We start from the raw sequence: 115,343 nt of genomic DNA, 5'->3' as shown, positions 1-115,343 counted from the left end.
CTGCAGGATGTCGCCGATTTTGTGATTAACCCTGTGTTGCCCGCTATGTTGCCCGCTATGTTGCCCGCTATGCAGCAAGACACGCAGCAATACACGCAGCAATACACGCAACAAAATATGCGTCAAGATCTGCATCAAGATACGCTTGAAACCCTGATCGCTAACAACCTGAATGCCTACCCAACGCCAGTACTTACGTGTTTGCTGGGGAGTTTAGAGTCTGTTGAAGCAGGCCCCACACTAACGCAAGCTTTGATACGCTTGCATAGCGCAAGCACTGATGCAAATTTAGCGGCCCTGTGCTTAAGAGCGATGAGCGTAAAACCACAGCCTGAGTGTTTAAGGTATGTAGAACAGCTTATTGGTTTACACAACAGCGCCAGTGACGCTATAAGCACTACTCAAAGTAACAGCTCGCCAAGTCTCGAAACCTGCGTTGTTATTGCCGGTAGATACTGGCAGATGCTTAATAACGAAAATACCTTAGGGCATTTCATGCACAAGCTTGCGCTTATCGATGACAGCCACCAGCTTTTCAAAGGTTTGTATGCAGACCTTGTAAAAATACCCGAAACACGAAACAGCATGCTGCGCTTCATGCGCCAGCCGCAGCGTACAAAAGAAGTTTCATTGGCCATAAGTGCGCTGTTTGCGCCCTAAATAAACAAGCGCTATAAAAGGATACACAGTGGATTTAGCTAATATAATAATACTATTAGTATTAGTGGTGGTAGTGGTACAGTTTTGGCGCTTGCGCTCAATTGCCGAATTTATGGTGCAATATTCAAATCAATATTGTAACAAGCATAGGCTTCAGTACATTAGCCTAGCGCGCACCAACACCAGCTTCAGGTTTTATAAAGGGCGATTAGACTGGCAGCTAAGCTATCAACTGGAGTTTAGCAGCGACGGTCAGCTAGAGTATGCGGGCACCATTGTAAGTCATGGCAAGCATGTTATTAGCGTTGAATTGCCGCCTTATAGAATTGTGTCAGACGAGGCGGGTTATTAGGGCTGAATTGCACATATAACGAAGGAAGGCAGACGCGAGCGCCTGCCTTAAAAATTTTGAGCATCCCTCTCAGCTATCCATTGCTTAAATTTCATCCCGAAAAAACCGTTACACCCCTTTCCATTTTTATCCCGCTAATCCTAAGCAGGCAACACGCCATGTGCAGATCCCTTGTTCCCTTGTTCCATTGTCCTTTTGCATTTTACTGCCTGAGCTTGTCCGTATTCACTCAGATTCACACTTAATGTGTTGTCCATTACCATCCGCTGGCTGTCTGTTCCATCAACTTAACGTCCTGTCTTGGTCTTTACCTTTTTTTATGAAGTATCCCCAGGACGTACTCAGAATACCTTTTGGCCAATATTAATGGTTAACTTTTTTTAATCTACGCGTGTAAATAAATCAGCAGTTTATGGTTTAGCTGTTGATAAGTGCATGTTTATTATTGATTTTACTTATATTAGTGAACCTAGGCAGGGGCATAATAGTCAAATTGCCCACACTTACGTAAGAGATGACTTACAAACGTGTAGGCAAATATTGAAATGCCACTATGGCTTGCGGGGCCTAAACATCACCTTGCCTTTAATGTCTCCTGCAGTAATATCTTCAACAAGTTTGAATCCGCCTGCTTCAAAAAACGAAAGACACTTAGGCAAAGTGACTAGCACCCCAATGCCTTGTGACGTTTCATCATCAATCAGCAAGCCTAAAATGGCACTCATAAGCGCATGACCTAAACCCATATCTTGATAGTCAGGGTGCACGCCTATAAGCGAGAGCATGTGATAGTTTTGTGCGGGTATTTTTTCGCGCACTGTTTCTTCTTTAGCGATCATTTGCTTAGTGCCAAAATACCCAGCAGTAAGCAGCATTTTTAAACGCCAGTGCCAAAACTTACCGGCACCAAAAGTGGTGTCGGGCAGTGTTAAGCAACTTACCGCCAGTAAGCGATCGTCTTCATATATCCCAATAAGCGACTGTGAAGCATCCCAATAGGTATTAATCTCTTCTTTTATAGCGCTGCGTAAACGTGCTTCATAACCCTCTTTGTTGATCTGAAAAATTTCCATAAACAAAGGATCATCTAAATACGCCTTGTATAATAAAGAGGCTGCCACTTTAAGATCGTCAGCGCCTAAATACGCCGCTTTAATTTTCTCTAAATTGGGCATTACGTTAGCGGTTTTCATTTACCTAACCTTTTGAACAATATGAGTAGTAACTTAAGTGTAAACGATATACTGGCGCACTAACAATTGATTTACATCAAGCTTGTGAAGATAAGCTTAAATAGCATCTAAAGCCGTGCTGCCAAAACCTATCAGTTCGCCGTTAGCAAATAACACAGGCGTGCATTCATCTTTGCTAGTGATACCGTCTGCGTCGATGCGCTGAGTTCGATAAAACAGCACTCTATACTCTTTAGAGTCTTTGACAATAAGCTCATCAAAAGCAGGCACGCCCATGCTCAGTCTTACCATTGAGATAGCTGAACCGGGGCTAAGCTCGCTAATTTTTTGGCGATTTTCTTTTTCAATTTTGCTCCACGATGAATGGCTGTCGCTATCGTCTTCATAATCGTCGCCAATTTTAATGACGCAGCCCGACAGTAGTAAGCCCGTTAGTGCGATTGCAATTATAGTCTTTTTCATAATACGCCTCTTTTTTTTACTTGATATTGTGTTGTGTGAAATTGATGATATGCACACGTAAATACATGTGCTTCAAGCTTGCTGTTAACAACAATTAGACCACAATTAAAAACCCGTTTACTTTCATAGATTTAGCGATTTTAGAGCGAAATTGTGAAAATATACTTATGTAAAGTAGACTATTTAATTAACAATATGACTAATTATTCGTTTAAAAGTAACAATGACTATTAGTATGCATAACCAAGATGTAATTAAGGCCTGCGCTGAGTTAGTTAAGGCGGGCAAAAAACCGACGGTAGGACTTGTGCGGGCAACGCTGTTAAATAAGGTACCCCTAGCAGCGGTTGTAAAAGGCATTCAACAGTATCAGGTGAATCGAAAATTAGGCATAGTGATGCGTGATGACACTTCAAATGAGAACAGCAAAAAGAGTAAAGACACGCCTGCTGCACAAGCCACTCAGCACTTAAGCACCTGTGCGTGTGAAAGCAGAGTTGCGCTGCTTGAACAGCAGCTTGAAAAACTAACTCAGCAGCTTATAGCGTTACAAGCTCAGGTGCAGGACTTATCTGGGCCATAAACGCGCTTAACGACGATGCAATTTCACGCTGGGGCTCTTTGCCAACCTGCTCTAGCACAACCGCGCCGGTGCTTAGCATTACCGATAAAATAAAGTCTTCTTCGTCGGTTAATGCAAAAAACAGCGTTTCAGCCTGTTTTAAACGTCGCTTCATTAGCACGTGAGAAATCAGATTCTTTTGCAAACGATCAAAATCTTCTTCGTTCCACACCTGCAAGATAGTGAGCTTACCGTTTGCAGCGCTAGCGTTGAGATCGTGCGAATAATAGCGGCAAAATAGCGCCTGAAGCTCACTCGGTATGCGCAAGTCAAGCGCCTCTTCTAAGTTAACTAATGAGGCTTGCTGATCACGTAAAGACGGTTTCCAAGGCACTTCGTCGCCATCGTCAGCCGCTTCAATGTTAAACGATTGAAGACAGGGGCTTAGCCACTGCTTGTCAAAATACGTAATAAGCCCCATGTTATCGTTTGTAGAATGGTCGATATATGAGTGTATGAAGGCATCGAATACTTGTGTAAATGGGGTTTTTGAGTCAATGGGTAATGACATATAGTGCTTCCTGAGAGGCTAATAAAGTGAAAGGTGCAGCTATGTATAATAAAGCCACTTTGGCGCTATTCGCGTTTTATACAGCAGTGTATAAGACATAAGCTACTTTAATAGTGCATTACACAGTGCAAAAAAGTTATTTAACTTTGCGCTAACTATGGGGCATGCATGAGTATTTTGTTATTATACCCAATTGCGACGCATTTTCTAATACCCGCGATATGTTAGTTAACGACATACGCTATTTATACACGGAGAAAAGATTGGATCATTTAGTACTTGGCAAAACCACGGCTTATGCACAGCATTACGACGCCAGCTTGCTACAGCAAGTGCCGCGTAGTTTAAGCAGAGACACCATCAACTTGCCGCTTGAGCTGCCATTTACCGGCGTAGACACGTGGAATGCCTACGAAGTGTCTTGGCTTAACACCAAAGGTAAGCCTGTGGTGGCTATTATGCAGTGCGATGTACCCATAGATTCAGCCAACTTGATTGAATCTAAATCGTTTAAACTATACTTAAACAGCTTTAACCAAACGCGCTTTGCCAGTGAAGAAGAAGTGCTAGGGCTGATGCAAAAAGATTTGTCTGCCTGCGCGGGGCGGCCAGTAAAGCTAAGCTTAGTACCTTGTGCAGCATTTGCTAATATTCGCATTGGCGACTTGCCCAGCCATGCTAATGCAGACTTCCCCGCCTGCGTCATTGACGATTTAGACATCGCTATTGACGATTATAATTTGTCGGCGTCGTCACTTACCACGCATAATGAGGTGGTCAGCGAAACCCTTATTAGCCATTTATTAAAATCAAACTGCTTAATAACGAACCAACCGGACTGGGGCAGTGTACAAATTAGATACTCAGGCAAACAAATAGACAAAGAAAGTGTACTGCGTTATTTAATATCGTTTCGCCAGCACAATGAATTTCACGAACAGTGCGTAGAGCGAATATTTTACGACATACTCACCCACTGTAAACCAAAAAAACTCAGTGTTTATGCCCGATATACCCGCCGAGGTGGCCTAGACATAAATCCATTTCGTTCAAACTTTGAAGCGCCTTACAACAATGTTCGATTAGCCAGGCAGTAGCCTAAGGTAAATAGTGCTTTGCATCGGAATATATCGCTTATGCGATAAGATACACTAAAAAAGGATCGTAAATGACCAACACTGTAAGACTTAATCCCGTAGGATCGATGTCGCAGCTCTCGCAGCTTGAAATGAATTTGCTGGAACAATCTACCACCGACGACATGTACCAAATTTTCAGAAACTGCTGTTTAGCGGTATTAAACTCAGGCGTAGAACAAGACGATGCTGAAGCCCTGTTTGAAACCTACAAAAATTTCAACGTTAAGCTGGCACGCAAAGAGCGTGGCGTCAAAATAGAGCTGATCAATCCACCACAAAACGCGTTTGTAGACGGCAAGTTAATCGCCGGTGTGCATGAGCACCTTTTCGCGGTATTGCGCGACATGCTCTACATGAGCAGCAAACACAACGCTCAGTTCGATTCAGCCAAACACAGAATTCGCACGCCTACCCCCGCGAATATTGCCACCCACGTGGTATTTGACATGCTGCGCCATTCAGACGCCTTAGGCAGCACCGAGCCCGCCAACATGATTGTATGCTGGGGCGGTCACTCAATTCCGGTTGAAGAGTATAAATACACCAAAGCAGTAGGCTACCAAATAGGCCTGCGCGGCATGAATATTTGCACAGGCTGCGGCCCAGGCGCCATGAAAGGCCCCATGAAAGGCGCGGCCATTGGGCATGCCAAGCAAAGAGTGAAAACAGGACGCTACTTAGGGATTACCGAGCCCAGCATTATTGCCGCTGAGCCGCCCAATGCCATTGTGAACGAACTCATTATAATGCCCGACATTGAGAAACGCTTAGAAGCATTCGTGCGCATTTCACACGGCATTGTGGTGTTCCCTGGCGGCGTGGGGACCGCAGAAGAGCTTTTATATTTGCTGGGTTTATTGCTAGATGAGAAAAATAAAGACCAGAAAATACCGCTCATCCTAACCGGGCCGGCAAGTCGTAAAGACTATTTTGAAGCGATTGACGACTTTGTAGGTGCAACGCTAGGTAAAGAAGCGCAAAGCATGTATCAAATTATTACGGGGGATGCCAGTAAAGTAGGCAGCGCCTTAAATATCGCCCAAGAAGAGGTGTTGGAATACCGACGCAAAGTGGGTGATTCTTATAACTTTAATTGGACTTTGCATATACCAGAAGATTTTCAGCAAACGTTTATTCCAACGCATGAATCGATGAAAGCTTTAGATTTGAGTTTGGAGCAGCCTATTTCGTCACTTGCGGCTAATTTAAGAAAATGCTTCTCAGGTATTGTGGCAGGCAATGTAAAAGCTGAGGGAATTGAAGAGATAAAACGGCATGGGCCTTTTGAGCTGCACGGTGATGCCAGCTTGATGCGTAAAATGGATGTTCTACTTGCTTCTTTTGTGAAGCAGGGACGAATGAAGCTAAATGGGGCGCCTTACGAGCCTTGTTACGTGATTAATGTGTCTGATGCTGAGAGCTGATAAGCTCAGTATTCTGCGCCCTTGTGCGCGCTGGCTAAGTCATCTAAATCTGAACAGGTATAATCAAAGCCTTTGCCGTCAAACTCGTAGCTAACTTTTACCATGCTTGATTTTGCGAAGAGCTTTGCCTTTACGCTTTGTTTATCCCAGTGCTGTAACTCGTTTATGAAACGGCTGGCCTGGGTGTGGGATTCAAATTGATAGGTAATATCTGTGATCATGGCTACACTTTAATGGTTTGGAATAGTTTGAAATAGTTTGCTTATGAATATTTAGCAATGCTTGCGTAATTCTGTACCAAAAGCCAAGTATTAGAAAGGTATTTTCTTATGTAGTCTTTGTGATAGTGCAAATAAGCACTTAAAAACCAAATCACTATATAAGGATATACAAAATGAAATTACCAAATTGGATGATGCTGTGTGTTTTACTGCTTAACGGAGCAAGCCAGTATTCAGCGAATGCTGCCGCCAGCATGCCTGCTTTTTCAGACGATTTTGAGAAATTTGCTAGTGTGGGTCAAATGTTGGCTACCAGCAGCGCAAATAACGCTAATGCCAAAAGTACCACTAATGTTGCAAGTACCTTAGGCACTGCAATGGCGCCAATTGATATTAACAAAGCGAATGTGCAAGAGCTTTCAATCTTGCCGAGCATAGGCGCTAAAAAAGCACAGGCCATTGTTGACTATCGCAAACTAAACGGCAAGTTTTTAAGCGTAGAAGAGTTAGTTAACGTACGCGGCATAGGCCCAAAAATGCTGGCAAAATTAGGCGCCTTCGTGTTTGTTTAGCATTATTACATCTTTAAAAAGCTCGTCTGTATGAACAAGCCGTTTACTTAATTTGTTGATAATTCAGAACTTATATTGACAGTGAACATTAAAAATAATTAGAGCCGATATTTTATATATCGGTTTTTTAATACTCAAGACCTATGAATAATTTACACTAATGCTTCATTAACCATCTGATTGAGGAAAAGCTCGTTATGAGAAAAAGACGTCGACTATTCAAAGAACAAGCGATGCAGCTCTGAGATCTTTGTATATGGAAAGCCTAGAAAAAAATAATCCAGTGAGTTACTTTCTAGATTTATTGTCGGATGCAGAAGCCATTGGCGCTGCCAAAGAAATACGACTAGAAGAAATTAAAGAGCATTGGAGAATAGCCGCTTAAACCTTTTGACATACTGATATATGACCGTGCGCAAACACATTGTTTAATTGACGGTGATATTGATTAATATCATTTTATGAGATTGAGTTTTGGCTTTTTAGCCAGCGCTTCTTCCTCTTTTTCAGGCTTTAGCTGCGACCAAACCAAGTCACATATGTCATCTGTTGGGTTAAAACCGGTAGGCGCATCAAGCAATATTTGGCGAATAAGCTCATGGTCAAAGTTATGGCAGGCTTTATCTAAACTATCTAAAATGACAGATAAGTCATCCCACGTTAGCATCGCTTCATTGGCCATTAAAATCCGTTCGTGAAAGGTTTCTAAAACGTTATCGCCAATTAACAGTTCTTCAAACAGCTTTTCTCCTGGGCGCAAACCTGTGCAGGTAATCTCTATGTCACCATCTGGATTATTCTCATCTTTAATGTCTAAACCGGACAGTCTCACCATTTTTTCGGCTAAGTCTTTTATGCGTACCGAGTCGCCCATATCTAACACAAAAACGTCACCGCCTTTGCCCATAGCACCGGCTTGAATAACGAGTTGAGCAGCCTCTGGAATGGTCATAAAGTAGCGCGTAATGTCTTCATGGGTAAGCGTTATTGGGCCGCCTTCCCTGATTTGACGTCTAAATAGCGGCACCACGGAGCCTGATGACCCTAAAACATTGCCAAATCGCACCATGCAGAACCGAGTTCCATTATTTATTTGTGATTTGTCTAGCGCCTGAAGCACGAGTTCGGCCATGCGTTTACTTGCACCCATGGTATTGGTGGGACGAACCGCTTTGTCGGTCGAAATAAGTACGAAGGTTTCAACGTTAGCGTTAATCGCGGCGAGCGCCGCGTGGTAGGTGCCAAATACATTATTTCTGACCCCTTCAACCACATTTTGCTCAACCAGTGGCACATGTTTATAAGCGGCGGCATGATAAATTGTGTGAACATTAAATGACTTCATCACATTTTCAACGCGGTTAAGGTGTTGAACTGAGCCCATTATGGGAATAAGCTTCGTTTGCAAGCGATTTTTTGAAATATATTCTGAAAGCTCTTTTTCTATTTCATATAGGCAAAACTCAGATTGTTCAAACAACACCAGCTTAACCGGCTTGTATTTTAGAATTTGTCGACATAGCTCAGAGCCAATAGAGCCACCGGCACCTGACACCATAACGCTTTTACCCGTTATGTGCTGCGCCATTAATTGCGAAATGGGGTTTACTGACTCTCTGCCCAGCAGATCTTCAATTTCTACATCAACTAACTCGTCGGCGTTTGCTACGCCTTCCACCATGTCTTTTATGCCCGCCATGGTTTGTACTTTTATCGACAGATGTTCAAGCTGCGATATAATTTGGTTTCGTCTTGAACGACTAGCGCTTGGCAAAGCTAACAGTATTTTGTCGACTTTACCGTCGACAATTAAGCCTCTTAAACTAGAAATGCCAACTACTGGAATGCCTTGGACTATTGAGCGCTGCTTGGTTACGTCGTCGTCAATAAAAGCACTTACAAAATATTCAGGACCTGTGGTGAGTGCATTTGCTAACTGACGCCCGGCTGAGCCTGCACCATATACCACAACCGGTTTTTTGTTTGTACCTGCAAACTGAGCGATTAGCGCCCTTACGACTAGTCTTGAGCCGCCTACACTTAATAAGATAAGTGCAGCATAAATGAGTGGCATGGTTCGATGGATGTCAATTGTTGAGAAAAAGGCAACAAGTACTAAAGTAACGGTAGATAATAAGGTGCCTGCAACTATTGCCCAAACGGCTTTTGAGCTCATGTATCTTAGTACAGCGCGATATAGGCCCAGTCGAACAAAAATTAAAATACTGGTAGGCAGAACGGCTAACAATATAAGCCAATACTGAATATTCATTAAAGGCAATATTGAGTCTACACGAATAAACAAAGCAAGCCAAAACGATAAGAAGACAAAGGCAGAATCCACCGTTAACGTAAGAAGACGTTTAGCTTTTCTTGGTGAGTTTAATATTTTTATAATTACGTTTGAAGACAATTTACTCTCGCTATTATTTGCGCTCGTATTTTTAAAATTCTTAATCATAACAATTCCATGTCATTAGGAACTTTATTATAGATCTTTAGTTAGCAAAAACAAGTGATAATTTTCGGCTTTCTTTATTGCGACGTTTCCTGTTAATTCAAGCACATCACTATAATGAATATGAGTTCGTCTATAGTGCACTTTTTCAATAACTACAAATTTACCAACAAACTAAGTAAAAAGCTCGTTTGTATGAACGCGCTTTTTTAGTTTGCCGGGGTGGAAACTGCGATATGCAGACTACTTGTTAGCAAACATGTTAGTTAAGTATTTAGTAAACTCGTCGCCTAACTCAGGGTGGCGCATAGCATATTCAACGTTAGCCTTCATATAGCCAAGCTTACTGCCGCAGTCGTGGCTTTTGCCTTTCATGTAGTACGCATCTACTTGTTCATGTTCCATTAATGCATCTATTGCATCGGTGAGCTGAATTTCGCCGCCGGCACCGGGTAGGGTTTTACCCAACAAATCCCATATTTTTTCAGACAACACGTAACGTCCTACTACCGCTAGGTCAGACGGCGCATCTTCTAACGCGGGCTTCTCAACCATTTTGTGGATCTTTGCAGACTCGCCCGGCGCTAATGACTTGCCTTCCAAATCTACAATACCAAAATTGGACACGTCTTCTTGAGCAACCTGTTCAACCATAACCTGACTTACACGGCTAGTATTGAACTTGGCAACCATGTCAGCCAGGTTGTCCTTTTTAGGATTGCTGGTAGAGTCATCAATAATAACGTCGGGCAATACCACCGCAAAAGGACTGTCGCCCACTAATGGCAGGGCACACATAATAGCGTGGCCTAAACCATTAGCAACGCCTTGGCGCACATGCATAATGGTGACGTCTTTAGGACAAATTTGTTTTACGGCTTCTAGCAACTGGCGCTTAACACGCTTTTCAAGCGTCGCTTCAAGCTCAAACGAGGTATCGAAATGATTTTCTATGCTATTTTTACTGGCGTGAGTTACCAAAATAATTTCTTTTAAGCCCGCCTTCACACACTCATTTACTACATACTGAATAAGAGGCTTGTCGACCACTGGCAGCATTTCTTTGGGGATAGCTTTGGTTGCAGGCAACATTCTGGTACCAAGACCGGCTACGGGGATAACTGCTTTTCTTACCTGACTCATTTTACGCTTCCTACTTATTAAATTATTACGTCCATGAAACTTTGAATACTAGGCCGTGTTCATGAGCATTTTATACGACAGGCACCACCGACATACCGCGTCCAATTGCGTAGTACTGCAATCCGTGTTCCGATACTATTGAAGGTTCAAATAAATTACGACCGTCGAAAATAACGTCATCGCTAATTGCCCTTTTAATCAAGTCAAAATCTGGCGCTCTAAAGGCCTGCCACTCGGTGCAAATAGCCAAACAGCTCGCGTTATTTAAACTCGCTTCTTTAGTACCCATTAGGGATAGGTCGGGCCGCGAGCCGTATATGCGTTGGGTCTCTTGCATGGCTTCAGGGTCATAGGCTTGTACCTTAGCGCCCTGCTCCCATAATTTTTCCATGAGTACGCGAGAAGAGGCTTCGCGCATGTCGTCGGTATTAGGTTTGAACGATAGACCCCACAGTGCGATTGTTTTGCCTTTTACGTCGTTATTGTAATGACGCATTATATAGTCGAATAGTTTTTCTTTTTGGCGGTAGTTTACTGCCTCTACTGCTTGCAATACTTTGGCGTCGTAGCCAACGGCTGTTGCACTGCGAATAAGCGCCTGCACATCTTTGGGAAAGCATGAGCCGCCGTAACCGCAGCCTGGGTAAATGAATTGGTAACCTATTCTTGGATCGCTGCCAATGCCTTTACGCACATTTTCAATGTCGGCACCAAATTTTTCGGCAAGGTTTGCCATTTCGTTCATGAAACTAATTTTGGTGGCCAGCATGCAGTTTGCGGCGTATTTAGTCAGCTCAGCGCTGCGTACGTCCATTATAATTATTTTGTCGTGGTTTCTGTTGAAGGGTGCGTAAAGCTCGCGAAGCTTCTTTTCAGAGCGCTCGCTTGTGGTGCCTAGTATAATTCGGTCGGGACGCATACAGTCGTTAACAGCAGCGCCTTCTTTGAGGAATTCGGGGTTTGAGACCACGTCAAATGACACATCTTTGCCATTTTTTTTCAATACTTCAGTAATTTTAGCTGTAACCTTGTCGGCGGTGCCTACGGGAACAGTGGACTTATTTATAATAATTTTATGAGACTGCATGTTAGCAGCAACGGAACTGGCTACCGCTAATACGTATTTTAAATCAGCTGAACCGTCTTCATCAGGTGGTGTACCTACAGCTATGAAAATGACATCACCGTGTTTTATACCTTGCGCAGCGTCTGTAGTGAAAACGACTCTTCCGGCTTCGAAGTTACTATTTACTAGTGGCGTTAAGCCTGGCTCATAGATTGGGATAATACCTTTTTTTAAGTTATTAACTTTATTTTGGTCTACGTCTACGCATACAACATCGTGGCCTACTTCGGCTAAAACGGCAGCTTGTACAAGGCCAACATAGCCTATGCCGAAAACGGTTACTTTCATTTGTGGATCCTATATAAGATGAATTAGTACACCAACCCCAGCTTGGAATTTGCTATTGATATACTTGACAAATTTCTGAAGTAATAGCAAAAAAATTTGCGAGCTCTATTAGTGAAGCGTTGCTGTTCTATACCCTGAAACGCGTACCTACAATTGTGGAACACTTAAATGCTATTACTTAATTAGATTTAGTTTTGGCTTTTTCACCGACTCGGCCTCTTGCTCTTGCTTTCGCTGTGACCACACTAGATCGCAAATGCCGTCGGTTGGGTTAAACCCTATAGGCGCGTCTAGCAGAATTTGGCGAATAACCTCATGATCAAAATCATGACAAGCTTTATCTAGATTTTCTAAAATAACAGATAAATCTTCCCACGTTAACATGGCCTCATTTACCATTAGAATTCGCTCGTGAAATGTTTCTAAAACGTTATCACCAATTAGGAGCTCTTCAAATAGCTTTTCGCCTGGTCGTAAACCGGTACATTTAATTTCGATATCACCGTCTGGGTTATATTCATCCTTAACGTTTAAACCAGACAACCTAACCATTTTCTCAGCTAAGTCTTTAATTCGGACAGATTCCCCCATATCTAGTACAAAAACTTCACCGCCTTTGCCCATTGCGCCAGCTTGAATAACAAGTTGAGCTGCTTCTGGAATGGTCATAAAGTAACGGGTAATATCTTTATGGGTCAGTGTTATTGGGCCACCTTCCCTAATTTGTCGTCGAAATAAGGGAACGACAGAGCCAGATGAGCCTAATACATTGCCAAAACGGACCATGCAAAAACGTGTTCCTGTATTCACACTGGATTTATCAAGAGCCTGTAAAACGAGTTCGGCCATACGTTTACTTGCGCCCATCGTATTAGTGGGCCGGACAGCTTTGTCTGTAGATATTAAGACGAAGGTTTCAACATTAGAATTTATTGCAGCACGGGCAGTATAGTAAGTGCCAAAGACATTATTCCGAACACCTTCAACCACGTTTTGTTCTACTAGCGGCACGTGTTTGTATGCTGCCGCATGGTAAATAGTGTGCACGTTGAAGGACTTCATCACATTTTCTACACGATTGATGCGCTGCACTGAGCCCATTATCGGGTAGAGTTTAGTATATAGACCATTCTTCAAAATATACTCAGAAAGCTCTTTTTCAATTTCGTAGAGGCCAAACTCAGATAGCTCGAATAAAACTAATTTGACAGGTTTGTATTTGAGAATTTGTCGACATAACTCAGAACCAATCGAACCACCCGCGCCCGACACCATGACATTTTTGCCAGTTATGTGTTGTGCCATTAATTGAGAAATAGGATTTACCGGCTCTCTGCCGAGTAAGTCCTCAATTTCGACATCGACTAATTCATCGCTAGATGCTATTCCTTCTACCACATCTTTAATACCCGGTGTGGTTTGTACTTTTACCGACATATGTTCAAGTTGAGTTATAATCTGGTTACGTCGTGTGCGACTAACACTTGGTAAGGCTAATAGTATTTTATGGACCTTGCAATCGGCAATTAAGCTTCTTAAGTTTGCCAAGTCAACTACTGGAATCCCTTGTATTATTGACCGCTGCTTCGAAATGTCATCATCAATAAACGCCGTAACGAAATACTCAGGGCCAGCAGCGAGGCCATTAGCCAACTGGCGTCCAGCAGAACCAGCCCCATAGATAACGACTGGTCTCTTATTAGTAACTGCAAACTGAGCAATTAGTGCTCTTACGACAAGTCTTGAGCCTCCTACACTCAACAAAATAAATGCTGCGTAAATAAGAGGCATGGTACGTGGAATCGGGATTGTTGAGAAAAAAGCAACTAATACTAAGGCTGAGGTAGATAACAAAGCCCCGGCTACTATAGCCCAAACAGCCTTGGAACTCATATACCTTAGAACTGCCCGATACAGACCTAATCTGATAAAAATCAAAATACTGATTGGAAGAACAGCCAATAATATAAGCCAATATTGAACGTTCACAAGTGGATATGTAGAATCTAAACGTATAAATAAAGCTGTCCAAAACGAAAGAAACAAAAACACAGCATCGACAGATAACGTAATTAAACGTTTAGCTTTTCTTGATGAGTTTAATATCATTACAATCACGTTCGAAGACAAATTGGTCTCGCTGTTTTTGGCACTTAAATTTTGTACTTTTTTATTCATAACACATCCATGTAGACCGAGGTTCAAGTATAATTACATACTTAGCAAAAACAAGTACTAAATTTGCTGCTCTCTGTTCACTTTTGGCTTGAGAACTTTCACCTAAAAACGGCTGAAAAAAGCTCATTCCCTTGAAATTTATCGACATTGATAACGTTGAAATACACCGGGCTAAAGTTTGCACCGAGTAATAAATACGCAAATTTCAATACTCTTCATTTATGTTGTGCTCACCTTAACAAAAGACCATAATTTAGCCTTATAAATACTAGCCTAGTTAAAGAAAGGCCGCTAAAATGCTAAAAAAAAATCAATCCCTCTTCCCTTACTACCAAAATTAATCTCTACAATTTCCAGTCTTAATTGACTAATTAAAGGCTACCTACAGCCGCTAGCGCTACAGCAGACTGATAAATTATCTGCGTAATTCCCTGCCAAAGTGTTATATTGTCGTAGTTAGTAACATTTCTAGGAACAACAATTGTATCTCCCGGCTGCAACAATTGTTCAGACGTACCAGCAAACCAAAAATCCCTATCGGGTATTTTTACAGAACCATTAGCTTTAACTATATACAATTTCGACGCATCTCCAAAATCACGAACGCCACCAGCAAGTTCAATATAATCGTTCACAGACAATTTCTTATCGAACCTAAAGGTTGTAGCAACAAAAACTTCTCCAATAATAGATATTGCCGGCGTTATATTAGGAACAAGTAAAACATCACCGTCTTTTAAGGTAAAATCCTCGGCAATATTGCCAGAGACGATTGCAGGCAAATCAATAACAAACCTACCTAAAGGTTCTACCTCAGCTAGATCATCTAGCACTTTAGTCGCATTATCGTAATCAATAGTTCTGGAAAACTGACCGCTGCTCAAATTGTTATTAGCAAGCTGTTGCCTAAGGTCATCTAACGCTTTATCTATATTTTCACGCTCCTTTTGTTTTAGCTCTTCTCGCGAAAACACAGCTGCATTCGCAGTAGCATCATCCGTAAGCCCGCCGGCTCTGGCGATTACACTCGATAGAGTTTCGCCACTCGCGATTTGATAAGTTCCAGGGAAAACAACTTCACCTTTTAACTCTACAGAGTTATTTTCAAACCACTGCGGAATTCTCGACACGCTTAGAATGTCTTTAGACACAAGTTTGACCTGCTGGTGATAAGGCATAAGCATTTGACTTATTAAATTTATCTGTCTATGTATGATGTTTGACTTGCCATTTTCTACTGTCAAGGATGTAATTTCTGCCGCTTCTAAGTGAGCCGATTCAGTTAGCCCGCCTGCGGCATTCAGAACTGACTGTAAATTATCTTGAACCGCAATTGGATAAATCCCAGGATAGTTTACTTGACCGTTGACCTCAATAAGCTGCACAGGATGCTTCTCAGACGCTTCACTTTTCAATCTAGATATTAAAGGCGCCAGCAGTGCTTTTCTGGAAAAATCGGTAGTGGGTTCTTTGGTAAAAGCGTTTGTAGTAAACCTGTTTTTTTCAAACTCTTGTAAAAAGTCTTCCTCTTCGTTTTGCATTTCATCTTGTGAGGTGTCCAAACTGGCTTCTACAATTTGACTTTCAACGCCAGATACAACGTCTTCGGCAACGCGGCTAAAAATTATGACCTCGTCATATGCAGTAAGAAGTATGTTGTGGGCGCCAGATAAAATCTCAGCGGGCTTAAACTGAATCACGGTAGTTTTGTTAGCAAACCTTTGTTTCCTAACAATAAGGCCATAATTTAAATCGGTGTTAGAATAAAGCGTTTGTTTTGTAATAATATCGGCTAATGATATATTATTGTCTGCCACTAAAGAAGGAACGTTTATAGCGCCATTGACCAAGATAGCGTTTTGAAATTCTAGATTCGCCGAAGGAACGCGAAGAAAATCTCCACTAATCAGCGACTTCTCATTGGCGAGCGGCGATAACGTGTCAACCGAAAAAATCGTTAAACCACTTCCAGGGATGTTTCTGACAAGTTGCAGTGATTCAGCATCACCGCTGGGCAAAATGCCACCGGCTAGCGCTACTAAATCAGTCACCGTTTCTTCTACTGTTAACTCATATATAGCAGGCCTTCTTACTTCGCCATCTATAGACACAATATTTTGAGCGGTAGGCACAAATATCACATCACCTTGCTCCAAGCGCGCGTCGTTTCTTGTGTTGCCTCTTACAATTAGATCGTATAAATCAAAAGTAGCGACTGTTTGACCGCCTCGCTTTAATTGTATATTCCGAAGCGAGCCGATTTCGTTTACGCCACCACTGTTGATAAGTGCAGTAGTAATAGTAGATAGCCCGCCAACGATTAAGGGACCGGGCTTAAGCACTTCTCCTACTAAAAAAATTTGTATGGTTCGTATTTGCCCCATAGATACAAAGGCTGAAACTCCTATTTTTTGTTGCTCATACTTTTCTTTGACTAACTGCTTTAACTCTTGAAAGCTAATACCTGAAACTTCTAAAGGACCTAAATCTGGTAAGTTGATGTTACCTTCACCACTTACTTCTAAGTTAAACTCGCCGGTTTCTTTCCCAAAAATTTGGAGTTTTACAGAATCTCCTGGACCCACAATGTAATTAGAAGGAACAGGCATGTTTGCAATAGATCTGACTGCCTCTTCTCTGTTTTGAAAAATATCATAGCCAAAAGGTTTGAGTTTTGCTGCATCTTCTTCAACAATACTTTGCTTAGATAGCGAATCGGCTATTTCCTCGTTATTTAATTTTCTGGTAATAAAATCGACTTCTTGCTCAGTATTATTACTGCGGTTTTGATTTGAATTTTGATCATTTAGCAAGGATATATCGAAGCCCATCTGTTTGGAAAGCCTTTGCTGTTCCTGCAATGGAAGATTTTTGAACTGTTGAATTTGCTGTTCTGAGGGCACAAACGACTGAGCATCCGCGTTCAGTGATACACATACAGCAAAGATAAGGATTAAAGAGCAGTAAAGACTAATTTTTTTCATAGGACCCAAATAACATGTATACATTTATGTTGCGTAACAAATTGCAGTTCTAAAAATTTGTTTGTCAACGCTTTCGTGCCAATACTAACTAAATACCAAAATAAAGTCACATAGATTCCAAATTAAAATATACTAAATTGCACTTTTGTTATTATATCCTGGAGCTTCATAGTGTGTATATTAAAATGAAAGGCTGATCCTCACATTTTCACCAGCGTGTGGTATAATTTTTCCACAAACAGGAGCTAAATTTGAAAATATACACATCAACCAAAAACATTCCCCAACTCAAAGGCCTCTCGGTCACCGAGCGCATGGCTGTGTTAGAAAGCGCTGCAAAAAAAATGACTATTCCTGAGAAAACTTTGCTCAACATCATCAAGTTACTCGTCATTGTGCCGACATTTACCTTAGTACTAAGAGCGGTTGAAAGCTGGTGGTCACTGGCGTGGGCAGGCCTAATTTTGCTGCTTTATCCGCTATTTGTAAAACCACTACAGTACTCGCTTAGCGCCAAATATATTAAAGTAAAAAACCCTGAGGAAGACAAATGAAAACTATCTTAGTCACAGGCGGCAGTGGTTATATTGGCAGCCACACTGTGCTGCAGTTGCTAGAACAAAACTGCAATGTAATAGTGCTTGATAACTTTTCTAATTCTTCGATTGTGAGTCTTGAACGCGTAGCGCAAATTACAGGCAAATCGGCTACCGTTATCAAAGGTGATATCCGCGACTCTGCGTGCTTAGATAACATTTTCACCGATTATAATATCGACTCTGTCATTCACTTTGCCGGCTTAAAAGCCGTGGGCGAATCGCTTGAAAAGCCCATGATGTATTACGAAAACAACGTATACGGTTCGCTTAATTTATGTCAGGCCATGGCTAAGCATAATGTGAAGAACATAGTATTTAGCTCATCTGCCACCGTTTATGGCGATCCTGTCGAACTGCCCCTACATGAAGGTTTACCTACGGGTACACCAACTAATCCTTATGGCATGTCTAAACTGATGGTTGAGCTTATGCTGGCCGACGTATTTAAATCTGATAATAGTTGGAATATCGTGTTACTAAGATACTTCAACCCAGCAGGCGCGCACCCTTCTGGCAAAATTGGGGAGGATCCAAACGGCATTCCTAATAACTTAATGCCATTTATTACCCAAGTTGCCACAGGCAAGCGTAAAGTGCTAAAGGTGTTTGGCAACGACTACGACACCCACGACGGTACCGGTGTGCGCGATTATATCCACGTTGAAGACTTGGCCAATGGCCATTTAAAAGCACTTGATAAAATTGATACTGCCTGTGGTTTATTTACCTGCAATCTTGGCACTGGGCAAGGCTATAGTGTGCTTGATATAGTAAGTGCGTTTGAAAAAGAAAGCGGGCGAACAATAAGCTATGAAATTGCGCAAAGACGCGGCGGTGATGTAGCCGCCTACTATGCAGATCCCAAACTTGCTGCACAAGAGCTTAATTGGAAAGCTGAAAAAGGCTTGGCACAAATGTGCGCAGATTCTTGGCGCTGGCAAAGCAATAATCCAGAGGGTTATCCTACTACCTGAACAACCTTAGAAAGCGGGCTTGCGTTAAGTTAAGACCCGTTTAGCAGATCTTCAAAGTCGGAAAAATCATCTTGCTCTTTTTCAATCTCCTCTTCTGTTTTCTGTTTAATCGCCCCGTCGCTTACCTTAAACGCTAAGCGCTGAAAGTATGCATCGCGAACAAACAGATACTGATCTAAGGATCTTTCCAAGATTTCTTCCTGCTCTAGCAAGGAAGCGCGGGTTTCAATAACCGAAACCGCTAATGCCGCTATTAAGTACGGATCGGCAAGAACTGTGTTCGGCCAAATGTAACCGTCTACCACACGACCGGTAAAGCTGCGTATATCACTAGGGCCTAAGGCGGGCAGCATTAGGTAGGGCCCGGTTCCTGCGCCCCAAACGCCTAGTACTTCTCCAAAATCTTCTTCTTTGCGCTCTATCCCCATAGATGAGGCAACGTCAAAAATGCCGAGAATACCAACGGTAGAATTTATCGCAAATCGCGCCGCACTGCTAGCCGAATCCTGCGCTTTACCTTGCAGTAGGTTATTAATAAAGTTGACGGGTTCTTCAATATTGTCAGACGCGTTCAGTAAGCCGTTTCGGATCGGCTGTGGGGTGATCGCGACATACGTTTTAGTTAATGGCTTAACCAAAAACCTGTCTAGTATCTCGTAGTTGAAATCCCACACTACACGGTTAATCGGCTCTAGCGGGTCCCATATTTTATTTGTTGGCGCTGTTGAACCAGTTGATGCGGTTTGCGAAGTATCGTTAATGGCGCTATCTCGCGTGCTCTCATAAGAAATATCTGATGCATCATTAGCTATAGCAGTATCGGCTTGCCCACTCGCTGCCGGGGCTGAATTGCTTAGCTTAGCGTCTGCAGGATCATTGAACGCAGCTGCCACCTCTATATTTTTATTCGCCGCACACCCTGTGATAACAAATACGGCTAACATAGCCAATGTTAATACTGCTTTTTGATGTAAACCGCTTAGGTCACGATGGGTCGAAATACTAAGACTCAAACCAAATTCTCCTTGGATACTGTGTTGCTTATTATTTCATGGGTGTATATAAGCGTTTAAATTAAAGTAGTTTATCAATCACTACATTGATGCCTAAGGGATCTGTGTTGTTAACTGCGGCTAAATCAATCGACAAGGCTGAACCTTCTAACTCACCTGCACTTGGCATTACATCTTCATCAAGCGAAATTCTAGCCGTAATGTTAACCATGCTAGCCGAGCTTAAGTTCATCGCAGGGATCATAGCGTCGCTGTCTGACAAACTAAGCTGCACAGGTAACGTTGGCAATGCGAAGCGTTTTACCGCTAATGGCGCCCTACTGCGACCATCGCTGTGCTGCGCGAATACTATTAAGTACGCTGCATTGGGTAGACTAGATTGTAACTCATCGCTAATATTAACGTTAATTAATAATTCATTAGCAGACGAATCCGGCGACACGGGTATTGCTAACGCGCCTGCTGATATATCTTCCATATTAGACAGCATTGGCGGTATAAGCGCCGCCGTTGAAGGCTCACCCACAATCGCAACATCTGTTACGCCAAGTTTTCTAAGCTCTGTTACCAGTGTCTGATAAAACTGGCTAGTAGGGTTCATGTCGTCTTTTATCATCTGAAACTGACTCACCGCTAGTTCAGGGTCTTGTAGTTGAATTGCCACCGACGTTAGCAATAGTCTGTTATTGCCGTTCTCAGGCTGCTTTTGTAGCAAAAATTGGAGCTGGCGAGCAGAATTTTGCAGACTGCCCTCGGTCCCCTGCAGCATGAGAGCTTCTGCAAATCTGAAGCGCAAAGCGTCGTCTTGCGGGGTCAAATCAAGCGCCTTTTCGTATGCCGCTATGCCTTCGTCAACACGGCCAATAGACGTACTAACCATGGCCAAGTAACTCCATCCGCGGGCATCATCTGGGTTGTCGCGTAAATTACTGCGTATAGATAAAGCAAATTTAGCAAAGTCGTTGGGAGTTAAACTTTGTGGACCTTGCGCGTCTAGTTTTGCTCGTAGGTCATCTATTTGTAAGGTCGATTCTTTGTAGGCAAGCAAACCCGTAAGCTGATTTGAATGCAGATATACCCACACACCAACAGCAATGGCGGGCAGCGCCAAACCAATTAGTAAAAGAGGGTTCAATGGGCCCTGTACTCGTTTGTCTACCACTGGTGTTTCGGCCACCAGCGCAAGTTTTAAATCTCGTATTGCGTTTTCTTTTTCATCGGCGTCAATAAGGCCTTCATTGACTTCACGTTCCAACTCGGTAATGCGCTGCTTAATAACGTTAGCATTTGACAGCTCGTACGATTTACCAGCGGCTTTTGCCCCAGGTGATATCAGTTTGAGCCTAATCATGGGATAGCATACAAAAACAATCGCCACTAGCACAATGCCAACAGCGTATACGTAAAAATAAGTCACTTAGTCGTCCTTTAACATCTGGTCGGCGCGAGCAAGTTTAGATTCTATATCTTGCTCTATATCAGGCTTACGCCTAAGAATGAAAAATACTAACATTAAGACTGCAAACAGTACGGGCAGCACCCATAGCCAAATAGTCACTGCATTCACAGGCGGTTGGTAATGCACAAAGTCGCCATAGCGCACTTTCATCCATTCTATTACTTGTGACTTGTCCTTGCCTTCTTGCATCAGTTCATAGGTTTTACGGCGCATGTCGTGGGCAATAGGCGCATCTGAATCGGCTATATTTTGATTTTGGCACTTGGGGCAGCGTAGTTCAGCGGTGAGTTCTAAAAACTCTCTGCGTTTACCCGCATCAACAAAAACATAATTTTCAGCGTATTCTTGCTTAGGCCTTTCCTGCAGGCCTGCTGGCGTTTGACCTGGCTGCGGCTGCGACTGTGGGTTCAATTCAGTCTGCTGAATCGGCGCTGCTTGCCCAACGCCGTCACTATTTTGCGCAAGTGCAGGCGTGCAAAGCGTAAAAGCCGCTACACCGATACATGCAGCCATACACACACCAACACTGCGTACAAACTTGCTTAGGCTTTTTAAAACAGGTTTTTTACTCACCGCTTACTCCTTCGCCGATACCTGCCTGTGCCCCTGTAATGGCATCATTCATCAGGGCAATACTCGCCTCAATACTGGGGGCAATTTCATTTAGTACAGGCGAAAACTTTTGGCGCCATACTCTAGGATTAATATCGCCTAAATGATGCACGCGAATAACTCCGTTCTCGTCCACTAAAAACGATTCGGGCGCACCCGTCACGCCTAAATCTAAAGCGGTATCGCGAAACACATCAAATATGTTAAATGCAAACGGATTACCATAGCGCGAAACCGTTTCGGCCACCTCTTGTCTGACACGCGTTAAGGTTTTGGTCCCAAAATTAGGATCAATATCTTGATCATAATACAAACCTACTACCGTTAAGCCATTTTCAGACAGCGCAGTTAAGTACGGCAGCTCTATAGCACAGGTAATACACCACACGCCCCACACGTTAACTAAGGTAACTTTTCCGTCAAATATTTCATTTGTATGCAGTATCTGAACGTCTTCTAAGTCGGGAAGTTCAAACACCGGAAATGGCTTTGACAACACTTCCGACTTTCGAATAGTGGGGTCAGCATATAAGCCTTTATACAAAAATACACACATCCCCAAAAAAACGAATAGGGGAATAAGGTATCTGGCTAAGCGGATCATGCACTGCCCTTAGTTTGCGCTGCGCTATTAAGCTGCACACGAGACTGCGCGGCAAGTTCACCCTCGTTTGCGCTTTCACTACTGCCACTACTCGTATTTTTTACTTTTGCAATCTTCTTAATGCGGTAGCGTTTGTCTGATATAGAGAATATACCGCCAATACACATAATAAAGGTACCGCCCCAAATCCACACCACAAATGGCTTGTAGTACATACGCACCGACCACGAGTCACCATCAAGAGGCTCACCCATTGCCACAAACAAATCGCGCGTAAGTGTGGTATGAATGCCGGCTTCGGTCATGCTCATTTGCTGGACAGAATAAAAGCGTTTTTCTGGCTCTAAATGACTCACCAGCTTGCCGTTTTTAAACACATCGAACACGCCCATATCTGAAATATAGTTGGGCCCTTGTATCTCTTTCATGCCCGTAAACAATACTTCATAGTCGGCAATTTGGATACGCTGCCCAGGCACCATCTTAACGTCGCGCTCCATTTCGTAGTTACTAACCAAAGTAATACCAATAAGCGTTACCGCAAAGCCAAGGTGCCCTAATACCATGCCCCAATGACTGCGGGAAAGGCGCTTTAATGAGGGCCATAATGGCTCGTCTCTAGTGTTTGACGTTACCCGCTGACGTACTTCAAGAATAGACGATATAATGATCCAGAAGCTCATGGTGAGCCCCAGCCACGCCATATAGGTGCGCTCATCGTAAGACATGTTAATTAAAAACCCTGCCGACACCGCCAAAATAAAGGCAAAGATAAGCTGATTGCGCAGCATCTCTGGCTTTTGTGATTTCCAGCGAGTAAGCGGGCCAATGCCTAAAAACAGCACAAAAGGCACAATTAGCAAGGTAAACATTTGATTAAAGAAAGGCGCGCCTATAGAAATAGTGCCTAAGCCAATCTCTTTATGTACTAGCGGGAATAAGGTGCCTAGCAACACTACAATGGTAGCGGCAATAAGTAACACGTTGTTACCCATAAGCATCATTTCACGCGAAAACATATCGTAGCGACCAGTGCTCTTTAGCTGCGATGCACGCACCGCATATAGTAATAAAGATCCACCAATGACGACCACCAACAAGCCTAGTATAAATAAGCCACGGTCAGGATCGTTGGCAAAAGAATGCACCGACACCAATACGCCCGAGCGCACTAAAAAAGTCCCTAATAAGCTTAAAGAGAAAGCGGCAATGGCAAGTAATACTGTCCACGATTGAAATATTTTACGCTTTTCGGTAACTGCTAAGCTGTGCATGAGTGCAGTACCCACTAGCCATGGCATAAACGACGCGTTTTCGACCGGATCCCAAAACCACCATCCGCCCCAGCCAAGTTCATAATAAGCCCACCAGCTGCCCAGTGAAATTCCCACCGTTAAGAAGCTCCACGCGGCAATTGTCCACGGGCGTGACCATCTTGCCCAAGTTGAGTCAAGCTTACCGCCAATGAGTGCAGCAATTGCAAAAGCAAAGGCGACTGAAAATCCTACATAGCCCATGTACAGCAAAGGCGGATGAATAATCATGCCAAAATCTTGTAGCAAGGGGTTTAAATCACGTCCGTCTACAGGGAAAAACGGCAGCATACTGTCAAAGGGGTTTGACGTAATGAGCATGAATAAGTAAAACGAAAAGCTGACCATACCCAGCACCGACAGCACGCGCGCTACCATGGCTTGGGGTATGCCTTTTGAAAACAGTGCAACTGCCAAGGTCCAGATGGAAAATATGAGTACCCACAGCAAGAATGAGCCTTCATGACTGCCCCACACCGCGGTCATTTTGTAGTACCAAGGCAGTTGGCTATTTGAATTTTGGGCCACGTTTATCACGCTGAAATTGTCAGTCATGAATGAATGCGTCAAGCAGATATACGCAATTAGGGTAAATACGAATAGGCCAACGCTTAATGGCCGCGCCATTTTCATCATGGTCATGTTGTTAGTTTGTGCGCCCCACAGCGGGTATACCGCCAATAGCATAGAGACAACTAAGGCAACAACGAGTGTGAAATTACCTATTTCGGGTATCATTAATAAGTCCCCTGTGCTGGTGGTATGTGCGTAACGCCTTTCATTTTTTCGGCCAATTCAGGCGGCATGTACTCTTCATCGTGCTTAGCTAACACTTCGTGTGCCAATATAAGCGTGGCGTTTTTCAATGTGCCATTTGCCACTATGCCCTGACCTTCTCTGAACAAGTCAGGCAATATACCTTGAAACTGCACCGTCACTGCGGGGCCAATATCGACTAAATCAAAACTAACCGCGAGTGAATGAATATCGCGCGAAACACTTCCCGGCACGACCATACCGCCAATTCGAAGACGCTGGCCGATGGTCGGTTTTTCACCGTTTCTATCTTTACCTTCAACGATTTCGCTGGGCGTATAAAACGCATCGACGTTGTCGCTTAGACTCACCAGCATGATCGTGATGGCCGCACCGACAAGGATAATAATACTGCTAACGGCGAATAGTCTTTGTTTTCTTCGTTGGTTCATGTGTTGTCTCAATCGATAAATAAGTAAATAAACGGCTTATGAACTATTTGCAACGGCCTCTTTTTTCGCGGCTTTTGCGGCACGGGCTCTCATGATACGTTCCACGCGCGTTTTTTGTTTTCTTGTTTCGCTAATAATGGTTTTTCTGTCAAGCACGCTTAACACCAGTAAAATAAACAAGGCTACAAAACTGACTACAAAGCTTAGCCATACAAAAAAGCCCCTGCCGCCCATGTCTATAAATGCGGCCAGACTGTCAAACTTCACGCCTTGCTGCACCATGAAAAATGCGCCAATGGTAAATAATACTGCGGCAACCGCCCACCACACAGGGCGAATAAATGGCTTGCCGCTTGCTTGTTCAGCGTCTAATACTTGCAAAACCCAAGGCCGGTGTGAATCACGTTTTATTAACTCGTTTTTCATGCGAATAAGCGTCACTGTGCCGATATAACCCGCCATGCCTATCATAGCAATTACCAAAGGTATTGCCATGTCGGCTGGCATAGACGGCTTGGCTAACTTACTAATTGTTGCAGGCTGATGCAGCGTGTTCCACCACTCCACCGAGTACTTAATAATAGGAATGTTAATGACCCCAACCATGGCCATTATCGCAGAGGCTTTAGCGCCTTGTTGCTTGTCATCAAATGACACATACAGCGCAATAACACCCAAATATAAAAATAGCAAAATAAGCTGAGACGTTAGCCTAGCGTCCCAAATCCAATAAGTGCCCCAGGTAGGCTTACCCCAAACGGCGCCGGTAAACAGTGAAATAAAACATACCACCGCGCCAATGGGCGCTAGGGCAAGCATGGTCGTAAAAGCACTTCGCCACTGCCATACAACGCCTACAAACGCGGCGGTTGCCATGGCCATGTACGCCGTTAAGGACAGCGATGAACTTGGCACATGAATGTAAATAATACGGTAAACGTCAAACTGTTGGTAATCGGTGGGCGCGAACACCAGACCCCACACAGTGCCTAATGGCAAGCATACCAGCAATACCACAACAAAAAACGGCATGAAAAAATTACACGCGCCGTAGGCTTTTTCAGGTTGTGCGAATGAGTTAATCCACTTCCACATTAGTTTTGGCTGACCTTTAATGAATATGCGATAACCGCTGGCGCTGTTGCCAACGTAAATAATAACATGGCCCCTATAATACCAAGGAGCGCACCAATAGGTAAGTTCATTGATGCGTATTCTATTGCCGATGTGGCAAAAATTAGTAACGGTATAAACAGCGGTATTAGCAGCAGTGCAACCAGCACGCCAGAGCGCTGTAAGCCAACGGTTAAGGCCACCCCAATAGCGCCTACTAAACTAATTATCGGCGTACCTAACAAAAGCGTAAATATGAGCGTTAGGTACATGGTATTGGTCATGTTTAAAAACAGTGCCAGCAGTGGCGATATAAGCAACAAAGGCACGATATTGACTAACCAATGCGTAATAACCTTTACCAACACCACCATGTAAAGCGGGGTTGGCGACATTATCATTTGCTCTAAACTGCCGTTTGCATAGTCGTCCCGAAAGAGACGGTCAAGCCCCATTAGCAATGACAATATAGCTGCTACCCATACCACCGCGCCGCTCACTAACTGCAGCGTTTGCGGATTAGGGCCCATCGCCAGCGGAAACAAGGTAATCACCATTATAAAGAACATTAATGGCTGCATTAGTTCCGCACGTTGACGGTACGCAAGCGCAAAATCTCTTTTCGCTACCGCCTTTAAGGCGGATAAAACGCTCGGATTAGCTGCCGCGCGACTTTGCGTGTCTGCCGTTTTAATCTTTGCTGTAAGGTGCGAATTACTTGATGAATCTAATGCCATTACCAAGCAAACTCTAAGTCAAACAAGGTTTTGTGGTGATCTATGCTTGTGGCTTGATGTGAAGTCATAATTACTGCACCGCTGACACTGCTGTCGTCTAGTAGTTTCGTTTTTGCCTTATTTGTTTTTGCACTATTTGTTTTTGCACTATCCGTTTCTGCACTTACTTCAAGCTTATTTGTCGCACCTTGCTTTAAAAAATTTTCTATATGTCGCTCTAATAAACTCACCGTAGCCACATCAAGCGCGGTGAAAGGCTCATCGAGCACCCATAAATTCGCGCTTTTATTAAGCCACAGTTTGGCCAAAGCTACCCTTCGCTGTTGTCCTGCTGATAAATGCTTAAGCGGTAAATCCTCTAAACCATCAAGCCCAAGTAGTGAAAGTACGTCAAATATTTCGTTGGTATCGCAACAGGGTGCGCCAATTAAGTCCATATAAAACTGCAAATTTTCAACAGGGCTTAGCAAGCCACTTAAACCTAGCTTATGTCCTATATATACAATGTTGGCAGTCGCAATGTTAATGTCTTTTTTTATTACATGGCCATTAATTGACACATGCCCCGTGTTAGGAGAGCTTAAGCCAACCAGTATGCGAAGTAAGCTGGTTTTGCCAGCACCATTTTCACCTGTTAACAATACGAGCTCACCGCTACTAATAGAAAAATCGATATCTTGAAACAAAATTCTGTCTTGTTTCTCACAGCTTAATTGCTGAGCGGCTAAAATTGGCAATTGACTTTCTCGTATGTCTTTAAAACCCATAAATTATAGCACAAACTTAGCGGCTAAAGCATTATTTAGCGGGCGAAAACGGTGATTACATGATCGGAAATATCGTGTAAATTAATCGGTTCCGCTATAAGAATGAAACGCTGGGTATAAGATTGCGTAATACTGGTAATTAATATTGCATACTGGTGGCTTAGCTTTTATTCTGAGCGCGTCGTTTCTTGTGAGTACAACTCACTGCATTTTAAAGGATCTTTGAAACATGCCATCTTTACCCAAAGGCTGCCCGGTCACACTTACAATAATGGCAGCCAACATTTTATTTTTTGCAGGACAGTTCGCCACACAAGACATGTTAACCAATATGGGCTTACTTTACGGCCCGCTAGTACAAGACGGGCAGTACTGGCGCATGATAAGTTCAGGTTTTTTACACGGTAGTATTTTGCATATCGCGTTTAATATGTACCTGCTATATATGCTGGGTCCGCAGCTAGAATCTGCTTTGGGCAGTGTACGATTCAGCTTGATGTATTTTGGTGCATTAATAGGCGGTACACTTGCAGTACTTAGCTTTGGATTTATGCAGCCTACCTTAGGCGCATCGGGCGCTGTGCTTGGTTTAGCCGGTGCGATGTTTATAACCTTGTGGGGACGCGGTATAAGCCCTACAAAGTCACCGGTATTTGGGCTGGTAGTGCTTAATTTAGGATTACCTTTATTAATACCCGGCATATCCTTTTGGGGACATTTTGGTGGTGTAGTAGCAGGCGGTGCACTGGCGTACGTAATGGTATGGTTGCCTGAACATAGCCGCACCCGCAGAGGGGGCAAGAACATTACGCAAGGAGGCGCCGTTGTGTTGGTGTTAACAGTAGCGTGCTTTGCTGTTTTGTAGGCACAAAAAACCCCGTTAAATTCATTGAATCTAACGGGGTAAAGGCCAATCACGCTAATAAAACGGAGGTGATATAGCCTAAGAGCAACTTTCAGTGACCTGCTAAGGTCTTTTTACTATCTAGGTCAACACTGCCGTGCTGCAAGACATCGAGCACCAAGGTATTAAGCGCCTTGGTGACAAGTGTCTACTTAATGAACCACTACATTAGTTTGGTGCTTTTGCCTGCTTGGCAGCTTTTGGCGCCTTTGACTCTGCGACTGCTTCAGCGTCATCTGCAGGTTTTGCCTTGGGCATTAATAGCTCAGCACGAATTTTAGCTTCAATTTCTTCTGCCATCGATACATGTTCTTTCAAGTACTTCACCACGTTAGCCTTACCTTGACCAATGCGCTCACCGTTATAGCTGTACCACGCGCCTGCTTTTTCAACCAGCTTTTGGCTAACGCCTAAATCGATTAGTTCAGCTTCTTTAGAAATGCCCGAGCCGTACATAATTTGGAACTCGGCTTGTTTAAAGGGCGGCGCCACTTTGTTTTTGACCACCTTCACTCGGGTTTCATTGCCTACTACCTCGTCACCGTCTTTAACTGCGCCAATGCGGCGGATATCTAAACGAACAGATGCATAGAACTTGAGGGCATTACCGCCGGTTGTCGTTTCAGGGTTACCAAACATTACACCAATTTTCATACGAATTTGGTTAATGAAAATAACCATGGTATTTGAACGTTTAATATTAGCGGTAAGTTTACGTAAAGCCTGCGACATTAATCGCGCCTGAAGCCCTACGTGCGACGCGCCCATGTCGCCTTCAATTTCAGCGCGCGGGGTAAGTGCAGCCACCGAGTCAATAACAACCACGTCAACCGCTGCTGATCGTACTAGCATATCGACTATTTCTAAAGCTTGCTCGCCGGTGTCGGGCTGTGACACTAACAACTCATCTATGTTTACGCCTAGCTTTTTTGCATAAATTGGGTCTAAAGCATGCTCTGCATCGACAAATGCGCAGGTTTTACCTTTTTTCTGTGCTTCGGCAATAACCTGTAGGGTTAAGGTTGTTTTACCCGACGACTCTGGTCCGTAAATTTCAACAACACGGCCGCATGGCAAACCGCCTATGCCTAAGGCGATATCGATAGTGAGTGAGCCTGTTGATATTGACTCAATATCAAGTGCTTGGTTGTCGCCTAAGCGCATAATAGCGCCCTTGCCGAACTGCTTTTCAATTTGCCCTAAAGCTGCGGTTAGCGCTTGGTTCTTTTTGTCGCTCACAATAGATATCCTTTTAACGTCTGGTTTGATCTTATGTTCGGCTTGCGTAATGTAGGGTGATTCAGCTATGTAGAATAGGCTATGTAAGCGCGATAAATATAAGCTTGTAAAACCATGCATGCAATCATTTATATCGCAAGTATACTGTATAATCATACAGTTTCAATAATTTATTTAAGTTATTTAGTAACTAACTGTTTTTTCAGCCATTAAACACAATTACAGCCCTAAAAAGGTAAAATGTATAAAAGTAGCAAACTGCTTACGTATAAGCAGCTAGTAATACCGTTATATGGTAACAGACTCAATATGGTTTAGTCTGCTAGGCATTGGACCAGTTTTTTAAGCGCAAGTACGATTGCCTGCTCTCGCACTTGAGAACGATCTCCGGTGAAGCGTCGATTAAAGCTATAGGTGGTTTTGATGCCACTGCCTGCTATTGCAAACCACACAAGACCAACGGGTTTGTCTTCACTGCCGCCGCCAGGACCCGCCACGCCGCTAATTGATATGCACAAATCAGCCTTAGCAAGCGCCGCGCCTTTCTCTGCCATTTGAATAACCACCTGCTGCGAGACAGCGCCAAATGAGTCTATTACATCTGCGTCTACGCCAACTAGCGAATGCTTAGCATCATTAGAGTAGGTTACCCACGCTTGATTGAACCACTGTGAGGAGCCAGCAATCTCGGTGATTGCGCTAGCAACCCCGCCGCCAGTGCACGATTCTACGGAAGCGACTGTGGCATTTTTGGCGAGTAATAATTCACCCAGCGTGGTCGCAAGTTCTTTTTTTTGATTTATCGTAAAGTTAATCAAGGCTACATCTTTTTAGTTGCTCATAATTCTCATAGAATACACGTAATGATCACAAAGGCCCATAATCGCGGGTACAAATTTATTATATGCTGAGTCACCAATTACCACCCTAAGTGGTAGTAATAATCAGTATTCGCTAAGAAAAGTGCTTATCTATGGTCATTAAGACTCACCATGGTTAAACTGCCAGTGGCGTTTTAAAATAAAGTAAATATCGCGTCGTCCTCTTACATTTTCGCCACACATTAAAAAGATAATAATAAATATGTCTAACAAACCTGAAAATACGCCAATGATGACCCAGTATCTTAAAATAAAAGCTGAGCACCCCGAACAGCTGCTATTTTATAGAATGGGCGATTTTTATGAGCTTTTTTTTGACGACGCGAAAAAAGCCTCTCAGCTACTGAATATTTCGCTTACCGCTAGAGGCAAAGCCAATGGCGACCCAATTCCTATGGCCGGTGTACCTTATCACGCCGCTGAAAATTACTTAGCTAAACTGGTTAAGATGGGCCTTTCGGTCGCTATTTGCGAACAAGTGGGCGATCCGGCCACCTCCAAAGGACCGGTTGATCGCAAAGTTGTGCGTATTCTGACCCCAGGCACTATTACAGATGAAGCGTTGTTAGACGAGCGTAGTGAATCGGTCTTAGCGGCGGTTTGCGCGAGCAAAAAAAAACGACACAGTGCTAATAGTGTAAACAGTGGCGAAAACAACACAAGTCATACCTTTGGCATTGCCTACATAGAGCTTGCATCTGGGCGTTTTAACTTTCTTGACTGCCAGTCTGAGCAAGCTTTACAGGCTAATTTAGCGCGTATAAAGCCCACTGAACTACTTTATCCAGAAGGTGCCAGTTTTGTGCACCTTTTAAACAACATAAATGGCAAAAGAAAAAGACCCGAGTGGGAATTTGATCACCAAACCGCTATTAGTAAACTTAATCAACAGTTTGACACCCACAACCTAGACGGTTTTGGCATAAACACCAAGGCGGTGGGAATTCGCAGCGCAGGCTGTGTTCTACAATATATTAATGAAACTCAGCGTACTTCGCTTGTGCACATAAGCGCCATTCATCAAGAGTCACTTACCGACAGTTTATTGATGGACGCTGCCACTCAGCAAAACTTAGAGCTTACGCGCACCTTGTCTGGCAGCACGCAGCATACTTTGTTAGCGGCGATTGACCATACTTCTACTAACATGGGCTCGCGTTTACTGCAGCGTTATTTACACAGGCCCACCACTAGCCACCACGAGATAGCCCATCGCCATAGCCTTATAAACAGCCTGTTAGGTGAAGATTTAGAAGAATTTCAAGACGTTTTAAAGCAGATAGGCGACGTAGAGCGAATTTTAGCAAGAGTAGCATTAAGAAGTGCAAGGCCAAGAGACTTTGCTCGCCTGTCAATTGCGCTATCGAGCCTGCCGAATCTGCAGCATTTATTACAAGGCTTAGTGACTGATTCTGTAAGTCATTTGCCAGATGGACATTCAAAAGATGATTCAGGTGAAGCATCGAATCAACACATCAAGCTATACAAAACCCACATTAGCGAATACCCCCAGCTCGCTTTGTTACTTGAACAAGCGATAATAGACAACCCGCCCGTTGTACTAAGAGACGGCGGTGTTATAAGACCTGGCTTCAACGAAGAGCTTGACCATTTACGCGATTTAGCCGACGGCGCAACCGACTACCTACACCAGTTAGAGGCCCGCGAACGAGAGCGCACGGGCATCAGTACACTCAAAGTTAACTACAATAAAGTGCATGGTTTTTATATAGAGGTAAGTCGTGCTAACAGCGCTCAGGTACCCGCTGATTATATAAGAAGACAAACGCTCAAAAACAATGAGCGCTATATTATTCCAGAACTAAAAGATCATGAAGACAAAGTCCTGACCAGCCAAAGCCGGGCCCTCGCCTTAGAAAAACGCCTATATGAAGATTTATTCGACGTTATTATTCCGCAGCTTTCAAGTTTGCTAAACAGCGCAGCCCACATTGCTAAGCTTGACGTAATGACAAACTTTGCTCACTGCGCCAACAGCCTGCATTTATATCAGCCTGAACTGGTCAAGGAAAATACTCTTTCTTACAATAACGGTCGCCATTTAGTGGTAGAAAAAGTGATGCAGGCCCCGTTTATTGCCAACCCTATTTACATGGACAATAAACGCCGCATGTTAATGGTGACGGGCCCCAACATGGGCGGGAAATCGACCTATATGCGCCAAACCGCGCTTATCGTGATCTTGGCCTACATAGGCTGCTTTGTGCCAGCGACCGAGGCCAAAATAGGCCCTATCGATCAAATATTCACCCGCATAGGCGCCGCCGACGACCTTGCCTCTGGCCGCTCTACCTTCATGGTAGAAATGACTGAAACCGCCAACATTATGCACAATGCCACATCTAACAGCCTAGTGCTTATGGATGAAATAGGCCGTGGCACTAGCACCTTCGACGGCTTATCTCTTGCCTGGGCCTGCGCCCAAGAGCTTGCTGAAAAAACCAAAAGCTTCACCTTATTCGCCACGCACTATTTTGAATTAACTGAACTTGCCGAGCTATTTTCAACCGTGGAAAACGTGCATGTTACCGCGCTTGAATACGGCGAAGATATTAAGTTTATGCATACCATTGAACAAGGCGCCGCCAGCGGTAGCTTTGGTATTCAAGTGGCGAAGCTGGCGGGTGTGCCAAAAGCGGTGATAGATTTAGCTAAGCAAAAGCTCGAGCAGCTTGAAGACAATGAGCCCTTAAGCTCACCTAAACGGCCCAAAAAGAAACAGGCAAAAAACAGTAGCGAAGCAGACGCCAATAGACAACTTAGTATTTTGCTAGACGAGCCACATTGGCTAGAAACCGCCCTTACCGCATTAGATTTAGACTCCCTTAGCCCACGCGAAAGCCAAGCGATGCTGTATCAATTGAAAGCTCGTTTGAATGAGGATAAGTAACATCCTCGCGTCATCTAGGTTTGAAACATCCACCGCATCATCCTTGCAAAGGCAAGGACCCCCCAAACATCCACCGCGTCATCTAGGTTTGAAACATCCACCGCGTCACCCTTGCAAAGGCAAGGACCCCCCAAACATCCACCGCGTCATCTAGGTTTGAAACATCCACCGCGTCACCCTTGCGAAGGCAAGGACCCCCAAACATCCACCGCGTCATCCTTGCGAAGGCAAGGACACCCTCAACACATCAAATCAAAATACAACTCTTTCCAACAAGGATTCATCTCATTAATAAGCCGGTTTTTCCAATCTCTTTTCCATACTTTCAACCGTTTTTCACGAGTAATGGCGCTTTCCATATCTTCAAACTGTTCAAAATATACAAGCTTGTCAACGTTATACTGCGCAGTAAAGCCCTTGAATAATTTGATTTTATGTTGATAAATACGCTGGACCAAATTACTGGTCACGCCAATGTATAGGGTTGTATTGTGGCGGTTTGTTGTGATGTAAACACATGGTTGTTTCATTATTGAATTCCTTTTCAATTGAGCAGTGAAAATATACTATTCAGAGTATATTGACAAGGATGGTTTTTAGTTTAAGTGTGGTGTTTCGGTGGTTCTTGCTGTCGCAAGAATGACGGCCTTCGTAAGGATGACGTTGTGTATGTTACAAATATGGAGGAGGATCCCTTTTTGATTTCACCTTGCTTATGGCGACTTTAGGTCGATTGCTACTTTTTTCTTCAAACAAAACTTGCTTTGATGAACTGCTAGATGCACCATTTATAAGAATACTGCCCCAAATTTTGACTTACTAAACAGTGTAAATGTAGGTATACTACTTATCCAACAAGGGCGGTATTCTAACTGTCTCAAATAAGTGTTTTGCACTGGCTTTTCAAATACATACTTTAATGGGCAATAGCGTGTAAACGCGACTATTTATACCTTTTAATATGGCCAGTAAGCCCAGCACTCTTCATAAATCTGATTGTTAGGAAGAAGATGACAAATTATATTTTCGTCACCGGTGGCGTTGTTTCATCGCTAGGTAAAGGGATTGCTGCAGCGTCTCTGGCCGCTATTTTAGAAGCGCGCGGCCTAAACGTTACCATGTTAAAACTCGACCCTTACATAAACGTTGATCCAGGCACTATGAGCCCTATTCAACACGGCGAGGTATTTGTTACCGACGACGGCGCCGAGACCGACCTTGACCTAGGTCACTACGAGCGCTTCATTCGCACCCGCATGACACGCCGCAATAACTTCACCACCGGCCGCATATATGAAGAAGTGATTAAACGCGAACGCAGAGGCGATTATTTAGGCGCCACCATTCAGGTTATTCCGCACATTACCAACGAAATTAAACGCCGTATAATAGCGGGCGCTGAAGGCTACGATATTGCCATTGTTGAAATCGGCGGCACCGTGGGTGATATTGAATCGCAGCCTTTTATTGAAGCTATACGCCAGCTTGGCGTTGAACGCGGTCGCGATCACACCCTATTTATGCATTTAACCTTGGTGCCGTATTTAGCCGCGTCGGGGGAAACCAAAACAAAGCCGACTCAACACTCAGTAAAAGAATTACGCTCGGTAGGCATTCAGCCCGACATTTTGGTGTGCCGCTCGGAGGTTCCCCTTATGAACAACGAGCGTAGCAAAATTGCACTATTTACTAATGTAGTCGAAAAGGCGGTTATTTCACTGCGCGACGCCAGCAGTATTTACCGCATCCCCGCCGCGTTAAAAGCACAAGGTATGGACGAAATTGTGGTTAAACGCTTTGGCTACGACTGCCCCGAGGCTGACTTAAGCGAATGGGAACAGGTATTATACGCTGAATCAAACCCAGTAGATGAAGTTAATATAGGCATGGTCGGCAAATACGTTGCCCTACCCGACGCCTACAAATCGGTAAACGAAGCCTTAAAGCACGCAGGTCTTAAAAACCGCCTTACCGTGAATATAAAATACATCGACTCGCAAGATCTTGAAAGCAAAGGCGCTGAAATTCTGACTAACTTAGACGCCATATTAGTACCGGGCGGATTTGGCGAACGCGGCATTGAAGGCAAAATAACCGCCGCACATTATGCGCGCACCAACAACGTGCCCTACTTAGGAATATGCTTAGGCCTGCAGGTTGCGTACATTGAATATGCACGCAACGTGGCCGGTATGGAAGACGCTAACAGCACTGAGTTTGACCACGACACACCCTTCCCTGTTATCGGTCTAATTACCGAGTGGCTTGACGCCGACGGCAGCAGAGAGGTCAGAGATATTACCACCGATTTGGGCGGCACAATGCGTCTAGGCAGTCAGCTTTGTCATCTTGTTGAAGGTTCAAAAGTGGCAAAAGTGTATGGCGCGACCCAAATTCATGAACGCCATCGTCACCGCTATGAAGTAAACAACAACTTACGCGGCGAAATTGAAAAGGCCGGCCTTGTTGTGAGCGGTTTATCTAACGACAAAGCACTTGTAGAAGTCATTGAATTAGAAGATCATCCGTTTTACATTGCCGGTCAGTTTCACCCAGAGTTTAATTCAACACCGCGCGACGGGCACCCGCTATTCACCGGATTTGTAGCCGCCGCGGGTAAATATAAAAAAGAAAATCATTAATTAGCTAAGCTATAAAAGGAAATTCCATGGCCAAAATTAGCCGAATCGTTGGACGCGAAATATTAGACTCTAGAGGCAACCCCACCGTAGAAGCCGACGTACATTTAGACTGCGGCGCTATGGGCCGCGCCGCTGCCCCTTCTGGTGCGTCAACCGGTTCACGCGAGGCACTTGAGCTGCGCGACGGTGACAAAGCACGCTACTTGGGCAAAGGCGTACTAAAAGCAGTCAGCGCCATAAATGATAAAATTGCCAAAGCAGTTATAGGCCTAGACGCTGGCGATCAAGCCAAAGTAGATCACACTATGATTGACTTAGACGGCACTGAGAACAAAGAAGTACTGGGTGCAAATGCAATCTTAGCGGTTTCATTGGCGGTCGCAAAAGCACAAGCCATTAGCATGGGTAAGCCTTTATATGCGCACATTGCCGATATTAACGGCACGCCTGGCCAGTATTCAATGCCGGTGCCCATGATGAATATTATAAACGGCGGCGAGCATGCCGATAATAACGTAGATATTCAAGAGTTTATGGTGCAACCCGTAGGCGCTAAAAGCTTCAAAGAAGCCTTAAGAATGGGCGCCGAAATTTTCCATAGCTTGAAAAAACTGTTAAATGAAAAAGGCTTAAGCACCGCGGTTGGTGATGAAGGCGGTTTTGCACCTAACCTCACTTCTAACGCCCAAGCGCTTTCTATTATTGTGACCGCGGTTGAAAACGCTGGCTATAAAATGAATGAAGACATAACGCTAGCGCTAGACTGCGCTGCCTCTGAGTTTTATAAAGATGGCAAATATGTGCTAGGCGGGGAAGGCAAATCTTTCGACTCGAACGGCTTTAGCGATTACTTAGCCGACCTCACCACAAGCTACCCCATACTCTCGATAGAAGATGGTTTAGATGAAAGTGACTGGGACGGCTGGGCATATTTAACCAAAATATTAGGCGACAAAGCACAGCTAGTAGGCGATGATTTATTCGTCACCAACACCAAAATATTAAAGCGCGGCATAGACAACGGCGTTGGCAATAGCATACTGATTAAATTCAATCAAATAGGCTCGTTAACCGAAACCTTAAACGCCATTAAAATGGCCAAAGACGCTGGTTTCACCGTAGTTATTTCACACAGAAGCGGCGAAACTGAAGACGCCACCATTGCCGATTTAGCAGTAGGTACATCGGCCGGCCAAATTAAAACAGGCTCGCTGTGTCGTTCAGACCGCGTGGCTAAATATAACCAGCTATTGCGCATTGAAGAAGAGCTAGGCGAAAAGGCCGTTTACAACGGACGCAGCGAGATTAAAGGGCAGCACTAAATATAAATGGCAGTTAACGACAGCACGCATCAAGAGACTATTTTTTCGCTATCGGCAAAGTACCCAAACTTTGCCGAGCTTAGCAATGCCTTGTATGAGCGTGAACTGCAGGTCTTGGCTAACAGCACAATAAGCGATCCTAGCTTACTAAAACGAAAGCTAAAAGGCTTAAGTCATCATATTAGAAACGCCACCATGCATTTGCTGAACGGCAAAGCCCCTATTTCGGTAGATGTGCACAACGGAAGCTGGCAGTCGAAGCAAAGTAGCAAATGCCCTTTGAGTTCACAAACACCAGATCGCACGCTAACATGGTATAGCCAAACCGCGAGGCTTGGTGACGTTGTGCCTATATTTGTAGAGTCTTTAGGTGTAACCCACATAGAGCTTGACTGCATTGATATTATGCAATCCGACAGGCTGCATTTAAATAAGTTTGGCTGGTTTTCTAAAAGTGGTGAGTACTTTGACATTGTGCCTAAACAAGCTAAGTATTTACTGCTCAAACCCACTAAAAACATCATCGTAGCTGCCTGCGCTGGTCACTGTTGGAATGTCAGAGGCAAAGGTATTCCGCGCGCGCTGTCTTTACGCGAACTCTTGCTATCAACAGAAGTTGATTGGAAAATCTTTAAGTAGCCCCCATATACCTGTATTAACCCGGCCGTTATTATTACTTGTTAGGAATTAATCATATTAGCACTTCACAAAGTAAAGCCACCGCTGCGCAATTAAACGCCGCAGCGCCGCGACAAACCAGCAGTTCAATCATAAAATGGCTGTTTGGTCATTTAAGGCCTTATAAAAAGCAGGTCGCTATAGCGCTAACCGCCTTAATACTGAGCTCACTGGCCTGGCTGTTGCTCGGTCAAGGTATAAAATATGTGGTTGATCAGGGCTTTATTGCCAGCAACAAAGACGCCCTTGAGCAAGCGCTCTTCATCGTGATAGGCGTTGTTGTATTTGGCAGCATTGCCACTTATTTTCGATTTTATTGGATGGTATGGCTAGGCGAGCGTGTATGCGCCGACATCAGAAAGTCACTTTTTTCACACTTAGTCACCCTTACCCCAAGCTTTTTTGAAAACACCCGCACGGGGGAGATTATTTCACGCTTTACCAGCGACACCACCTTGCTTCAATCAGTTGTAGGCACAGGTGTTTCCATGGCACTGCGCTCAATTGTCATGTTCGTGGGCGCGCTGGTGCTAATGTCTATTACCAGTTTCACCTTAACTATTTTAGTCTTTATTGCGGTGCCGCTCATGCTTATTCCTATTCGCGTATTGGGCAATAAAGTGCGAATACACAGCAAACTCAGCCAAGACAAGGTGGCCCAAGTAGGCGGTATGATAGACGAAAGCCTGCATGAAATTCATACCTTGCAGGCTTATAATCACGAACACGCCAGCAGCACTTTATTTGCCGGTAAAGTAGAAGGCGTAATGCATCAGGCCCGCAAGCGCATCCATTTTAGAGCACTGCTAATTGCCATTGTCATGGTAATTAGCATGACCGCTATTTTCATCGTCGCCTACATGGGCGCACTGATGGTTATTGATGAAAAGATTAGCGCCGGTGAGCTAACCGCCTTTGTATTTTACGCGGTGCTCGCAGGTGGTGCTATTGCCACAATCAGTGAGGTTATTGGCGAACTGCAAAAGGCCGCCGGGGCCTCAGAGCGTATTATTGAGCTTATGCAGGAAATGCCTGCTATTAAAGAAGTTTCAAGGGCTGTGCTAAGCGAAATAAACCCTCAAGACAGGAGCGAAGTAGCGCTTTCAATCAGTAACATAGACTTTACTTATCCGGGGGCTAGCATCGAACTGCTTACCCCAAAAGAAGAGAAACAATCACGGTTTTCGAAAATGCGTGGCAAGAAAAATACGCCATCACAGAGTCATCAAACGCCAAGCTCATCAGCAAGCCAAAATTCACAAGTTCAATCAACGAACACGCTATCATCTTCGAAAACTGCGGCACTTGCTAAGTCGAATAACAAGGGTGAATTTGAAGAAGGAACTAACGCAAACGCTCAAAAACCAAACAGCAAAGTTATTAATAATGTAAGCTTTGACGTTGCCAGCGGCAAACGCGTTGCCATTGTTGGTCACAGCGGCGCTGGTAAATCGACCTTGTTTGAACTGCTGCTTAGATTCTACGACGTCGACAATGGTGAAATTCAGCTATTCGGCCAGCCAATTAAACAGCTTCCCCTTCACGAAGTGCGTAAACACTTTGCTTTGGTGCCGCAAGACGCGGTCATATTTGCCGGCAGCGTAAGTGAAAATATCGGCTTTTCAAATCCAAACGCCAGTGAAGACGATATTAAAGAAGCTGCCAAAATGGCCTTTGCTGACGAATTTATAGAGCAGCTCCCACAAGGCTACCACAGTGAACTGGGGGAACGCGGCGTAAAACTCAGCGGTGGACAAAAGCAGCGCATAGCCATTGCACGCGCCATCGTCGCAAACCGCCCAATTCTATTGCTCGATGAGGCCACAAGCGCACTCGATGCCAGCAGCGAACAGTTTGTGAAAAAAGCGCTTGAGCAGCTTATGCAGCAAAAAACCACGATCATTATCGCTCACAGACTATCTACGGTAGTCAATGCCGACGAAATTCTAGTATTAGACAAAGGCAATATTATCGCCCGCGGGAAGCATCATGAGCTTTATGAGGCAAGCGAAGTGTATAAAGAGTTCGTTGATTTGCAGCTTGTGGAGTAAATTCAAATGCCTCAGGGTTTACAATGTAGTCTCACACCTTATAAAAATCCTTATACCAAGCAACAAAGGCCTCAATGCCTTCATCAAGCCCAGTGCTGGGCCGATAACCTACGGCATCCACCAAAGACTCAACATCTGCGTAAGTATCTGGTACATCTCCTGGCTGCATAGGCAATAAATTCTTGACCGCGGTTTTCCCCAGCGCTTTTTCAATCGTCTCGATAAACGTTAATAAATGAACCGGTGTTTGCGCGCCAATATTATACACTCTATAGGGCGCTTTGCTGCTGCTGGCGCTGGGTGCTTTGGCGTTCCACTGCTCATTTGGCGCGGCTATGTGCATAGTGGTTTGAATAACGCCCTGCACAATGTCGTTTATATAGGTGAAATCGCGTCTGTGCTCACCGTAGTTGTAAACGTCAATAGGCTGACCTTCGCTAATGGCTTTGGTGAATTTGAACGGGGCCATATCGGGGCGACCCCAAGGTCCGTAAACGGTGAAAAAGCGCAGGCCAGTTGTGGGTAAATTATATAAGTGGCTATAGGTATGCGCCATTAGCTCATTGGCTTTTTTGCTTGCCGCGTATAATGACACAGGATGGTCTACCGCATCTTCAACCGAGAACGGCATAGACTCATTCGCGCCATACACAGAGCTGCTAGAGGCGTAGCATAAATGCTCAACCTTGTTGTGCCTGCAGCCTTCCAATATGTTTACAAAACCAACTAGGTTAGAATCTACATAGGCGTGAGGATTGGTAATTGAAAAGCGCACGCCCGCCTGCGCGGCTAAGTGAATGACATGCGTAAACAGATGCTGGGCAAACAAAGCTTCTATGGCGCTTCTATCCGCCACGTCCATTTTAATGAAGGTGAACTTAGCTGCTTTTGCATGGCTGTTAACCCAGTCGAGGCGGGCATTCTTAAGACTAGTGTCGTAATAATCGTTTATGTTGTCTATGCCAAGCACTTCAATATCCATATCTAAGAGGTGACGTGCGGTGTGGGCGCCAATAAAACCAGCGGCGCCGGTAACTAGAATCTTCATATATGCGTCTTATGTTTGTAAGTTGCGGTGAGTAATAGAACACGAAAATAACATTCAGCAAAAAAGTGCCAACAGGTATTCCCAGTGCTGACTAAATCATAAAGTAATGTTATTTTTCTTCGCCAGCGCCTTTGCAGCGGTGCTTAAGTCAAGCATAACAAATACAAACAAACGTTAGCAGATACAACACAAACCGTGTTTTTAGATAAGCATGACTTTTGCATAAATTCCTTATATACCGTGGGTAATGTAGATAACTATAGTAGCGTGTTTTAATCACTTTTGCAGGCTTACCCACCACTATTGACAAGCTAGGCACATCTTTGATAACAATCGAGCCCATAGCAACTATAGCGTCATAGCCAATATTAGCGATAATTTGACAATTAATCGCAGTACGATGGCTTAGCTTTATCCTCATCTTTAAGTATTTCTCTGGATTCTCTGACAATTTTCAAAGAGGACTTTACGATCACCAAGGCAATAACGGTGCCTATCACTAAATCGGGAATAGAGGAGTTGAACCGCAGCACCAAAGCAGCCGATATGATAACGCCCACATTGGCTATCATGTCGTTACGCGAGCAAATCCAGCTGGCGCGCATGTTGATATCACCGCTTCGATAACGATACAGCAAGATAAAGCAGAACAGGTTAACTAGAAGAGCGAGTAGCGATATCCAAAACATAATTCCCGTTTGCGGCTCACTGCCTACCACAAGGCGCACAGCCACACCAATGAGGATCAAAGCGGCGAGTAACAATTGTAAGCAGCCATTAAACAATGCCGCTTTAGCTTTATACTGAATCGCTTTACCCACAGCATATAAGCTCACCATATAAACCATAGCGTCGGCTAACATATCTAATGAGTCTGCCATTAAACCGCTAGATTGACCTATCCACCCAGCGATGAACTCCACAAAGAACATAGCGCCATTCAGCGCAAGCACAGTCCACAGTAAAGTCCGCTGTTCTTTATCTTGGGCATTAACGCCGCAGCACTCACTCAATTGCTTCTCGTTACTTTGCTATAGATTGCGTGTAGAATAAAGCTTCCAGTTACAAGAAGGTCAAGCAGAAATGAAAATAAAACAATTGGCAAGTTTTACAGGGGTAAGCGCTAAAACCATTCGCTACTACGAAGATATTGGTTTACTGCCAAAGGCGAAACGTAGTGGTAATGGGTACAGGTATTATCATGAACAAGATGTAACATCGTTAAAATTCATTCGCCGTTGCAAAGAGTTACGTATTCCACTGGCTGACATAAAGCGACTGGTTGTTGTGCAGGGCAGTGGCAACGCGCCGTGCAGGCAAGTTGATACAATAATTTTTCAGCAACTTGAGAAAATACGCGTTGCCCAATATGAATTGGAGCAGCTAGAGCGAAACTTGAAAACACTGGCGAATTGTTGTGATCATGAGCAAATTAAAGATTGTGAAATACTGAAGCATTTAAGGGCGAACTAACAGCTACCTAAATAATGAGCATATGCTTTAGTGCGGCGGCGAAGCAGATCAGACCGTGGCAAAATACATAGAGTAATAGTTAAGTTATCGCGCTCACTATTCGTCTTGCTAATGACTCAGCACAACCAAAATATGTCCAATCATGGATGATCAATGAAGTATTATACTTAGCGCATATTTGTGGCAGCATCACATCATGCATACCCGATAAAAGCGTTATGTAGTTAAGTGGTGTACCCTCTTCTTGGCTGCGCGCTCGGCTTTGCATTCTATCAAAACACACTTTCGGATCCGTGCGTAAATAAACCACAGCGGACACCAAAGGGTAATCAGTTAACCTGTCTTCAATATCATAATAGTAATCCAAATCTTTACCATCTGGTCGACAAGCCTCCATCAAATTAGCCTGACAAAATATCAAATCACTAAACAATGAACGCTCAATTATATAGTTATAATGTGTGTCTAGATCCTCACAGACCTCAGCGCGTCTTTGTGTTATGTAGCGCTGAAAGTTAATTCGCTTCTTTGGGTCTTGCGTGAAATCCAATAGCAACTTTTGGAACATTGGATCACTCTCAACCTCTTCATATAATACCTTCCACTGTTTGCCATTAGTTTGCAAATTATTCAATGAAGTCTGTAGTTTTACTAATAATGATGACTTACCAGCGCCAATGTTTCCTTCAACCGCGGCGATATGAAAATCTTGTGTGATCATGAGTATATAAGCCTTTTTTTCTTTGCCTGTATGAACGGACGTAGTCTCAATTATGGTGTCATTAGTCAACAATAAAATTGTTATGGGTAGTTTATTCCTACGAAAATCACACCGTTGGAGTGTTCATAAAAAGAAAAAATAACAGAACCCATCTTTGTCTGGTTTTGATAGTTATTAATTTATTGATTTTGTTTTTAACCGTAGTGCATTTGCAATGACAGAAACTGAGCTAAAGCTCATAGCAAGCGCTGCAATCATAGGCGATAATAGTATTCCGAAAAACGGGTATAATAATCCGGCTGCTATAGGAATACCCAGAGTATTGTAAATTAAAGCAAAAAACAGGTTCTGTTTAATGTTATACATCACGGCGTGACTTAAATTCTTAGCTTTTACAATACCCTGCAAATCTCCTTTAACCAGTGTAATCATTGCGCTCTCAATGGCAACATCAGTCCCCGTTCCCATGGCAATACCAACATCACTTTTTGCGAGTGCTGGCGCGTCGTTTATACCATCGCCAGCCATTGCCACAACCTTGCCTTGTTGCTGTAATTTTGTGACTTCTTTAAGTTTGTCTTCTGGCAACATTTCCGCTTTAAAATCAGCAAGATTGAGTTCATTGGCCACTGCCTGGGCGGTGTCGTGGTTATCGCCGGTGAGCATTATCACCGCAATGCCTTTATCTTGTAGTGCCTTAATAGCCTTAGCACTGTTTGCTTTAACTTTATCACCAATAACGACATACCCCGCTACTTCACCACTTATGGCTAAATAAGAAACGGTTTTGCCTTGTTTTTGAAAAGACTGTGCCTCGGCTTGCATGTCTGCAGAAATAGTCGCGTTTGCATACTCCATCATTTTGGCGTTTCCTAAAGCGAGTTTTTTGCCATCAACGCTTCCTTCCACTCCTTTTCCGGTTACGGCACTAAAATTTTCAGTTTTTGAAATGTCGACTTTTTGTTGCTTGCCATATTTTACGGTGGCCACAGCCAGTGGATGCTCACTGGCACTATTTAGCGATGCAATAAAATGCAGTACGTCGCTTTGGCTGAAATTTGAAGCAAATACACCTATTTTTTCAACGCTTGGTTTTCCTTGGGTAAGCGTACCTGTTTTATCGACAATAAGCATGTCTACTTTGTCTAATTTTTCAAGCGCTTCGGCATTTTTAATCAACACGCCATTTTGAGCGCCTTTACCCACACCAACCATTACCGACATAGGCGTTGCTAAGCCCAATGCGCAAGGACAGGCAATAATCAATACAGCGATAGCATTGACCAAGGCAAATACATACGCGGGCTCTGGTCCCCAAATGGCCCAAACGGCAAACGTGATGACAGAAATTATCACCACCACTGGCACGAAATATCCTGACACGCTGTCTGCTAATTTTTGAATAGGCGCGCGACTGCGACTGGCATCGTTTACCATATGTATGATTTGAGAAAGTAAGGTCTCGCTGCCCACTTTTTCGGCTTTCATTAAAAAAGATTGATTGCCATTTATAGTGCCACTGCTTACTTTATCGTCTTGTGTTTTATCGACGGGAATAGGCTCGCCTGAAATCATAGATTCATCAACGGTGGTGTTACCTTCGGTAATGACGCCGTCTACAGGAATTTTTTCACCTGGTTTAACGCGTAAAATATCGCCCTTTTGAATTTTATCGATGGCAACTTCTTCTTCAGTGCCATTGACAACACGCACGGCTTTGTTGGGTGCAATTTTCAGCAATTCTTTTACGGCTGAATTCGTTTTGCTGTGTGCTCTTGCTTCTAAAACCTGCCCCATTAATACTAAGGTAAGAATTACCGTGGCCGCTTCAAAATAGACGTGTACGGCGCCAAAGTCGGTTTTGAATTGGGCTGGGAAGAAATCTGGGAACAATATTCCGAAAACACTGAATAACCACGCCACGCTGGCGCCAATGCCAATGAGTGTGAACATGTTGAGGTTCCACGTTTTTATACTTTTATAGGCACGCTCAAAGAACATCCAAGTGGCATAAAACACAACGGGAATTGACAGTACAAACTGAACCCAATTCCACCACTTTTGTTCCATCACATCATAAAGTGGATTATTAGGGATCATCTCGCTCATCGCAATCAAGAAAATCGGTAAAGTAAACCCTAATGCTATCCAAAATTTATTTAAGAGCTTTTTATAGGTCTTCTCTTCACAAGAAGCATCTGCTTGTAAAGGCACCAAATCCATTCCGCATACCGGACAGTCGCCCTGTTTGTCATAGGTTTTATCGCCCTCACAGTGCATAGGGCAATAAAATGTGCCCGTTTCTTTTCCTTTGGGTTTTTCCTTTTTGGCTTCTGACGTTTTAGGCTCTTCTCCAAGTTTATGAATACTATACTTGCCGCCGTCCTGCTCCATCGCTTTTTGAAAGGTTTCAATGGGAATGTGAGACTTCATCTCAATAGTTGCCTGTGCTTTTTCTAAATCGACTGACGCATTGGCAACACCTCTCACTTTAGAAAGTGTTTGCGCTACGTGATCACGACAACCCTTGCAGGTCATTTTGTGTATGTGGTAGGTGTGTTTCATTTTAGTTCCTTTTTCAACAGACATATGGGGTACTTATTAGAGGCAGCAGCGATAAGTTTTATCGTAAACGGCAATGCGATTGCGTCCCTCATATTTTGCACAAATTAAGCGCGTAACCTTGCCTGACGCCGCAAATTTTGTGAGAATACCTACCCTTTATAAATGCCAGCAAACCAACATGACAGATAACAGTGAAACGCCGCCAAGCCCTTGGTTTTTATATGTGCTAGAAACCAAGCACAAACATTTATATACCGGCATTAGCCTTAACTGGCAGCGCAGGCTAGAAGAACATAGTAGCAACAGCCTCAAATGCGCTAAGGCACTCAAAGGTAAAGGGCCGCTTACGCTTAAATACTGCATTGAATTACCCGATAGACGCACCGCCATGCAGGCTGAATTATGGTTAAAAAAACAGTCCAAGGCGAGTAAAGTCGCCATTATCACTCAGCGCACTGCACTACCGTTTACGCATTCGTTAATTACCTGTTAATACAAGCTATCCGAAGCGCGCACTACGCGCACTAATAAATCCCCTGAAAAAACACATTACTAAACAATATGGCAATGCCCACTGACAGCACCGCTTCAATGCTCGCCACCCCAATATTATGCTGCAATACCACTTCGTCGCGCCGGTTAATCCCAGCCAAGACTATACGCTTAGTAATACTGGTGAGTAACATTAATAACACCGCAAAGGCTAAGCCCACTATTAACCAGCCTGTTATGTTGCTCACGTAGCCGGTAGGCGAATACACCAGCACTTTACTTGCAGTGGAAACGGCAATAGCAATGCCTATCAAATTACCGCCATGCTGTATGGCTAGCGCAATTTGACCGTCGCATAGTGTTTTCTGGAATGAGTTGTCTTGGTTGTTTTCTCTAAAGTTATACTCGTACACTCGCGTGGCAAATAATAAAACCAACAGCACTACAATGACAGCCGAAAACAGGGCAATAAAGGCGTTTATGTCAATCCCAACCGACCATTCAATAATACTTTTGGTGATAATTGCGCTGGCAATAGCAGCGCTGGCATCTACTAGGGCTACCGACACGTTTTTATCGGTGATCATCTGGCCTCTATCAAGCCGATGCAGCACTATTTTGTCATGTGCGTAGCGTCCTAGTCTAACTAGCACAATACCCGAGCCCCCAAACAGCAGCATACTGATAGCGGCAGCTACATAGCCCATACCCACCTGGCGACCTACCACCGCCGACAGCACAATAGTGAGCGACAGCAAGCGGCCTGCTAAACTTATGCCAAAGGCAAAATTATCTCTTTCACCTAGTTCTCGCTTCACATTTACTTTAGTAAACAAGCCTGAAAGGGTGCGAATAACAAACAGCATCGCCACAGCAATGGCGATGTCTATAACAAGATAAATAGCCAAGTCGTTTTCAATCGCCACCAGTTTAATCAGCTGATCCATACTTACTACCCTATTATTATATTTATTCTCGATATTGCCTGAGGTTTTAGCTTACACTACTCACGGCGTATTAACGCATTGTAATGAGAAAGAAGCGATGGAAAAACAATTACAACAAGCCAGCACTGATTTTGGACTACTAGAGCAAAATTTTATTGAGCAAGCTTTGCCAATCGAATTACTGCTACGCTATGAAGACAAAATAGTGACCGCGTTTGCCTACAGTGACTTCATTAAAAAAGTGGCATTGCAGTATCCACATGCTTTTTCGCAAATTTTAAGCAACATAAATAGCGCGTTTGAGAGTGTAAGTACACCAGGAAACTTGATCGATATTTCTTTCTATACCAGCGCGCATCGGCAGTTAAGTGAGCAACTATCTGCGCTTTCAGATACCGCGCCCACGCCGCAAGCTTTAGAGATTGAAGCTGGCACTTTGGTGCGCCGTTTCCGCCACATTCACATGTTAGAAATTGCATTTTTTGATATTCATAAATTGCAAAGCATTGAAACTTCCTTGCTAGCGGTGTCACGACTCGCCAATAGCATTATTAACGCCGCCCATAACTGTCTATATGCTGCTTTATGCAAGCGCTATGGCGCGCCTCAAAACAATCAGCCATTGTTAATCATAGCAATGGGCAAGCTAGGCGGTAACGAGCTTAACTTTTCATCTGACATTGACCTTATTTTCACCTACCCAGAACAAGGCGAAACGCAAGGCCACACAGTCAGTAAGAAGTCGATAGAACACCAAGTGTTTTTTACCCGTTTGGCACAAAAACTGATTACCATGCTAGACCAAATAACCCAAGACGCCTTCGCCTACCGAGTAGACATGCGCCTAAGGCCAATGGGAGACAGCGGTCCACTGGTGCTGCCGTTTAGCGCACTTGAAAGCTACTACCAAGAGCAAGGCCGCCAGTGGGAGCGCTTTGCCATGCAAAAAATGCGCATTGTAAATGACACTCCTTACAACCAGAGCCTGCATGATATTATAAGACCCTTTGTTTACCGAAAATATATCGACTTCACCACCATTGAATCTATTCGCGAAATGAAAGGTTTGATAGAAAAAGAAGTGCGGCGCCGGCAAATTAACCACAATATTAAGCTCGGCGAAGGCGGCATTAGAGAGGTAGAGTTCTTTATACAAAGCCTGCAGCTAATTCATGCCGGCAGGCATCTCAATTGCCAATTAAGCTCTATATTAGCGTCGATGCAGGCGGTGCAAAGCTCGGCGCTCACCGGTGATGTAGATATGCGCCAGCTTAAGGATGACTACTTATACTTACGCCAGGTTGAACATTATTTACAAATATTCAATGACGAGCAAACGCAAACACTGCCCCATTTTAGCAGTAAAAGCGACGAAGCCAGCGTGCGCGACAATCAAGCGCGTTTACGCACACTATTAGGCGATAGCGACTATGCGCAGTCAAGGGCCAATATAAGTGGCTGTATGGCGCGCATCCATCTGGTTTTTAACAGTATTGTGAATGACGCAAATAAACTCCAAGCCCCTAGTATTCGTGCAGCCGCTGATAAACGCAACAACGCCAGTGACGCCGGTGACGAAAGTGATACCAGTAACGCGGTAAATACACACGCTCATTCATTAATAGCAGATGCGCTTGACGATATTTGGCAGCTCTCACTGCAAAAAGAAGAAGCTATTGAAGCGCTTGAAGAGCAATTAAATGAAGAAGCCGCTGTAATCTTTATTGACCATATCTTAAAATTCAAGAAAAAAACCGAACGCGCTGGGGTAAGCCCACGCGCCCTTAATTCGATCAATAAACTAATGCCGCTATTGCTGTGTGAAATGGTCCTTGTTGAAGGTGAATTTGACGACGACGTATTTACCGACCAAGCCCAAGGTGTGTTTGACATTTTACAAACGATCAGCGGGCGTGTTACGTACATCGATTTGCTACTTGAGTACCCTCAGGTGCGTCACCGTTTGCTGCACCTGTGTAAAAAAAGCCTTTGGGTAGCCCAGCAAATTGCCCAATATCCTATATTGCTTGACGAGTTGCTACACCCGCTTTATCTAGACAAAAACGCGCTTTCTTTAGCCCAATACAAAGACCAGTGCGCAGATCAACTTCGTCAATTTATGCTTAGGGTTGATGTAAAAGACGAAGAACAAATCATGGACCGGCTGCGCGAATTTAAACACACCAACCAGCTTCGTATCGCCGCGGCTGACATATCGGGCACCTTAGCGATTAATCAAGTTAGCGACAAGCTAACGCTGCTGGCCGAAGTCATTATGCAGCAGGTGATTGATTTGGCCTGGCAGCAAATTGTGAGCCTATTTGGGCACGCTATTTTGCCATCGGGCGAAACGAAACAGCTAGCCCTAATCGCCTACGGCAAGTTTGGTGGCATTGAGCTAAGCTATGACTCAGATCTTGATATTGTATTTACGCACAACGCCGACCTGTCGCTTAGTACAGACAATACCGGCACGCGTAAACAAATATCAAACCAAGAGTTTTATATCAAGCTCGTGCAGCGAATTTGCCATATATGCACCACCAAAACCTACAACGGTATTTTATACGACATAGACTTACGCTTGCGCCCTTCTGGCAATTCTGGCCTGCTGGTGAGTCATATCGACACCTTTGAACGCTATCAAGAAACAGACGCCTGGACCTGGGAGCATCAAGCTTTAGTTAGAAGCCGCGTAGTGGTTGGAAACGCGAGCCTGGCCTTAAAATTTGACCAAATTCGCCATGCAATACTGTGCAAACAGCGAGACAACCGCGAACTTAAACAACAGGTGCTAGAGATGCGTGAAAAAATGCGCAGCCACTTAGAGTCTAAAATACCTGATCTCATCGATATAAAGCAAACTAGGGGCGGCATAGTAGACGTTGAGTTTATGGTGCAATTCTGGATTTTAGCCAACGCCCATAAGCAGCCTCAAATAACAAAATGGTCAGATAACTTGCGCCTGCTTGAATCTTTGCAATCCATTGATACAATTGATGATACCCAGATGAAAAACCTAACAAACGCCTATTTAACCTTGCGCCATGCCACGCACAGAGTACAGTTGGCCAATAGAAAGCTGGTTCGCGGCGGGGATAAATTAAGTAAGAAGCTGGTACAAAGCCTTAAAGACGTACAGCACGTTTTCGATACCTTGTTTGGGTAAACTATCTTAATTTTTAGCACTGTTGCGCGACTAACTTTATAGTAATTTTCTTGCCAATTGCTCTAACGGCGCTGTTAATAAGACTGAAAGGATCCATTACTTTTTTAGCAATTATTGCGTAAATAATCCGACTAGCGCACGGTAATGACTTAAGCGCTGCCGCTACTTTACTAGCAATTACGGTAAGCTTAAGGCGTAATGATTATTTATAAAGTGATTCAGGCGCATCGCTTGGACGCGTTTTAAAACGTTTATGCATCCATAGGTAACTCTCAGGCTGCTGCTCAATGGCTTTTAAAATATCAGCATTGAGCAATGTTAACGCTTCTTCTTTACTAAGTTGTTTATCGGCAAGGTATTCAAGAGCTGAAACAAACTTAATCACATAGCCTGTATTTGTGTATTGCGAGGTAATAAGAAACGGCACTGCGTCGGTTCTACTAGCAAACATGAGGGTAGCGCCGGTAGTAGCAGTTTTACTGACCCCGCCAAAAGGCACAAACAAAGACTGCTTAGCACCATAGTCTTGATCGGGCAAATATAAGCACAGCTCGCCCGCGTTCATCGCCTGAATAAGCGCTTTAGCGTTGCGTTTATCTATAAAATATTTATTTGAGCGGGTGCGTCCTTTATATTGTAAATAATCAATTAGTGGATTGTTATGCTTGCGATAAAAGGCAATTGATTTGTGTTTGTAACCTAGGCCTCTACACGCCATTTCTAGATTTACGTTATGTAGGGCCAGTCCAAACACTCCCTTACCGCTGTCTAATACTTCTTGAACTGCCTCGTAGCCCTCTACTGTACAGTGCTTTTGCACGCGCCAGCTTGGCCACCACCAGCCCATTGCAGTTTCAAACAATGCCATGCCGGTTCTATTAATATTGGCGTTTATTACCGCTTCTACATGCGCACTTGACCAGTCTTTAAAACAAAGTTCAAGATTGCGCCTTGCCACTTTCACGCGTTTTGGCGCAACTCGCTTAATTACCTTCCCAAAGCCCAAACCTAACATTTTAATAAGACCAAAGGGTAGCCACGTCAGGCTATATAAAATGAGCACGCCAAACCAAATTAGCCAATAATTGGGCAACAAAAAGCGCCAAGAGAACTTAGGTGCAATCACTTTTTTTATGCTGGGAGACGCCGATAATGATGGAGTAAGCCGCGCTTCAGGCGATGTAGACAATATGCTTCCTTTATACGAATGTTCGTTTACGCGAACATGATAAACTATTCCTGTAGTTTACAATAATGCCTATTTGCCTACCACCTATAACTATTTACCTATAATGAGAAACGCCTCTTATTTAAGCTTAGTACTTCGCCACTATATTTTTCAGCTTCTTTTCGAACGCGTCGAAGTGACGGCTCGAGGCATAATCGAAATGATATTGATTATGAAAGCCGAAACTAAGCTTCACCAGAGCGTCTTCGATGAATAAGGTGTAGCCGTCAAAATCTGTGAATGCTATTACGCCTTCAAGCGAGTACTTTTCGTCCTCTTTTTTTCCGTTTAGTCTAATTTTTTCAAATACTGTTAGTAAAAACTTACTGTCTAGCTCATTTTTCATAATTTCCCCACTTGCATAAATATAAAAGCGTTTAGTAAGGCGATGACATATTGCCCAACCATGCTTATTCACGCTTAACCTTTGCTTAAGTCAGACTCGTTACTTGTATCAACGGCACTTGCCATAAAGAGATCACTTAAGCCAATATGCAAAATATAACATAATTAAGCCCTAAACTTAAATCGCCATCATAAGGGTTAGTCTTGCAAACAATAAAATACGCTGGGCTTGTTAAAAGTTGAAGCGCAGTCTAACTAAAACGGTTTGGTTGTCATCAAACTCGCATATTACGCTAGCCTCTTGAGCGCTTATTCGTGTGCCCTGTAAGCTTTTTTATACTGTTAAATGTTGGTGTCCTGCGCAGGCCTTGAAGATTGTTTTGACCTTGAAGCAAAATTATGTTCAACTATAATTCTAACTGGTCAGATGAGTGGATGAATAAATTATGAGTATTAGAACCAATCTTAAAAAAGTATTGCCCCCAATTTCAATTACTGAGCAAGAAGCTCTAGATGCGGGCGACGTTTGGATAGAATCTTCAATTTACCAAGGCAAGCCCGACATGGCCGCTCTTCGTGCGCTTCCACAAGCAAAATTAAGCGCACAAGAGCAAGCATTTATTGACGGACCGGTCAAAACCTTACTAGAAATGATTGACGATTTTGAATTGCAAAATGGTGAACACATTCCTGAAGATATTCTTAGCTTCTTAGGCAAGCAGAAATTCTTCTCAATGATTATTCCAAAGAAATTTGGTGGTTTAGAGTTCAGCCCGTATGCAAACTCTACTATTGTCACCATGATTGCAACGAAAAGTGGCGCAATCGCCGTTACTGTCATGGTACCTAATTCTTTAGGCCCGGGCGAATTATTAATGCATTACGGCACCGAAGCACAGCAAAACCATTGGTTGCCAAGTCTAGCAATTGGCGACGACATTCCGTGTTTCGCCCTTACTGGCCCAGAAGCAGGCTCTGACGCAGGCTCTATTCCAGACGCAGGCATAGTCACTAAAGGCATGCATAAAGGCGAAGAAGTACTTGGCTTAAACGTAACATGGGACAAGCGCTACATAACTCTTGCTCCTATTGCGACCGTCTTAGGCTTAGCCTTTAAAGTATTCGACCCTGAGCATTTGCTAGGTGACAAACTTGAACTGGGCATTACGTGCGCATTATTACCAAAGTCTCACCCTGGCGTTGAACTTGGCAACAGACACGATCCTATGGGCGTGCGTTTCTACAACGGCACCACCCGCGGTAAGGATGTATTCATTCCCATGGACTTTATTATTGGTGGCCAAAAGAACATTGGTAAAGGCTGGCAAATGCTGGTGAGCTGTTTAGGCGCCGGCCGTGGTATATCACTGCCTGCAATGGGCGTGGCAACGGCTCAGTCAGCGTTTAAGTCTACCTCTGAGTATTCCTTTATACGTGAACAGTTTGGCGTGCCAGTTGGTCGCTTTGAAGGGATTCAAGAAAAACTAGCCGATATTGCAGGCAAAACATTTTTGTTAGAATCGATGCGCGTGCTGACCACAGAAGGATTAGGCGAAGGCCTAACACCAGCTGTAGTGACCGCCATTGCAAAATATCACATGACCGAACTTGGCCGCGATGTATTAAACCAAGCTATGGACGTGCAGGCAGGTAAAGCCATTCAACGTGGACCACAAAATACTTTGGCCAACGGCTACTCAGCACTGCCTATTGCCATAACGGTTGAAGGCGCCAACATACTCACGCGTAACCTAATGATATTTGGCCAGGGCGCGATGCGCTGTCACCCGCACTTAAAAGAAATGGTTGACTTAATCCATTCTAGCGACAGCAACGCCGATGCAGAATTCAACAGGGTATTGGGCAAAACGGTTAAATTCAGCGCTAAAAATGCATTTAGAAGCTTAGGCAACAGCTACATGCCTTTCATTCGCAAGTCTGAATCTGTTTATCCTGAAGTGGTGAAATACGAAAAACGCTTAAACGCACTTTCTGCTAAACTTGCGCCATTAGCGGACTTCTCTTTATTAGTGCTAGGCGGGGAACTTAAAAAGTCTGAGTTGTTGTCTGCTCGCTTAGGTGACGTCATCAGCTATGTATATGCCGGTATGGCAGCGATTCGTTTTTACGAGCAGCGCGTTGAAAATCGCCAAGAAGCACTGCCCTACTTCCAGTATGCAATGGAGTGGTCATTACAGCAGGGCGAAAAGGCCATTGTCAATTTTGTGAATAACTTCCCTAATGTAGCCACCAAAGTGTTAATGCGTGTACTTACTAACACCTATAGCTCCTCGGTACGCGGCATAAGCGACGACTTAGTGCGCGAGCTGTCTACAGTATCTATGAACGATAGCAGCATTAAAAAGCAGCTTACACATGCGGTGCATGTAGTGAAAGGTGATGGTAACTACATAAATGAACAGGCCTTTAAAGCCAAGCATGCGGCTATGCCACTGCTTAGCAGAGTGCAAAAAGCCTTAAGAAAAGCGCCTATTGTGCCTTTCTTATCGTTTGAAAATGCGGTAAACCAGTTGCTTGCGAAGGGCGAAGTAAGCGAAGCGGAAAGAATCATTTTACTAGAATACAATGAGAAACGTAAATTATCGGTAAGAGTAGATGAATTCACCTTCGACATGGATGTTATTCCAGCTGAGATTAGAGATGACTTTACGCTAGATGGCGAGCAAAAAGAAGCTGACATAAAGGCTAATGCTGCCTAAGCATCACCTGTGTTGGCTTTTTAAACAGCAAGTTTATTGAAGATTAGAAAATGGGGCGCACTAAGCGCCCTATTTTTTTGCCTGGTTGTTTGGGTATGTCTTAATCGTCGTCCTTTGCGATGCGCCATATGCCGATGGCTAAAACAAATAGTAATAGACCAATCGGTATTAAGGCCGTTAAAAAATAGCCGGCGGCAACAAGCTTAAACGCGATGTAAATAACCAGCGTTATTGCTGTGAACAGCGCAAACGAAGCAATTAGATTAGTATACTTTTTCATAAGTACTAGATCTTTAAGAAGAATTGAGCGTAAATTCTTCTACGCAAGGTCTTAGCGTAAAGCTCATCACCGCATGCAATCATTGCCTAAACATCTGTAAATAAGGGCGCCCGTGCGCCCTTATCGTCTGCCTTACTCGCTTAGTTGGATTGGATCGCCAATTGCATCGGCGGCTATTTCTGCGGTACTAAACGGCAGTGCAATCCAATTTTTCTCTGAATAACGTCTGGTTTGATCTCGATTAAAAGGACTGGTTAAATCTGCAGATTGGGAAAATCCGAGTAAGGCTTCAGCTACCGGCCCGTTGGCGTCCCAGGTGACGGTTTGCATATAAGTGGGGCCTGCGGTGACCGGTGTATATTCACCTTGTGCGTTGGCTCTTGGCGTTGCCAGCACATTGAATATGCCTTCTTGCCCTCTGCCGCCGTGCATAGGAATACGCTCATTGTTATTACCCACATCTATGTCAAACTGCAAATTTCCAAGCTGTTCGTCTAGCGCCACATTGCGCGTAACAAAGTACACAATGGCGTTGCCTAAGGCGGTGCGAGTTCGGTTATTTACGATTAATCCACGCGGCGTGTTTACCGGGTCGGCTTCATTAAACGGCACACTAAAGGCGGTTTCAATATTTCCCTCAAAATCAACGCTGCGAGAAAACTCTCTAAACACATGCGCTCCCCTGCTGCCCACGTTATTTGCACGATCCCATCTGGCCAAAATATCGCAGGCCTGAGTGGCATCAACAGTGCCGCCATCGCTTAAGGGCATAAGCGAATTTGCACTACAGTCAGCAAGCACATCGTCTAACACCAGTTCAGCGGCGTAGTTGCGGTTGCTGAAGCCTATTTCTTGTAATTTACGCAAGCTGAATTTATTCCCGCCAAGCCCGTCTTCGCCACTTAAGCGTTCTTGTACTTGAATAACACCCATACGCGTACGCAAGAGTCGAGGAGACGCTGCAGCTACTGACACACCAGGCCTTGCGATTAAATTGCGGCGTAGTAAAGGGGAGAACTCCTGGTCTAAGGTGCTGTCTGGATTACTCATCCAATAGCTGTCGTTAGAGTTGCTTGAATAGCTTGTATTCAACAAAAACGGTAAATTACCGCCGCCAAAAATACCTGCTTGCGGTGAATCAGCATCGCTGCCCCATTCGCAGGCCGCTGTACTGCCGTCGAGCGCAGGTATTCCAACGGCCACTAAGGCTTGCAAAGCGGGATTAGCGCCCACGCAACTCGCAAATTTAGCGCTAGTCACGTGAGGCACCGTAGACAAGTCGGCGTAAAGCGCATTGCCGTCTTTGTCGACCGCTATGGTGTTTACAAACGGAAGTCCAAGGGTTGTTTTCATGCGGTCAAGTAGGTCTTGCGAGCTGGTGGCCTTATTCATTGAATGCCATTGGTTAATGGCCCGCGGGTTTTCAGAAGAAGCATCGCGTATCGCAAAGGCTAAATTAAAGGTTCCCCAAGCAGGAAGTGCGCCATTCACAAAGTTGGCCGCCAACATAGGTCCAAAGTGCGACAAATACACCGCCCCGGTGTGCGCTGCACCGCCGGGCAGGTCAATACTTACCTCTACTTTGGATATATCACGCTGCTCCGTTTCACCCGCTTCATTTAGGTACTGGTACTGCAGAGGGTTGTCGGGCATTAGCTGCAGCTGATACAGCGTAAAGCGCTTGGCGGTAGACACTGTATGACTCCACGCAACATCTTTGTTAAAGCCAATATTCACAAAGGGCTGGCCTTGTTGAGCGGCGCCCATAACGTCAATTTCACCGGGTATTGTTAAGTGAAATTCATAAAAACGCTGCACACCCAGCCAAGGTTCATGCGGGTTGCCATACAGCATACCACTGCCGTTTTCGGTCACGTCAGAGCCTAATGCATAGGCGTTACTGCCGCCTTCTAAGACATTAATTCGAGTCATATCAAAAGCAGGAACATCTCTTTTTGACGGGGCTGAATTACCACTTGGCGCTGGCGGTGCAGCTAACACAATAGGCGCAACAAAGTTTGATAATCCGCCGCGTAAATTGCCTTTATTATAGACCGCGGCTAAGTCCATCTCGTCAATTTCAGTCACCCATGTTTCGCCCGCGCAGGCTGGATCTATGTTGTCTACGCCGGTGTCGCGTAAATAGCGACTATAGCCAGCTGCATATCCTATAATAGCGTCGCGCACCTGCGGCTCTTGCATACCTAACAAGGCTTGACGCCGACTAGGCTCGTTATACCAGGTGTAAAAAACGTCTCGGTTGATATTGCCTACGCTGGCCTCGAGGTTTAAGGCACTGGTGCCATTTGCTACAACAATTTCTTGCGCAAAGGAACAAATGTTATCGCTTGCAAACGCATACCCTAAGCCATACCCTAAGCCTTTGTAGTCTTGCGCAGTAATATGCGGAATGCCAAATTGGGTGCGGGTAATTTCGGCCGCAAACTCAGGCGCTGGCGGTGGTGGTACCACAATATTAATGGGTGGATCATTGTCGTCATTCAAACACCCAGTGAGTCCTAGGGTGCTTGTTAGCGTAGCGGCAATGAGCATAGGCAGCCGGTATTTACGAATTTTTTGAAATTGCATGAGTATTAGCCTTTTATATTAGTCAATGAGTACGCTACAGCTTGGCTTCGTAGGCTATACTAAAGACCATATTGTTAATAAATGCAACATTTTACCTATATATTTTTTACAATTTTTGAAGATCACAATGCCCTTTTCAATGCCTAAACTCTTTTCTAAGCAAGCTTTTTCGTTGTATAAGTAGGCATTACTGGTGCAATGGACAAAGAAGCTACTAATGCAAGAAAAGGAGAATTTAACTGATGATTGACACTAAGGATTATCTAGTTGCCCCCGGCCATTGTGTAAGGTTGCACGATATAGCCACTAAAGACAACGGCGGACTTACCAAAAAAGAAGGCATGCAAGCAATCCGCAGCCTCTCCAAACGCTTATTTGAGCTGCAAGACTTGCTGTACGCGCAGCGCGCTAAAAGCCTATTAATCGTATTTCAAGCCATGGACGCTGGCGGCAAAGACTCCACTACCCGGCGTGTGTTTACCAGTGTAAATCCAAGCATGCTGATGGTAAGAAGTTTCAAAAAGCCTAACACAGAGGAATTATCGCACGATTTTTTATGGCGCGTTCATCAACACACGCCGCCCAAAGGCGTGATTGGTGTGTTTAATCGCTCACATTATGAAGATATAGTCACGGTGGGTGTTAATCAACTTCAGCCCTCAAAGCTTTGGCAGTCGCGCTTTGAGCATATAAATAGCTTTGAGAAAATGCTGGTAGGCGAAGGCACTATGGTGCTTAAGTTTTATCTGCATATTTCGAAAAACTATCAAAAAGAACGTTTACAGCGCAGGCTAGATCGCGCTGATAAACACTGGAAATTTGAATTTGCTGACGTAGACGCGCGTGAGCATTGGGATGAGTACTTAGCACTATACAGTGAAGCTATTGAACGCTGTTCAACAGCAACTTCGCCTTGGTATGTAGTGCCTAGCGAGCGCAGATGGTATCGCGATTTAGTGGTATTACAGAGCATTGTAAACACCCTAGATGCTCTGCAGATGGACTATCCTGAACCTGAATTTGACCCCAATAGTGTGAAAATACCTTAAGGCTTCTCACGCAGCAATGGCCATATTATTTTACGCAATTTGGTGTGGGTGAAGGCGACATTGAACGTTTAAAGGGAATAATTCCTGCTAGCGTGCAGTGAAAATTTGTAAAAACAGCTATGGCCGAGCATCATTAGCCGTTATTATTATGCCATCAAAAACCTGATAAGTCTTTCGGGTTTATCTGCACATTATATTAAGCACTAAAACAAACACTATGGCGCAATTATACTTTTACTACTCAGCAATGAACGCTGGCAAATCTACCTCTTTATTACAGTCGGCTTACAATTACCAAGAGCGCGGTATGAAAGTGCAGCTTTACACTGTTGCCTTTGACGACCGCTTTGCTCAGGGCAAAATTGCCTCGCGCATAGGCCTGGAGTCTGAAGCAGACTTATTCACCGACCAAACCAATCTTTTTGAGGATGTTGCGGTTAAACAAAAGCAGCACAAACTGTCTTGCATTTTTATTGATGAAGCTCAGTTTTTAACGCGCCAGCAGGTAAAGCAGTGCCTGCAAATTGTCGATAAACTCAATATTCCTGTTTTAGCCTATGGCTTGCGCACCGACTTCAAAGGCGAAACTTTCGAAGGCAGCCACTATTTACTCGCCTGGGCTGACAAAATGAACGAACTCAAAACCATTTGCCACTGTGGCCGCAAGGCCAACTTTGTGGCAAAGCTAGACGGCAACGGAAATGTTCTTCAAGAAGGTGCACAAATTGAAATTGGCGGCAATGAACGCTATGAGTCACTTTGCCGCAAGCATTACTGCGAAAAGACAGATTTTTACACTAATTGACGCTGTATGGCTAAGCTGACTAATTAGGCGACCGTATGCCTTGCCAATCTTCTAAATCCTGCTCGGGTTTTTCTAAGCGAAAACGTGCGTAAAGCGCAATGCCGTATTGATCTTCTAATATATCAACGTGCACCTTGTTTTCTTTTAAAAAGTCCTGCGTACCTGATGCGTTAGTCACATCACCAACAACGACGCGACTAAACCCTCTCATCTGAATAAGCGTTGCACATACGCTACAAGGACTCAAGCTAGTGTAAATGGTGGTTCGGCTAAAATCGATTCTGCCTGCATCTCTTATTGCAGACGTTTCGCCGTGATTATAAGGATGATTTTCTTGCACTAGCGTGTTGTGGCCTTTACCTACAATTGTGTTGCTTGCGTTGTTAACGATCACAGCGCCAATTGGGCAGCCACCTTCGTCATAACTTTTTTGCGCCAGTAGCACTGCAATACGCATAAAGTCTGCGTCTGTTAGGCCTTGCGTGAAATCGTTGTTCATCAGCATAGGCAAGCTTTTAGTTGGCATATGTGCAATTGCATTTAGTGCATGTTCAGTTACTGGTGTTTGTTCATGTAAAAGTGTTTTCATATAGCGTATTTTTTGTCCATTTTTAGTAGCATAGCAGAGTAATGTTCATCTCAACAAAAAATCACAAGGCTTTGAACTAGTATAAAAAACCCGCGTAAAGCGAACTTTTTTATAGCAAGGCTAGATTAAAAGAATCTAACTCTAAATTCAGTACCAACAAAGCGCTCTTCGTTAACAATACCGGTGTTGTTATTAAAGTCTAGCCATTAAGCATATGATTATCCCCATATTAATTATGTGTGTATTGCTTTAGAAACACGGCATAATCTTACGAAAAAGAACAATGACGGCTAAATTAAGACAATTAAGGCAATTAAGGCAATTATGACTTGGTGTAAGTCCACAAGGCGCTATCACACATAGCTATATAAGCTTTGTTTATAAGCTTTGTTTATAAGGTAGCGTAACTTAAAGCAATTGTCGCTTGCGCCCAACATCCACTATGCTTAACATTATTAAATACTATTACTAACAGAGCTTAGCATGGATTTTTCTCACAACCCAAAAACACTCGACTACTTAGCCCGTATACGCAGCTTTATGGACGCGCATATATTTCCCATAGAAGACAAAGTATATGGCGAAATTCATGCAGCTAACCCAGACGGAAATTGGAAAAATTGGCAAATTCATCCTGACATTACGCGTTTAAAAGCCTTAGCCAAAGAGCAAGGTTTATGGAATATGTTTTTGCCCGATGCTAAATTAGGCCAAGGCCTCACCTGCTTAGAATACGCACCTTTAGCTGAGGAAACCGGCAAAGTCATTTTCGCGCCCGAAATTTTCAACTGCAACGCACCCGACACGGGCAATATGGAAGTGCTGTACCATTTTGGCAATGAGTTTCAACAACAAAAATGGTTAACGCCCTTACTTAACGGTGAAATACGCTCTGTATTTGGCATGACCGAACCCGACGTTGCCTCATCTGACGCCACCAACATGCAGGCCACTATTGAGGCCGACGGCGACGAGCTTATTCTTAATGGTAAAAAATGGTGGACCACTGGCTTAGGTCACCCAAATGCCAAAGTCATGGTCTTTATGGGACTTTCAAACCCAGAAAACGACCGCCACAGCCAGCACTCAATGGTAATGGTGCCCTTAGATACCAAAGGCATCGAAATTACGCGTATGCTTAGCGCCTATGGCGACTTTGATGCGCCTTTTGGCCACGGTGAGGTACATTTACACAACGTACGCGTACCGAAAGAAAATTTGTTAGTGGGTTTAGGCAAAGGCTTTGCCATAGCGCAAGGTCGCTTGGGCCCGGGCCGTATACATCATTGCATGCGCGCAGTTGGTATGGCTGAAAAAGCATTAGAATTAGGCATAAGACGCGGCCTAGAACGCGTTGCTTTTGGCAAGCCCTTAATTGAATTAGGCGGTAATAAAGAGCGCATTGCGCAAGCCCGCATGCTCATTGAACAAAGCCGTTTGCTCACCCTTCAGGCCGCTTGGAAAATAGATAACTTGGGCGTTAAAAATGCTATGGTAGATATTTCAGCGATCAAAGTGGTTGTGCCTAACATGGCGCAGCAGGTAGTAGACATCGCTTTACAACTGCATGGCGGCGGCGGAATGTGTAACGACTTCCCTATTGCCCGATTTGCCGCAGGCGCACGCTCGCTTCGCTTAGCTGACGGGCCTGACGAAGTGCACATGGCCATGGTATCTAGATTAGAGCTTAAAAAATATAAATAGGCCAATATGACGACGCAAACCCCACACAAAGCTGCCTCAGTACTTGACCAAGGCAGCGCCATTCGAGCAGGTGAAGAGCTGCCCACTGGCCCCCTTCTAGAGTGGCTAAATAGCGAAATTAAACTGCCCAATGGTGAATCACTAAGCGGCGACATGAAGGTGACCCAATATTCAGGCGGTGCCTCTAACTGGACTTACTGCTTAAGTTTTGACAATCGTGATGTAATATTGCGCAGGCCGCCTGCCGGCACCAAAGCAAAAGGTGCACACGATATGGGCCGCGAATATAGCTTACAAGACGCGCTTAAACCAGTGTATAGCAAAGTGCCCGCTATGCTTGGCTACACCGATGATGAAAGCGTTATTGGCGCTGAATTTTACGTGATGGAAAAAATTAACGGGATAATTCCGCGCAAGCATTTCCCGCGCGGCGTGAATTTATCCCAAGGGCAAGCGCGCAGGCTTTGCGAAGTAGCGCTTGATGAACTCATTAACCTGCATAACGTTGACATAGAAGCTGCAAACTTATCCCATTTAGGCAAAGGTGCAGGCTATGCGCAGCGCCAAGTACTGGGCTGGAATAAGCGCTACACGAACGCGAAAACGTGGAACGTGCCCAGCGGCAAAAAAGTAATGCGCTGGCTCGAAGATAACCTGCCAGCCAAAGAAACAATTTGCATGACCCACAACGACTATCGCTTTGACAACCTGGTGCTTGATGTTAACGACCCTACCCAAATATTAGCCGTGCTTGATTGGGAGCTAGCCACCTTGGGTGATCCGCTAATGGATTTAGGCAATAGCCTAGCCTACTGGATACAGGCCGATGACGATTTCATGGCCCGCAGTACTCAACTTCAGCCAACTGATATTCCCGGCATGATGACGCGCCAGCAAGTTATTGATTATTACTGCAACAAGCAAGGCGTAGAGCCAAAAGCCTTCGCTTTTTATGAAGTGTACGGCTTGTTTAGGCTGGCCGGTATTGTGCAGCAAATCTACTATCGCTATCACCACAAACAAACTCACAATAAGGCGTATAAGAATATGTGGACCTTTGTGCATTATTTATTGTATCGCTGTAATAAAATTACTAAGCAGCAGTGAAAGATGGCTATTTAAAATAGTTTTATTCATATTGTTAAAAAACATAGCATTAGTACTACAAAGCAGCGTCATTTAATAAGCGCTGGCTTTGCACTGTAAATAGCATATTCGGACAATATAACCATGAGAAAAAACATTCTGATCACGGGCGCAAGCTCAGGCCTTGGCCGTGAAATGGCGGTGCAATTTGCGCAAAAAGGTCGCAACCTAGCCTTATGTGCTCGGCGCATAGACCGCCTTGAAATACTAAAAGCAGAGCTACTGGCTATCAATCCAAGCATAAGCGTTATCATTAAGTCTTTAGATGTCAACGACCACGACGCCGTATTCACTGTGTTCAATGAATTCAAACAAGAACTTGGACAGCTTGACCGAGTAATCGTAAACGCAGGCATGGGCAAAGGGGCTTCCATTGGCACCGGCTACTTTGAAGCCAATAAACAAACTGCCATTACAAATTTTGTATCGGCCTTGGCGCAGTGTGAAGCCGCTGTGACTATTTTCAGAGCGCAAAACGCTGGGCATTTAGTCACCATTTCATCTATTAGTGCGGTGCGCGGGTTCAGACGCGCCTTAAACGTATACGCCGCCACAAAAGCCGCCATTACCTCCTTAAGTGAAGGCCTGCGAATGGATTTAGCCAAAACACCCATTAAGGTATCCACCATTCATCCTGGCTTTATTCGCAGTGAAATTAATGAAAAAGTAAAAAAAGTACCGTTTATGGTCGACACACAAACGGGCTGCAAAGCCATGGTAGCGGCGATTGAAAAAGAAGGTGCAAATAGCTACGTACCTACTTGGCCATGGGCGATAATGCAGCTAATAATGCGAGTGGCGCCCTTGTCTTTGCTGGCAAAAATGAGCTAAGCCCCAATCGAGTGAGTTAACCACATGCAGTCTACTGTTTTCACCGCCATATTCTTACCTTTAGTGCTTGCCAGTATTATGTTTGGAATGGGCTTGAGTCTGCAGCTTAAAGACTTTGCGCGCTTAGCCAAATTGCCTAAACCAATATTTGTGGGCCTGTTTGGGCAGATGCTGCTGTTACCTGCCCTTGCCTTTGCTATTGCGCTTGCCTTTAATGCCTCAGCACAAATCGCAATAGGCATGATGCTGCTAGCGGCGTGCCCCGGCGGCAGCACCTCAAATTTACTCTCGCATTTAGCCAAAGCTAACTTAGCTCTGTCTATATCGTTAACGGCAATCACCACCGTTATTTGCGTATTTACTACGCCCTTTTTAATTGCCTTCTCTATCAACTACTTTTCTGAAGGCGAACCTGTAGAATTTTCTTTGCTCAAGACCTCTTTGGGCTTAATTGTTATTACACTTGTGCCTGTAGCGCTTGGCATGTTGACCCGTCATCGTTTTATCAATATCGCCTTAAGGCTGGAGCCTATCTTTCGTAAACTTGCCATTGTGTTCATGTTATTGCTAATTGTAAAAATTAGTTTTGACGAGCGTGAAATGCTGGTGGAAGGATTCCCCGACTTATACTTGTTCACTATTGGCCTAAACTTAAGCGCTACGCTGCTGGGGATGCTGCTGGCGAAACTATTTTTACTTAATCAAAAAGATCGCATAACCTTAGGAATAGAAGTAGGCACACAAAATGCGACGCTTGCTATTTTAATTGCAGTTAGCTTTATACAAGAGCCAGCCTATGCGCTTATTGCCGGCGGGTATGGTTTAATGATGTATTTAGGCGCTGCTGGTTTGGTTTTGTATTCGCGAAACAAAGGTGTCAAAGAATAAAATGCATCGCGTTTTATATCACCCTAAACCGATGGCTTTTTATGACAGCAATAGCGAACGTTGCCAGTATGTTTAGAAATACTTAACTTGTAATATTCGGCATTCTTCACCACACTGTTAGTAGTCTTTTCACACCTAATCATTTATTTATGCAGAGTACTATTCAACTATGAACATGCGCTTTTCTTCGAATATAAATAAGCAACATTCAAATCCTCTTATCTTTTTGTATCAACGTAAACTGGCACTAAATCTGTGCTTGGTATTGCTATGTACATTCTCCGTTTCTGCCCTCAGTAAAAGTGTCGATAAGAAGCATATTGAGCAAGCAATCGAGGAAGCGCTTAGCACATTTCAAACACCCGGCATGGCGGTTGGCATTATTCACCAAAACGAAGTGGTGCTGTCGAAAGGCTTCGGCAAAGCCAATATTGCTAACAACAAAAAGGTAGATGCGCAAACCTATTTTCGCCTAGCGTCTACCAGTAAAGCTTTTACCAGTGCGGCATTGGCAATTTTAGTGGATGAAGAAAAGTTAAACTGGAACGATAAAGTTATTACCCACCTGCCAGAATTTACGCTTTATGACCCCTATGTTACCCGCGAATTTACCATTACCGATTTACTGACGCACCGCAGCGGCCTAATTAACGGCGCAGGCGACAGCATGATTTGGCCAGAGCCTTCAGGCTTCACGCGCGCAGAAGTCATTGCTAATCTACAATATTTAACACCCGAGTATAGCTTTAGAGACCGCTATGCATATTCCAATGTCATGTACATTACGGCAGGCGAACTAGTCGCTAAAGTCAGCGGCATGAGTTTTGAAAATTTTGTGGAGCAGCGCATTTTTAAACCGCTCGCGATGAACTGTTTTGTGGGCGACATTCCCAAGGCAAGTTTAAACAACGTGGCGATGGGCTATGCTCATAACAGCGCGCGCGGTATTTATGCTATACCGCGCAATGGCATTTCACAACAGGGGCTAATGTCAGCAGCCGCAGGCGGCATGGTGTGCAATGTGCAAGATATGTTGAAATGGATAGGCGCTTTGCTTAACCGTAACAACCTGCCCTTTTCAGATAAGCAGCTTACACAAATGTGGTATCCGCAGACTATTTTATGGGTATCGCCACAGGAGCGTGAGTGGAACAAGACCCTATTTAAAAGCTATGGCTTAGGCTGGCGCTTAGCCAATATTGGTGAGCTTAACGTTATTTCACACACCGGCACACTTTCAGGCTATCAGGCCTATGTGCTAATGGTGCCTAAACTAACGCTTGGTGTGGTTATTTTAAGCAATGGCTCTAATTCAGCGGCGCGCGGCTCAGTCATGCAAACTATTGTGAAAGCTTATATGCAAAAAGCAGGATATGTTGACAAACAGCAGCAAGATTGGATAAGCACCTATGTGGATCATTTGGACGAGCGTGAACAAGCTTATTTGGCCAAATTTGAAGAGCCCGTTGCCACTGCGCCAATGAGTATTACTGATGAACAAATTTTAGGTGAATACAAAGACAAGTGGTTTGGCAGTTTCACCGTAGTGAGCACCAATCACAAAACAGCGGCTAACACCCCTATTTTGCGCATAAGCTCCAACAGGATGAAAACCCTGACGGGCACCCTAGCACCTTTTCAAGACGCTACCTATAAAATAGAATGGGATAATAAAAATGCCGCCAGCGATGCGTTCATGCATTTTACGCTCAATGTAAAGCGTGAAGTAGTTAAAGCCGAGCTGCATCCGTTTAGGGTCGACACCGTTGTGAATCATGCATATCGCGACATGACGTTTATAAAGATCGCGCCCGAATAACTATCGCACACACTTTTTTCGACGCTATGCTTTGCTGTAGCCACCTACTCATGCCACTTTGGTCGTTGCCAAAATGGCTGAGCACATCGCTAACACTATTATTGCTGAGCATACTGCGAAATGCATTGTTTGTAGCTTCATCGCAGTATTCAAATAGACCTTTGTAATGCTGCCTCCATAAAACAATAGAGCGATAAGTCGGCTTTTTTATCGCGCTACTTATCAAACCTTGCACCTTATTACTGCTTGTCTGCTTTTGCACTTGCGCGCTGTGAGAAAGACACTCATCCTCATAGGTATGCGCTAGTTCGTAAAGTTCTTGAACAGGAAATAAAGCCTCAGTGAGCTGCAAGCCAATGCCTGGCAAAAAGCGAAGTGTTTCTGGGGGCTTAGTTTGCAATAACGAAAATGACGCAGCATCAAAGGCTCTATTAGACGCCCGCTCTATTTGCATTAAGCGCCAGTCGATATCCGCAAGCTCGGGCAAAAAAGGCATGCTGGTAAGCGCGTCGATGCTAAGCATAAATTCACTTAAGCCTTGCCCGTAGCCTGCCCAATCGAAGCACGTTTTGGGATAAGCTTTTAAATACGCTAACGACAGTTTGCGAAAGTCTTCTTCATCCATTATGGCAAACACAGTGCTGTAAGTGATCGACAGCGCTCTTATGCCACTCATTATGTAGTTGTTACGATAAACACTGAGCGCGTTTTGTGTGTTTACTTGCATGGAAGAGCTGTCGGCTGATGTATTTACAGAATTGTCATTAAATGGTTTAGTAATGAGTTTGCTGGAAAGCTCATTTTCTTGTTGTGTGTTATTCAAGCTTTTTTCAGGTGAGTCTTTATCTTGATTAAACACAGCCTGAATAAGCAAAGATTGATAGCGCATGTTAAAATCTGGCTTTTTGAGCTTCGCCCACTAGCACTTCCCAAGTAGGTAGTTTATTGTCCCACTCTATTAAGGTAGCCGCATTGCCAAACAGCGCTTTTGCTCGTGTGTATAATTCCCAACATTGAGGAGACACCGCACTTGCATGATCATCCACAATAAAGCCATTCACTTTGTTGTCACTAAAGCCAGCTAAATGAATTTCACCCACCAAATGAGCGGGTATTTGTTTTATATTTTCATATACATAGTCAACTACATTGGTTTGTTGTTGATTCAACGCATTTACAATAAGATTATTGAGATCAAGCAATAAACCACACCCCGCCTGCTGGCAAAGCGCAATTAAAAACGCAAATTCGCTCATTTCATCTGCTTGCATGGGATCTATATGCGATACGCTGATATAAGAAGACAGGTTTTCAATTAAAATGGGCCGCTTGAGTTTGTCCTGCACCTGAGCAATATTAGTGGCTAATACACGTAAAGAAGCTTGATTATATGCCAACGGCAGCAAATCGCCTGAATGCAGCACGTGCCCGTCAACCAAAGCCCTGTTAAAGCATAAATGTTCCGACACCCACTTTGCATTACTCACGTTAACCACGTGCGCAAATTGTGCAAGCGTATCGCATGGTAGCGCCATATTTGAGCCTAAACCTAAAGACGTGCCGTGAATGCTGATGTCGTATTTTTGTGCGGCGTCTTGCAGCACTTCAAGCGCTATGCCGCCTTTTGCAAAAAAGTTCTCAGCGTGTAGCTCAACAAAATCGATGTGCGTGTTTATAGGATTGTCAGACAGAGCTTGTGCATAGTGAGGGTGGCGTAGCCCAACACCTACAAGGCCATTGGGCTGCTCGGTAACTGAAAATGGGTTCACGCTAGCTCCTAATAGAAGAACAACTAAGCATTGAGGGTGAATTAGTTGCTTGTGTTTTTCTTAGCCCGCGTTTGTATATTGAATTGCATTTTTCTCAGCCTGCATTTCTTGAAACATTTTTTTCGCTTCATTACCGTCAAATCCGCCTAAGTCTTTGCATGTACCTGCGGGTACTAAACGCCACTCACCAATGTCGTTATCAACAGTAGACTGACCTGCGCAGCTGTGAGTGCCGGCTAAATTTCCACAGTCATTTTGACCCGCCTTTGACACGCCGTAGCATTTTTCTTTGTTTTTAGCAGCATCAACCGCATCAATTACGCCTAGAGACATTACGGCGGCTAGGGCAGCGACGACAGCAATATTCGTTTTCATAATCATTCCTTTTTAATTTTCAGTAATAGCGCATCAAATAGTCAAAAAACACGCGTTACTATAGCAAACTGGTAAAATACTTCTGCGTTTTCATCATTAGCCTATTTAGTGCAAACGTAAAGCGCTGGTAAAGATGTATTTTTCGATGTTGATATTACTACCTTGCGACCCCTATGTAACCTTATTCTTTATCAAAAACTGCGGCTGGGTATAGCGCTTAGTTCTCACAATACTAGTTAATATCAGCGCCGCGTTTAGCATGTCGGTAAAGTGAAGAAATAACGGCGAAAAACCAATGCGCAAAATATCGGGCGACCTGAAATCGCTTATTACACCTTCGCTTATTAATGCTTGGCAAATGGCATAGGCGTGTGGATGCTTGTAAGAAATTTGGCTGCCGCGCATTTGAGCCTGCTCGTTACATGCTAAGACAAGTGGCGAGTCACTGGGTGAGTAGCTAGCATTTATTTGCTCAACGCAAGATTGAAAAAAGTCGTTTAGCGCAATTGATTTAGCGCGCAAATCGCTCACGCTTATTGTTTCAAACATGTCTAGTGCGGCGTCTAAAACGCTCATAGAGATAATACTCGGGGTTCCGCATAAAAGCTGCTCAATACCTGCGGCTTTTTCGTAATCATGCTCAAAATCAAAGGGCTTTTTATGCCCCAGCCAGCCACTTAGCGGCTGTTGTAAATCGGGTAATAAACGTTCAGCTACATAGGCAAAACCTGGTGCGCCCGGGCCACCGTTTAAATATTTATAGGTGCAGCCTACGGCAAAATCTACCTCACACTCTTCAAGCGCTAAAGGCAACACGCCTGCACTGTGCGCTAAATCCCATAACACTAAAATTCCCTTAGCGTGAGCAAGCTCGGTTAGTGCCTGCAAATCGTGAATATCGCCATTTCTAAAATTCACATGCGTGAGCATAAGTACCGCTATACAATGACCATGTTCTTCAATGCTGCGGGTTATATCTTTGCTGTCAACACTCATTAACTCAAGCTTTGTTTGTGTGCCACTATTTAACAGCTGGCCCAACCCTTGCACCATGTATAAATCGGTTGGAAAATTATCCTTTTGAGATAATATTAGGGTGCGCGCATCGGTTTTGTCATCCGCGGCTTGCTTAGCGCTAAGTAATAACGCAGCGCTTAGCAATTTAAACAAGTTAACTGAAATAGAATCGCAGCAAATAACCGTATTAGGCGCCGCGCCTATCAGCTTGGCTATTTTGTTACCCACTGTTGTTGGCAAGTTAATCCAGTCATGCACATTCCAGCTGCTAATTAAACTGTTTCCCCACTGCTGCTCCACCACCTCTGCCGCCCTATTTTTGGCCGCTTTACTTAGGGGGCCTAAGGAGTTTCCATCGACATAAATGACGTTTTGGGGCAGTAAAAACTCACTTTTAAACGAGGCTAAAGGGTCTTCTTGATTTAACTTTTTAGCCTTAGCTAGTAAATCGGCTGCTAATTTATGGTTAGACGGCATTTTAGGCTACTCCCATGTTTGCTTGGTTGAACGCTAATAGTCATATACAAAAGGCTCGCTAGTACAAAGCGAGCATAGGTGCCTATCGTAAAAGGTAAAGCACAATTACTTACTCAAGGCGCCAGAATATATATACCTTACAGCAATTACGCTAGGCAACAACGCTTAAATTTTTTGCCACTGCCGCATAAACAAGTGTCGTTACGAGAGGGCGTTACTGCGCCTGACTTATGCAGCATATCGCCATCTTCCATAACGCCATTTCCCGTTTGTGTTACCGCGCCTACCAATGGCTAAGCTTCAAATACAAAACTTCATTACGCCAACGGTATAAAGCATTAAACACAAAGATATCGAATCAAACGCCAATGTTGTGTAAAGTGGGGAATCATCCAAGCTATCACACTGTCATTAGCCGTTTATAAAAATTTCCCGTGTGCTTATCGTATAAAATCAACTGAGTAATTAATGAAATCCACTAACCAATATCGCTTAATTTTCCCCTTCTTAATGACCGCTTTTTTTATCAGCCTTGCCGGCTGTAACACACAAAACGTATCATCAACACCTCCCGAAAAACAAAAAAAACAGGCCCAGCAGGCGGTCGCTATGCCCGACAGTTTTGCAGCAAGCGTAGCAATGGATGTGTTAAATAACGGCGGCAACGCGGTTGACGCTGCTATTGCAGCCCACTTCAGCTTAGCCGTCACATTGCCTGAAGCCGGTAACATTGGCGGCGGTGGCTTCATGGTTATTCATTATGAAGGAGCAAACGACTTTTTAGACTACCGCGAAGTCGCCCCACAAAACGCCCATCGCGATATGTACTTAAACAAAGACGGCGAGGTAAACACCAATCAGTCTATCTACGGTGTGTTAGCGTCGGGCGTGCCTGGCTCAGTGTCGGGCATGTGGGCCTTACATAAAAAATATGGCTCTATGCCATGGGAGCAGTTACTCGCACCGGCGGTGGCGCTTGCAAAAGACGGCTTTGTTATGCCTAAAATGCTCGCCGATAGCATTGCCCAATACATTGAATATTTACAAGAACAAAATATAAGCGTGAATTTTGCCGACTATTTTGCGTCTGCCAAAGCCGGAAAATTGTTTGTACAGCCAGAACTCGCAGCTACCTTATCGCGCATTCAAACATTAGGGGAAGACGGTTTTTACAAAGGCGAAACCGCTTTGTTAATTGAACAGTTTATGCAACAACATGGCGGCCTTATTTCACGCAGCGATTTAGTGCAGTATGAGTCTAAATGGCGTGCACCCATTATTAGTCAATGGCGTGAATATAAAGTAATAAGCGCGGCTCCTCCAAGCTCAGGCGGTATAGCGGTGGCCCAGTGGCTACAAATGTACGACGCGGTTAAAGCGCGCGTGCCGAATCAAACTATTGCCCACAATAGCCCTTTATACGTTCATATTTTAGCCGAAGCGGGTAAGCGCGTGTTTGCCGATCGCGCTGAGTATTTGGGCGATCCCGACTTTTTTGAAGTACCCAAAACCGAGCTGCTAGCACCGGAGTATATCGCCAAGCGCGCCAGTTCCATTAACATTAACGCGATTTCAGATACCAGCGCCATTCGTCCGGGCTTAGCGCAAAGCGAACAAACCACACATTTCTCAATTGTCGATAAGCACGGCAACGCGGTGTCTAATACCACCACTATTAATTTAGGCTTTGGCAGTGGCATGGTGGTAGCAGGCGCAGGCTTTTTACTCAACGATGAAATGGACGACTTTAGTGTAAAGCGCGGCGTGCCGAACTTTTTTGGTGCTGTAGGCGGCGTCGCCAATGAAATTCAACCCTTCAAAAGAATGCTCAGCAGCATGACACCAACCATTGTGCTAAAAGACGGAAATATTGCGATGGTGACAGGTTCGCCGGGCGGCACCACAATATTGTCTTCGGTGTATTTAAGTATTCTAAACGCCTTAGAGTTTTCAATGCCGGTGCAAAGCGTGGTTGATTCGCCTAGATTTCATCATCAGTTACTGCCTAAAGATGAAATTTGGTATCATGAAGCAATGCCTAAAGAGACTATGCAAGCTTTAGAAGCGATGGGATACACCAGCAAAACCAGCCAGTTTGGTGATCTACACATTATCGTGAACAGAGGTAATGGGCTTGAAGCGGCCTCAGAAGCTCGCGGCCGGGGCAAAGCAATAGTTGAAAATGTGGACTGAAGGTAGGTTTAAAACACCACAAAATTAAACACAATGAGTGCCACAAAAATAATTGAAAAATAAGGAATGGGCGACGACCAAATTGTTAAAGGCTGATGTGGATCTATGTTGCCCATTTGCTGTCGCCTTCGCATCAAATAGCTAAAAAAGAAAAACGGAAGAGGCACTATCCCTACATAAGCAATACCTAACCACCCAAACGCCGACCACGCCATGAACGCGACATAGGCGTAAATTAATGCTAGTACAATGTATTTCACTGCGACTTCCTTTTTTGCCCGTTGCGCACGTTTACAATTAACATATACCTAGAGTGTGCCTGTTACGCGCACATTAGTAAAATAAATAGGCAAATTGCGTAAAAGTATTACCTTGCCCAATACTCCCACGACATAAAGCAAAACCTAAGCTGTTCGTCAATAATGCCACAAGCACTTGATTATCTTGTTATGACGGCCCACTAATGGTATTTTTGATAAGATTTCTATTCTCGAGTCATGGCGTTCTGTGGCTTACATCAAGCTGTTATTGTAATAAGGAAAAACCATGCTTCACCGTTTAATGTTGCCCATAATGTCGGTGTTAAGTATTTCGATACTAACGGCTTGTTCACCTTCTCAAGAGTCTACAATGCCTGAAAAAACAATCCAAGAACCTACACTCAAAACGCTCAGCATCGTCGCCCCCGTTGCCAATAAAATTCCGTTTACAGCAACGCATCATGGCAAGACCATTAGTGATCATTACAACTGGTTAAAAGACGCAGACTATCCAGAGGTAAACGACAGCGCCATTATCGATTATTTGAATGAAGAAAACGCGTATTTCAATGCCTTTATTGCGCCTAAAACACCTTTAGTAGACACCTTGTTTGAAGAATTTAAGGGCCGTACTAACGACCAAGAAAGTTCACTACCATGGATTGAAAACGGTTACGAATACACATCATTTTTTAACGAAGGTGGAGAGTATCGCACTTATACTCGTCGTAAGTTAGACACAGCAAGTAACGACACTACTTTAAATTCTGATAATAACAGTAATAGTGACGCCAACAGCGGCGATAAAATATTCTTAAATGTAACTGAACTAGCCAAGCCCTATGATTATTTCAGCATGGGCGATTGGGAAATAAGCCCCAATAATCAATACCTCGCATATTCTTACAATACCAACGGCGATGAGCGCTACACGATAGTCATTAAAGACCTAAACACCGGTAAATTACTGGCTGACCAGTTAAGCGATACCAGCGGAGAAATAAGCTTTAGCGCCGACAGTCAGTCACTCGTATACGGTCAGCTTGACAAAGACCGCTGGTTTACAACCAGTATTAACCTGCATACATTAGGCACTAGCCAGCAAGATGATATTGCGCTGTTAAGTGAAAAAGACGACAGCTATTTCATGAATTTTAATATGACTAGCTCAAATGAGTTTTTGTTACTGGGCAGTGGGCAAAGTGAAATTAGCGAAGTATATGTCCTACCCGCTAACAACCTCAGTGCAAAGCCGGTGTTGTTAGTGTCTAGAGAACAGGCGTTTATCGCCAGTATTGATCATGCTAACGGCTATTTCTATATTGTCGCAAACGACACCCACGTCAATTCAAGACTAGCAAAAGTGGCTGACAACAACCCTGCTTATGCAAACTGGGAAACGCTTATTGCAGGCTCGGATGAACGCTACTTTATCGGCATGCAGTTGTTTAAGAACTTTATGTCTATTGTCTCTAGAGAAAACGGCATTGAGCGCTTTACTATTTCTGATTATGCAGACAACTCACACGATATTGTTTTTCCTGAATCTGTCTTTGCGGTATCTAACGGCATGAACCCAGAGTTTAATCAGGACTTTATTCGTATAAACTATGATTCAATGATTACACCAAGCACTGTTTTTGACTATTATCTAGCAGATAAAAAATTAGTCATTAAAAAGGTGCAAGAAATTCCCTCAGGTTACGATAAGTCACAGTATGTCACTGAACGACTTATGGCCCCTGCTCGCGACGGCGTGCTAGTGCCAGTTACCATCGTGTATCACAAAGACTTCAAAAAAGATGGCTCTCAGCCTATGCATTTATATGGATATGGCGCCTACGGGATGACCATAAGGCCTAGTTTTTCTAGCACGCGCCTTAGTCTGCTTGATCGCGGTTTTTCATACGCCATAGCCCATGTGCGCGGCAGCGACATGTTAGGCCATCAGTGGTATTTAGATGGTAAGTTGACTCAGCGCAACAATACCTTCAACGACTTTGTAGATGTGGCTAATTACTTAGTGTCTCAAAACTATGTCCAAGCGGGAAATATCAGCATTTCTGGACGCAGTGCAGGCGGTAAACTAATGGGCGCTGTGACAATACAAGCGCCCACACTATGGCGTTCAGTCACCCTGGGTGTGCCCTTCGTTGACGTGCTAAACACGATGCTTGATGCAAATTTGCCGCTCACTCCGCCAGAGTGGAGTGAATGGGGTAACCCCATTGAAGACACAGCTGCCTTTGATCTTATTCAAGCATACTCGCCCTACGACAACATTGCCCGCGTTGATTATCCGCCCATGCTAGTCACCGGCGGTTTAAATGACCCGCGTGTAACCTACTGGGAACCCGCTAAATGGACGGCAAGAATGCGCGAATTAAAAACCGATGACAATTTATTGATTATGCGCATTAACATGGGCGCGGGTCATTTTGCGAACAGCGGTCGCTATGGGCGATTGCGTGATAATGCGGAAGAATTCGCATTTATGTTAGCGTCGCATGGCATCACACAGTAAATATGAAAAAATTAATATCCTGTAGCATTATATTAAGCGCCTTAATAAGCAGCCACAGCTTTGCTCTTAGCGATACACTTCGCTTATCAGAGCCTGTCGTAAAAAATGCCATAAGCGAAACCTTCGGGCAAGCGCTAAACACGTCACTTGAAAAAGTTACCATCGCTGAATTAGCTAATGATTCGAGCAAGCACCTAGGCAAACCCTTTCAAGTAGAGACGAAAATTGCAAAGGTGTGTCAAAAGAAAGGCTGCTTTTTTATTGCTCAGCAAGATGAACATGTTTTACGCGTTTCGTTCAAAGACTACGGCTTTTTCATTCCCACCGACAGCAGCGGTAAAACAGTGCTGCTAGCGGGAGAATTGATTCAAAAAGAGATGAGCCAGCAACAAGCCGCGCATTTTACCGACGACCTACAAACCGAGTCAGCCGCAATAAGACCCGGTATTGTGTATGAAATTGTCGCTACAAGCGTACAAATTCCGTTAAGCTAGGCGCAAGATACTAACTTTGAGTGAAATAAGCGCTTGAATCTGAACCGTATTTTGTTCAAGCGCTGTACACTAACTTACGCCTGACACCTCGTTTGCACTGTATTTAACGGTAAAATCAAGGCATAAAAAGCAACGCTTCAGCAAAAGGTTTATGAGCATGACCTCTCTTAGTGAGAAACAAAAAATGGTTCAGGGCCTAGAGTACTTCTCTAGCGACAAACAGCTTCATCAAGATCGTGAGCGTGCCAAGCAGCTTTGTCAGCAGTTTAACGCAAGTGCCATTGACAAGCGCAAGGCTAGCCGAGCAATTATAAAGACTCTGTTTGAAGCGGGCGCGGGTGCATGGATTGAACCGCCTTTTTTTTGCGACTACGGCTACAACATATCAGTTGGCAAACAGTTTTATGCCAATCACGGCCTCGTTATTCTCGACGCAGCAAAAGTTACTTTTGGCGATAACGTGATGATTGCACCGGGGGTGCTTATATCAACCGCAACTCACCCGCTAGATCATCTTAAGCGTAATAAGGGCATTGAAACTGCGCACCCTATTAGTGTAGGAAATAATGTCTGGATTGGCATGGGCGCAAAAATTCTCGATGGCATCACCATTGGCGACAACGCCGTTATTGCCGCAGGTGCGGTTGTCAATAAAGACGTGCCCGCCAACACTGTTGTTGCAGGTGTACCGGCAGGTGTTATCAAGCATTTATAATATTGACCAACAACATAAACCTTGTCATTACTAACAATGCTAAAAATGACCCAATGCACTGGCAGTATGCTATTTAATAATAAGCCCATTGCTGCTTTCTAATTACACCATCTTTGCGTTATACTGCGCAAAATTCGTCCTAACGACTCTCTTCTAGGCTTTTTCGTGCGTTCAATACTTGTTTCTATAATGGCTTTGTTTGTAAGCATCTTTTTACTGCTACTTGGCAACAGCTTGTTAAGTACCTTGCTTATACTAAGAGGTGTCGAAGAGGGCTTCTCAGGTAAGTTTTTAGGCCTGTTAACCTCCGTTTATTTTTTGGGGGCTTTTGCGGCTACCTTAATGGCATCGACCCTTATAAAGCGAATGGGGCATATTCGGTGCTTTACATTTTGCACAGCCTTGCTCGCTTGCTCTACATTAGCGTATGTCGTGCATGTAGCGCCAATAACATGGCTATTTATTCGCTTTCTCACTGGTTTTGCCATTTTTGCTATTTATACCGTACTAGAAAGCTGGCTTAACGGCCAAACCCAAGACGAATATCGTAGCCGCGTATTTTCTTTATATACACTGGTGAACTTCGTGGCTGTGGCCGCTTCGCAGCAGCTTTTACTGCTTGATAACGCCACCGGCTATATGTTATTCATCATTGCCAGCTTACTGGTAACCGCCGCTATTATGCCTGTTTCTTGGACCCGCCTGCAGCAGCCTAATATCGCCATTGACATGCCCTCTATGAGCATTAAAAAAGTGGTTGATGCAGCGCCAGTTGCAGCATTAGGCTGTTTTGTATCAGGCTTAGTTTTAGGCCCTTTTTGGGGCTTAACGCCACTATTTATAACCGAACTTGGCTACACCAATAAAGAACTAGCGGCGTTTATATCTCTGTCAATTTTAGGCGGTGCACTCATACAGTACCCTGTGGGTTTGTGGTCTGACTATATGGATCGCAGGCGCGTCATTTTGTTTTCGTTTGTGTTTGGTGCGGTATTTGCGGTGGCAATGTCTTATAGCGCGCTGTACTTTGCCCAAGAGCGCGGATTAATAACCCTATTTTCAGCACTATTTTGCGGCTTAATTATCGCCGTTTATCCCATATCGGTTGTCCACTTGGTCGACAGAATACATAAAGATCATTTGGTGGCCGGCTCTAGCTGCCTATTGATGATTTATGGACTGGGCTCTTTTATAGGGCCTGCCATAGCCGGGTTTGCCCTTGAGTATATGGGTGCAGCTGCATTACCCATTTATTATGCGATTGTACTTGTCATATTTAGTGGTCTGCTACTTATTCACTTAATGCGCTCGAAAATTGTCGAAATACCAGAGGATCATGAAAGTGAGTTTGTAGCAATGGTGCGTACCTCACAAAATGTACTGCCAATGCACCCAGAGTCTGAGGAAATATTAGACAAACCTTAAGTATTAAGGTTTGTCTAGGGACCGTTTTTCTTTATCTAGCTCTTCGCGCGCGACCACATTGATATGCCGATAGGCAATATAAGTCAGCAAGAAAAATATTCCGAGTAAAGCGACGCTAAACACGCCCCAATTGTCGCCAACATAATAGTCAAGCGCGGCGCCAAATAAGTAGCCGGTACCTACTAGCGCAAAAGCCCAAGTAAGCGCTGAGGCAAAATTAAGTCCCGTAAACACCTGCCAAGGCATGTCGGTTAGTGCAACTGGCAAAGCGCCAATAGTGCGCATACCTTTAGGATAGCGGTATAAAAAAATGTAGGCTTTACCGTAGCGGTTAAGCAGCAGCCTTGCAGTGTGCACCGATTTTTGATAATGCTTGTTAGCCCATAGATTTTGAACACCATATTTTCGGCCAAGGTAAAAACGCAGTTCATCGCCCAAATACCCACCCATAATTACCGCAGCGCCAACAATCACTATGTCTAAAGCGCCTAAATGAGCGGCAATGCCCGCAAAAAGGGGCAGCGCGCCGCTTTTTAAAGCACAGTAAAGGAATAAAATTGCATAGCTGAGTACGCCGTAGTCACTTATTATTTGTAAAATCGTTTCCATGGCGTTTAACAGTATTCCTTAATCGGGCTTGTCGGTAACTGCGCCCGTAGAGGCTGAGCTTACCGTTCTAGCATACTTTGCAAGCAAACCACGTGTATATTTGGCGGCAGGCTGCTGCCATTTTACCTTTCTTTTTGCCATTTCTTCGTCGCTAACGTGTAAGGTCATTTCCCGCGTTTGCGCATCAATGGTAATACTGTCACCATTTTGCACAAGCCCTATTGGACCGCCCTCAAAAGCTTCAGGCGTAATGTGACCTACCACAAAGCCTCTGCTGCCGCCTGAAAAACGACCGTCGGTAATAAGCGCAACGTCGTTGCCTAAGCCTTTCCCCATGATGGCCGAGGTAGGGCTCAGCATTTCGCGCATGCCGGGTCCACCGCGTGGCCCTTCGTAGCGAATGACGACGACGTCACCTGCCACTACTTGGCCATCGATAATGGCGGCAAAGCCCTGCTCTTCTGAATCATAGACTTTCGCGTTACCCGTAAAACGTAAGCCCTCTTTTCCCGTAATTTTGGATACCGCGCCCTCGGGGGCTAAATTACCATTGAGTATGACTAAGTGGCTGTCTTTTTTAATCGCTTTATCAAAAGGTAAAATTATCTTTTGCCCTTCTGGGTAGTCAGCCACACCGGCTAAGTTTTCAGCCATGGTTTTGCCCGTTACCGTCATGCATTCGCCGTGTAACATGCCCGCGTCTAACAGACGTTTCATAAGCGGCTGAATGCCGCCAATTTCGATTAATTCAGACATTAAGTATTGACCACTAGGGCGTAGGTCGGCAATTACTGGGGTTTTATCACCAATTCGAACAAAATCATCTAAAGTAACTTCAACGCCTATTGCATCAGCCATGGCAATTAAATGCAGCACCGCGTTGGTCGACCCGCCTAGGGTAATAATGAGCGTTATGGCATTTTCAAACGCTTTTTTGGTCATAATATCAGACGGTTTAATATCGTGTTCCAACAAGTGCACAATCGCTTTACCGGCGTCTAGGCAGTCTTGCTTTTTATTTTGTGAAACGGCATTTTGCGCAGAGCTATTGGGCATGCTCATGCCTAAGGCTTCGATAGCTGAGGCCAGTGTATTAGCGGTGTACATACCCCCACATGAGCCTGCGCCAGGTATCGCCGTTTTTTCAATGTGCTCTAATTGTGTAATGGGGATATCGCCGGCGGCATAACTGCCAACGGCTTCGAAAACAGAGACTATGTCAGTGTGATTTTCGCCCGGCAAGATAGTACCGCCGTAAACAAAAATAGAAGGGCGATTTAAGCGCGCCAAGCCCATTAAACAGCCAGGCATATTCTTGTCACAGCCGCCAATAGCAATAATACCGTCGTGCCCCATGCCGGCAGAGACCGCTTCTATGGAGTCACAAATGACCTCGCGTGACACTAACGAATATTTCATGCCTTCGGTGCCCATTGAAATACCGTCAGATATGGTAATGGTGTTATAAATGACGCTCTTTGCACCGGCGCTATCAACGCCTTTGCCTACTTCTTCTGCAAGCTTGTTAATGTGCATATTGCAGGGCGTCACCATTGACCATGTGGAGGCGATACCTACCTGAGACTTTTTGAAGTCGTCATCGGTAAAGCCAACGGCTCTTAACATCGAGCGGCTGGGTGCTTGAGCAGCACCGTCTACAATTTTTTGTGAATATTTACGCGGTTTATCAATTGGCATGTCTTGTTCTTTGTATTTTGATTAGTTGCGCATACTATAGAATTGTATGGCGTAATAAACAATACTACTTAGGTCCATTTCCTTTAGCTTGCGTAAAGCAATTTGCAGATATTGTGAATAAATAGGATGTGTATAACGTTGTATATATTAACGCATAACACTAAATATTTCATATAATATAGTGTAAGAGATGCATAATGAAGGTTAGAGCATTAAAATCATGCAAGGTTATTATTTTCTATGCACTCCCTTAAATATATTGATGTAATAAGAGATTTTAAGAATGGCTAGAAACGAACATTCTGATCAAGTCAAAAAAAGGCTGCAAGAACTGGCAAATGCTAAGATGAATGAAATTCAAACCAAAGCCACCACCCAAGCAGCCTCAAACAAACACAAAAACGCAGAGGAAAAACTCCATCTTGCGGCGATCGTTTACGATTTGATAAATGAAGCCATTATGGTCTTTGATGCTCACAACATTCTCATTTTGGTTAATCGCTCCTTCACCCGAATAACAGGTTATACAAGTGAAGAAGCCTTAGGCCAACCTTATTCAATACTGCGCTCACGCGTGCATGACGATCAGTTTTATAAGGATTTGTGGCAAGACTTAAACGCCAAGGATCAGTGGGAGGGCGAAATATGCAATTTAAATAAAAATGGTGAGCCCTATATTGGCTGGCTTACCATTTGTACTATTTACAACAGCGATAATAGTGTATCAAAGCGCGTTGGCCTACTAACCGATATTACTGAAAGAAAACGAGCCGCCGACATCAGCGCAAAACAGGCTAACTTCGATACTTTAACCGGCTTACCCAACAGACGCCTTTTTCAAGAACGCCTTTCACACTCGCTACTAAACGCTGAGACTAAGGGGGGTGAGTTTGCGCTGTTCTCCATCGATTTAGACCAGTTTAAAGATATTAACGACTCTTTGGGTCATCAAATGGGCGATAGCCTGTTAATCGAAGCGGCCAAAAGGCTACAAGCCTGTATTTGTCGCAGCGATACCGTATCGCGGCTCGGCGGCGACGAATTTACGGTTATTATAGGTGAAATTGTTAATATTGACAGTACCAAGATACTCGCACAAAGAATTCTAGATAGCTTAAGTGCACCTTTTAACCTAGGTGACAATGTGGGCCATATTTCGGCCAGCATTGGAATTGTTATTTACCCAAAAGATGGCACTGATACAGAGTCCTTAATAAAAAATGCTGACCAGGCCATGTACGCGGCTAAAACTGACGGCAGAAACTGCCTGCGCTATTTCACTAAATCGATGGAAGAGAAAGTACAAAAAAAATTAAGCTTAAATAAAGAACTCAGAAACGCCCTTGCAAAATCTGAGTTTTGGGTAGCTTATCAGCCAATTATTAACTTAGCGTCTGGGAAAGTACATAAAGCTGAATCACTGCTGCGCTGGGAGCATCCAGAATTAGGCAATATTCCCCCGATAGACTTCATTCCAATCTGTGAAGAGTATGGACTCATTGCTAGCATCGGTAATTGGGTATTTGAGCAAGCCTCGCTGCAAACAGCCGTATGGAGAAATACCCTTGACCCAAACTTTCAGACCAGCATTAATGTGTCGCCTGCACAGTTTAAAAGCGATCGAACCTACCATAAAAACTGGCTTAGCCACTTAGACAACATTAATTTAGACCCTCAAAGTATTGCCATAGAAATAACCGAAGGCTTGTTAATGGAAATGAGCAGCCATACCACAGCGCAGCTCGACGCGTTTGATGCTGCCGGCATTGAAATATCGCTGGATGATTTTGGCACAGGCTACTCTTCACTGGCCTACTTACAAAAATTTCATATCCACTATTTAAAGATTGACCAATCTTTTATTGAGAACTTAACGCTCGACTCAGACAACATGGTCCTGTGCGAAGCCATGATAGTGTTGGCGCACCGATTAGGCTTAGAAGTTATTGCCGAAGGTATAGAAACGCAAAAGCAGCGTGATTTATTACTCAGTATAAACTGCGACTATGGTCAGGGTTATTTATTTTCTAAACCCTTAACGGCGAATGAATTTGAAACCTTTGTGCTCAACAAGCATGCCTAATTTACACCGTGAGCACGTCGTAAATACTGCCAAATACAACATTACTGCCGCTACGCTAATTACATTTTCAAACAAAGCCTGTTGCACAGATAAAGCATATAGTTTATTTTTCTATTATTATTTTTTGTTAGTAAGAATTATATGAAAACGCATGCTGTGTTCTGGACTTTGGTATTAATGTTATGTCACAACTTTTCTTTTGCGAAGTCGCAAACTATGCCTATTAGAGTCGCCATTTTCAATGTAAGCATGGAGGGGACTAATTACGTCGTGCTAGAGCAAGCTGTTAAGGGGAATGAACTTTCACAACACTTACAAGCTAGAAACCATCCGCAGATTAAAAACATTGCCGAAATTATTCAACGGATCCATCCAGACGTTATTCTGTTAAACGAGTTTGATTACTCACCGCAATCATCACTAGACATCCAGCATTTTATTAAAAACTACCTGCAAGTATCACAAAGCGAAAACCCCATTATTGATTTCCCGTATTTTTTCGCTGGCCCCGTTAATACAGGTGTCGATTCGGGTCTAGATTTAGACGGCGATGGCAATGCGTCTGGTATCAGGGGCGACGCTTTTGGTTTTGGCTTGTATCCGGGTCACTATGGCATGGCAGTGCTCAGTAAGTTCCCTATTCAAACACAACAAATTCGGACTTTCCAATATTTTTTATGGAAAGACATGCCAAACAATTTATTAGAAACGGTGAAAAACGAAGACGGCAGCGATTATTACAGTGAACAAGCACAGCAGATCCTGCGTTTATCGTCTAAGTCTCATTGGGATGTGCCTATTAAGGTAGGTAACCAAAGCCTGCATATTCTTAGCAGCCACCCTACCCCACCGGTTTTTGATGGCTATGAGGATCGAAATGGTAAACGTAATCACGATGAAATACGTTTTTGGACTGACTATATTTCAGGCAGTGAATCTTCTGCATATATTTATGATGACAAGGGTCAGCGAGGCGGATTGTTAGGTGAACACTTTATTGTTGCAGGGGATCTAAATGCTTCACCCGTTGAAGGTAGCGCAATGCCCAGTGGGATTTCAGGTTTAATTAATCACCCTCGCATTAACGACACAATGTCACCCAAGAGTGAAGGAGGCCGGGCTCATTCACCCGACAACATCAATGGCGCAGAACATACCGCAGGGTGGAGAATGCGAGTCGACTATGTGCTGCCCTCTAGCAGCTTGAAGGTGGCGAACAGCGGTGTTTTTTGGCCTACACAAGATGATCCCCTACACCACCTAATTAAAGACAGGCAAAGCTCTTCTGATCATAAATTAGTATGGGTGGATGTTGATATGTCAAAATAGGCAATATTGCTTGGATTGACAGTATATTCTCGGTTTTAAGAGGTAAATGGTTAAAGGTGCTCATACAACCTTTAAAAATGCGCAAACTTAGCTTAAATGCCTCGTTTACTAGTCTGAAAGGTATCGATTTGGGAGTATGGCGTGCTAGAGCTTAAGTAGTTCTGATTTTCTTGGTCTTATGTGTAGACTCATTTTGTGTTTACACATACGGCCGCTACCGGTGTCTCTTTCTTCTCGCCACTTAACATTGCCAATAATCACGCCAAGCGCTAAATTAGCAGGAATATAAACCACCAAAATACTTCAGTTAAGCGAACCCAAATCATCCATACTTTATCCACCCGTTGCGGTAATAAAAAATGCTATAAAACAATATGCTGAAGCAATTAACTGCCAACATAGGTTTAGTAACTTGTTAAATATTTCTAGTGACGATATTATAAGTTGACTTCGAAGTCATTATTCAATAGTCTTTTTGTTCATTCATTTATCCGCCTTTAAAAGGACATAATTCCAATGCCTAATTATCAGTTAGAAAAACAACTAGTACTGGACATGTTCACTGCTATAGAGGGCATGGTGAACACGGTCGAAACGCCCGCGTTTACCACTGCCTTACACCCGTACATTAGCGAGCAGTACCAGTTTTATGGTTGCCATCCTTTTGGTGAAATGCACACACTAGATGAAGTGTGCAGCAGCGTGTGGACACCGTTGTTTACATCATTTAACAATATGCAACGCAGACAAGACATATTTATTGCAGGTAAAAATGCCCACGACGATCACGTATGGGTAATGAGTATGGGCCACTGGATGGGACTTTTTGACGCTGACTGGTTAGGCCTAAAGGCCACCGCGCAAACCACTATGCTGCGCTATGCAGAGTTTCACTGCGTTGAAAATGGTAAAATTATAAAGAGCAGCCTGTTTTTCGATATTATTGGTTTTATGCAGCAAATAGGCTTGCAGCCGCTACCCTTACAACCAGGCGCTTCTTTTTTAGTACCGGGCCCGCAAACCCATGACGGCCTGCACTTTGACGAGCATGCACAAAGCGAAGCACTTGCCACTTTAGACCTGGTTAATCGCATGGTGGACGATTTAACGGCCTTAAATAAATCAGGCAACGATAATTGCCCACCCGAAACTTTAGCTAAAACATGGCACAGCGATATGGCTTGGTACGGCCCCGCAGGTATTGGCAGTGTGCATACTATTGAACGTTATCAGCAGCACCATCAGTTTCCGTTTAGAAAAGGACTAAAAGATAAGGTGTTTAATGGCCATGTGAGTCGTTTTGCAGAAGGCAATTTCGCGTGTTTCTTTGGCTGGCCTAATTTGTCAAATACACCCACTGGCGGTTTTTTAGGCTTACCCGGTGGGCAAGTGAAAGCCAATATGCAGGTGGTCGATGTGTACAGGAGACAAGGTGATAAACTAGCTGAGAACTGGGTAATAATCGATATACCCTACTGGTTAATGCAGCAGGGCTTAGATATTATTAAGCGAAGCGCTGAGATTAGTAACCCAAGCTCGAAAGTTTAAAAGTATAGCTTAGGCTAACTGCGCTTTGGCTTCTTCAAATTTGTGGCTAAGCGCGTTAACGGACGAGACCACCTTTTCAACGGCGGCAATAAGAAGTTTCGAAAACTCAGCCAGTGATAACGCCATAGTGTATGTGACAAGGCGGCACAACATCCCTATGCCCCCTAAGTTTGTGTAAGCTACTAACTGTCGTGAGCTTGTCGTAATATTTATCAGTAGATGTACAGAGCAACTCAGTTAATACAAATATGTTTTTTATTACTTTCTCAGTTTTACCACTTAAATAATTAGCAATAAATCAAGCAATTTATTGCAGTTTTATAGCATATACGACTATGATTACGCTTAGCATTGACATGCACAAACCCGCTTTACAATGCTTCGCTTTTTTATAATTGAGAGAGATATGACAAACCGCAACAAAGCCAATGTTTACACTTGTAGACAGATTATACTTAAGCTAATAAAGCCGACATTAACGGTCTTAGCGATAGCTAGCTTTGCTGTTGTAGCACAAAACACGACTAATCCCATACAGGTTGATGTTATTTACCCTCAAGGGGTGCAAAACATGCAAACCTTAGTGCTAACTGGCACCGTTGAGGCCAAACAGCACGCACACTTAGCGCCTCCAGAAGCTGGGCGCGTAGCCGCTATTAATGTTGAAATTGGTGACATTGTTACGCTAGGCCAAACCTTATTAAGCTTAGACAACAAGCTTGCTGAACTTGAGGTAAATGCCGCGCAGGCGAATGTAAAAGCAGCCAAAGTCAATGCCGATGAAGCAATGCGCTTATATCAAGAAGTACAAAAGCTGTCTGAACAGCAGGTGGTCGCACAAACCCTTATTGCAGAGCGCGCTGCTTTTTTAGCCAGTACGCAAGCTCAACTAGCAAGCGTAGAGGCAAGCTTTAGTTTTGTGCAAGAACGATTAAACCGGCACACTTTAAAGGCCCCTTTCAACGGCGTTATTGCCCAAAGAAACGTTGACATTGGCGAATGGGTAAGCCAGCAAACCGGTGTCATTACCTTAGTGGCGCAAGATGACTTGCGTCTTACAGTGGCCATCCCCCAGCAATACTTCAGCAGCTTAAGTAAACAAACAGATGTGGCGATTGAAATAAAGCCCGATTCAAGCGATGCTAAGGCTTTTAGAGCAACATTAAGCCGTTTAGTGCCGGTGTCTGACATGCAAACTCGCACCTTTATGGCGCAAATAGATCTGCCCAATAATACTGCCTTAGTGTCAGGCATGTCAGCGGTAGCGCGCATTTCAATTCCCAATAGTGAGCAGTCATCTATTACGCTGCCTCGCTCTGCCATTAAGCAACACCCTGATGGTGGCAGCAGTGTTTTCATTGTGCAAAATGGTGTGGCAAAACGCATCGTCACTGCTTTCACTTCATTGCCGAATAACCAAGTGACTATTAATAATCAAAACACAGACGCTGCGTTTATCATTTCAGGCGTAGCCTCACTGCAAGACGGCACCGCTATTGTACCCACAGTACTGTCAAATACTGTTTCTAAGCTTGAAAGCGTTGCTCGCTAATGATTGAGGCAGCGGTAAAGCGCGGTATTTTAGTCAGCGTTATTGTGCTTATAGCCTGTATATTGGGTCTTGTGGCATCGGTCAATATACCCGTGCAAATGATACCCGACTTAGAAGTTCGTACCATTACCGTTCAAACAGGCTGGCCTGGTGCCACGCCCCAAGATGTAGAAAAAGAAATTTTGATTGAGCAAGAACGCTACTTGCGCAGCTTACCCAATTTAAAACGCATGATTTCATCTAGCGAGATGGGCTCGGCCAGCATAGCTCTAGAGTTTCCATTTGGGGTAGACGCTAACGAAGCTCTTATTCGCGTTAGCAACGCATTAAGCCAAGTGCCTAGCTACCCAGAAAACGTTGACCAGCCGCGTCTGTTTTCAAGCTCATTTTCAAGCAACGCTTTTATGTTCTTTGGCTTATCTCCCCTTGAAGGCAATCCTATGCAGCTAGACGTTGATATGCTGCGCGATTTCGCCGACGATTTTATTCGCCCCCGCATGGAAAGTGTGCCGGGTATATCTCAAGTGGATGTGCGCGGGGGTTCGGCGCGGCAAATTCAAATAAAGGTAGACACCACACGCTTAGCGCAAAGAGGTATTAGCCTAAGCAAAGTGCGTGACGCAATACGAATGCGTAATGCAGACTCATCGGCTGGCGATTTAGAAAGTGGGTCCAGTCGCTATTTACTGCGTGTAGTGGGCCGTTTTGAAGACCTATCCCAACTTGAGAATTTGATTGTCGATCGTAGCAACAACGCCAACTTATATTTAAAGGACATTGCGCAAGTTACGCTTGATCATTTTGAAAGCCGCGGCTTGTCATATTCAAACGGCGAGCGAAATTTAACTATGTCGGTGCGCCGCGAAAGTGGCTCTAACGTGATTGACATTAAAGCCGCGCTGTTGCCTCTTGTGGAAGAGATCAATCAAACTTTATTGGTGCAAAATGGCCTTACATTAAGACTATTCAGTGATGACGTGCAGTACGTGTCTAGCTCGCTTAAAAACGTGTGGGTAAACCTAGGCTTAGGCGCAGTGCTGGCCACACTAGTCATGTTTTACTTTTTACGCTCAGGGCGCTCTACCTTAATAGCGGTTATTGGTATTCCTATCTGCACCATTGCCGCCTTTTTAGCGTTATTGGCCTTTGGCCGCACTATTAACGTTATTTCCCTAGCGGGCGTAGCCTTTGCCATTGGCATGACCGTTGACAACACCATCGTGGTGCTTGAATCTATTTTGCAATTTAGAAAAAAAGGACTCAGCCGCTATCAAGCGGCAGTTGATGGTGTGCGCGAAGTATGGCCAGCTGTTCTTGCCTCTACCGCCACCACGGTGCTGGTGTTTGCGCCTATATTGTTTATCGCCCAAGAAGCTGGTCAGTTGTATTCAGATATCGCGATTGCTATTTCAGGCGCCATTATTGCCTCTATGTTAGTGGCTATTTTTGTGGTGCCTGCGGCAATGGCTAACATTGGTAAACAAAGCAATACTAGCAGCAAAACGCTGGTGCTAAGCCATAAATGGATGCGCTTGGTCGATGTCTTTTGTAAGACCAAAAAGCGGGCACGCATTTTATCAACCGGGTTTATCGTGATTATCTTAGGCAGCGCTTACATACTTATGCCTGCGGCGGAGTATTTACCAGAAGGGGAGGAACCAAAGGCCTTTTCACTCATGTTCGCGCCGCCCGACTATAACCTATCGGAAATGGAAAAAATTGGTGATGAGTTAAGGGCGTATTTCAAAGACTACCTTAACGCCTCCCCCGACGCTTTTGAAAATGGTGAGACCAACATGCCGCCGCTGGCCTATTACAATATGTCGGTGTCTATAGGCCGCATTTGGTTTTTGAGCGCCCCCACCAACCCTCAATACATTGGCGAAATGATGGACGCCATCACTGAAAAGTTTCGAAGCTTCGAAAATATGCGCGCATTTTCTTCCAGAGGCTCTATTATTTCAAGCAACGACGGCGGCACGCGAGCCGTTGCCGTAGACTTAGCTGGCAATAACCTAAGCGATTTATACAGGGCAGCGCAAGCGGTATACTCACAGGCTGAAATTGTATTTGATAACCCGCAGTTGAACTCCGACCCCAGCTCGCTAACCCTAGAGCAGCCGCTGATAGAAATTCGCCCGCGCTGGCAGCGCTTAGCTGAATTAGGTATCAGTAATAGAGATTTTGGCTACTCTGTGGCAAGTATGAGCGACGGTGCCTACGTTGACGAATTTATTCTTAACGACGACAAAATAGACATTTTTATGTTTAGCAACGCGGGCAACAAACAAACCATTGAAGCCTTAGCGTCATCTCCTATGGTAACGCCCGATGGCAACATAATCCCATTAAATGCCATTGCTGATCTGCTTGAAAGTAAAAACAGTAATTCAGTGCGTAGAGTAGACGGTAAGCGCACCGTTAGCGTGTATATTATTCCCCCTAGAGACGTCGCTTTAGAAACAGCGCAAGCAGTAGTGCGCAATGAATTACTGCCGGTGCTGTGGCAGCAAGGCAGCATTGCACAGGGGATTAATGTGAGTATAAGCGGCGCAGCAGATCAGCTAGAAGCCACTCAAGCGTCGCTGTCGAGTAATTTTCTGATCGCAATAGTGCTTTGTTTTTTACTATTGGTGGCTATTTTTACCCACTGGCGCTACCCGCTATTTATTCTTGCTACAGTGCCTTTGGGCATGGCGGGCGGTTTACTGGGGCTAATTTTAATCAATGCGGTAAATGCTGGGTTAAACACCATTGGCCTTGGTGGGGCACATCAACCTTTTGACATGATCACCATGCTAGGCTTTTTGATACTGCTTGGCACCGTGGTGAATAATCCAATTTTAATTGTAGACCAAACAAGGCGCTTTTTAGATCAAGGTGAAAGCGTTCACAAGGCAGTACGAGGAGCCGTTGAAAAACGCTTAAAACCCATCTTAATGTCTACCGCCACCACTATTTTTGGTCTTGCGCCCTTGGTGCTGCTGCCCGGAGAAGGCACAGAACTGTATAGAGGCGTTGGCATAATTGTACTGTGTGGGATATTCGTGTCGACTTTGCTAAGCCTTACTTTCTTACCTGCACTCTTAACCAGTTTACTGCGCGAGCAAAACAGCCAAGCGCCGCGGTGATCGTTCTTGTAGTGACACCTAGCGCTTATTTGTCTTGCTCTTGCTTTTCTCCACTAGGCTGAGGAGGCTCTTGCATACGCGCATTTTCAAGCAGATGCAGATTGCGTGTTCGCTCGATAGCAGCAACCCGATTATGCATCGCTGCTTTTGCCAAAATATGTGCAGTGACGGGCGCCGTTAGCACTAAGAATAGCGAGATGAGTAGCTCATTAATGCCAAAGTTTCCCTGCGAGAAGTACATATACAACATTGAGCCTATTAGAATGCCGCCAAGGCCAAGCGTGGTGGCTTTAGTTGGCGCGTGTAAGCGCACATAAAGGTCTTGCAGACGAATTAGTCCTATAGAGCCCACTAGCACAAATGTACCCCCTAAAAGAAGTAGCGCAGATATAATTAGTTCAGCCGTAAAACTCATAGTGTCTCCTATTCGATTATGTCGCCGCGCAGTAAATACTTACCAAACGCAACGCTGCTAACAAAACCGAGCATTGCGATTAGCAAAGCCGCTTCAAAATACAGCGGAGTTTTGTTGTAAATGCCGTAAATTAGGATTAGGGCAATACTGTTAATGTACATAGTGTCGAGCGCTAACACACGATCTACCACATGCGGACCTATTATAAGTCGCCACAGGTTTAGCACTAGCGCAATACACAACATGGCAGCCACCACTACTACGGTTATATCTAGCATCCGAAAATCTCCTTAACACGCGACTCGTAGCGATTTTTAATCAAATCAATAATCTCTTGTTCATCTTCAGGCATGTCGAGTACATGCACATACAACCACTTTTTGTCTTTTGACACATCCGCGCTTACCGTACCGGGTGTCATGGTAACCGTACTGGCAAGCACAGAAATGGGCAGGTACTCATCTAAATCTAGCGGCACGGCAACAAAACCGGGCTTAATATTGCGCAGCGGTCCTACCACTAAAATCGCTACCTCAACATTGGCGACCACTATATCTTTAAACACCACAAATATGTAGCTGAGTGCCTTTAGCGGCCGCTTCATTTTAGGCTGAGGGACTCTTAAGGGTGCACACAACAGCGGGATGACAATGCCAAGTACAGTGCCAAGTAAAATGTGACCTAAGCTAAGAGTACTGTTTAGCATTAACCACACCACTAACAACAATATAGTGTGAAAAGGCATGGGTAAAAAACGTGAGCGAAAGCCCTCAAGCAGTATCATTGTGTATCCCCTTGTAAGTTCATCACCTCCAGTAAATACGGAATATCGTGCAGTTGCTCGGCCGCATTATTGGTGTATTCAATCACGCTGGCACCAAAAAGCGCCAGCATGGGTGAAGCGATTAACAGCAAACCGGTGCCGCCAAGCTGCCACTTTGAAATACCGGGCGATTCTGCTGCATCATGGCTAGGCGTATTGCGCCAAAACAAGGTGGTGCCGGCTCTAGACAATGCCACTATAGTGGCCAAGCTAGAGATCAAAATGATAGACCACACCCAGGCTGTATAATCGGTGTTTGTTGCTGATTGCAAAACAACAAGCTTGCCTAAAAATCCTGCAAACGGCGGTAAGCCTGCCACCGCCATAGCGGCCACCACGAACATAACACCTAACAAGGCTTGCTGCTTCATTTTGCGGGCAATTACAAAGTAATCAAGCGCTTTACCGCGCTGCTGGCCCAGCATGTCGGCGATTAAAAACAGTGCACCTGTAATTATGGTGCTGTGAATAAGATACAGCAGGCCTGCGGCCGTCGCCTCTGGCGTTCTTAGAGCAAAAGCAATTAACAATGTGCCCACCGACACCACCACCAAGTTCCCCGCTAAAGTGCGCAAATTAGGGCTCGCAAGTGCACCTATGGTGCCGGCCACTATGCTGAGTATGGCCAAGGGCCAAATCCACGGCTGGATCATGTCGGCTAATTCACCCGCTTGCTCACCAAATATAACGGTGTACACGCGAAATATACAGTAAACCCCTACTTTGGTCATAATGGCGAACATCGCCGCCACTGGCGCACTAGCAACCGCGTAGGTTTGCGGTAGCCAAAAATGCAGCGGCAGCATGGCGGCCTTCAAGCCAAACACAATTAGCATTAACGAACCACCAGCCTGTGCAATAAGCTGGTTGCCGTCAGATAGTTGCGTAACCCGCATGGCCATATCGGCAATGTTAAGCGTGCCGGTTATGCCATAAAGCGTGCCTAGTGCAAACAAAAACAGGCTAGACCCGACAAGATTCAAAATTACATAGTGCAGATTAGCCGCGGTTTTTTGCTTACCGCCGCCGTGTATAAGCAAAGTGTATGAGGCGATTAGTAGCACTTCGAAAAATACAAACAGGTTAAATAAGTCGTTAGTTAAAAACGCACCACATATTCCCACCAATAAAAACTGAACCATAGGATGGAAATACTTGCCTTCGCGATCATCTCCTGCAAACGAATACAAGGTAATGGCTAAGCCCAAAAAACCGGTTAAGGCCACTAGCATGGCAGAAAGCTGATCTACATATAAAATAATACCAAATGGCGGCCGCCAGTCACCTACCGCATACATAATGGCGCCGTTTTGCACCACCACGTACATTAGGTAAACAGAGACGGCTACTTGTGTCAGCATTAAAAACAGCGCACCTGCACGCCTGTACTGATACCTCAAAGGACCCGCAAACGGCGGCAGTAGCATGAGCAAGCCGCCAATCATGGGGATTAAAATCGGCAAAATGGCCAAATGTAAGGTCATGCTTTGCCCCTGTTTGGTTTAACTAGTTTGTCGGAGTCCAGAGGCTCCGAGCCATCTACAAAGTCGTTGCCAAGATCTGCGCGAGCGCGTAAAGCTAAAATAACCACAAAGGCGATCATGGCAAAGCCAATAACAATGGCGGTTAGGGTAAGCGCTTGTGGCAGCGGGTCGGCATATTTGTCTGCCATGCCTAAAATTGCCGCACCGTCTAAACTCAAACGACCGCTTGAAAACAAAAACAAGTTAACCGCATAAGAGAGCATAGTTAAGCCCACAACGACCGAAAAAGTGCGTCCTCGCAAACACAAAAACACCCCGCAAAACGTTAATATACCAACACAAATTACGTATACAGTTTCCATTATTCCTCCGGAGTTGGGCGATGAGAAGAGGTCAACTTACCCAGACTCGCCAATATAAATAAGGTTGCACCCACTACCGTTAAGTACACACCCAAATCAAATACAAGGGCACTTGCCAGCTCTATTTCGCCAATCAATGGGATATCAAAGTAATCAAACCATGTGGTCATAAATGGACGGCCAAAGAACCAACTGGCAATCCCGGTGAAAGTCGCAATTAACACACCCAAGGAAATAAGCGTTTGATATTCAACTTTTATACGTGGTTTAACCCAATCCACACCATGCGCGATGTACTGCTGAATTAAGGCAACTGCCGTTATAAGACCGGCAATAAAGCCGCCACCAGGCATATTGTGTCCGCGCAGGAATATATAAAACGAGACTAATAGCGCTAGCGGCAATAAGGCCTGCGATATCATGGCTAGGATAGGCGGATGACGGTCTTGCGACCAAGGAATGCCGTTTTCATTAGACGATGGCATAGCCAGACGCACGCGCGCGAGCAAGTTAAATATACCCAACGCAGCAACACCCAAGACTAAAATCTCGCCTAAGGTGTCAAGGCCCCTGAAATCGACTAATATAACGTTAACCGCGTTAGTGCCACCCCCGCCTGTCTTACTGTTCGCTAAGAAAAATTCAGATATGGTGTCAATTGGCTGGGTAATGAAGGCGTAGTTAATAGTCGCCACTAAGCCGCCTATTGCTGCTGCAATACCTAGGTCTCTTACCACACGTGAAGGAGACGACTCAGAGGCCGTTTTTTGCGGCAAGAAAAACAGCGCAAGCATCAACAATATTACCGTTACCACCTCTACTGACAGCTGCGTAAGAGCTAGATCGGGCGCCGAGAAACGAGCAAACGCAATAGACACTATAAGCCCTACTACCGACAAGGTAATAAGGGCAATCATGCGCTTACGATGATAAATCACGGTAGCAATAGCGCTTAAGCATAAAATAATAGCGGCGGTAATTTCAACGCCACTGACCGGCTGGTCAGGAACACGCGTTGCCACACTATTTAGGTGTATTAGCGGAACAGCCGTTATCGCAATGGTAAACAACAGCAGCGCGGCAATGTAACGCTGCAATGAACCGTTGCTTAAGCCGTTGTGTGCTTTAACGGCATAACCCACAAGTGTCTGTATCACGCCTTCAAATATAAGCTTCTCGTCAGACTCTTGGAACTGTGCTTGAAAACGGTATAAATGACTGCGATAGGCGTACACAATCAAACCACCTACAATCGCGATAGCACTCATAAGTAACGGTATGTTAAAGCCATGCCAAATGGCTAAGCTATAGTAAGGCAGTTCGGTCATGAGCACGCTAGATGATGCAGAAGCCAGTAGGTCGCCCACCATAAAGGTAGGGAAAATACCTACTAACAAACACAAGGCGACCAATATTTCAATTGGCACTTTCATAAAACGCGTTGGCTCATGCGGTGTTTTTGGTAAATCTTTGGGCTCGCCGTTAAAGAATACGTCGTGGATAAAGCGCATCGAATAAGCCACTGCAAAAATAGCAGCCAGCGTAGCTAACACCGGCATCATCCAAGACAAGAAGCCAAGGGACGAGGAATGCAGAGTTTCGGCAAGGAACATTTCTTTAGACAAGAAACCGTTAAGCAGCGGTACACCGGCCATAGAAGCAGCGGCAATCATCGCGAGCGTGGCAGTGTAGGGCATAAATCGCCATAAGCCGCCAAGTTTTCGCATGTCTCGTGTACCCGATTCATGGTCAATAATACCTGCAATCATAAACAACGAGGCTTTAAATACAGCATGGTTCATTATATGAAATAAAGCGGCCACAGTGGCAAGTGGTGTGTTTAGCCCTAGTAGCAAGGTGATAAGGCCAAGGTGACTTATGGTGGAATAGGCCAACAAACCCTTTAAGTCATGTTTAAATAGCGCTATATAAGCACCTAACAACATGGTTATTAAGCCTGTCATACTCACAATCAAGAACCACATTTCGGTGCCTGATAGCACCGGATACATGCGCGCAAGTAAGAAAATACCGGCTTTTACCATTGTCGCAGAATGTAAGTACGCACTGACTGGTGTAGGCGCTGCCATTGCATGAGGTAGCCAAAAATGAAAGGGGAATTGAGCAGATTTGGTGAAGGCACCGGCCAAGACCAAAATAAGTATGACGGGATACAGTGCACTTTCTCTTATTAAATCACCGCTTGCTAAAATGACTCTTAACTCGTAGCTGCCCACAATGTCTGCGATTATTAACAAACCTGCTAACAGCGCTAAGCCCCCGGCAGCCGTGACCGTAAGAGCCATTCTAGCGCCTTTACGCGATTCAGATTTTGTTGACCAAAAGCTGATCAATAGGAACGAGCTTATGCTGGTAACTTCCCACGCCATCCACATTTGCAGCACGTTGTTTGACAGCACGATAGACAGCATTGCTGTCATAAATAAAATTAAATAAGCAAAGAACCGCCCAACTGCTTCTTTTTTAGACAAATAGTAACGGGCGTATACGATAATCAGCAGGCCTATACCCAAAATCAGTAAGGCGAACATGAGCGCTAGTCCGTCAAGGTGCAGTGATAAAGTGAGTCCGGCTGCCGGTATCCACTCTAAATATTCAACGACTACCTCACCGCCAAACACGGCAGGAATTAAGCTAATAATGTAGGCTAACGCGATTGCGGGAGCCACCATGGTGCAAATCGTATTTATTGTGCGCCCAAACCTTTCGGTTACTACTGGCACTAAAACACCAATCAATAAGATTGCGGTTATCCAGAATAAGCTCATCGTTTCGTTGTGCTCCTTTTTTATTATTCTTCGCTTATTAAGCACTTCGAGAGGAAGCGAGGATAAGTAAAATAAACTATAAGCAAGATCTATGCAATAGACTTTGATTTTGTTGATTTATTGGTGCGTGGACCAAGTTTGTGGTTATGGTATACGAAGGGATAAAAGGTTCGGGTTATATTTTTATTGAGTTTTGAATGCCATATTTGTTCGCTTGCCTCAATCCGTGGTGATACCAACTTCTATGGCAATGCGCTCGCCGTCCACAGAATCGACCTCTTTGGGCCCCAAAAGACGCACTCGGTCGGCTGCTATACCAACATCCGTATTTGGCTGGACGAGGGCGTCCCGTGCCACCGATGCGCGGGCGTTGGCGATGGCTTCGAGATCAACGTCCGTAATGGATTGTGCAGCGATGACCCGTTCGGCCAGGTGGTTGCGATAAGCTAGGGCGTCCAATCCCGCTCCATCGGATGACGCATTCTGTTTTTTGGTGAAACGCGCTTGGACTGCCTCCAGGTCTGCCTGCGGGTAATACGCGGTGAACATCGCCTCGACAATACCCTGATTGGCCTGGGTCGTCAGGCTAGGGTCTGCGACTTCGCGGCCCAGCTCAGCGAGGCCTTGCCGCAGAACTTCGATGGCTTTCTCACGTTGCAGGTATGGCCCATCGAAAGTCCGGCTGAAGGGACCGGCGAGCTCCAAGATCAGCGCCGGGCGCTGATTGAGGGCCTCGCGAAGCTTAGCGATGCGCTCGCGTTGGGGAGGGAGCAGGCTAGTTCGGCCCTGCGGGAATTCAATCTGACCAAGGTCTTTTGAGTCAGCGCCAACGAGGCTTGCCAGAAAACTGAAAGGCGCTTTGATGACAGACGTAATGGCATTTCCCAGTGAATTGCGTATGACTTTGTTGAATTCGAATTCCGGGTCGCCAACATTTCCTGTCACTGGCAGACTGAGTTCAATGACACCGTCGCTGTCCTCAAGTAGGGCTATGGCAAGGTCTAATGGCAGGTCCATGGCGTCGCTGGAAGCCATCTTTTCGCCGAGTTTCAGATGATGAAGCACCAGATTGTTTTGTCCGTCGAGTTGCTTGTCCTTGACTGTATAGTCGAGATCAAGGTCCATGGTACCCCCCGCGATTTTGCGCCCGGAGAAGTTCACTGTGTAAGGGGAGTATTTCGGGACCTTAAGATTGCGGAACCTCAGATGCAAATTGGTCTGGCGCATGGGATGCCAGGCGTGGACGGCACCGTCGACGTGCGCCAAGCCGAACTCTGCGACCGTGCCCTCCAGCTTCACCTGTGCAGGCTCGGTCGAGGTTGAGCTCAAAGTCGATATCGCTCCGCTCAAGGTGTGGATGCTCGTCGAGAAGGGCAGCGCCAGGGAGTAATCTGCAAACCGGAGGGCGCCGTCGGTCAGCTCAATGCTTTCAATGACGAACCTGAACGGGGCTATCTCCTCATCCGTGTCATGCGTGCGCGCGGCGTTATCATTATTCTCGGCGTCGGCCTGCGGCTTAGCCACGAGCTGGCCGAAGTTGCTTGTCTGATCCTTGTGGATGATTACCCGGCCGGACAGACCCTTGACGGCGATGGAGTCGGTCTCAATCTGCCTTTCTTTGAGGCGTAGATCGAGCTGTTCAGTCTGAAGGCTTCGCCACCCGATGAGTGTTTCGTCATTGAGCCCTTCGCTGATGCTCAGCGCGTCGATGCCGCCACAGCCTTGGAATGCCAAGGGTTGCTGTGCATCTGTATGAATTTGGCCGCTCAGGGTCAGTGTTCCGCTATTAAGTCGCACATCCGCGAACTGCCTCAGGTAGGGTTCAACCTGAGGCAGTGCCAGCTCATCTATACTGACACTGCTCTCTAGGGCGACGGTCGGTAGCAGTTGCAGCGTACCGTCGAAGGCAAGCATACCGCCTTGTGCGAACTGCCCTTGTAGACGCACCGGGATGCGCTTAGGTTTCTGCAGCGCAAAATCCTTTACGAACAGCTCGATGTCCTGCAGCGCCAGCGATACTCGCTTCGGTTTATCAGCGTCAGCAGCCGTCGTGTCCCTTAGGTTGTCAGCAAAGCGCAGAACACCGCCCTCTATGCGCAGATCGTTGATCTGCACCGCAGGCAGTTGATCTGCACCGCAGGCAGTTGATCTGCACCGCAGGCAGTTGCGCAGGTTCACCTTTGGCCGGTACCTTGTCAGGAGGCAGGGTGGCCAGCCGGGAGAAGCGGGTTTCGCCCGAAGCGAAGCGTTCTTCCTGAATGATCGGTTTGTCGAATCTAATTGTTTCGAAGGTCCAGGCTCTGTTGATGATGCTCGACCACTCAAGATTGATGAACAGCCGGCTCCAGCCAAGCAGTTGCCGGTTGTCGATGTCGTCAAGTACAAGCCCGTCGATCCCAAGCGTCAGTGTGTAGGGGTTGGCCTGAATTGACTCAATGCGAAGTTCGCGCCCAAAGTCTTCTTGAGCGGCGGTCACTGCGAGGTACTGGATGGTCCAGGGCAAGCCAAAAAAGCCCAGTAAACTGTACACGATCACCAGCGTAAGCAGCCAGAACCGAATTCGGCGCGGGGAGATCCATTGGGTTTGAAGATAGCCGCCGAACCGACGGAGTAAGCTGCTGTGCATAGGAAAGCCTCTATTGGAATGCGTTTTATTGCACAGTGGCGACCTGCCTGTGCCCTGCTCATGGTGCTTTTGTCTCTGATCCAAAGTTAAAATACTAATTCTACACTATTGTCGATTTTTAATTAAGATTGTGACTCAGCCATTAGCAAAATCAATCACTTAGAGCTCTATAATTTTAATTAAGTTTGTGACTTTGCATGGTGAGAAATAATCAAATGCAATCTTTGCATTAATTAAGTTTGTGACTCCTATCAACTTTATATTTTTTAACGTGTACGATTATTATTCCAATTACAGCTGATAGCTCAAACCCGCCTGATAAGTACTGTCTTAATCGCCCACCGTTTCACTTTTCATAATTGCTCTGAACTCTAAATATATGTCAGTCGCCAAAGTGCCAGAAGCCGACATAAGATTCTAATCTAGAAAAGGCTTAAATCGGCCTTTAGCGGTCATAATCTTCAACTCCGTAAAGGGCTTGAATCAACCTATTGCGGTCATTAGCGAATTAGAAATATTAGATTATGTTTAGCCAAAAATCATCATACGATTAATCATACTTGGCTGACGGCAATGAGCGATAAGCTGACCTTTTCTGCCGTTACGCTTAAGACAGCAGATCCGACATTGCTGACATTGGCCATTAAGTAACGAAGGGTAGAAAAAGATAATCAGCAGACATCGGCTTAGATCATAGTCACATATTCCCATTCATCGTTAGCAAATAGACTTTATGCTCTGCTTTTAAAGGCTTTATGAGATCGCAACGTTCTGGATAATTGACAATAGCATTCATGTATCCCCAGCGTTTATGACCTTCAGCCAAATGATAAGGGCCTATGTGATTCTCTCCGCAATGATCCACATATTCCTGAGCATTTTTAAATATTATAATCGGGCTCGGAAATGTGCCTGTATTACGCAAAGATAATGCAGGCTCAGACTCTCTTATCCATTGGTCACGCCAGATGTGATTACCAACATCAAGAACGCTAACCTTTTTACTCGGAAACAAGTTAACTTCAAATATATCCTGTGTCGTGAAAATCGCTTCCTCAAAGCTCCATCTTAATAAGTCATGATGTCCGAACCTATCGATAAAGTTGTCATGTCTGTACAACCACTCAGAAATTACCTGCTTTGGAAAGCCAATCAAGTGAGGCTTTACTCGGCGGTAATAAACATCGAACGCCTCGTCATAATCGATTTTGGTAATGAGTTCTAACAAATCTTGGTCAAACTGAGGGATGCGGGACATACAGTTGCTTTCAGTAAATAATAACTGGGGTCAGAGTAAGCTATTTATTAGAATTATTATAGTGAGGCGCTATAGGCGCATAATGGCTTAGCGGTCATTATAGTCATTTAACCTTACATTGCATGGTGGGCTGCAAGAGATAAAGGAGCAGACTTTCAATGGCGTTGCAAATATCATCGAATAATTAGATTATGATACTTATAAATCGCTCGATACCTCTGGGCCTTTTTCCTTGGTTAGAGCAAGTGCGAACCCATAACTGGCTCCGGCCAAAGCACCTAAACATTCAAAAATAGGTATGATGACCAAAATAAGAGCACCACTGAATCCAATCATCACTATAGAATAGAGAACAATTGATGCTTGGAAAGTAATAATAACCACACCGAAAAATTTCAGATACAAGGATTGGTTTAAATCTCTCACCAACCTTATTACAGTGTATACTGCTAAAGACGAACCAAATAAGAAGCCAAACACACGTTTCACCACAATCATTAAATAACTTGGAGGGCCATCTGAAGGCGAACCGGCTAATTCAGCTACTTTTACCAAGCCTACAAAGACTAATTCAATTATTACGCCGCCAATAAAAAAGAACACGAACGATAATACTGTAACTAAGCCCCACTTTATAGCTAACATAGTATGCCTATTGCTCCGCGAACTTATCGTGTAATGCTGTAAGTATGGTCGCGATCAATACCCCCCCATAACTAATTACGATGATGGACCAATCACCCTCAGTAAACCCGTGATAAATCGGAACTACGACAAAGGTAATAGGTGCAAGGAAAAAACTGATTACAACACCAATCATACCCCACATTGCATAAATAACTTTCAGGCAGAGAATAAACACCCAAATCCCACATACCCAATATATTAAAGTCCCTAATAGCTTTAACATTAAACTTCCTAAATTAACTTAAAACTTAATTAACGACTATAAGAATTATTTTTACAAAAAGCTAGAAGTTATTTATTCACTCCAATATGACACAGCAGTCTGCAAAACTTTCCGGACTATAGTCAAATCGAGCTGACCGGCGGCAATGAGCGAATAGCAGCCGCTTGTTAGGTGTTACTTTGCTCCTACCGCAGAGAATTAACATGGATAAAAAGACTTGGCTGCATCCTTCTTTGTGTTCACCATAAAGTCACCATCCTTAAGCGCCTTTTCGATCAATGTTTTTTTATTAGGAATATGAAGAGTGGGCACTAAATCCATTGAATCTCGAAATTTCGGCAAGTTGTTCCAAAGGTCTTTTATCTGCTTTTTAAACGTTTTTGATTGGCAGTGTTAATTTGCATCCAAAACTGATCCACTTTACCCCCTAATTTGCATTCAAAACTGATCCACATGTTTAATACCTCCTGCCGCCCCTAAGCAGGAGAATGTGGAGTGATAGATGTGTCATTATTAAGTGTTATGCGTAGATGGTATTTTCGTGATGGGTTTTCCCTGCGAGAAATTACTAGACGTACTGGATTGTCTCGCAATACCGTACGTCGTTATCTGAAAAGTGAAATCACTGAGCCTGTTTATCCCAAACGACAGTCGTTGGGTAAAGTCAAAGAGTTCGAAGAACTGCTTATCAGTTGGCTTAAACGAGAAGCTAGGCGACGAAGAAAAGAGCGTAAAACCGTCAAAAACCTTTACGAGGACTTGTTACCTTTGGGCTATACAGGCTCGTATGACAGGGTTGCGGCGTTTGTGCGCAAGTGGCGCGAAGAGCATAGATTATCGGTATCTAATCAAGTTTACGTACCCTTGGAGTTTGCAGCAGGCGAAGCCTTTCAATTTGATTGGGGCGAGAACTATGGCTTCATCGATGGCCGTAAAACTAAACTACAAGTCGCTCACTTTAAGCTCAGTCATAGCCGTGCATTTATTCTGCGGGCATATCTTACCCAAAGTCATGAAATGCTATTTGATGCACATAACCATGCGTTCCGCGTGTTTAATGGCGTGCCCGAGCGTGGTATTTACGACAATATGAAAACAGCGGTTGATAAGGTGCAAAAAGGCAAAGAGCGTATTGTTAATCGTCGCTTCCTCACTATGGTGAGTCATTACCTGTTCGAAGCTGACTTCTGTAATCCAGCCGCAGGCTAGGAAAAAGGGCAAGTTGAAAAGAATGTGCGGGACGCACGTTCGATTATCTGGCAACGGCTACCGCGTGTTAGCACGCTAACTGAACTCAATGATTGGCTCGAAACCCAATGCATTAAAGACTGGCAAACACGCAAGCACCCGCAGTTCTCAGATAGAACCATTGAAGATGTATGGTATCAAGAGCAGCGCCAACTTATGAAGGTGAATGCGCCGTTTAATGGTTTTATTGAACATAGTAAAAAAGTATCCTCCACCTGCTTGGTCAACTTCGATCGCAATAAATACTCAGTCCCCTCCAGTTTCGCTAACCGGCGTATTAGCCTGCATGTTTACCCTAGTCGGCTTGAATTCATTGCCGAAGGTCAGCAAATAGCTGAGCATACCCGCGTATTCATGACGAGTCACGACATACCAGGCAAAGTCATTTATGACTGGCGCCACTACTTGCTTGTCGCGCAACGTAAACCCGGCGCACTTCGCAATGGTGCACCGTTTAACACGATGCCTGATAGCTTTAAACACTTGCAATCGATTTTATTACAGCATCAGCGTGGGGATAAAGAAATGGTCGAGGTGTTATCGCTGATATTACATCACGATGAAGCCGATGTTGTGAAGGCTGTTGAAATGGCCTTAGACGTGGGCTGTCCGTCCAAACAGCATGTAATGAACTGTCTAAGTCGGCTACTGAACCCTTCATCACCCGAACCGGTACCGATTGCTAACGGCCTGCAATTGATCACCGAGCCAACCAGCGATACGTCACGCTACGATACATTAAGAGGAAAACACCATGCACACTGAAGCCTTATTACACACGCTTAAAATACTGAAACTGCATGGTATGGCAAGCAGTATTACCGAGTTATCATCGCAAGATTCACCGGCCTATAAACTAGCCTTGCCTATGCTCGACACACTCGTAAAAGCCGAGGTTGCTGATAGAGAAGTACGCAGTATTGCTTACCAAATGAAGACGGCTAAGTTCCCCGTTTATAGAGACTTATATGGCTTCGACTTTAGTGAAAGTGAAGTGGATGAATATCTCATCAGAGGTTTACATCGTTGTGAATTTATTGAAGATAGCCAAAATGCTGTATTCGTAGGCGGCCCTGGGACAGGAAAAACCCACTTAGCCACAGCACTTGGGGTACAAGCCATTCAGCACCATCAATACCGCGTGCGGTTTTTATCCACTATCGAGCTTGTGAATACATTAGAGCTGGAGAAGCAAGCAGGTCACGTTGGGCGAATGGCAAATCGTTTAGCTAATTGTGACCTAGTTGTGCTTGACGAATTAGGTTATGTACCCTTCAGTCAAGCGGGCGGCACCTTGCTGTTTCATCTATTAAGCAAACTCTACGAAACGACTAGCGTACTTATCACCACCAACCTCAACTTCACTGAATGGTCAAAGGTGTTTGGTGACGCCAAGTTAACAACAGCCTTGCTAGACAGGCTAACGCATCATTGCCACATAATTGAAACCGGCAATGACAGCTTCCGCTTTAAAGAATCAACTAAAAAATCAAAGGAGAAAAAGGCTAGAAATTAAAACATGATTATGGTCATATAAGGCTACTTGGGTGGATCAGTTTTAGATGCAAATCGTGGTTCAGTTTTAAGTGCAAATTAACATAATAAAGGTTTAAAGGCTCAGTATATGGACAATTTAGACCCCCAATATTTTGTAGATAAGTTAATGATTGATTCAAATTTTGGGTCTAATTAGTCCAATTAAAACCGGAAAGCATTCATGGCAAGAACTGTATCACCCCCAAAATCTCAGTTTCACAAACTACGCCAACCTTTTACATCAGGTGAAATGCGCGTTTTCGAGTTTTTTGATAATAACTTAGCTCCTGAGTGGGAAATTTATCTTCAACCCCATCTGAATGGACTCAAACCAGATTTTGTATTGTTGAACCCAAACGTCGGTATTGCTGTCTTTGAGGTAAAGGACTGGGATTTAGATGCCGTTTCTTATTCTATTGACCTGAACACAAATGATGCTCCTAGATTAATTGGTGAAAAAGACGGAAAGTCTTTCTCGATGCAAAAAGACAATCCTATTGAAAAAGTACGCCGATATAAAAAGGAATTATTTGAACTCTATTGTCCTCGCCTTCAACAAGGTGCGGGGTTTGCAGTAATTACTGCTGGAGTAGTATTTCCTTGGGCTGATGATAAGCGTGTTAAGTTGTTATTTGCGCAAAGCCTTAAATATCGGGGGGCTGATAAATTCCCGAAATACAATCCTTTATCAGGTAGAGATTCTTTGCTTAGCGGAAATATTGAAAGCGTTTTTCCAGAAGGTAAAAGAAAATATTCGTCTCGTATGAATGAAATGTTAGCTAAAGATATCCGAAATTGGCTAGTAGAGCCTGATTCTTCATCGACACAGCGACAACCAATTGAATTAGATACTAACCAACGAGCACTTGTAACATCGAGAACTAAATCTGGTTTTAGACGAATTAAAGGAGCTGCCGGCTCCGGCAAATCATTAGTGCTCGCTGCTCGCGCCGCTGAATTGGTCAGTCAAGGTAAGCAAGTATTGGTCGTGACCTTTAATATCACCTTAATTCATTACCTTATGGATGTAGCTGTTCGCTGGCCTAATGCGACTGGTAACACTAGAAAACAGGTTACTTGGCTAAACTTCCACTCTTGGTGCAAACGTATATGTGAAGAAGCGGATTGCGAAGAAGAGTACAGTGCTCTTTGGGGAAATGAAGAAAACCAGCAACAAGTGCTTGCAGTTCTATTACCTGTCCTTGTTGAGCGAATACTAGATGAGAACGATGATATTGAAAAATATGATGCTGTATTGGTTGATGAAGGGCAGGATTTTTTACCAGAGTGGTGGAGCGTATTACGAAAAATTTGTAAACCTGAAGGTGAAATGATGTTAGTCGCTGACGCTACTCAAGACATTTACGAGACGGCTAAATCTTGGACTGATGAAGCGATGAAGGGAGCGGGTTTTAGCGGTGCATGGGCAGAACTTCCAATCAGTTATCGTTTGCCACAAGAGGCAATGAATCAAGCAAGAATTTTTGCTGAAACATATCTACCAGGTAAAGATACGGCTTTACCTGAAAGGGTACAGAATAGTCTTGATATAGAACCTGCACACTTAAGATGGGTTCAGGTAGATAGTGAAGCTGCTTCAAATGCCTGCGTAAATGAAACCCTTAGACTCTTTTCAGAAAACACTCTAAGAGATATGGCAATCAGTGATGCTACATTTCTTTGTAGTACTAGAAAATTTGGTTTTGAATTTGTTAAAGCAATCGGTAGCAAAGGCATTAAAACTGTCCACACATTCGATGAAAGTGATCAGGAATCAAGACGACAAAAAGTCGGGTTCTACATGGGCGATGCGAGAGTAAAAGCGACTACCTTACATAGTTTCAAAGGCTGGGAAGCGAGGATCTTGGTAGTTTATATCGGAGGTAAAGTGAATAGGAAGAACCTTGCACTGATCTACGCCGGACTCACACGACTTAAAAGAAGTACTATGGGGAGTTGCTTAACAGTTATTTCAACCATTCCTGAGTTAGCAGAATTTGGTAAGGGATGGCAGTCATTTGAGGATCAAACATCTGAAATTATTTTATTCTAATAATTCATGAACTGCCATTACCAAAAAGGCGAACCATTTCTGGCCCGCCTTTTAGATTATAACAATCAAGTGCATTAAGCTAAAAAGTCACAATCTTAATTAAAGTCACAAACTATATTAAAACAGTCACAAACTTAATTACAGATCGACATTACTCAGCAAACTCCCTATAACTATCCAAATCCGGACAGCTACAAATCAAGTTCCTATCACCAAACACATCATCAATCCTATTCACAGTAGGCCAAAACTTATCAGCTGCCACCGCAGGCACAGGATACGCACCGACTTGGCGAGAATAGCTTCTATCCCACTTCTCATCAATCATATCAGCAAGCGTATGCGGCGCGTTATGCAGTGGATTGTCAATAGCATCCCACTCGCCACTTTCCACTTTCGCTATTTCTTGACGAATACACACCATCGCCTCTATAAATCTGTCTAGCTCGGCTTTCGCTTCCGACTCGGTCGGCTCTATCATAAGCGTACCCGCCACTGGGAAGCTCATAGTAGGCGCATGAAAACCGTAGTCATTTAAGCGCTTGGCAATATCAACTTCAGTCACACCACTGGCTTCTTTTAACGGGCGCAGGTCAATAATACACTCGTGCGCTATGCGGTCATTTCGGCCGGTATACAATATTGGATAGTGCCCTTCTAGCTTCTTAGCAATGTAGTTGGCACTTAGAATAGCCACTTCGGTTGCTTTTTTAAGGCCGTCGCTGCCCATCATTTTTATGTACATGTAGCTAATAGGCAGTATAGAGGCACTGCCCCACGGCGCGGCTGAAACAGCGCTGTTCGTGCCTAAGTCGTCATTCGTACCGGCAGCTTTTAAGGTGAACAAGCTATGGCTTGGCAAGAATGGGGCAAGGTGTGATTTCACGCCTATTGGACCCATTCCTGGGCCACCGCCGCCGTGCGGAATGCAGAAAGTTTTGTGTAAGTTTAAGTGCGACACATCGCTGCCAATAAGGCCCGGTGAGGTAATGCCCACTTGTGCATTCATATTAGCGCCGTCCATATAAACCTGGCCGCCGTTTTCGTGCACTATGTCGCATATTTCGCGCACGGCTTCTTCATACACACCGTGTGTAGAGGGGTAAGTAATCATGGCACAAGCCAAGTTATCTTTCACTTCTTCGGCTTTTGCGCGCAAATCAGCTAAATCAACGTTGCCTTTTGAATCGCAGTTTACCACTACCACTTTCAAGCTAACCATTTGAGCAGACGCTGGATTAGTGCCGTGTGCCGACTGCGGGATTAAACAAATATTTCTATGACTTTCGCCACGGCTAGCATGGTAGCGCTGAATCGCTAACAAGCCTGCATATTCACCTTGTGCGCCAGAGTTTGGCTGCATAGAAAGTGCATCGTAGCCAGTAATGTCAATTAACCACTCGCTTAATTGGTCAAGCATTTGGGTGTAGCCTTTGGCTTGATCAAGGGGCGCAAAAGGATGTATTTGACCAAATTCTGGCCACGTTACTGGTATCATCTCTGCGGTTGCGTTTAGCTTCATTGTGCATGAGCCTAGTGAAATCATAGAGTGATTAAGAGCTAAATCTTTATTCTCTAAACTTTTTATATAACGCAGCATTTCGGTTTCAGAATGATAGCGGTTAAATACAGGGTGCGTCATAAAGTCGGTGGTACGCGCTAATGTTGCAGGAATGGACTCGCTGCCGTTGGCTATAATGTGTGCATCTAGTTGTGCAACGTTCAAGCCATGGCCTTCACCTAAGAGCACGTCAAACAAATCGGCTATGTCTTTACGCGTGGTGGTTTCATCAACTGAAATGCCTACTTGACCCGCTAAATCAGTGCGCAGGTTCATTTCTTTTTTAAGTGCAGCCGCAACTACCGCGTCTTTGTTTGAAACGTTTACACACAAGGTGTCAAAGTAAGTTGTGTGTGCAAGCTTAAGGCCTTTTTGCGTTAAACCTGCGGCTAAAATATCAGCTAAACGGTGAATACGACCAGCAATGGACTTTAAGCCTTCAGGGCCATGATACACAGCGTAAAAGCTTGCCATATTAGCCAATAACACCTGTGCAGTACAAATATTTGAATTAGCTTTTTCACGGCGAATATGCTGCTCACGTGTTTGCAAGGCCATACGCAAGGCTACTTTACCGCGCGAATCTTTCGACACGCCAATAATACGGCCTGGCAATGAACGCTTATATGCATCGCGCGTGGCGAAAAATGCGGCGTGTGGACCACCATAGCCCATTGGCACACCAAAGCGTTGGGCGCTGCCTAACGCTACATCGGCGCCTAGCTCACCCGGGGGTGTAATTAAAGTTAACGACAGCAGGTCGGTTGCTACTGCCACAATACCTTTATTAGCCTGGACGCCCGCTATTACTTCACGAATATCGACTAGTTCGCCAGTGCTGGTGGGGTATTGTAGCAATGCGCCAAACACGTTTGCTTGGGTGGCTTCGCTAACATCGCCATATATCAGTTCAAAACCAAACATATCGGCGCGGGTTTTAAGCACGTCTTTAGTCTGTGGATGCACGTCGTTGGCAATAAAAAACGCGTTTGCGCCTTTGTTCTTCGACACGCGTTTGGCAAGTGCCATTGCTTCGGCTGCCGCAGTTGCTTCGTCAAGTAACGAGGCCGACGCTAAGGGCAAGCCGGTTAAATCTATCGTCGTTTGCTGAAAATTTAAGATAGCCTGCAAACGGCCTTGTGCAATTTCTGGCTGATAAGGAGTGTATGCGGTATACCAACCTGGATTTTCTAGCACGTTGCGTAATATTACGTTGGGCGTAAAAGTGTTTGAATAACCCATACCAATGTAGCTGCGAAAAATTTTGTTTTGTTTGGCAATGGTTTTAAGTTCAGCTAGGGCAACATCTTCTCGCTGTGCTTCACCCACATTTAGGGCTTTTGAGCGAATACCCGCTGGCACGGTTTGCTGCATTAAATCGTCTAGTGAATCGGCACCTACTGCGTCTAGCATGTCGTCAATTTCTTGCTGGCCGGGGCCTATGTGACGGCGCACAAATTCATTTTGATTTTCAAGTTCCGACAGGGTGGCCGGCGCGACTACTTTAGTACCAATATTCATATATCATTAACCTTTTTTTAAAGAAAACAAATTCGGCTGCTCGCATATCAGTAGGCAGCAGAATCTACTATCGTTAGTGTCGAATAAGGCCTAATGAGGCTTTTATTAGCCTTTTAGACATACCTTATTCAGGTATTATTTACTCGTCTTCAATAATGCCAGCGTAAGCTTCGGCATCAAGCAAGCCTTCAACTTCTTCTGGATCTTCCGCTTTCATCTTAAATAACCAGCCTTCGCCAAAAGGGTCTGAGTTGACCAGTTCAGGCGAGTTCTCTAGTTCTTCATTTACTTCTATAATTTCGCCAGTAAGCGGGGCATAAACATCAGATGCGGCTTTAACCGACTCTGCAACCGCACAGTCTTCGCCAGTAGTAACACCGTCGCCTACGTCGGGTAAATCTAAAAATACCATGTCGCCAAGCAGGTCTTGTGCGTGTTCGGTAATGCCTACAGTGAATACGCCATTGCCGTCGGTACGGACCCATTCATGGGTGCTTGCATAACGTAAATTGTTTGGTACATTGCTCATAATCTTTCCTAAAAGTTGTGGTTATTGTTGACTATGTTTGTAATATTAATTTATCAATAGTTAATAATTAATACGGAATTTTACAGTACGCTTTTTCCATTGCGCACAAAACTGGGTTTGACTATTTCTACATCTACCCATTTTTTACGCATTTCAACTTGCACTATACTGCCAACGGCCGCGCCGTCGCCTGTAGGAATTCTGGCCAATGCAATGCTGTGGCCTAAGGTAGGTGAAAATGTGCCCGAGGTTATTTTGCCTTCACCGTCGGCTGTTTTTACGGTTAGGCCAGCGCGCAGTACACCTTTGTCTCTAAATACTAAACCAACGGCTTTTTGGGTGCCTTCGGCTTTTTGATTTTCTAGCGCCAAACGGCCCATAAAGTCGCGTTCTTTGGGTTCCCATGAAATGGTCCAGCCCATATTGGCAGCCAAGGGGGACACGGTTTCATCCATGTCTTGGCCGTATAAGTTCATGCCGGCTTCTAAACGCAAAGTGTCGCGCGCGCCCAGTCCACAAGGTACAACGCCTGCGGCTAATAAACCATTCCAAAACTCTATTGCGCGTGCTTTTGGCACCATTATTTCATAGCCGGTTTCACCCGTGTAGCCTGTGGTGGCAATGAATAAGTCTTCAGCCTGCACACCAAAGAACGGCTTCATGCCGGCTACCGCTTCTTTTTGCGCTTCGGTGAATAAGGTCGCTGATTTTTCTTTCGCATGTGGGCCCTGTACAGCTATCATTGCAAATGCGGTTTGTTCTTTTACGTTTACGTCGAAAGGAGCGGCTACTTTGTTTAACCAGTTTATGTCTTTTTCTTTGGTGGCTGAATTTACCACTAGACGATAGTTGGTTTCATCAAAATAATACACAATGAGATCGTCTACTACGCCGCCGCTTTCGTTGATCATACCACTGTAAAGGGCTTTGCCTTTTTCGGTAAGTTTGGCAACGTCGTTCGCCAGCAAATAGCGTAAATAATCTTTTGCCTGTGGGCCTGTTACATCTACTATGGTCATGTGCGACACGTCAAACATACCGGCGTCTTTGCGCACGCCATGGTGCTCTTCAATTTGTGAGCCGTAGTTTATTGGCATATCCCAACCAAAAAAGTCGACCATTTTTGCGCCAGCCGCAATGTGTGCGCTATGCAGTACAGTGGTATTCATATTACGTCATCCATGTTATTTGTATGTTAATAGTATAAGTATCTTGGCAAAAGGTAACAAATTAAAAAATTTAATACTTACATTAGCATTTCTTATATATTAACCTTTAGGGATTAGCTTAACTAATACCTATGTAGTGGCGTGTTTACTGGCTGCTGTCGAGATGGCGCAGCTTTCATTATGCACAAAAGCGGGGAAAACGCAGGTCTATTCATGAAACAACTTTCATTAACCGTACTACGCACCTTGGTCACCATTGTTGAAGTTGGCAGCTTCTATAAGGCAGGCGAACTCCTTGGACGCTCGCAACCTGCTATTAGCTTACAAATCAAAAAGCTAGAAGAACAAATAAACCGCAAGCTCTTTACCAAGGTAGGTCAAAGCTATCAACTAAACAAAGATGGTAAATGGTTATATAGCAAAGCAAAGCAGCTTCTTGCCATTAACGACGATGTGTTTCGTGAGCTTAGCCGTGAAACACTGCGCGGGCGAATGCGTTTGGGTATTCCAAGTGAATTTGCCTCAGCTTTATTGCCCAGTATTGTGGGTGAGTTTTCTCAGCGCTATCCCGATGTATCCCTAGATGTAACCTCTGCGTTAAGTAAAACCTTGTTAAGCGCCAACCAGTCAGCGCAGTTTGATCTTATTTTAGCCCTTATGCAGCCAGATGATCCGTCTCTCAGGCGCAGCGGAAATTCCTCAAACAATAGTACCGAAATGCCCAACGAAAACAACAATATTGAAATTGTTCGCGAAGACGATCTAGTGTGGGTAGGCGACCCTAACCGAAGCTTACCAAACGATTCCTTATCACTGGTACTAGCCCCCGACGGCTGCGTATATAGAAGCCGCGTAATAGCAGAGTTAAAGCAGCAAACGCAGCCTTGGAAAATCACCTACACCAACCCCGACTTTTACGGCCTTATGGCTGCCATTAAACAAGGCCTAGGCATTACCGCCCTAGCCCGCTCAATTGTACCTGATGAACTTGAAATTATTCGCGATAAACGCCTGCCTAGTTTAGGCCGCATAAACATTTGCTTAATCAACCAAGACACCCAGCACCCGCAAGTTAGCCAAACCTTGTCGAGTTATATAAAAGCGCGGATTGCGTATGATCGTATTAATGTTTGAAACTTGGTATTAAAGATTGGAACTAAATAAATGGTTGTTAACCTAATGTAGGCTGACGACATAGCCCGCATAGAGTCATATTACCGAGATTTCATACTCGTTTGTGAGGCAGGTTTAAGCTCATTGCTGCCATCAACATTAAAACGCCTTACCAAATTGCTGAATTATCACTATCCTTTCAATAAAAAATAATACCAAAGCGCTAGAAAACAGCTTTACTATCTGTAAATTAACACTTTGATTTATACAATGAAATTTTTCGTTCCTTAGGTTTATTTAAGAGCTTTCCGCTTTGCAAAGCAATTACCAATTAGCAATCTCTTTAGCGATAGTACTCATGCCTACTGCGGTACGAAGAAATACAGGGAAGTCAATAGGTTTTATGTTCGCTATCTTAGTAGTAAAATTATTTCCAACTAAATTAATTTGTTATTTCCACTGCGTGCGTGGCTACGAATCCCATATCTAATTGGCTATAGTCTTTGCTGTTTTATTGAATATAGCAATATGCTATCCTTTACTAATTAAAGAAAAGTAAAGGCGTGATAAACATGAAAGTGAGTGCCAAAAGACAAATTACTTTACCCATCAAATTGTGTGCCGTGGCGGATATCGATAAAGGTGACGAAGTTGACAGCTTTGTAGATAGACAAGGTATTATCTCTATTGTAAAAAAATCAATGGGTGCAGCTAGTGGTATTTTAAAAAATACTAAAGCCAATCGAAGTATTAGCGAAGATGCATCACTGCAAAGTGCCATTGATTGATGATTGCTATTAATACAAATGTACTTCTTCGTTATTTGCTTGACGATGATGACAAACAAAGCCCAAAAGCGAAGATTTTGATCAACGGCGAGCACAAAGTATTAGTCACTGATGTTGTTTTAACTGAGACTGTTTGGGTACTCAAAGGCAAGCGATATCAAGTTTCTAAAGAAACTATTGTTGATATTATTCATGCATTATTTGCTGAACCCAACATTCAGTTTGAAGATGCGCAAGCTGTTTGGTGCGCATTGAAAGACTATGTAAACGCGGCCCCAATTAAAGTAAAGGGTAAAATAAAACAGGCAGACTTTCCTGATGCCCTTATTATCAATAAAGCGAAGCGGTATGGAGAATTAAACAATATTGACATCACTACGCTCTATATCTTTGATAAGGCTGCACTTGAAATAGGCGGTAGTAGCGAACCATAAAACCATGATAGCTGACCGTTCAAGTTTCTGTGAATGTCTTTCATACTGCATAACATAATACCTACCGCCTCCTGTTTATTTAAATATTTTTTGTACGGCAACTAATCTGCCACAAGGGTTTACTTATACTTACGACTCAGTTTCAGTTTCAGTTTCAGTTTCAGACTTTACAATATTCAGAATAGGTTTACGTGTGTAATCTCGTGGGTTTAGAGGCCCTTTGAGTTTTAAACATTAATTCAAACATACAGATTGGGCTTTAATATAAACACAACTTAGGTACAGGTGAAAATATTCACATAACGCACTACTATTTGTCTAGCGAGCTGTTCTACAACTTTATGGAAACTCGCTACGCACTATTGTTAAATACAAAGTGCATAATGGTCAATAACTTAAAATATCAAACACAAGGAAATACAAAGTGAATGCGTTAAACGTAAACGAACTTGCCAACGTGAATGGTGGTCTAGTGCCATTTTTTGTAGCTTTCGCACTTTATGGCGAAATAGCGGTTTTTACCGCAACATTTAGCGGTATTGCAACTTATAACGCGATTAGATAACAACCAGTAAAGGAGTACGAAAATGAAAGAATTAACGTTAATTGAAACACATGAAACAAGTGGTGGCTTAATTTGGTTCGCCCCCTTAGCTGTTACCTTATTTGCACCCACTTCTATGTCGGCTAGCGGTATTGCCGCCGCTTTTGGAATAGGAGCAGGTGCAGGTATGTTAATTGGTTCTGGTATGGCTATATTTATTGACTAACAAAACACCTTAGGAGTATGGGCGAAAATAACGCCCATTTTTTAAACACCATGAAACTTTCAGTTATTGCTAGTTTAGTTTGCTTATCTGTTTGTCTGGTTTTGGGTTCAGCGTATTTACTTGTAAATCAGATTATCGCGCTTAGTGACACTGATAGTAGATTAGCGATGAACCTTATTCTATGCCTAACTGCTTTTGCTTTTTCCACTACGTGTCTATTAGGTATATTTCTCAACAGAAAATGGGGCCTGTACGTTTTTTTATCTTTCATTTTTTTATTTACAGGGATTTATATACAGGCAAGAATAGACATAAATGGTAGCTTAATTTCAGTCGACCTATTTGTTATTTCTGGTGCGCTGATCATCTTCGCGCTAGTATTACCGGTTATATATCAGCTAAAAACAAACTGCATATTTACCCGCAACCAAGATAACAGCCAGCACTAAATAGATTAATAAAAATAAAGTGTAATCGACTGTGGTTCAACTCATAGAAATAAACCGTTGCCAAACCCTGTCGAGTTATTTAAAAGCGCGGATTGGGCGTTAAACAAAGTCATCTACTTCGTTTAACGCACATTTACACGCTCACGACATTATTCATAGCTTGCGCTTTATAACGTTCAAACAAAGCGTTGATGTCTGGGTTAGGCTGAGATAAGTTTTTTTCATTTAAGAAGTCTGGGTTGTAAAGCTTTGAATAAGAACGTTCTCCTGCGTCACAAGCAAAGGTAACTATGGTCTTACCGGGACCTGATGCCGCTGCCGCTCGTAGTGCTCCAGCAACGTTAAGTGCAGAACTGCTGCCAAGCACAATAGCATCGTTTTTTGCCAAATAATGTGCAACAGTAATTAAATCAACATCGGGTAAATTGACCGCATAATCTATTTTGGCCTGACGGAAATTATCGACGGTGCGCATAATACCGATGCCCTCGGTAAATGAACTGCCCTGCGACTTATATTCTTTATTTTTTAAAAAGTTGTATATGCCAGAGCCATCGGGATCAATAAGCCATGCTTTCACCTTAACATTTTGCTGTTTGAGATAGCCTGAATTTCCAGCAATGGTTCCACCCGTGCCGCAAACGGATACGATGGCGTCAATTTTCCCTTCAGTTTGTTCCCAAATCTCTGGTCCTGTATTGATGTAGTGAGCACGATAATTACTTAAGTTTTCAAATTGATTTGCCCACCAGTGATCTGCATTTTCTTCACCAATCCGTTTAGCGGTATGATAAAAATGAGCAGGATTTTTAAATGGGCAAGGGTCAACTAACATCAGTTGTGCACCGTGCAGGCGAATTAAGCGTTCCTTTTCGATAGTTTGGCCTTTGGGCATAACCACTTTGAGTTTATAACCAAGCGTTTTAGCCACAATGGCAAGTCCAATACCGGTGTTACCGGCAGTGCCTTCAATTATCGTCATGCCTGACTTTAATTGGCCTTTTTCTTGCGCATCTAGAACCATCTGCAGGGCAGCCCGGTCTTTGATTGAGCCGCCTGGATTTTGATACTCGCATTTTACGTAAATATTGCAGCCGGTGAGCGCTGATAATGACTCTATTTTGAGCAGATCGGTATTGCCCACCATTTCATTTAAGTTATTCGCACGCATACCAATTGCTACCTCTGTTTACATATCTACTACCAAGTTAACATATTGGGACAAGGATCAAATCATATAGAAAAAATAAACATTAACCCGCCAAATGACTTGGGCTGATGCAAGAATGAAAACACAGATATTAAGTAACTTCATCATTAATCAAACGCTAACTAAATTAAGTGGGCTCAAAGAGACACGACAGGGGTAACGATTCTTCGGGGCGTAAGACAAGCAGGGGAAACGACGTTACTTCAAAAATTAGCCGATAGCTTGCTCTATATTTCATTCACTAACAATTAGGTTCTCCAACACCGATATGTTTCTCAGCAGCGCAACTTGTCCTTGCAAATAATAGTTACGCGCTAATTGCGCAAGC

General features: G+C 44.2%; 98 protein-coding genes and 2 pseudogenes (2 of these 100 only partly in view). 44 read left to right on the top strand and 56 right to left on the bottom strand.

Annotation, left to right across the window (positions count from 1 at the left end):
- On the top strand, positions 1 to 660 hold the 3' portion of the coding sequence (locus BAE46_RS05920; RefSeq protein ID WP_070111955.1) for a DUF3549 family protein. Its footprint begins 513 nt before the window's first position; only the last 660 of its 1,173 coding nucleotides appear in the window; the start codon falls outside the window, past its left edge; it ends in the stop codon at positions 658 to 660.
- A 28-nt stretch (positions 661 to 688) separates the two neighbouring features.
- Entirely contained in the window at positions 689 to 1,012 is a 324-nt protein-coding gene (locus tag BAE46_RS05915) for a DUF3301 domain-containing protein (RefSeq protein ID WP_006004719.1), read from the top strand.
- A 551-nt stretch (positions 1,013 to 1,563) separates the two neighbouring features.
- Here the strand turns inward: BAE46_RS05915 and BAE46_RS05910 are convergent.
- Positions 1,564 to 2,205 (bottom strand): GNAT family N-acetyltransferase, encoded by a 642-nt coding sequence (locus BAE46_RS05910; RefSeq protein WP_006004717.1) that lies wholly within the window; start codon positions 2,203 to 2,205, stop codon positions 1,564 to 1,566.
- A 96-nt stretch (positions 2,206 to 2,301) separates the two neighbouring features.
- On the bottom strand, positions 2,302 to 2,667 hold the full coding sequence (locus tag BAE46_RS05905; protein ID WP_006004715.1) for a DUF3192 domain-containing protein: 366 nt from the start codon (positions 2,665 to 2,667) through the stop codon (positions 2,302 to 2,304).
- Between the two features lie 235 nt (positions 2,668 to 2,902).
- Here BAE46_RS05905 and BAE46_RS05900 point away from each other — a divergent pair, with 235 nt between their 5' ends.
- A complete protein-coding gene (locus BAE46_RS05900; RefSeq protein WP_070111980.1) occupies positions 2,903 to 3,250 on the top strand; it encodes a DNA-binding protein in 348 nt (115 codons plus the stop codon).
- Here BAE46_RS05900 and syd read toward each other — a convergent pair.
- Positions 3,207 to 3,800, bottom strand: coding sequence for a SecY-interacting protein (gene syd, locus BAE46_RS05895; RefSeq protein ID WP_070111954.1), 594 nt, complete (start codon positions 3,798 to 3,800; stop codon positions 3,207 to 3,209). The genes BAE46_RS05900 and syd overlap by 44 nt on opposite strands.
- 221 nt (positions 3,801 to 4,021) lie before the next feature.
- Between syd and queF the strand changes: the two genes are divergently transcribed.
- Both queF and ppnN read left to right on the top strand, forming a co-directional pair.
- Positions 4,022 to 4,897 (top strand): NADPH-dependent 7-cyano-7-deazaguanine reductase QueF, encoded by an 876-nt coding sequence (gene queF / locus BAE46_RS05890; RefSeq protein WP_070111979.1) that lies wholly within the window; start codon positions 4,022 to 4,024, stop codon positions 4,895 to 4,897.
- A 71-nt stretch (positions 4,898 to 4,968) separates the two neighbouring features.
- On the top strand, positions 4,969 to 6,363 hold the full coding sequence (gene ppnN / locus BAE46_RS05885) for a nucleotide 5'-monophosphate nucleosidase PpnN (protein ID WP_070111953.1): 1,395 nt from the start codon (positions 4,969 to 4,971) through the stop codon (positions 6,361 to 6,363).
- A gap of 5 nt (positions 6,364 to 6,368) precedes the next feature.
- Here ppnN and BAE46_RS05880 read toward each other — a convergent pair whose 3' ends face one another.
- Positions 6,369 to 6,584, bottom strand: a complete 216-nt coding sequence (locus BAE46_RS05880; protein WP_006004705.1) for a hypothetical protein — start codon at positions 6,582 to 6,584, stop codon at positions 6,369 to 6,371.
- A 173-nt stretch (positions 6,585 to 6,757) separates the two neighbouring features.
- Here BAE46_RS05880 and BAE46_RS05875 point away from each other — a divergent pair, with 173 nt between their 5' ends.
- Both BAE46_RS05875 and BAE46_RS15085 read left to right on the top strand, forming a co-directional pair.
- A complete protein-coding gene (locus tag BAE46_RS05875) occupies positions 6,758 to 7,156 on the top strand; it encodes a ComEA family DNA-binding protein (protein ID WP_070111952.1) in 399 nt (132 codons plus the stop codon).
- A 256-nt stretch (positions 7,157 to 7,412) separates the two neighbouring features.
- Complete coding sequence (locus tag BAE46_RS15085) at positions 7,413 to 7,541, top strand: hypothetical protein (protein ID WP_280513151.1); 129 nt, start codon at positions 7,413 to 7,415, stop codon at positions 7,539 to 7,541.
- A gap of 69 nt (positions 7,542 to 7,610) precedes the next feature.
- On the opposite strand, the gene BAE46_RS05865 is transcribed toward BAE46_RS15085, so the two are convergent.
- From BAE46_RS05865 to BAE46_RS05845, 5 genes are all read right to left on the bottom strand, one after another.
- Positions 7,611 to 9,617 (bottom strand): polysaccharide biosynthesis protein, encoded by a 2,007-nt coding sequence (locus tag BAE46_RS05865; RefSeq protein ID WP_070111951.1) that lies wholly within the window; start codon positions 9,615 to 9,617, stop codon positions 7,611 to 7,613.
- A gap of 240 nt (positions 9,618 to 9,857) precedes the next feature.
- Positions 9,858 to 10,757, bottom strand: a complete 900-nt coding sequence (galU, locus tag BAE46_RS05860) for a UTP--glucose-1-phosphate uridylyltransferase GalU (protein ID WP_070111950.1) — start codon at positions 10,755 to 10,757, stop codon at positions 9,858 to 9,860.
- 70 nt (positions 10,758 to 10,827) lie between these two features.
- A complete protein-coding gene (locus BAE46_RS05855) occupies positions 10,828 to 12,171 on the bottom strand; it encodes a UDP-glucose dehydrogenase family protein (protein WP_070111949.1) in 1,344 nt (447 codons plus the stop codon).
- Between the two features lie 174 nt (positions 12,172 to 12,345).
- The gene (locus BAE46_RS05850) at positions 12,346 to 14,280 is read right to left on the bottom strand and encodes a polysaccharide biosynthesis protein (RefSeq protein ID WP_070111978.1); all 1,935 of its coding nucleotides are present in this window, start codon (positions 14,278 to 14,280) and stop codon (positions 12,346 to 12,348) included.
- Between the two features lie 440 nt (positions 14,281 to 14,720).
- Positions 14,721 to 17,333, bottom strand: coding sequence for an SLBB domain-containing protein (locus BAE46_RS05845; protein WP_070111977.1), 2,613 nt, complete (start codon positions 17,331 to 17,333; stop codon positions 14,721 to 14,723).
- 251 nt (positions 17,334 to 17,584) lie between these two features.
- Between BAE46_RS05845 and BAE46_RS05840 the strand changes: the two genes are divergently transcribed.
- Complete coding sequence (locus tag BAE46_RS05840) at positions 17,585 to 17,887, top strand: DUF6170 family protein (RefSeq protein ID WP_006004689.1); 303 nt, start codon at positions 17,585 to 17,587, stop codon at positions 17,885 to 17,887.
- On the top strand, positions 17,884 to 18,906 hold the full coding sequence (galE, locus tag BAE46_RS05835) for a UDP-glucose 4-epimerase GalE (protein WP_070111948.1): 1,023 nt from the start codon (positions 17,884 to 17,886) through the stop codon (positions 18,904 to 18,906). Before BAE46_RS05840 ends, galE begins: the two co-directional genes overlap by 4 nt.
- Before the next feature lie 29 nt (positions 18,907 to 18,935).
- On the opposite strand, the gene BAE46_RS05830 is transcribed toward galE, so the two are convergent.
- The 10 genes and pseudogenes from BAE46_RS05830 to ccmA all read right to left on the bottom strand — a co-directional run bounded on the left by BAE46_RS05830 (position 18,936) and on the right by ccmA (position 27,732).
- Positions 18,936 to 19,919, bottom strand: coding sequence for an MlaA family lipoprotein (locus BAE46_RS05830; RefSeq protein WP_244884988.1), 984 nt, complete (start codon positions 19,917 to 19,919; stop codon positions 18,936 to 18,938).
- Positions 19,920 to 19,980: 61 nt separating this feature from the next.
- Positions 19,981 to 21,336, bottom strand: coding sequence for a c-type cytochrome biogenesis protein CcmI (ccmI, locus tag BAE46_RS05825; RefSeq protein ID WP_070111947.1), 1,356 nt, complete (start codon positions 21,334 to 21,336; stop codon positions 19,981 to 19,983).
- Positions 21,337 to 21,951 (bottom strand): cytochrome c-type biogenesis protein, encoded by a 615-nt coding sequence (locus BAE46_RS05820; RefSeq protein WP_425307098.1) that lies wholly within the window; start codon positions 21,949 to 21,951, stop codon positions 21,337 to 21,339.
- A complete protein-coding gene (locus tag BAE46_RS05815) occupies positions 21,944 to 22,594 on the bottom strand; it encodes a redoxin family protein (protein WP_006004679.1) in 651 nt (216 codons plus the stop codon). Before BAE46_RS05815 ends, BAE46_RS05820 begins: the two co-directional genes overlap by 8 nt.
- Entirely contained in the window at positions 22,591 to 24,645 is a 2,055-nt protein-coding gene (locus tag BAE46_RS05810) for a heme lyase CcmF/NrfE family subunit (RefSeq protein WP_006004677.1), read from the bottom strand. Before BAE46_RS05810 ends, BAE46_RS05815 begins: the two co-directional genes overlap by 4 nt.
- Positions 24,645 to 25,115: a cytochrome c maturation protein CcmE gene (ccmE, locus tag BAE46_RS05805; protein WP_006004675.1), complete on the bottom strand. Its 471-nt coding sequence runs from the start codon at positions 25,113 to 25,115 to the stop codon at positions 24,645 to 24,647. Before ccmE ends, BAE46_RS05810 begins: the two co-directional genes overlap by 1 nt.
- A 36-nt stretch (positions 25,116 to 25,151) precedes the next feature.
- Positions 25,152 to 25,349, bottom strand: coding sequence for a heme exporter protein CcmD (ccmD, locus tag BAE46_RS14995; RefSeq protein WP_238528945.1), 198 nt, complete (start codon positions 25,347 to 25,349; stop codon positions 25,152 to 25,154).
- A gap of 129 nt (positions 25,350 to 25,478) precedes the next feature.
- Positions 25,479 to 26,210: pseudogene (gene ccmC, locus BAE46_RS05800) on the bottom strand (heme ABC transporter permease CcmC); the annotation flags it as partial.
- Positions 26,210 to 26,971, bottom strand: a complete 762-nt coding sequence (gene ccmB, locus BAE46_RS05795) for a heme exporter protein CcmB (RefSeq protein WP_006004670.1) — start codon at positions 26,969 to 26,971, stop codon at positions 26,210 to 26,212. The pseudogene ccmC and the gene ccmB, both read right to left, overlap by 1 nt.
- Entirely contained in the window at positions 26,965 to 27,732 is a 768-nt protein-coding gene (gene ccmA / locus BAE46_RS05790; RefSeq protein ID WP_006004669.1) for a cytochrome c biogenesis heme-transporting ATPase CcmA, read from the bottom strand. Before ccmA ends, ccmB begins: the two co-directional genes overlap by 7 nt.
- A 229-nt stretch (positions 27,733 to 27,961) precedes the next feature.
- On the opposite strand from ccmA, the gene BAE46_RS05785 reads away from it, so the two are divergent.
- The gene (locus BAE46_RS05785; RefSeq protein WP_006004667.1) at positions 27,962 to 28,597 is read left to right on the top strand and encodes a rhomboid family intramembrane serine protease; all 636 of its coding nucleotides are present in this window, start codon (positions 27,962 to 27,964) and stop codon (positions 28,595 to 28,597) included.
- A gap of 207 nt (positions 28,598 to 28,804) precedes the next feature.
- Here the strand turns inward: BAE46_RS05785 and recA are convergent, their stop codons facing one another.
- Positions 28,805 to 29,875, bottom strand: coding sequence for a recombinase RecA (recA, locus tag BAE46_RS05780; RefSeq protein WP_040520510.1), 1,071 nt, complete (start codon positions 29,873 to 29,875; stop codon positions 28,805 to 28,807).
- Positions 29,876 to 30,189: 314 nt separating this feature from the next.
- Positions 30,190 to 30,693 carry a CinA family protein gene (locus BAE46_RS05775; protein WP_006004663.1) on the bottom strand — a complete coding sequence of 168 codons (504 nt, stop codon included), beginning with the start codon at positions 30,691 to 30,693 and terminating at the stop codon, positions 30,190 to 30,192.
- A gap of 265 nt (positions 30,694 to 30,958) precedes the next feature.
- On the opposite strand from BAE46_RS05775, the gene mutS reads away from it, so the two are divergent.
- Positions 30,959 to 33,667 (top strand): DNA mismatch repair protein MutS, encoded by a 2,709-nt coding sequence (gene mutS, locus BAE46_RS05770; protein ID WP_006004659.1) that lies wholly within the window; start codon positions 30,959 to 30,961, stop codon positions 33,665 to 33,667.
- Between the two features lie 239 nt (positions 33,668 to 33,906).
- Here the strand turns inward: mutS and BAE46_RS05765 are convergent, their stop codons facing one another.
- Complete coding sequence (locus BAE46_RS05765; protein ID WP_070111946.1) at positions 33,907 to 34,197, bottom strand: GIY-YIG nuclease family protein; 291 nt, start codon at positions 34,195 to 34,197, stop codon at positions 33,907 to 33,909.
- Between the two features lie 480 nt (positions 34,198 to 34,677).
- On the opposite strand from BAE46_RS05765, the gene BAE46_RS05760 reads away from it, so the two are divergent.
- Genes BAE46_RS05760 through BAE46_RS05745 form a run of 4 tightly spaced genes read left to right on the top strand, consistent with a single transcriptional unit; the run spans position 34,678 to position 40,360 of the window.
- The gene (locus tag BAE46_RS05760; RefSeq protein WP_006004655.1) at positions 34,678 to 36,309 is read left to right on the top strand and encodes a CTP synthase; all 1,632 of its coding nucleotides are present in this window, start codon (positions 34,678 to 34,680) and stop codon (positions 36,307 to 36,309) included.
- A 26-nt stretch (positions 36,310 to 36,335) separates the two neighbouring features.
- Entirely contained in the window at positions 36,336 to 37,631 is a 1,296-nt protein-coding gene (gene eno / locus BAE46_RS05755; RefSeq protein ID WP_006004653.1) for a phosphopyruvate hydratase, read from the top strand.
- Positions 37,632 to 37,637: 6 nt separating this feature from the next.
- Entirely contained in the window at positions 37,638 to 38,270 is a 633-nt protein-coding gene (locus tag BAE46_RS05750; RefSeq protein ID WP_006004651.1) for a hypothetical protein, read from the top strand.
- A gap of 38 nt (positions 38,271 to 38,308) precedes the next feature.
- Positions 38,309 to 40,360: an ABC transporter transmembrane domain-containing protein gene (locus BAE46_RS05745; protein WP_070111945.1), complete on the top strand. Its 2,052-nt coding sequence runs from the start codon at positions 38,309 to 38,311 to the stop codon at positions 40,358 to 40,360.
- Positions 40,361 to 40,391: 31 nt separating this feature from the next.
- On the opposite strand, the gene BAE46_RS05740 is transcribed toward BAE46_RS05745, so the two are convergent.
- Positions 40,392 to 41,408, bottom strand: coding sequence for an NAD-dependent epimerase (locus tag BAE46_RS05740; protein WP_070111944.1), 1,017 nt, complete (start codon positions 41,406 to 41,408; stop codon positions 40,392 to 40,394).
- Between the two features lie 386 nt (positions 41,409 to 41,794).
- Entirely contained in the window at positions 41,795 to 42,421 is a 627-nt protein-coding gene (locus BAE46_RS05735; protein WP_006004644.1) for a cation diffusion facilitator family transporter, read from the bottom strand.
- Positions 42,422 to 42,491: 70 nt separating this feature from the next.
- Here BAE46_RS05735 and BAE46_RS05730 point away from each other — a divergent pair, with 70 nt between their 5' ends.
- Positions 42,492 to 42,881: a MerR family transcriptional regulator gene (locus BAE46_RS05730; RefSeq protein ID WP_070111943.1), complete on the top strand. Its 390-nt coding sequence runs from the start codon at positions 42,492 to 42,494 to the stop codon at positions 42,879 to 42,881.
- 79 nt (positions 42,882 to 42,960) lie between these two features.
- Here BAE46_RS05730 and BAE46_RS05725 read toward each other — a convergent pair whose 3' ends face one another.
- On the bottom strand, positions 42,961 to 43,602 hold the full coding sequence (locus BAE46_RS05725) for a deoxynucleoside kinase (RefSeq protein ID WP_006004639.1): 642 nt from the start codon (positions 43,600 to 43,602) through the stop codon (positions 42,961 to 42,963).
- Positions 43,603 to 43,776: 174 nt separating this feature from the next.
- The gene (locus BAE46_RS05720) at positions 43,777 to 46,167 is read right to left on the bottom strand and encodes a heavy metal translocating P-type ATPase (RefSeq protein ID WP_070111942.1); all 2,391 of its coding nucleotides are present in this window, start codon (positions 46,165 to 46,167) and stop codon (positions 43,777 to 43,779) included.
- Between the two features lie 178 nt (positions 46,168 to 46,345).
- Between BAE46_RS05720 and BAE46_RS05715 the strand changes: the two genes are divergently transcribed.
- Positions 46,346 to 46,660, top strand: a complete 315-nt coding sequence (locus BAE46_RS05715) for a GIY-YIG nuclease family protein (RefSeq protein ID WP_040520505.1) — start codon at positions 46,346 to 46,348, stop codon at positions 46,658 to 46,660.
- A 31-nt stretch (positions 46,661 to 46,691) separates the two neighbouring features.
- Here BAE46_RS05715 and BAE46_RS05710 read toward each other — a convergent pair whose 3' ends face one another.
- Positions 46,692 to 47,606, bottom strand: a complete 915-nt coding sequence (locus BAE46_RS05710) for a DUF350 domain-containing protein (RefSeq protein WP_070111941.1) — start codon at positions 47,604 to 47,606, stop codon at positions 46,692 to 46,694.
- Positions 47,607 to 47,703: 97 nt separating this feature from the next.
- Here BAE46_RS05710 and glnE point away from each other — a divergent pair, with 97 nt between their 5' ends.
- Positions 47,704 to 50,775, top strand: a complete 3,072-nt coding sequence (gene glnE, locus BAE46_RS05705) for a bifunctional [glutamate--ammonia ligase]-adenylyl-L-tyrosine phosphorylase/[glutamate--ammonia-ligase] adenylyltransferase (RefSeq protein ID WP_070111940.1) — start codon at positions 47,704 to 47,706, stop codon at positions 50,773 to 50,775.
- 202 nt (positions 50,776 to 50,977) lie between these two features.
- On the opposite strand, the gene lpxL is transcribed toward glnE, so the two are convergent.
- Together lpxL and BAE46_RS05695 are read right to left on the bottom strand one after the other, a co-directional pair.
- Positions 50,978 to 51,964, bottom strand: coding sequence for an LpxL/LpxP family Kdo(2)-lipid IV(A) lauroyl/palmitoleoyl acyltransferase (lpxL, locus tag BAE46_RS05700; RefSeq protein WP_006004628.1), 987 nt, complete (start codon positions 51,962 to 51,964; stop codon positions 50,978 to 50,980).
- Between the two features lie 127 nt (positions 51,965 to 52,091).
- Positions 52,092 to 52,349 carry a DUF3081 family protein gene (locus BAE46_RS05695; RefSeq protein ID WP_040520499.1) on the bottom strand — a complete coding sequence of 86 codons (258 nt, stop codon included), beginning with the start codon at positions 52,347 to 52,349 and terminating at the stop codon, positions 52,092 to 52,094.
- Between the two features lie 445 nt (positions 52,350 to 52,794).
- On the opposite strand from BAE46_RS05695, the gene BAE46_RS05690 reads away from it, so the two are divergent.
- Positions 52,795 to 55,068 carry an acyl-CoA dehydrogenase gene (locus BAE46_RS05690; RefSeq protein WP_070111939.1) on the top strand — a complete coding sequence of 758 codons (2,274 nt, stop codon included), beginning with the start codon at positions 52,795 to 52,797 and terminating at the stop codon, positions 55,066 to 55,068.
- A 100-nt stretch (positions 55,069 to 55,168) separates the two neighbouring features.
- Here the strand turns inward: BAE46_RS05690 and BAE46_RS05685 are convergent, their stop codons facing one another.
- Together BAE46_RS05685 and BAE46_RS05680 are read right to left on the bottom strand one after the other, a co-directional pair.
- Positions 55,169 to 55,348, bottom strand: a complete 180-nt coding sequence (locus BAE46_RS05685) for a hypothetical protein (RefSeq protein WP_006004619.1) — start codon at positions 55,346 to 55,348, stop codon at positions 55,169 to 55,171.
- Between the two features lie 132 nt (positions 55,349 to 55,480).
- The gene (locus BAE46_RS05680) at positions 55,481 to 57,937 is read right to left on the bottom strand and encodes a penicillin acylase family protein (RefSeq protein WP_070111938.1); all 2,457 of its coding nucleotides are present in this window, start codon (positions 57,935 to 57,937) and stop codon (positions 55,481 to 55,483) included.
- A gap of 242 nt (positions 57,938 to 58,179) precedes the next feature.
- On the opposite strand from BAE46_RS05680, the gene BAE46_RS05675 reads away from it, so the two are divergent.
- Complete coding sequence (locus BAE46_RS05675) at positions 58,180 to 58,986, top strand: PPK2 family polyphosphate kinase (RefSeq protein ID WP_006004612.1); 807 nt, start codon at positions 58,180 to 58,182, stop codon at positions 58,984 to 58,986.
- Between the two features lie 217 nt (positions 58,987 to 59,203).
- On the top strand, positions 59,204 to 59,791 hold the full coding sequence (locus BAE46_RS05670; RefSeq protein ID WP_006004610.1) for a thymidine kinase: 588 nt from the start codon (positions 59,204 to 59,206) through the stop codon (positions 59,789 to 59,791).
- A gap of 19 nt (positions 59,792 to 59,810) precedes the next feature.
- Here the strand turns inward: BAE46_RS05670 and BAE46_RS05665 are convergent, their stop codons facing one another.
- On the bottom strand, positions 59,811 to 60,380 hold the full coding sequence (locus BAE46_RS05665; RefSeq protein ID WP_006004608.1) for a nucleoside deaminase: 570 nt from the start codon (positions 60,378 to 60,380) through the stop codon (positions 59,811 to 59,813).
- 483 nt (positions 60,381 to 60,863) lie between these two features.
- Between BAE46_RS05665 and BAE46_RS05660 the strand changes: the two genes are divergently transcribed.
- The 5 genes from BAE46_RS05660 (at position 60,864) to BAE46_RS05640 (ending at position 66,768) form a co-directional block, all read left to right on the top strand.
- Entirely contained in the window at positions 60,864 to 62,084 is a 1,221-nt protein-coding gene (locus tag BAE46_RS05660; RefSeq protein WP_006004606.1) for an acyl-CoA dehydrogenase family protein, read from the top strand.
- 6 nt (positions 62,085 to 62,090) lie between these two features.
- The gene (locus BAE46_RS05655; protein ID WP_006004605.1) at positions 62,091 to 63,191 is read left to right on the top strand and encodes a phosphotransferase family protein; all 1,101 of its coding nucleotides are present in this window, start codon (positions 62,091 to 62,093) and stop codon (positions 63,189 to 63,191) included.
- Positions 63,192 to 63,314: 123 nt separating this feature from the next.
- Positions 63,315 to 64,061, top strand: coding sequence for an SDR family oxidoreductase (locus BAE46_RS05650; RefSeq protein ID WP_006004603.1), 747 nt, complete (start codon positions 63,315 to 63,317; stop codon positions 64,059 to 64,061).
- A gap of 24 nt (positions 64,062 to 64,085) precedes the next feature.
- Complete coding sequence (locus tag BAE46_RS05645; protein WP_006004601.1) at positions 64,086 to 64,949, top strand: bile acid:sodium symporter family protein; 864 nt, start codon at positions 64,086 to 64,088, stop codon at positions 64,947 to 64,949.
- Positions 64,950 to 65,118: 169 nt separating this feature from the next.
- Positions 65,119 to 66,768: a serine hydrolase gene (locus BAE46_RS05640; protein WP_006004599.1), complete on the top strand. Its 1,650-nt coding sequence runs from the start codon at positions 65,119 to 65,121 to the stop codon at positions 66,766 to 66,768.
- On the opposite strand, the gene BAE46_RS05635 is transcribed toward BAE46_RS05640, so the two are convergent.
- The 5 genes from BAE46_RS05635 to BAE46_RS15205 all read right to left on the bottom strand — a co-directional run bounded on the left by BAE46_RS05635 (position 66,746) and on the right by BAE46_RS15205 (position 70,645).
- Positions 66,746 to 67,657 (bottom strand): HvfC/BufC N-terminal domain-containing protein, encoded by a 912-nt coding sequence (locus BAE46_RS05635; RefSeq protein ID WP_070111937.1) that lies wholly within the window; start codon positions 67,655 to 67,657, stop codon positions 66,746 to 66,748. The genes BAE46_RS05640 and BAE46_RS05635 overlap by 23 nt on opposite strands.
- Before the next feature lies 1 nt (position 67,658).
- A complete protein-coding gene (locus BAE46_RS05630) occupies positions 67,659 to 68,537 on the bottom strand; it encodes an MbnB/TglH/ChrH family RiPP precursor modification enzyme (RefSeq protein WP_070111936.1) in 879 nt (292 codons plus the stop codon).
- 60 nt (positions 68,538 to 68,597) lie between these two features.
- A complete protein-coding gene (locus BAE46_RS05625) occupies positions 68,598 to 68,912 on the bottom strand; it encodes a BufA1 family periplasmic bufferin-type metallophore (protein WP_006004594.1) in 315 nt (104 codons plus the stop codon).
- A 171-nt stretch (positions 68,913 to 69,083) separates the two neighbouring features.
- On the bottom strand, positions 69,084 to 70,406 hold the full coding sequence (kynU, locus tag BAE46_RS05620) for a kynureninase (protein ID WP_070111935.1): 1,323 nt from the start codon (positions 70,404 to 70,406) through the stop codon (positions 69,084 to 69,086).
- Positions 70,407 to 70,552: 146 nt separating this feature from the next.
- The gene (locus BAE46_RS15205; protein ID WP_369403273.1) at positions 70,553 to 70,645 is read right to left on the bottom strand and encodes an SEC-C metal-binding domain-containing protein; all 93 of its coding nucleotides are present in this window, start codon (positions 70,643 to 70,645) and stop codon (positions 70,553 to 70,555) included.
- Positions 70,646 to 71,015: 370 nt separating this feature from the next.
- Between BAE46_RS15205 and ggt the strand changes: the two genes are divergently transcribed.
- A complete protein-coding gene (ggt, locus tag BAE46_RS05610; protein ID WP_244884989.1) occupies positions 71,016 to 72,599 on the top strand; it encodes a gamma-glutamyltransferase in 1,584 nt (527 codons plus the stop codon).
- Between the two features lie 8 nt (positions 72,600 to 72,607).
- Here ggt and BAE46_RS05605 read toward each other — a convergent pair whose 3' ends face one another.
- Positions 72,608 to 72,859: a hypothetical protein gene (locus tag BAE46_RS05605; protein WP_006004586.1), complete on the bottom strand. Its 252-nt coding sequence runs from the start codon at positions 72,857 to 72,859 to the stop codon at positions 72,608 to 72,610.
- 286 nt (positions 72,860 to 73,145) lie between these two features.
- Here BAE46_RS05605 and BAE46_RS05600 point away from each other — a divergent pair, with 286 nt between their 5' ends.
- The 4 genes from BAE46_RS05600 (at position 73,146) to BAE46_RS05585 (ending at position 78,017) form a co-directional block, all read left to right on the top strand.
- Positions 73,146 to 75,383 carry a S9 family peptidase gene (locus tag BAE46_RS05600; RefSeq protein WP_070111932.1) on the top strand — a complete coding sequence of 746 codons (2,238 nt, stop codon included), beginning with the start codon at positions 73,146 to 73,148 and terminating at the stop codon, positions 75,381 to 75,383.
- A gap of 2 nt (positions 75,384 to 75,385) precedes the next feature.
- Positions 75,386 to 75,877: a DUF4920 domain-containing protein gene (locus BAE46_RS05595; RefSeq protein WP_006004582.1), complete on the top strand. Its 492-nt coding sequence runs from the start codon at positions 75,386 to 75,388 to the stop codon at positions 75,875 to 75,877.
- A gap of 157 nt (positions 75,878 to 76,034) precedes the next feature.
- The gene (locus BAE46_RS05590; RefSeq protein ID WP_006004580.1) at positions 76,035 to 76,592 is read left to right on the top strand and encodes a sugar O-acetyltransferase; all 558 of its coding nucleotides are present in this window, start codon (positions 76,035 to 76,037) and stop codon (positions 76,590 to 76,592) included.
- A 165-nt stretch (positions 76,593 to 76,757) separates the two neighbouring features.
- On the top strand, positions 76,758 to 78,017 hold the full coding sequence (locus BAE46_RS05585) for an MFS transporter (RefSeq protein WP_006004577.1): 1,260 nt from the start codon (positions 76,758 to 76,760) through the stop codon (positions 78,015 to 78,017).
- 3 nt (positions 78,018 to 78,020) lie between these two features.
- On the opposite strand, the gene BAE46_RS05580 is transcribed toward BAE46_RS05585, so the two are convergent.
- Together BAE46_RS05580 and ilvD are read right to left on the bottom strand one after the other, a co-directional pair.
- Complete coding sequence (locus tag BAE46_RS05580; RefSeq protein WP_006004576.1) at positions 78,021 to 78,626, bottom strand: DedA family protein; 606 nt, start codon at positions 78,624 to 78,626, stop codon at positions 78,021 to 78,023.
- An 18-nt stretch (positions 78,627 to 78,644) separates the two neighbouring features.
- On the bottom strand, positions 78,645 to 80,324 hold the full coding sequence (gene ilvD / locus BAE46_RS05575; RefSeq protein ID WP_006004572.1) for a dihydroxy-acid dehydratase: 1,680 nt from the start codon (positions 80,322 to 80,324) through the stop codon (positions 78,645 to 78,647).
- A 283-nt stretch (positions 80,325 to 80,607) separates the two neighbouring features.
- On the opposite strand from ilvD, the gene BAE46_RS05570 reads away from it, so the two are divergent.
- The 3 genes from BAE46_RS05570 to BAE46_RS05560 all read left to right on the top strand — a co-directional run bounded on the left by BAE46_RS05570 (position 80,608) and on the right by BAE46_RS05560 (position 85,284).
- On the top strand, positions 80,608 to 82,407 hold the full coding sequence (locus BAE46_RS05570; RefSeq protein WP_070111931.1) for a putative bifunctional diguanylate cyclase/phosphodiesterase: 1,800 nt from the start codon (positions 80,608 to 80,610) through the stop codon (positions 82,405 to 82,407).
- 216 nt (positions 82,408 to 82,623) lie between these two features.
- Positions 82,624 to 83,736: an endonuclease/exonuclease/phosphatase family protein gene (locus tag BAE46_RS05565; RefSeq protein ID WP_083256807.1), complete on the top strand. Its 1,113-nt coding sequence runs from the start codon at positions 82,624 to 82,626 to the stop codon at positions 83,734 to 83,736.
- A gap of 516 nt (positions 83,737 to 84,252) precedes the next feature.
- Complete coding sequence (locus tag BAE46_RS05560) at positions 84,253 to 85,284, top strand: hypothetical protein (RefSeq protein ID WP_006004564.1); 1,032 nt, start codon at positions 84,253 to 84,255, stop codon at positions 85,282 to 85,284.
- A gap of 9 nt (positions 85,285 to 85,293) precedes the next feature.
- Here BAE46_RS05560 and BAE46_RS14760 read toward each other — a convergent pair whose 3' ends face one another.
- Positions 85,294 to 85,437 carry a hypothetical protein gene (locus BAE46_RS14760; RefSeq protein WP_171901008.1) on the bottom strand — a complete coding sequence of 48 codons (144 nt, stop codon included), beginning with the start codon at positions 85,435 to 85,437 and terminating at the stop codon, positions 85,294 to 85,296.
- 253 nt (positions 85,438 to 85,690) lie between these two features.
- Between BAE46_RS14760 and BAE46_RS05555 the strand changes: the two genes are divergently transcribed.
- Together BAE46_RS05555 and BAE46_RS05550 are read left to right on the top strand one after the other, a co-directional pair.
- The gene (locus BAE46_RS05555) at positions 85,691 to 86,836 is read left to right on the top strand and encodes an efflux RND transporter periplasmic adaptor subunit (RefSeq protein ID WP_070111930.1); all 1,146 of its coding nucleotides are present in this window, start codon (positions 85,691 to 85,693) and stop codon (positions 86,834 to 86,836) included.
- Positions 86,836 to 89,967 carry an efflux RND transporter permease subunit gene (locus tag BAE46_RS05550; protein WP_070111929.1) on the top strand — a complete coding sequence of 1,044 codons (3,132 nt, stop codon included), beginning with the start codon at positions 86,836 to 86,838 and terminating at the stop codon, positions 89,965 to 89,967. Before BAE46_RS05555 ends, BAE46_RS05550 begins: the two co-directional genes overlap by 1 nt.
- A gap of 25 nt (positions 89,968 to 89,992) precedes the next feature.
- Here the strand turns inward: BAE46_RS05550 and BAE46_RS05545 are convergent, their stop codons facing one another.
- The 10 genes from BAE46_RS05545 to BAE46_RS05505 all read right to left on the bottom strand — a co-directional run bounded on the left by BAE46_RS05545 (position 89,993) and on the right by BAE46_RS05505 (position 100,369).
- The gene (locus tag BAE46_RS05545; protein WP_070111928.1) at positions 89,993 to 90,382 is read right to left on the bottom strand and encodes a Na+/H+ antiporter subunit G; all 390 of its coding nucleotides are present in this window, start codon (positions 90,380 to 90,382) and stop codon (positions 89,993 to 89,995) included.
- Positions 90,383 to 90,390: 8 nt separating this feature from the next.
- Complete coding sequence (locus BAE46_RS05540) at positions 90,391 to 90,660, bottom strand: K+/H+ antiporter subunit F (protein ID WP_006004554.1); 270 nt, start codon at positions 90,658 to 90,660, stop codon at positions 90,391 to 90,393.
- Positions 90,654 to 91,166, bottom strand: a complete 513-nt coding sequence (locus BAE46_RS05535) for a Na+/H+ antiporter subunit E (RefSeq protein WP_006004553.1) — start codon at positions 91,164 to 91,166, stop codon at positions 90,654 to 90,656. Before BAE46_RS05535 ends, BAE46_RS05540 begins: the two co-directional genes overlap by 7 nt.
- Positions 91,163 to 92,689 (bottom strand): monovalent cation/H+ antiporter subunit D, encoded by a 1,527-nt coding sequence (locus tag BAE46_RS05530; RefSeq protein ID WP_070111927.1) that lies wholly within the window; start codon positions 92,687 to 92,689, stop codon positions 91,163 to 91,165. The genes BAE46_RS05535 and BAE46_RS05530 overlap by 4 nt, the downstream gene beginning before the upstream one ends.
- Positions 92,686 to 93,051: a Na+/H+ antiporter subunit C gene (locus BAE46_RS05525; protein ID WP_040520480.1), complete on the bottom strand. Its 366-nt coding sequence runs from the start codon at positions 93,049 to 93,051 to the stop codon at positions 92,686 to 92,688. The genes BAE46_RS05530 and BAE46_RS05525 overlap by 4 nt, the downstream gene beginning before the upstream one ends.
- Positions 93,051 to 95,840 carry a monovalent cation/H+ antiporter subunit A gene (locus BAE46_RS05520; RefSeq protein ID WP_070111926.1) on the bottom strand — a complete coding sequence of 930 codons (2,790 nt, stop codon included), beginning with the start codon at positions 95,838 to 95,840 and terminating at the stop codon, positions 93,051 to 93,053. The genes BAE46_RS05525 and BAE46_RS05520 overlap by 1 nt, the downstream gene beginning before the upstream one ends.
- 219 nt (positions 95,841 to 96,059) lie before the next feature.
- A complete protein-coding gene (locus tag BAE46_RS05515) occupies positions 96,060 to 98,018 on the bottom strand; it encodes a DUF748 domain-containing protein (RefSeq protein ID WP_244884987.1) in 1,959 nt (652 codons plus the stop codon).
- Positions 97,906 to 98,466, bottom strand: a complete 561-nt coding sequence (locus BAE46_RS14990; RefSeq protein WP_244884986.1) for a DUF748 domain-containing protein — start codon at positions 98,464 to 98,466, stop codon at positions 97,906 to 97,908. The genes BAE46_RS05515 and BAE46_RS14990 overlap by 113 nt, the downstream gene beginning before the upstream one ends.
- A gap of 697 nt (positions 98,467 to 99,163) precedes the next feature.
- Positions 99,164 to 99,724 carry a hypothetical protein gene (locus tag BAE46_RS05510; RefSeq protein WP_070111925.1) on the bottom strand — a complete coding sequence of 187 codons (561 nt, stop codon included), beginning with the start codon at positions 99,722 to 99,724 and terminating at the stop codon, positions 99,164 to 99,166.
- Between the two features lie 198 nt (positions 99,725 to 99,922).
- Entirely contained in the window at positions 99,923 to 100,369 is a 447-nt protein-coding gene (locus BAE46_RS05505; RefSeq protein WP_070111924.1) for a hypothetical protein, read from the bottom strand.
- A gap of 769 nt (positions 100,370 to 101,138) precedes the next feature.
- Between BAE46_RS05505 and istA the strand changes: the two are divergent.
- The 3 genes and pseudogenes from istA (at position 101,139) to BAE46_RS05485 (ending at position 105,471) form a co-directional block, all read left to right on the top strand.
- Positions 101,139 to 102,647 (top strand): annotated as a pseudogene (gene istA, locus BAE46_RS05495) (IS21 family transposase).
- The gene (gene istB, locus BAE46_RS05490; RefSeq protein ID WP_006004303.1) at positions 102,637 to 103,398 is read left to right on the top strand and encodes an IS21-like element helper ATPase IstB; all 762 of its coding nucleotides are present in this window, start codon (positions 102,637 to 102,639) and stop codon (positions 103,396 to 103,398) included. The pseudogene istA and the gene istB overlap by 11 nt, the downstream one beginning before the upstream one ends.
- Positions 103,399 to 103,599: 201 nt before the next feature.
- Positions 103,600 to 105,471, top strand: a complete 1,872-nt coding sequence (locus BAE46_RS05485) for a UvrD-helicase domain-containing protein (protein ID WP_070111922.1) — start codon at positions 103,600 to 103,602, stop codon at positions 105,469 to 105,471.
- Positions 105,472 to 105,622: 151 nt separating this feature from the next.
- Here the strand turns inward: BAE46_RS05485 and gcvP are convergent, their stop codons facing one another.
- From gcvP to gcvT, 3 genes are all read right to left on the bottom strand, one after another.
- Positions 105,623 to 108,553, bottom strand: a complete 2,931-nt coding sequence (gene gcvP / locus BAE46_RS05480) for an aminomethyl-transferring glycine dehydrogenase (protein ID WP_006006580.1) — start codon at positions 108,551 to 108,553, stop codon at positions 105,623 to 105,625.
- Positions 108,554 to 108,692: 139 nt separating this feature from the next.
- Complete coding sequence (gcvH, locus tag BAE46_RS05475) at positions 108,693 to 109,082, bottom strand: glycine cleavage system protein GcvH (protein WP_006006578.1); 390 nt, start codon at positions 109,080 to 109,082, stop codon at positions 108,693 to 108,695.
- Between the two features lie 80 nt (positions 109,083 to 109,162).
- Positions 109,163 to 110,251 (bottom strand): glycine cleavage system aminomethyltransferase GcvT, encoded by a 1,089-nt coding sequence (gene gcvT, locus BAE46_RS05470; protein WP_006006577.1) that lies wholly within the window; start codon positions 110,249 to 110,251, stop codon positions 109,163 to 109,165.
- Positions 110,252 to 110,464: 213 nt separating this feature from the next.
- On the opposite strand from gcvT, the gene BAE46_RS05465 reads away from it, so the two are divergent.
- From BAE46_RS05465 to BAE46_RS05450, 5 genes are all read left to right on the top strand, one after another.
- A complete protein-coding gene (locus tag BAE46_RS05465; protein ID WP_040520989.1) occupies positions 110,465 to 111,385 on the top strand; it encodes a LysR family transcriptional regulator in 921 nt (306 codons plus the stop codon).
- A 551-nt stretch (positions 111,386 to 111,936) separates the two neighbouring features.
- A complete protein-coding gene (locus BAE46_RS05460) occupies positions 111,937 to 112,152 on the top strand; it encodes an AbrB/MazE/SpoVT family DNA-binding domain-containing protein (protein WP_006006573.1) in 216 nt (71 codons plus the stop codon).
- Entirely contained in the window at positions 112,152 to 112,586 is a 435-nt protein-coding gene (locus BAE46_RS05455; RefSeq protein WP_070111921.1) for a type II toxin-antitoxin system VapC family toxin, read from the top strand. The genes BAE46_RS05460 and BAE46_RS05455 overlap by 1 nt, the downstream gene beginning before the upstream one ends.
- A 424-nt stretch (positions 112,587 to 113,010) precedes the next feature.
- Complete coding sequence (locus BAE46_RS14300; protein ID WP_006006569.1) at positions 113,011 to 113,151, top strand: class IIb bacteriocin, lactobin A/cerein 7B family; 141 nt, start codon at positions 113,011 to 113,013, stop codon at positions 113,149 to 113,151.
- A 22-nt stretch (positions 113,152 to 113,173) separates the two neighbouring features.
- Complete coding sequence (locus tag BAE46_RS05450) at positions 113,174 to 113,356, top strand: hypothetical protein (RefSeq protein ID WP_070111920.1); 183 nt, start codon at positions 113,174 to 113,176, stop codon at positions 113,354 to 113,356.
- Between the two features lie 582 nt (positions 113,357 to 113,938).
- On the opposite strand, the gene BAE46_RS05440 is transcribed toward BAE46_RS05450, so the two are convergent.
- The gene (locus BAE46_RS05440; protein ID WP_070111918.1) at positions 113,939 to 114,976 is read right to left on the bottom strand and encodes a cysteine synthase A; all 1,038 of its coding nucleotides are present in this window, start codon (positions 114,974 to 114,976) and stop codon (positions 113,939 to 113,941) included.
- 273 nt (positions 114,977 to 115,249) lie between these two features.
- On the bottom strand, positions 115,250 to 115,343 hold the 3' portion of the coding sequence (locus BAE46_RS14755; RefSeq protein ID WP_158309274.1) for a hypothetical protein. The gene runs 59 nt beyond the window's last position; the window shows 94 of its 153 coding nt (coding positions 60-153); the start codon falls outside the window, past its right edge; the stop codon is at positions 115,250 to 115,252.

The organism is Glaciecola punicea, assembly GCF_001756615.1.
GTDB lineage: Bacteria > Pseudomonadota > Gammaproteobacteria > Enterobacterales > Alteromonadaceae > Glaciecola > Glaciecola punicea.
The sequence above is the reverse complement of the archived record's forward strand: the minus strand, read 5'-3'. Positions and strand labels throughout refer to the sequence as shown.

What these genes read in the sequence shown, in the direction of transcription:
- BAE46_RS05910 (WP_006004717.1), bottom strand. Translation starts at nt 2,205, where the DNA reads ATGAAAACCGCTAACGTAATGCCCAATTTAGAGAAAATTAAAGCGGCG.
- BAE46_RS05905 (WP_006004715.1), bottom strand. Translation starts at nt 2,667, where the DNA reads ATGAAAAAGACTATAATTGCAATCGCACTAACGGGCTTACTACTGTCG.
- BAE46_RS05900 (WP_070111980.1), top strand. Translation starts at nt 2,903, where the DNA reads ATGCATAACCAAGATGTAATTAAGGCCTGCGCTGAGTTAGTTAAGGCG.
- syd (WP_070111954.1), bottom strand. Translation starts at nt 3,800, where the DNA reads ATGTCATTACCCATTGACTCAAAAACCCCATTTACACAAGTATTCGAT.
- queF (WP_070111979.1), top strand. Translation starts at nt 4,022, where the DNA reads ATGTTAGTTAACGACATACGCTATTTATACACGGAGAAAAGATTGGAT.
- ppnN (WP_070111953.1), top strand. Translation starts at nt 4,969, where the DNA reads ATGACCAACACTGTAAGACTTAATCCCGTAGGATCGATGTCGCAGCTC.
- BAE46_RS05880 (WP_006004705.1), bottom strand. Translation starts at nt 6,584, where the DNA reads ATGATCACAGATATTACCTATCAATTTGAATCCCACACCCAGGCCAGC.
- BAE46_RS05875 (WP_070111952.1), top strand. Translation starts at nt 6,758, where the DNA reads ATGAAATTACCAAATTGGATGATGCTGTGTGTTTTACTGCTTAACGGA.
- BAE46_RS15085 (WP_280513151.1), top strand. Translation starts at nt 7,413, where the DNA reads ATGGAAAGCCTAGAAAAAAATAATCCAGTGAGTTACTTTCTAGATTTA.
- BAE46_RS05865 (WP_070111951.1), bottom strand. Translation starts at nt 9,617, where the DNA reads ATGATTAAGAATTTTAAAAATACGAGCGCAAATAATAGCGAGAGTAAA.
- galU (WP_070111950.1), bottom strand. Translation starts at nt 10,757, where the DNA reads ATGAGTCAGGTAAGAAAAGCAGTTATCCCCGTAGCCGGTCTTGGTACC.
- BAE46_RS05855 (WP_070111949.1), bottom strand. Translation starts at nt 12,171, where the DNA reads ATGAAAGTAACCGTTTTCGGCATAGGCTATGTTGGCCTTGTACAAGCT.
- BAE46_RS05850 (WP_070111978.1), bottom strand. Translation starts at nt 14,280, where the DNA reads ATGATATTAAACTCATCAAGAAAAGCTAAACGTTTAATTACGTTATCT.
- BAE46_RS05845 (WP_070111977.1), bottom strand. Translation starts at nt 17,333, where the DNA reads ATGAAAAAAATTAGTCTTTACTGCTCTTTAATCCTTATCTTTGCTGTA.
- galE (WP_070111948.1), top strand. Translation starts at nt 17,884, where the DNA reads ATGAAAACTATCTTAGTCACAGGCGGCAGTGGTTATATTGGCAGCCAC.
- BAE46_RS05815 (WP_006004679.1), bottom strand. Translation starts at nt 22,594, where the DNA reads ATGATCCGCTTAGCCAGATACCTTATTCCCCTATTCGTTTTTTTGGGG.
- BAE46_RS05810 (WP_006004677.1), bottom strand. Translation starts at nt 24,645, where the DNA reads ATGATACCCGAAATAGGTAATTTCACACTCGTTGTTGCCTTAGTTGTC.
- ccmE (WP_006004675.1), bottom strand. Translation starts at nt 25,115, where the DNA reads ATGAACCAACGAAGAAAACAAAGACTATTCGCCGTTAGCAGTATTATT.
- ccmD (WP_238528945.1), bottom strand. Translation starts at nt 25,349, where the DNA reads ATGGGCGGCAGGGGCTTTTTTGTATGGCTAAGCTTTGTAGTCAGTTTT.
- ccmA (WP_006004669.1), bottom strand. Translation starts at nt 27,732, where the DNA reads ATGGGTTTTAAAGACATACGAGAAAGTCAATTGCCAATTTTAGCCGCT.
- BAE46_RS05785 (WP_006004667.1), top strand. Translation starts at nt 27,962, where the DNA reads ATGCCATCTTTACCCAAAGGCTGCCCGGTCACACTTACAATAATGGCA.
- mutS (WP_006004659.1), top strand. Translation starts at nt 30,959, where the DNA reads ATGTCTAACAAACCTGAAAATACGCCAATGATGACCCAGTATCTTAAA.
- BAE46_RS05765 (WP_070111946.1), bottom strand. Translation starts at nt 34,197, where the DNA reads ATGAAACAACCATGTGTTTACATCACAACAAACCGCCACAATACAACC.
- BAE46_RS05760 (WP_006004655.1), top strand. Translation starts at nt 34,678, where the DNA reads ATGACAAATTATATTTTCGTCACCGGTGGCGTTGTTTCATCGCTAGGT.
- eno (WP_006004653.1), top strand. Translation starts at nt 36,336, where the DNA reads ATGGCCAAAATTAGCCGAATCGTTGGACGCGAAATATTAGACTCTAGA.
- BAE46_RS05750 (WP_006004651.1), top strand. Translation starts at nt 37,638, where the DNA reads ATGGCAGTTAACGACAGCACGCATCAAGAGACTATTTTTTCGCTATCG.
- BAE46_RS05740 (WP_070111944.1), bottom strand. Translation starts at nt 41,408, where the DNA reads ATGAAGATTCTAGTTACCGGCGCCGCTGGTTTTATTGGCGCCCACACC.
- BAE46_RS05730 (WP_070111943.1), top strand. Translation starts at nt 42,492, where the DNA reads ATGAAAATAAAACAATTGGCAAGTTTTACAGGGGTAAGCGCTAAAACC.
- BAE46_RS05725 (WP_006004639.1), bottom strand. Translation starts at nt 43,602, where the DNA reads ATGATCACACAAGATTTTCATATCGCCGCGGTTGAAGGAAACATTGGC.
- BAE46_RS05720 (WP_070111942.1), bottom strand. Translation starts at nt 46,167, where the DNA reads ATGAAACACACCTACCACATACACAAAATGACCTGCAAGGGTTGTCGT.
- BAE46_RS05715 (WP_040520505.1), top strand. Translation starts at nt 46,346, where the DNA reads ATGACAGATAACAGTGAAACGCCGCCAAGCCCTTGGTTTTTATATGTG.
- BAE46_RS05710 (WP_070111941.1), bottom strand. Translation starts at nt 47,606, where the DNA reads ATGGATCAGCTGATTAAACTGGTGGCGATTGAAAACGACTTGGCTATT.
- glnE (WP_070111940.1), top strand. Translation starts at nt 47,704, where the DNA reads ATGGAAAAACAATTACAACAAGCCAGCACTGATTTTGGACTACTAGAG.
- BAE46_RS05695 (WP_040520499.1), bottom strand. Translation starts at nt 52,349, where the DNA reads ATGAAAAATGAGCTAGACAGTAAGTTTTTACTAACAGTATTTGAAAAA.
- BAE46_RS05690 (WP_070111939.1), top strand. Translation starts at nt 52,795, where the DNA reads ATGAGTATTAGAACCAATCTTAAAAAAGTATTGCCCCCAATTTCAATT.
- BAE46_RS05685 (WP_006004619.1), bottom strand. Translation starts at nt 55,348, where the DNA reads ATGAAAAAGTATACTAATCTAATTGCTTCGTTTGCGCTGTTCACAGCA.
- BAE46_RS05680 (WP_070111938.1), bottom strand. Translation starts at nt 57,937, where the DNA reads ATGCAATTTCAAAAAATTCGTAAATACCGGCTGCCTATGCTCATTGCC.
- BAE46_RS05675 (WP_006004612.1), top strand. Translation starts at nt 58,180, where the DNA reads ATGATTGACACTAAGGATTATCTAGTTGCCCCCGGCCATTGTGTAAGG.
- BAE46_RS05670 (WP_006004610.1), top strand. Translation starts at nt 59,204, where the DNA reads ATGGCGCAATTATACTTTTACTACTCAGCAATGAACGCTGGCAAATCT.
- BAE46_RS05665 (WP_006004608.1), bottom strand. Translation starts at nt 60,380, where the DNA reads ATGAAAACACTTTTACATGAACAAACACCAGTAACTGAACATGCACTA.
- BAE46_RS05660 (WP_006004606.1), top strand. Translation starts at nt 60,864, where the DNA reads ATGGATTTTTCTCACAACCCAAAAACACTCGACTACTTAGCCCGTATA.
- BAE46_RS05655 (WP_006004605.1), top strand. Translation starts at nt 62,091, where the DNA reads ATGACGACGCAAACCCCACACAAAGCTGCCTCAGTACTTGACCAAGGC.
- BAE46_RS05650 (WP_006004603.1), top strand. Translation starts at nt 63,315, where the DNA reads ATGAGAAAAAACATTCTGATCACGGGCGCAAGCTCAGGCCTTGGCCGT.
- BAE46_RS05645 (WP_006004601.1), top strand. Translation starts at nt 64,086, where the DNA reads ATGCAGTCTACTGTTTTCACCGCCATATTCTTACCTTTAGTGCTTGCC.
- BAE46_RS05640 (WP_006004599.1), top strand. Translation starts at nt 65,119, where the DNA reads ATGAACATGCGCTTTTCTTCGAATATAAATAAGCAACATTCAAATCCT.
- BAE46_RS05635 (WP_070111937.1), bottom strand. Translation starts at nt 67,657, where the DNA reads ATGCGCTATCAATCTTTGCTTATTCAGGCTGTGTTTAATCAAGATAAA.
- BAE46_RS05625 (WP_006004594.1), bottom strand. Translation starts at nt 68,912, where the DNA reads ATGAAAACGAATATTGCTGTCGTCGCTGCCCTAGCCGCCGTAATGTCT.
- kynU (WP_070111935.1), bottom strand. Translation starts at nt 70,406, where the DNA reads ATGCCGTCTAACCATAAATTAGCAGCCGATTTACTAGCTAAGGCTAAA.
- BAE46_RS15205 (WP_369403273.1), bottom strand. Translation starts at nt 70,645, where the DNA reads ATGCTGCATAAGTCAGGCGCAGTAACGCCCTCTCGTAACGACACTTGT.
- ggt (WP_244884989.1), top strand. Translation starts at nt 71,016, where the DNA reads ATGCCCGACAGTTTTGCAGCAAGCGTAGCAATGGATGTGTTAAATAAC.
- BAE46_RS05600 (WP_070111932.1), top strand. Translation starts at nt 73,146, where the DNA reads ATGCTTCACCGTTTAATGTTGCCCATAATGTCGGTGTTAAGTATTTCG.
- BAE46_RS05595 (WP_006004582.1), top strand. Translation starts at nt 75,386, where the DNA reads ATGAAAAAATTAATATCCTGTAGCATTATATTAAGCGCCTTAATAAGC.
- BAE46_RS05590 (WP_006004580.1), top strand. Translation starts at nt 76,035, where the DNA reads ATGACCTCTCTTAGTGAGAAACAAAAAATGGTTCAGGGCCTAGAGTAC.
- BAE46_RS05580 (WP_006004576.1), bottom strand. Translation starts at nt 78,626, where the DNA reads ATGGAAACGATTTTACAAATAATAAGTGACTACGGCGTACTCAGCTAT.
- ilvD (WP_006004572.1), bottom strand. Translation starts at nt 80,324, where the DNA reads ATGCCAATTGATAAACCGCGTAAATATTCACAAAAAATTGTAGACGGT.
- BAE46_RS05570 (WP_070111931.1), top strand. Translation starts at nt 80,608, where the DNA reads ATGGCTAGAAACGAACATTCTGATCAAGTCAAAAAAAGGCTGCAAGAA.
- BAE46_RS05565 (WP_083256807.1), top strand. Translation starts at nt 82,624, where the DNA reads ATGCCTATTAGAGTCGCCATTTTCAATGTAAGCATGGAGGGGACTAAT.
- BAE46_RS05560 (WP_006004564.1), top strand. Translation starts at nt 84,253, where the DNA reads ATGCCTAATTATCAGTTAGAAAAACAACTAGTACTGGACATGTTCACT.
- BAE46_RS14760 (WP_171901008.1), bottom strand. Translation starts at nt 85,437, where the DNA reads ATGTTGTGCCGCCTTGTCACATACACTATGGCGTTATCACTGGCTGAG.
- BAE46_RS05555 (WP_070111930.1), top strand. Translation starts at nt 85,691, where the DNA reads ATGACAAACCGCAACAAAGCCAATGTTTACACTTGTAGACAGATTATA.
- BAE46_RS05550 (WP_070111929.1), top strand. Translation starts at nt 86,836, where the DNA reads ATGATTGAGGCAGCGGTAAAGCGCGGTATTTTAGTCAGCGTTATTGTG.
- BAE46_RS05545 (WP_070111928.1), bottom strand. Translation starts at nt 90,382, where the DNA reads ATGAGTTTTACGGCTGAACTAATTATATCTGCGCTACTTCTTTTAGGG.
- BAE46_RS05540 (WP_006004554.1), bottom strand. Translation starts at nt 90,660, where the DNA reads ATGCTAGATATAACCGTAGTAGTGGTGGCTGCCATGTTGTGTATTGCG.
- BAE46_RS05535 (WP_006004553.1), bottom strand. Translation starts at nt 91,166, where the DNA reads ATGATACTGCTTGAGGGCTTTCGCTCACGTTTTTTACCCATGCCTTTT.
- BAE46_RS05530 (WP_070111927.1), bottom strand. Translation starts at nt 92,689, where the DNA reads ATGACCTTACATTTGGCCATTTTGCCGATTTTAATCCCCATGATTGGC.
- BAE46_RS05525 (WP_040520480.1), bottom strand. Translation starts at nt 93,051, where the DNA reads ATGGAAACTGTATACGTAATTTGTGTTGGTATATTAACGTTTTGCGGG.
- BAE46_RS05520 (WP_070111926.1), bottom strand. Translation starts at nt 95,840, where the DNA reads ATGAGCTTATTCTGGATAACCGCAATCTTATTGATTGGTGTTTTAGTG.
- BAE46_RS14990 (WP_244884986.1), bottom strand. Translation starts at nt 98,466, where the DNA reads ATGCACAGCAGCTTACTCCGTCGGTTCGGCGGCTATCTTCAAACCCAA.
- BAE46_RS05510 (WP_070111925.1), bottom strand. Translation starts at nt 99,724, where the DNA reads ATGTCCCGCATCCCTCAGTTTGACCAAGATTTGTTAGAACTCATTACC.
- BAE46_RS05505 (WP_070111924.1), bottom strand. Translation starts at nt 100,369, where the DNA reads ATGTTAGCTATAAAGTGGGGCTTAGTTACAGTATTATCGTTCGTGTTC.
- istB (WP_006004303.1), top strand. Translation starts at nt 102,637, where the DNA reads ATGCACACTGAAGCCTTATTACACACGCTTAAAATACTGAAACTGCAT.
- BAE46_RS05485 (WP_070111922.1), top strand. Translation starts at nt 103,600, where the DNA reads ATGGCAAGAACTGTATCACCCCCAAAATCTCAGTTTCACAAACTACGC.
- gcvP (WP_006006580.1), bottom strand. Translation starts at nt 108,553, where the DNA reads ATGAATATTGGTACTAAAGTAGTCGCGCCGGCCACCCTGTCGGAACTT.
- gcvH (WP_006006578.1), bottom strand. Translation starts at nt 109,082, where the DNA reads ATGAGCAATGTACCAAACAATTTACGTTATGCAAGCACCCATGAATGG.
- gcvT (WP_006006577.1), bottom strand. Translation starts at nt 110,251, where the DNA reads ATGAATACCACTGTACTGCATAGCGCACACATTGCGGCTGGCGCAAAA.
- BAE46_RS05465 (WP_040520989.1), top strand. Translation starts at nt 110,465, where the DNA reads ATGAAACAACTTTCATTAACCGTACTACGCACCTTGGTCACCATTGTT.
- BAE46_RS05460 (WP_006006573.1), top strand. Translation starts at nt 111,937, where the DNA reads ATGAAAGTGAGTGCCAAAAGACAAATTACTTTACCCATCAAATTGTGT.
- BAE46_RS05455 (WP_070111921.1), top strand. Translation starts at nt 112,152, where the DNA reads ATGATTGCTATTAATACAAATGTACTTCTTCGTTATTTGCTTGACGAT.
- BAE46_RS05450 (WP_070111920.1), top strand. Translation starts at nt 113,174, where the DNA reads ATGAAAGAATTAACGTTAATTGAAACACATGAAACAAGTGGTGGCTTA.
- BAE46_RS05440 (WP_070111918.1), bottom strand. Translation starts at nt 114,976, where the DNA reads ATGCGTGCGAATAACTTAAATGAAATGGTGGGCAATACCGATCTGCTC.